Source organism: Pseudomonas sp. NFIX49, assembly GCF_900115915.1.
Taxonomy (GTDB): domain Bacteria; phylum Pseudomonadota; class Gammaproteobacteria; order Pseudomonadales; family Pseudomonadaceae; genus Aquipseudomonas; species Aquipseudomonas pharyngis.
This window is the reverse complement of the sequence record NZ_FOYE01000005.1, coordinates 277897-391900: the sequence shown is the minus strand read 5'-3', so window position 1 is coordinate 391900 and position 114004 is coordinate 277897. Positions and strand designations below refer to the sequence as shown.

The 114004-nt window shown below is 60.1% G+C and carries 102 protein-coding genes (2 of these 102 running past the window's edge); 62 read left to right on the top strand and 40 right to left on the bottom strand.

The genetic code is table 11. The annotated features are described in order from the left end of the window. A protein-coding gene (locus BMZ46_RS16725) for an NADH:ubiquinone oxidoreductase (RefSeq protein WP_074689883.1) crosses the window boundary here: on the bottom strand, positions 1 to 278 show its 5' portion. The gene continues 79 nt to the left of window position 1, outside the view; the window shows 278 of its 357 coding nt (coding positions 1–278); the start codon lies at positions 276 to 278; its stop codon lies off the left edge, out of view. 25 nt (positions 279 to 303) lie between these two features. Between BMZ46_RS16725 and BMZ46_RS16720 the strand changes: the two genes are divergently transcribed. Further along, complete coding sequence (locus BMZ46_RS16720; RefSeq protein ID WP_074689885.1) at positions 304 to 1275, top strand: CobW family GTP-binding protein; 972 nt, start codon at positions 304 to 306, stop codon at positions 1273 to 1275. A gap of 1 nt (position 1276) precedes the next feature. Here the strand turns inward: BMZ46_RS16720 and BMZ46_RS16715 are convergent, their stop codons facing one another. Next, complete coding sequence (locus BMZ46_RS16715; RefSeq protein ID WP_039765057.1) at positions 1277 to 1690, bottom strand: DUF3301 domain-containing protein; 414 nt, start codon at positions 1688 to 1690, stop codon at positions 1277 to 1279. 117 nt (positions 1691 to 1807) lie between these two features. Between BMZ46_RS16715 and pdxY the strand changes: the two genes are divergently transcribed. Continuing rightward, positions 1808 to 2680: a pyridoxal kinase PdxY gene (gene pdxY, locus BMZ46_RS16710; RefSeq protein WP_039765058.1), complete on the top strand. Its 873-nt coding sequence runs from the start codon at positions 1808 to 1810 to the stop codon at positions 2678 to 2680. 117 nt (positions 2681 to 2797) lie between these two features. Here pdxY and BMZ46_RS16705 read toward each other — a convergent pair whose 3' ends face one another. Next, complete coding sequence (locus tag BMZ46_RS16705; protein WP_003229693.1) at positions 2798 to 3280, bottom strand: acyl-CoA thioesterase; 483 nt, start codon at positions 3278 to 3280, stop codon at positions 2798 to 2800. A 282-nt stretch (positions 3281 to 3562) separates the two neighbouring features. Between BMZ46_RS16705 and BMZ46_RS16700 the strand changes: the two genes are divergently transcribed. Further along, entirely contained in the window at positions 3563 to 5326 is a 1764-nt protein-coding gene (locus tag BMZ46_RS16700) for a cation:proton antiporter (protein ID WP_074689887.1), read from the top strand. Positions 5327 to 5347: 21 nt separating this feature from the next. Here the strand turns inward: BMZ46_RS16700 and BMZ46_RS16695 are convergent, their stop codons facing one another. From BMZ46_RS16695 to uvrD, 4 genes are all read right to left on the bottom strand, one after another. Beyond that, positions 5348 to 5755: an SMI1/KNR4 family protein gene (locus tag BMZ46_RS16695; protein ID WP_007954245.1), complete on the bottom strand. Its 408-nt coding sequence runs from the start codon at positions 5753 to 5755 to the stop codon at positions 5348 to 5350. 138 nt (positions 5756 to 5893) lie between these two features. Then, positions 5894 to 6772 carry a Tim44 domain-containing protein gene (locus BMZ46_RS16690; protein WP_039765060.1) on the bottom strand — a complete coding sequence of 293 codons (879 nt, stop codon included), beginning with the start codon at positions 6770 to 6772 and terminating at the stop codon, positions 5894 to 5896. A 175-nt stretch (positions 6773 to 6947) separates the two neighbouring features. After that, positions 6948 to 7388, bottom strand: a complete 441-nt coding sequence (locus BMZ46_RS16685) for an EamA family transporter (protein WP_064379739.1) — start codon at positions 7386 to 7388, stop codon at positions 6948 to 6950. Positions 7389 to 7536: 148 nt separating this feature from the next. After that, a complete protein-coding gene (gene uvrD / locus BMZ46_RS16680) occupies positions 7537 to 9720 on the bottom strand; it encodes a DNA helicase II (protein ID WP_007954248.1) in 2184 nt (727 codons plus the stop codon). Between the two features lie 259 nt (positions 9721 to 9979). Between uvrD and BMZ46_RS16675 the strand changes: the two genes are divergently transcribed. From BMZ46_RS16675 to BMZ46_RS16665, 3 genes are all read left to right on the top strand, one after another. After that, on the top strand, positions 9980 to 12853 hold the full coding sequence (locus BMZ46_RS16675) for a GGDEF domain-containing phosphodiesterase (protein ID WP_074689889.1): 2874 nt from the start codon (positions 9980 to 9982) through the stop codon (positions 12851 to 12853). Positions 12854 to 13003: 150 nt separating this feature from the next. Further along, positions 13004 to 13870, top strand: coding sequence for a transcriptional regulator HexR (gene hexR, locus BMZ46_RS16670; RefSeq protein ID WP_007954250.1), 867 nt, complete (start codon positions 13004 to 13006; stop codon positions 13868 to 13870). Between the two features lie 108 nt (positions 13871 to 13978). Further along, on the top strand, positions 13979 to 14185 hold the full coding sequence (locus BMZ46_RS16665; protein WP_074689891.1) for a PA3496 family putative envelope integrity protein: 207 nt from the start codon (positions 13979 to 13981) through the stop codon (positions 14183 to 14185). Here the strand turns inward: BMZ46_RS16665 and BMZ46_RS16660 are convergent. Next, on the bottom strand, positions 14127 to 15089 hold the full coding sequence (locus BMZ46_RS16660) for a LysR family transcriptional regulator (protein ID WP_039765068.1): 963 nt from the start codon (positions 15087 to 15089) through the stop codon (positions 14127 to 14129). The genes BMZ46_RS16665 and BMZ46_RS16660 overlap by 59 nt on opposite strands. 190 nt (positions 15090 to 15279) lie before the next feature. Here BMZ46_RS16660 and BMZ46_RS16655 point away from each other — a divergent pair, with 190 nt between their 5' ends. Both BMZ46_RS16655 and oadA read left to right on the top strand, forming a co-directional pair. Continuing rightward, on the top strand, positions 15280 to 16695 hold the full coding sequence (locus tag BMZ46_RS16655; protein WP_007954255.1) for an acetyl-CoA carboxylase biotin carboxylase subunit: 1416 nt from the start codon (positions 15280 to 15282) through the stop codon (positions 16693 to 16695). Positions 16696 to 16706: 11 nt separating this feature from the next. Next, complete coding sequence (gene oadA / locus BMZ46_RS16650; protein WP_039765069.1) at positions 16707 to 18515, top strand: sodium-extruding oxaloacetate decarboxylase subunit alpha; 1809 nt, start codon at positions 16707 to 16709, stop codon at positions 18513 to 18515. Positions 18516 to 18618: 103 nt separating this feature from the next. Here the strand turns inward: oadA and BMZ46_RS16645 are convergent, their stop codons facing one another. Next, positions 18619 to 20007: an autotransporter domain-containing protein gene (locus BMZ46_RS16645; RefSeq protein WP_305955811.1), complete on the bottom strand. Its 1389-nt coding sequence runs from the start codon at positions 20005 to 20007 to the stop codon at positions 18619 to 18621. A 278-nt stretch (positions 20008 to 20285) separates the two neighbouring features. Next, positions 20286 to 23243, bottom strand: a complete 2958-nt coding sequence (locus tag BMZ46_RS16640; protein ID WP_074689895.1) for an autotransporter outer membrane beta-barrel domain-containing protein — start codon at positions 23241 to 23243, stop codon at positions 20286 to 20288. Between the two features lie 240 nt (positions 23244 to 23483). Between BMZ46_RS16640 and BMZ46_RS16635 the strand changes: the two genes are divergently transcribed. After that, a complete protein-coding gene (locus BMZ46_RS16635; RefSeq protein WP_074689897.1) occupies positions 23484 to 24836 on the top strand; it encodes a HipA domain-containing protein in 1353 nt (450 codons plus the stop codon). Beyond that, entirely contained in the window at positions 24833 to 25111 is a 279-nt protein-coding gene (locus BMZ46_RS16630; protein WP_039765075.1) for a helix-turn-helix domain-containing protein, read from the top strand. Before BMZ46_RS16635 ends, BMZ46_RS16630 begins: the two co-directional genes overlap by 4 nt. 30 nt (positions 25112 to 25141) lie before the next feature. Here BMZ46_RS16630 and BMZ46_RS16625 read toward each other — a convergent pair whose 3' ends face one another. From BMZ46_RS16625 to BMZ46_RS16615, 3 genes are read right to left on the bottom strand one after another with little or no spacing between them, the layout of a single operon-like run. Further along, positions 25142 to 25813, bottom strand: a complete 672-nt coding sequence (locus BMZ46_RS16625) for a GNAT family N-acetyltransferase (protein WP_074689899.1) — start codon at positions 25811 to 25813, stop codon at positions 25142 to 25144. A 12-nt stretch (positions 25814 to 25825) separates the two neighbouring features. Continuing rightward, on the bottom strand, positions 25826 to 26272 hold the full coding sequence (locus BMZ46_RS16620) for a GNAT family N-acetyltransferase (protein WP_074689901.1): 447 nt from the start codon (positions 26270 to 26272) through the stop codon (positions 25826 to 25828). Positions 26273 to 26282: 10 nt separating this feature from the next. After that, on the bottom strand, positions 26283 to 26906 hold the full coding sequence (locus BMZ46_RS16615) for an FMN-binding negative transcriptional regulator (RefSeq protein WP_074689903.1): 624 nt from the start codon (positions 26904 to 26906) through the stop codon (positions 26283 to 26285). Between the two features lie 92 nt (positions 26907 to 26998). On the opposite strand from BMZ46_RS16615, the gene BMZ46_RS16610 reads away from it, so the two are divergent. Further along, a complete protein-coding gene (locus tag BMZ46_RS16610) occupies positions 26999 to 28567 on the top strand; it encodes a MocR-like pyridoxine biosynthesis transcription factor PdxR (protein ID WP_074689905.1) in 1569 nt (522 codons plus the stop codon). On the opposite strand, the gene BMZ46_RS16605 is transcribed toward BMZ46_RS16610, so the two are convergent. The 4 genes from BMZ46_RS16605 to BMZ46_RS16590 form a co-directional block, all read right to left on the bottom strand. Then, complete coding sequence (locus BMZ46_RS16605; protein WP_074690209.1) at positions 28549 to 33165, bottom strand: dermonecrotic toxin domain-containing protein; 4617 nt, start codon at positions 33163 to 33165, stop codon at positions 28549 to 28551. The two genes, BMZ46_RS16610 and BMZ46_RS16605, sit on opposite strands and share 19 nt — an antisense overlap. 117 nt (positions 33166 to 33282) lie before the next feature. Then, on the bottom strand, positions 33283 to 34383 hold the full coding sequence (locus BMZ46_RS16600; protein WP_074689907.1) for a polyamine ABC transporter substrate-binding protein: 1101 nt from the start codon (positions 34381 to 34383) through the stop codon (positions 33283 to 33285). After that, entirely contained in the window at positions 34380 to 35405 is a 1026-nt protein-coding gene (locus BMZ46_RS16595; RefSeq protein WP_007954279.1) for a histone deacetylase family protein, read from the bottom strand. The genes BMZ46_RS16600 and BMZ46_RS16595 overlap by 4 nt, the downstream gene beginning before the upstream one ends. A gap of 132 nt (positions 35406 to 35537) precedes the next feature. Continuing rightward, positions 35538 to 36536, bottom strand: coding sequence for an AraC family transcriptional regulator (locus BMZ46_RS16590; protein WP_074689909.1), 999 nt, complete (start codon positions 36534 to 36536; stop codon positions 35538 to 35540). 392 nt (positions 36537 to 36928) lie between these two features. On the opposite strand from BMZ46_RS16590, the gene BMZ46_RS16585 reads away from it, so the two are divergent. After that, a complete protein-coding gene (locus tag BMZ46_RS16585) occupies positions 36929 to 37339 on the top strand; it encodes a hypothetical protein (RefSeq protein WP_074689911.1) in 411 nt (136 codons plus the stop codon). A gap of 163 nt (positions 37340 to 37502) precedes the next feature. Here the strand turns inward: BMZ46_RS16585 and BMZ46_RS16580 are convergent, their stop codons facing one another. From BMZ46_RS16580 to aspA, 3 genes are all read right to left on the bottom strand, one after another. Beyond that, the gene (locus tag BMZ46_RS16580; protein ID WP_074689913.1) at positions 37503 to 38507 is read right to left on the bottom strand and encodes an asparaginase; all 1005 of its coding nucleotides are present in this window, start codon (positions 38505 to 38507) and stop codon (positions 37503 to 37505) included. Between the two features lie 99 nt (positions 38508 to 38606). Then, complete coding sequence (locus BMZ46_RS16575) at positions 38607 to 40052, bottom strand: alanine/glycine:cation symporter family protein (protein ID WP_074689915.1); 1446 nt, start codon at positions 40050 to 40052, stop codon at positions 38607 to 38609. A 441-nt stretch (positions 40053 to 40493) separates the two neighbouring features. Next, positions 40494 to 41918, bottom strand: a complete 1425-nt coding sequence (aspA, locus tag BMZ46_RS16570; RefSeq protein ID WP_039765095.1) for an aspartate ammonia-lyase — start codon at positions 41916 to 41918, stop codon at positions 40494 to 40496. Between the two features lie 180 nt (positions 41919 to 42098). Between aspA and BMZ46_RS16565 the strand changes: the two genes are divergently transcribed. From BMZ46_RS16565 to BMZ46_RS16545, 5 genes are all read left to right on the top strand, one after another. After that, positions 42099 to 43034, top strand: coding sequence for a LysR substrate-binding domain-containing protein (locus BMZ46_RS16565; RefSeq protein ID WP_074689917.1), 936 nt, complete (start codon positions 42099 to 42101; stop codon positions 43032 to 43034). Positions 43035 to 43231: 197 nt separating this feature from the next. Next, positions 43232 to 43723 (top strand): 5-(carboxyamino)imidazole ribonucleotide mutase, encoded by a 492-nt coding sequence (gene purE / locus BMZ46_RS16560; protein ID WP_007954291.1) that lies wholly within the window; start codon positions 43232 to 43234, stop codon positions 43721 to 43723. 10 nt (positions 43724 to 43733) lie between these two features. Beyond that, the gene (locus BMZ46_RS16555; RefSeq protein ID WP_011336621.1) at positions 43734 to 44816 is read left to right on the top strand and encodes a 5-(carboxyamino)imidazole ribonucleotide synthase; all 1083 of its coding nucleotides are present in this window, start codon (positions 43734 to 43736) and stop codon (positions 44814 to 44816) included. Between the two features lie 112 nt (positions 44817 to 44928). After that, entirely contained in the window at positions 44929 to 45174 is a 246-nt protein-coding gene (locus BMZ46_RS16550; RefSeq protein WP_003229635.1) for a GlsB/YeaQ/YmgE family stress response membrane protein, read from the top strand. A 103-nt stretch (positions 45175 to 45277) separates the two neighbouring features. Next, the gene (locus tag BMZ46_RS16545) at positions 45278 to 45814 is read left to right on the top strand and encodes a DUF3299 domain-containing protein (RefSeq protein WP_039765102.1); all 537 of its coding nucleotides are present in this window, start codon (positions 45278 to 45280) and stop codon (positions 45812 to 45814) included. A 47-nt stretch (positions 45815 to 45861) separates the two neighbouring features. Here the strand turns inward: BMZ46_RS16545 and BMZ46_RS16540 are convergent, their stop codons facing one another. After that, the gene (locus tag BMZ46_RS16540) at positions 45862 to 46761 is read right to left on the bottom strand and encodes a D-hexose-6-phosphate mutarotase (protein WP_074689919.1); all 900 of its coding nucleotides are present in this window, start codon (positions 46759 to 46761) and stop codon (positions 45862 to 45864) included. Between the two features lie 57 nt (positions 46762 to 46818). Next, on the bottom strand, positions 46819 to 47223 hold the full coding sequence (locus BMZ46_RS16535; protein WP_003229628.1) for an acyl-CoA thioesterase: 405 nt from the start codon (positions 47221 to 47223) through the stop codon (positions 46819 to 46821). A gap of 377 nt (positions 47224 to 47600) precedes the next feature. Between BMZ46_RS16535 and BMZ46_RS16530 the strand changes: the two genes are divergently transcribed. After that, positions 47601 to 48899 (top strand): MFS transporter, encoded by a 1299-nt coding sequence (locus BMZ46_RS16530; RefSeq protein ID WP_074689921.1) that lies wholly within the window; start codon positions 47601 to 47603, stop codon positions 48897 to 48899. Positions 48900 to 48913: 14 nt separating this feature from the next. Here the strand turns inward: BMZ46_RS16530 and BMZ46_RS16525 are convergent, their stop codons facing one another. Further along, a complete protein-coding gene (locus BMZ46_RS16525; protein WP_039765106.1) occupies positions 48914 to 49405 on the bottom strand; it encodes a PIN domain-containing protein in 492 nt (163 codons plus the stop codon). Beyond that, complete coding sequence (locus BMZ46_RS16520; RefSeq protein ID WP_039765108.1) at positions 49402 to 50460, bottom strand: helix-turn-helix domain-containing protein; 1059 nt, start codon at positions 50458 to 50460, stop codon at positions 49402 to 49404. Before BMZ46_RS16520 ends, BMZ46_RS16525 begins: the two co-directional genes overlap by 4 nt. Positions 50461 to 50647: 187 nt before the next feature. On the opposite strand from BMZ46_RS16520, the gene BMZ46_RS16515 reads away from it, so the two are divergent. The 7 genes from BMZ46_RS16515 (at position 50648) to BMZ46_RS16485 (ending at position 59824) form a co-directional block, all read left to right on the top strand. Beyond that, a complete protein-coding gene (locus BMZ46_RS16515) occupies positions 50648 to 51649 on the top strand; it encodes a phosphate ABC transporter substrate-binding protein PstS (protein ID WP_039765110.1) in 1002 nt (333 codons plus the stop codon). Between the two features lie 424 nt (positions 51650 to 52073). Next, a complete protein-coding gene (locus tag BMZ46_RS16510; protein ID WP_170844920.1) occupies positions 52074 to 54107 on the top strand; it encodes an ABC transporter permease subunit in 2034 nt (677 codons plus the stop codon). Between the two features lie 16 nt (positions 54108 to 54123). After that, the gene (gene pstA, locus BMZ46_RS16505; protein WP_074689923.1) at positions 54124 to 55794 is read left to right on the top strand and encodes a phosphate ABC transporter permease PstA; all 1671 of its coding nucleotides are present in this window, start codon (positions 54124 to 54126) and stop codon (positions 55792 to 55794) included. A gap of 93 nt (positions 55795 to 55887) precedes the next feature. Then, entirely contained in the window at positions 55888 to 56721 is an 834-nt protein-coding gene (gene pstB, locus BMZ46_RS16500; protein WP_007954333.1) for a phosphate ABC transporter ATP-binding protein PstB, read from the top strand. Between the two features lie 124 nt (positions 56722 to 56845). Next, positions 56846 to 57607, top strand: a complete 762-nt coding sequence (gene phoU, locus BMZ46_RS16495; RefSeq protein WP_007954334.1) for a phosphate signaling complex protein PhoU — start codon at positions 56846 to 56848, stop codon at positions 57605 to 57607. A 177-nt stretch (positions 57608 to 57784) separates the two neighbouring features. Continuing rightward, positions 57785 to 58741, top strand: coding sequence for a response regulator (locus tag BMZ46_RS16490; protein WP_039765117.1), 957 nt, complete (start codon positions 57785 to 57787; stop codon positions 58739 to 58741). 186 nt (positions 58742 to 58927) lie between these two features. After that, positions 58928 to 59824 carry a peptidoglycan DD-metalloendopeptidase family protein gene (locus tag BMZ46_RS16485; RefSeq protein WP_039765119.1) on the top strand — a complete coding sequence of 299 codons (897 nt, stop codon included), beginning with the start codon at positions 58928 to 58930 and terminating at the stop codon, positions 59822 to 59824. A 6-nt stretch (positions 59825 to 59830) separates the two neighbouring features. On the opposite strand, the gene BMZ46_RS16480 is transcribed toward BMZ46_RS16485, so the two are convergent. The 3 genes from BMZ46_RS16480 to phoB all read right to left on the bottom strand — a co-directional run bounded on the left by BMZ46_RS16480 (position 59831) and on the right by phoB (position 63398). After that, positions 59831 to 61171 (bottom strand): hemolysin family protein, encoded by a 1341-nt coding sequence (locus tag BMZ46_RS16480; protein WP_007954342.1) that lies wholly within the window; start codon positions 61169 to 61171, stop codon positions 59831 to 59833. A gap of 111 nt (positions 61172 to 61282) precedes the next feature. Then, entirely contained in the window at positions 61283 to 62569 is a 1287-nt protein-coding gene (gene phoR, locus BMZ46_RS16475) for a phosphate regulon sensor histidine kinase PhoR (RefSeq protein ID WP_254778420.1), read from the bottom strand. 139 nt (positions 62570 to 62708) lie between these two features. Next, positions 62709 to 63398: a phosphate regulon transcriptional regulator PhoB gene (gene phoB / locus BMZ46_RS16470; RefSeq protein WP_003229608.1), complete on the bottom strand. Its 690-nt coding sequence runs from the start codon at positions 63396 to 63398 to the stop codon at positions 62709 to 62711. 151 nt (positions 63399 to 63549) lie between these two features. Between phoB and BMZ46_RS16465 the strand changes: the two genes are divergently transcribed. Next, positions 63550 to 63933 carry a COG4315 family predicted lipoprotein gene (locus tag BMZ46_RS16465; RefSeq protein ID WP_064600493.1) on the top strand — a complete coding sequence of 128 codons (384 nt, stop codon included), beginning with the start codon at positions 63550 to 63552 and terminating at the stop codon, positions 63931 to 63933. Between the two features lie 63 nt (positions 63934 to 63996). Here BMZ46_RS16465 and ubiA read toward each other — a convergent pair whose 3' ends face one another. Together ubiA and BMZ46_RS16455 are read right to left on the bottom strand one after the other, a co-directional pair. Beyond that, on the bottom strand, positions 63997 to 64887 hold the full coding sequence (ubiA, locus tag BMZ46_RS16460) for a 4-hydroxybenzoate octaprenyltransferase (protein ID WP_074689927.1): 891 nt from the start codon (positions 64885 to 64887) through the stop codon (positions 63997 to 63999). Continuing rightward, complete coding sequence (locus BMZ46_RS16455; RefSeq protein WP_074689928.1) at positions 64887 to 65438, bottom strand: chorismate--pyruvate lyase family protein; 552 nt, start codon at positions 65436 to 65438, stop codon at positions 64887 to 64889. Before BMZ46_RS16455 ends, ubiA begins: the two co-directional genes overlap by 1 nt. Before the next feature lie 199 nt (positions 65439 to 65637). On the opposite strand from BMZ46_RS16455, the gene BMZ46_RS16450 reads away from it, so the two are divergent. From BMZ46_RS16450 to BMZ46_RS16440, 3 genes are all read left to right on the top strand, one after another. Next, positions 65638 to 65805, top strand: a complete 168-nt coding sequence (locus BMZ46_RS16450; protein ID WP_007954349.1) for a rubredoxin — start codon at positions 65638 to 65640, stop codon at positions 65803 to 65805. 21 nt (positions 65806 to 65826) lie between these two features. Further along, positions 65827 to 66975, top strand: a complete 1149-nt coding sequence (locus BMZ46_RS16445; protein ID WP_074689930.1) for an NAD(P)/FAD-dependent oxidoreductase — start codon at positions 65827 to 65829, stop codon at positions 66973 to 66975. Positions 66976 to 67165: 190 nt separating this feature from the next. Further along, positions 67166 to 67441 (top strand): HU family DNA-binding protein, encoded by a 276-nt coding sequence (locus tag BMZ46_RS16440; RefSeq protein ID WP_003213368.1) that lies wholly within the window; start codon positions 67166 to 67168, stop codon positions 67439 to 67441. A gap of 99 nt (positions 67442 to 67540) precedes the next feature. Here BMZ46_RS16440 and BMZ46_RS16435 read toward each other — a convergent pair whose 3' ends face one another. The 3 genes from BMZ46_RS16435 to BMZ46_RS16425 are packed head-to-tail and all read right to left on the bottom strand — an operon-like array spanning position 67541 to position 69700. Next, the gene (locus tag BMZ46_RS16435; RefSeq protein ID WP_039765128.1) at positions 67541 to 68485 is read right to left on the bottom strand and encodes a phosphatidate cytidylyltransferase; all 945 of its coding nucleotides are present in this window, start codon (positions 68483 to 68485) and stop codon (positions 67541 to 67543) included. After that, positions 68482 to 69081 (bottom strand): lysophospholipid acyltransferase family protein, encoded by a 600-nt coding sequence (locus BMZ46_RS16430; RefSeq protein WP_074689932.1) that lies wholly within the window; start codon positions 69079 to 69081, stop codon positions 68482 to 68484. Before BMZ46_RS16430 ends, BMZ46_RS16435 begins: the two co-directional genes overlap by 4 nt. Beyond that, entirely contained in the window at positions 69068 to 69700 is a 633-nt protein-coding gene (locus BMZ46_RS16425; protein ID WP_039765131.1) for a CDP-alcohol phosphatidyltransferase family protein, read from the bottom strand. Before BMZ46_RS16425 ends, BMZ46_RS16430 begins: the two co-directional genes overlap by 14 nt. 691 nt (positions 69701 to 70391) lie before the next feature. Between BMZ46_RS16425 and tssA the strand changes: the two genes are divergently transcribed. From tssA to BMZ46_RS16265, 32 genes are all read left to right on the top strand, one after another. After that, positions 70392 to 71954, top strand: a complete 1563-nt coding sequence (gene tssA, locus BMZ46_RS16420) for a type VI secretion system protein TssA (protein ID WP_039765132.1) — start codon at positions 70392 to 70394, stop codon at positions 71952 to 71954. A 32-nt stretch (positions 71955 to 71986) separates the two neighbouring features. Then, positions 71987 to 72490 carry a type VI secretion system contractile sheath small subunit gene (gene tssB / locus BMZ46_RS16415; protein WP_003229587.1) on the top strand — a complete coding sequence of 168 codons (504 nt, stop codon included), beginning with the start codon at positions 71987 to 71989 and terminating at the stop codon, positions 72488 to 72490. A 28-nt stretch (positions 72491 to 72518) separates the two neighbouring features. Next, positions 72519 to 73994 (top strand): type VI secretion system contractile sheath large subunit, encoded by a 1476-nt coding sequence (gene tssC, locus BMZ46_RS16410; RefSeq protein WP_011336600.1) that lies wholly within the window; start codon positions 72519 to 72521, stop codon positions 73992 to 73994. 9 nt (positions 73995 to 74003) lie between these two features. Continuing rightward, complete coding sequence (tssE, locus tag BMZ46_RS16405) at positions 74004 to 74411, top strand: type VI secretion system baseplate subunit TssE (protein WP_039765135.1); 408 nt, start codon at positions 74004 to 74006, stop codon at positions 74409 to 74411. Between the two features lie 11 nt (positions 74412 to 74422). Then, on the top strand, positions 74423 to 74947 hold the full coding sequence (locus BMZ46_RS16400; RefSeq protein WP_074689934.1) for a PAAR domain-containing protein: 525 nt from the start codon (positions 74423 to 74425) through the stop codon (positions 74945 to 74947). Positions 74948 to 75004: 57 nt separating this feature from the next. Beyond that, a complete protein-coding gene (locus BMZ46_RS16395; protein ID WP_074689936.1) occupies positions 75005 to 75973 on the top strand; it encodes a DUF6402 family protein in 969 nt (322 codons plus the stop codon). After that, on the top strand, positions 75970 to 76383 hold the full coding sequence (locus BMZ46_RS29105) for a hypothetical protein (RefSeq protein WP_074689938.1): 414 nt from the start codon (positions 75970 to 75972) through the stop codon (positions 76381 to 76383). The genes BMZ46_RS16395 and BMZ46_RS29105 overlap by 4 nt, the downstream gene beginning before the upstream one ends. Positions 76384 to 76432: 49 nt before the next feature. Continuing rightward, positions 76433 to 76876, top strand: a complete 444-nt coding sequence (locus BMZ46_RS16390; protein WP_074689940.1) for a hypothetical protein — start codon at positions 76433 to 76435, stop codon at positions 76874 to 76876. Positions 76877 to 76893: 17 nt separating this feature from the next. Then, positions 76894 to 77325 carry a hypothetical protein gene (locus BMZ46_RS16385; protein ID WP_074690212.1) on the top strand — a complete coding sequence of 144 codons (432 nt, stop codon included), beginning with the start codon at positions 76894 to 76896 and terminating at the stop codon, positions 77323 to 77325. A gap of 27 nt (positions 77326 to 77352) precedes the next feature. Then, complete coding sequence (tssF, locus tag BMZ46_RS16380; RefSeq protein WP_039765144.1) at positions 77353 to 79140, top strand: type VI secretion system baseplate subunit TssF; 1788 nt, start codon at positions 77353 to 77355, stop codon at positions 79138 to 79140. Continuing rightward, positions 79104 to 80111, top strand: a complete 1008-nt coding sequence (gene tssG / locus BMZ46_RS16375) for a type VI secretion system baseplate subunit TssG (RefSeq protein ID WP_039765146.1) — start codon at positions 79104 to 79106, stop codon at positions 80109 to 80111. Before tssF ends, tssG begins: the two co-directional genes overlap by 37 nt. Before the next feature lie 11 nt (positions 80112 to 80122). Next, a complete protein-coding gene (gene tssH / locus BMZ46_RS16370; protein ID WP_074689942.1) occupies positions 80123 to 82780 on the top strand; it encodes a type VI secretion system ATPase TssH in 2658 nt (885 codons plus the stop codon). Between the two features lie 10 nt (positions 82781 to 82790). Further along, positions 82791 to 84317 (top strand): sigma-54 interaction domain-containing protein, encoded by a 1527-nt coding sequence (locus tag BMZ46_RS16365; RefSeq protein ID WP_074689944.1) that lies wholly within the window; start codon positions 82791 to 82793, stop codon positions 84315 to 84317. 93 nt (positions 84318 to 84410) lie between these two features. Beyond that, on the top strand, positions 84411 to 84551 hold the full coding sequence (locus BMZ46_RS16360) for a hypothetical protein (protein ID WP_003229566.1): 141 nt from the start codon (positions 84411 to 84413) through the stop codon (positions 84549 to 84551). Between the two features lie 18 nt (positions 84552 to 84569). Then, on the top strand, positions 84570 to 85763 hold the full coding sequence (gene tagH, locus BMZ46_RS16355; protein ID WP_039765152.1) for a type VI secretion system-associated FHA domain protein TagH: 1194 nt from the start codon (positions 84570 to 84572) through the stop codon (positions 85761 to 85763). 5 nt (positions 85764 to 85768) lie between these two features. After that, positions 85769 to 86269 carry a type VI secretion system lipoprotein TssJ gene (gene tssJ / locus BMZ46_RS16350; protein ID WP_011336587.1) on the top strand — a complete coding sequence of 167 codons (501 nt, stop codon included), beginning with the start codon at positions 85769 to 85771 and terminating at the stop codon, positions 86267 to 86269. Positions 86270 to 86271: 2 nt separating this feature from the next. Further along, positions 86272 to 87603: a type VI secretion system baseplate subunit TssK gene (gene tssK / locus BMZ46_RS16345; protein WP_039765155.1), complete on the top strand. Its 1332-nt coding sequence runs from the start codon at positions 86272 to 86274 to the stop codon at positions 87601 to 87603. Between the two features lie 5 nt (positions 87604 to 87608). After that, a complete protein-coding gene (gene icmH / locus BMZ46_RS16340) occupies positions 87609 to 88484 on the top strand; it encodes a type IVB secretion system protein IcmH/DotU (RefSeq protein WP_011336585.1) in 876 nt (291 codons plus the stop codon). Positions 88485 to 88497: 13 nt separating this feature from the next. Continuing rightward, positions 88498 to 92037, top strand: coding sequence for a type VI secretion system membrane subunit TssM (gene tssM / locus BMZ46_RS16335; protein ID WP_039765157.1), 3540 nt, complete (start codon positions 88498 to 88500; stop codon positions 92035 to 92037). Beyond that, complete coding sequence (locus BMZ46_RS16330) at positions 92037 to 92765, top strand: PP2C family protein-serine/threonine phosphatase (RefSeq protein WP_039765158.1); 729 nt, start codon at positions 92037 to 92039, stop codon at positions 92763 to 92765. Before tssM ends, BMZ46_RS16330 begins: the two co-directional genes overlap by 1 nt. Beyond that, complete coding sequence (locus BMZ46_RS16325; protein ID WP_039765160.1) at positions 92762 to 93763, top strand: serine/threonine-protein kinase; 1002 nt, start codon at positions 92762 to 92764, stop codon at positions 93761 to 93763. The genes BMZ46_RS16330 and BMZ46_RS16325 overlap by 4 nt, the downstream gene beginning before the upstream one ends. A 28-nt stretch (positions 93764 to 93791) precedes the next feature. Next, on the top strand, positions 93792 to 95828 hold the full coding sequence (locus tag BMZ46_RS16320) for a type VI secretion system Vgr family protein (RefSeq protein WP_074689946.1): 2037 nt from the start codon (positions 93792 to 93794) through the stop codon (positions 95826 to 95828). A gap of 5 nt (positions 95829 to 95833) precedes the next feature. Beyond that, on the top strand, positions 95834 to 96847 hold the full coding sequence (locus BMZ46_RS16315; RefSeq protein ID WP_074689948.1) for a tetratricopeptide repeat protein: 1014 nt from the start codon (positions 95834 to 95836) through the stop codon (positions 96845 to 96847). Positions 96848 to 96863: 16 nt separating this feature from the next. After that, a complete protein-coding gene (locus BMZ46_RS29100; protein ID WP_134334180.1) occupies positions 96864 to 99887 on the top strand; it encodes a hypothetical protein in 3024 nt (1007 codons plus the stop codon). 8 nt (positions 99888 to 99895) lie between these two features. Beyond that, the gene (locus BMZ46_RS16300) at positions 99896 to 100300 is read left to right on the top strand and encodes a hypothetical protein (protein ID WP_074689954.1); all 405 of its coding nucleotides are present in this window, start codon (positions 99896 to 99898) and stop codon (positions 100298 to 100300) included. Between the two features lie 78 nt (positions 100301 to 100378). Then, positions 100379 to 100768, top strand: coding sequence for a hypothetical protein (locus BMZ46_RS16295; protein ID WP_074689956.1), 390 nt, complete (start codon positions 100379 to 100381; stop codon positions 100766 to 100768). A gap of 174 nt (positions 100769 to 100942) precedes the next feature. Next, positions 100943 to 101341, top strand: a complete 399-nt coding sequence (locus tag BMZ46_RS16290; RefSeq protein WP_074689957.1) for a hypothetical protein — start codon at positions 100943 to 100945, stop codon at positions 101339 to 101341. A 117-nt stretch (positions 101342 to 101458) separates the two neighbouring features. Next, positions 101459 to 102823 (top strand): lysozyme inhibitor LprI family protein, encoded by a 1365-nt coding sequence (locus BMZ46_RS16285; RefSeq protein WP_074689959.1) that lies wholly within the window; start codon positions 101459 to 101461, stop codon positions 102821 to 102823. 16 nt (positions 102824 to 102839) lie between these two features. Beyond that, entirely contained in the window at positions 102840 to 103634 is a 795-nt protein-coding gene (locus BMZ46_RS16280) for a hypothetical protein (protein WP_254778417.1), read from the top strand. A 28-nt stretch (positions 103635 to 103662) separates the two neighbouring features. After that, positions 103663 to 104754, top strand: coding sequence for a tetratricopeptide repeat protein (locus tag BMZ46_RS16275; RefSeq protein ID WP_254778418.1), 1092 nt, complete (start codon positions 103663 to 103665; stop codon positions 104752 to 104754). Beyond that, on the top strand, positions 104751 to 105350 hold the full coding sequence (locus tag BMZ46_RS16270) for a lysozyme inhibitor LprI family protein (protein WP_074689961.1): 600 nt from the start codon (positions 104751 to 104753) through the stop codon (positions 105348 to 105350). Before BMZ46_RS16275 ends, BMZ46_RS16270 begins: the two co-directional genes overlap by 4 nt. A 13-nt stretch (positions 105351 to 105363) precedes the next feature. Continuing rightward, positions 105364 to 105795 carry a hypothetical protein gene (locus BMZ46_RS16265; protein WP_074689963.1) on the top strand — a complete coding sequence of 144 codons (432 nt, stop codon included), beginning with the start codon at positions 105364 to 105366 and terminating at the stop codon, positions 105793 to 105795. 56 nt (positions 105796 to 105851) lie between these two features. On the opposite strand, the gene BMZ46_RS16260 is transcribed toward BMZ46_RS16265, so the two are convergent. Continuing rightward, entirely contained in the window at positions 105852 to 106220 is a 369-nt protein-coding gene (locus BMZ46_RS16260; RefSeq protein WP_074689965.1) for a DUF6124 family protein, read from the bottom strand. A gap of 587 nt (positions 106221 to 106807) precedes the next feature. On the opposite strand from BMZ46_RS16260, the gene BMZ46_RS16255 reads away from it, so the two are divergent. Next, positions 106808 to 107191 carry an SCP2 sterol-binding domain-containing protein gene (locus tag BMZ46_RS16255; RefSeq protein ID WP_039765176.1) on the top strand — a complete coding sequence of 128 codons (384 nt, stop codon included), beginning with the start codon at positions 106808 to 106810 and terminating at the stop codon, positions 107189 to 107191. 36 nt (positions 107192 to 107227) lie between these two features. Here BMZ46_RS16255 and BMZ46_RS16250 read toward each other — a convergent pair whose 3' ends face one another. The 7 genes from BMZ46_RS16250 to exbD all read right to left on the bottom strand — a co-directional run. Next, positions 107228 to 107989, bottom strand: coding sequence for a Fic/DOC family protein (locus BMZ46_RS16250; RefSeq protein ID WP_074689967.1), 762 nt, complete (start codon positions 107987 to 107989; stop codon positions 107228 to 107230). Next, positions 107986 to 108243: a hypothetical protein gene (locus BMZ46_RS16245; RefSeq protein ID WP_039765180.1), complete on the bottom strand. Its 258-nt coding sequence runs from the start codon at positions 108241 to 108243 to the stop codon at positions 107986 to 107988. The genes BMZ46_RS16250 and BMZ46_RS16245 overlap by 4 nt, the downstream gene beginning before the upstream one ends. A gap of 137 nt (positions 108244 to 108380) precedes the next feature. Further along, positions 108381 to 109781 carry an aminoacyl-tRNA deacylase and HDOD domain-containing protein gene (locus BMZ46_RS16240; RefSeq protein WP_074689969.1) on the bottom strand — a complete coding sequence of 467 codons (1401 nt, stop codon included), beginning with the start codon at positions 109779 to 109781 and terminating at the stop codon, positions 108381 to 108383. Positions 109782 to 109860: 79 nt separating this feature from the next. After that, on the bottom strand, positions 109861 to 111936 hold the full coding sequence (gene recG, locus BMZ46_RS16235) for an ATP-dependent DNA helicase RecG (RefSeq protein ID WP_074689971.1): 2076 nt from the start codon (positions 111934 to 111936) through the stop codon (positions 109861 to 109863). 9 nt (positions 111937 to 111945) lie between these two features. Continuing rightward, positions 111946 to 112875, bottom strand: a complete 930-nt coding sequence (locus BMZ46_RS16230; protein WP_007954418.1) for a hydrogen peroxide-inducible genes activator — start codon at positions 112873 to 112875, stop codon at positions 111946 to 111948. Between the two features lie 175 nt (positions 112876 to 113050). Then, on the bottom strand, positions 113051 to 113797 hold the full coding sequence (locus BMZ46_RS16225; RefSeq protein WP_074689973.1) for a TonB family protein: 747 nt from the start codon (positions 113795 to 113797) through the stop codon (positions 113051 to 113053). Further along, positions 113794 to 114004 carry the 3' portion of a TonB system transport protein ExbD gene (gene exbD, locus BMZ46_RS16220; protein WP_039765185.1) on the bottom strand. Its footprint extends 218 nt past the window's final position, so 211 of the gene's 429 nt are visible here — the last part of the coding sequence; its start codon lies beyond the right edge, outside the window; the stop codon is at positions 113794 to 113796. Before exbD ends, BMZ46_RS16225 begins: the two co-directional genes overlap by 4 nt.

Genomic DNA, 114004 nt, shown 5'->3' with positions numbered 1-114004 from the left:
TAGTGGATATCCTGGCGATAAGGCATATTGGCGACTTGCGCGTTGCTGCACACGCCGAACGCGCCGGCGGGGCACTGGTCGACGTATTGAACCTCGACTTTCTGCCCGGCCAGGGTCGGCTGGCAGAAGCCGTCGCTGAACAGTTTTTCCGGGATGTTGCGGTTCTGCTGGCAGACCTTCACGTCGAGCCGCTCCGCCTGGCTGTGCACCACGCAGGCCTGTGCCAATACCTCGGCCGACACCAGCGTCAGCAGCAACGACCATCCCATCCACCGCATCTTCGACCTCCAGAAAGCCTTGATCATGTTGCAGAACATTCCCACCCACGTCATCGCCGGCCCCTTGGGCGCGGGCAAGACCAGCCTGATCCGCCAGCTCATGGCCCAGCGACCGGCGGGTGAGCGCTGGGCGGTGCTGATCAACGAGTTCGGCCAGATCGGGCTCGACGCGGCGCTGTTGACCCGCGACGCCGATGGTATCGCACTGGGCGAAGTGGCCGGGGGCTGTTTGTGTTGCGTGAACGGTGCGCCTTTCCAGATTGGTCTGGGGCGTTTATTGCGCAAGGCGCGGCCGGATCGCTTGTTCATCGAGCCATCCGGGCTCGGACATCCGGCACAGTTGCTGAAGCAGCTGAACGAGGCGCCGTGGCAAGGCGTACTCGCCATACAACCTTGCGTGCTGGTGCTGGACGCCCAGGCCCTTGCCGCGGGCAAACCGCTGCCGGACGCGCAGCAGGAAACCTTGTCCAGTGCAGGCCTGCTGCTGTTGAACAAGGCGGAAAACCTCGACGAGCCCACGCGTGAGCGAATCACCCGACAGTTGCCGTCTGTCAGACTGATCTGGACGCAACAGGCGATGTTGTCGCTCAGCGAGCTGCCGGGGCTGGCCGTACAGGCGCAGGCAGGTGTTGATAAGTTGGTCGTGCCTCAGGGGCTGGCACAAATTCCGGCCATCTGGAGCGATCCGGCGTTGCCGATCTGCCTGAGTCAGGCGCAGGAGGGTGGCTGGAGCATCGGTTGGCGCTGGCATCCGAGCCAGGTGTTCGATGTGTCGGGAATAACCCAATGGCTGAAAAGCCTGAACTGGCGCCGGGCCAAACTGGTGATTCACAGCCCGGTCGGCTGGCAGTCAGCCAATGCGCTGGATAATGCCGAGCTCAGCTGGCTGCCCAGTGAATGGCGCAAGGATTCCCGGATCGAGCTGATTTTCGACGAGCCGCAAGCGGTCGGTGAATTACAGGCCGGGCTAGCCCGTTGTCGGCTTCAGGCGAGCTGATTCAAGGCTTCCACTTGGTGTGTTCCTGACGCCACTGGCTCAGCTCAATCACTTCACCACGCGGTTTTGTCACCTCCACCACCGGCGGTGTGTCATCAAATGGCGCCGGGTAGGGCGCCAGTTCGATCTGCGCGCTGTGCGCACCGAACTGGGTGATCGTGCCGTTATGTCGGGTTTCGCCGGTCACGGTAAATTCGAAATTGTAGACCCGGGCCAGACGTCGCCGACCGCTGGCGTCCTTGATCAGGCCGATCTTCTTCAGCGCCACGTTACCGTCGAGCAACTCGACGCCGACATTCACGCAATGCTGTTTGACCCGCTCCAGCGCCCGCTCGCGCAAGCCGTGGTTGTGCCAGAGCCACGCACCGGCGGCAGCGAAAAGCATCAGCACGAAAATGTTTTCCAGGGTGAGCATCAACACGAAACTCCAAATGATGGCGTCAGCTTAACTGCGTCGCCGGTCTGTCGTACAGGCTGCGTTTCGTCGCATACTGCGCGGCTTGAATTTCAATCGTTTTACGGAAAAACCCGAATGAAACGTACGCCTCATCTGCTCGCCATCCAGTCCCATGTGGTGTTCGGCCACGCCGGCAACAGCGCTGCGGTTTTTCCGATGCAGCGGGTCGGGGTGAATGTCTGGCCGCTCAATACGGTGCAGTTCTCCAACCACACCCAGTACGGCCAGTGGGCCGGTGAAGTGCTGGCACCGCACCGGATCCCCGAGCTGGTCGAGGGCATCGCCGCGATCGGTGAGCTGGGCAATTGTGATGCGGTGCTGTCAGGTTATCTCGGCAGTGCGGCGCAGGGGCGGGCGATTCTCAGTGGCATCGAGCGGATCAAGGCGGCCAACCCGAAAGCCCTTTATCTGTGCGACCCGGTGATGGGGCATCCGGAAAAGGGCTGCAGCGTTCCTGCTGAAGTCAGTGACTTCCTGCTGGAGGAGGCCGCTGCCGTTGCGGATTTCATGTGCCCGAACCAGTTGGAGCTGGACAGCTTCTCCGGGCGCAAGCCGCAGTCGCTGTTCGATTGTCTGGCGATGGCGCGTGCGCTTCTGGCGCGTGGACCGAAAGCGGTGCTGGTCAAGCATCTGGATTATCCGGGCAAACCGGCGGATGGCTTTGAAATGTTGCTGGTGACGGCCGAGGGCAGCTGGCATTTGCGGCGTCCGCTGCTGGCGTTTCCGCGTCAGCCGGTGGGGGTGGGCGATCTGACGTCCGGTCTGTTCCTGGCGCGTGTGCTGCTCGGTGACAGCCTGGTGGCGGCGTTTGAATTCACCGCAGCAGCGGTACATGAAGTGCTGCTGGAAACCCAGGCCTGCGCCAGTTACGAGCTGCAACTTGTGCGAGCGCAGGACCGGATTGCGCATCCGCGGGTGAAATTCGAGGCTACGCCGATCAGCCTGTAAGACCGAGTTGCCCCCGTTCGCGAGCAAGCCCGCTCCCACAGGAGGAACGCATTCCAAATGTGGGAACGGGCTTGCTCGCGAAAGCTATCTACGGAGCGCCGTAGATCGAAGGGCTGATCAGGCGTCGCCCTTGATTTCCTGATAGCGCTTTTCCAGCTCCTGACGGATCTGCCGGCGTTGTTGCGCCTGCATGTAGCGGCGTTTGTCTTCGCTGTTCTGCGGTTGCAGCGGCGGTACGGCGGCGGGTTTGCGCTGATCGTCAACCGCGACCATGGTGAAGAAGCAGCTGTTGGTGTGGCGCACCGAGCGCTCGCGGATGTTCTCGGTCACCACTTTGATACCGACTTCCATCGAGGTGTTGCCGGTGTAGTTCACCGACGCCAGGAAGGTCACCAGTTCGCCGACGTGGATCGGCTCGCGGAAAATCACCTGATCCACCGACAGGGTCACCACGTAGCGGCCGGCATAACGGCTGGCGCAGGCGTAGGCCACTTCGTCGAGGTATTTGAGCAGGGTGCCGCCGTGGACATTGCCAGAGAAGTTGGCCATGTCGGGGGTCATCAGTACCGTCATCGACAGCTGGGCGTTTCCGGGTTCCATAACGTTCTCACGGGTCAAGGCAGGGTTGCTGGAAGAAACACCTCTGCGGGTGCCTGGTCGCTTTTCAAAAGCACCGATATCGGGACGCCAGGCAGCTGGTCGCCGTCACGCCCGAAGCGATCTGTTTCCATATATTGCACCGCCTTTCAGCCGGAAGTCGCGGTGTTACCCTGCAAAAGCGCCTCCCCAAGGGCGATTCCTACACCCAAAGCGGATTTTTACTCAGCTCGCCCAGACATTTCCCATGCCTGCGTGAGCCTCGTCATTCAAGGAGCCCACACCATGCATGCCATCAGCTTTATTCAGGATCTGGCGGTGATCATGCTGGTCGCAGGTGTGGTGACCGTGCTGTTCCACCGCTTCAAGCAGCCGGTAGTGCTCGGCTACATCGTCGCCGGTTTCATCATCGGCCCGCACACGCCGCCGTTTGGCCTGATCCACGACGAAGAAACCATCAAGACACTCGCCGAGCTGGGGGTGATTTTCCTGATGTTCTGCCTGGGTCTGGAGTTCAGCCTGCGCAAGCTGTTCAAGGTTGGCGCCACGGCCTTCATCGCAGCGTTTCTTGAAATTGTCCTGATGATCTGGATCGGCTACGAAATCGGCCGCTGGTTCGACTGGAACACCATGGATTCGCTGTTCCTCGGTGCGATCCTGGCGATTTCCTCGACCACCATCATCGTCAAGGCGCTCAACGACCTGAAGATGAAAAACGAGCGCTTTGCGCAGCTGATCTTCGGCGTGCTGATCGTCGAGGACATTCTCGGCATCGGTATCATCGCCTTGCTGTCGAGCATCGCCGTCAGCGGCACGGTGAGTTCCGGCGAAGTGTTTTCCACGGTCGGCAAGCTCTCGCTTTTCATGATTGTCGCCCTGGTGGTCGGCATTCTGCTGGTGCCGCGTCTGCTGGCTTACGTCGCCAAGTTCGAAAGCAACGAGATGCTGCTGATCACGGTGCTGGGCCTGTGTTTCGGTTTCTGCCTGTTGGTGGTCAAGCTTGAGTACAGCATGGTGCTGGGGGCGTTCCTGATCGGCGCGATCATGGCCGAGTCGCGGCAGCTGCTGAAAATCGAGCGCCTGATCGAGCCGGTTCGCGACCTGTTCAGCGCGATCTTCTTCGTCGCCATCGGCCTGATGCTCGACCCGATGATCCTTCTGCAATACGCGTGGCCGATCGCGGTAATCACTGTTGCCGTGGTGCTGGGCAAGATGCTGTCCTGCGGCCTCGGTGCGTTTATCGCCGGCAATGACGGACGCACCTCACTGCGGGTCGGGATGGGGCTTTCGCAGATTGGCGAATTCTCCTTCATCATCGCGGCGCTGGGGATGACCCTGCAGGTCACCAGCAACTTCCTGTATCCGGTGGCCGTGGCGGTTTCGGTGATTACCACGTTGCTGACGCCGTACCTGATCCGGGCTGCCGATCCGCTGTCGATCAAGCTGTCTGCCGCCATGCCGCAGCGAGTCGGTCGAGTGTTCGGGATGTACGGCGAGTGGCTGCGCAGCATTCAGCCGCAGGGTGAGGGCGCGATGCTGGCCTCGATGATCCGGCGGATTCTGCTGCAGGTCGGGGTCAATCTGGCGCTGGTGATCGCGATCTTCTTTGCCGGCGCTTTCTTTGCCGGGCGCCTCTCGATCTGGATGCAGGACTGGATCAGCGATCCGAGCTGGCAGAAGGCGTTGATCTGGGGTGGGGCGTTGCTGGTGTCGCTGCCGTTCCTGATCGCGGCCTATCGCAAGCTCAAGTCGCTGTCGATGCTACTGGCGGAGATGGGTGTGAAGCCGGAAATGGCCGGGCGTCACACGCAGCGAGTGCGCCGGGTGATAGCCGAAGTGATCCCGATCATCTCGCTGCTGGTGATTTTCCTGCTGCTGGCAGCCTTGTCGGCCAGTATCTTGCCGACCAACAAGTTGCTGGTGCTGATCGCCGTGGTCGCAGCCGCCGTGGCGGCGCTGCTCTGGCGCTGGTTCATCCGGGTGCACACGCGGATGCAGGTGGCCCTGCTGGAAACCCTCGACAACCACAAGGAGCCGTCGGGGCACTGACCACCCATGGGATGGGGCGTTTCAGCTTTCCAGCCAGACGTCCCGCGCCCAGTGCCAGACCGATTCCCAGGACTCTTCGGTGATCAGTTCTTCCTCACCCGACCACAGCACCACGGTGCCGTCTTCTTCGACGCAGTAGTAGTCGTCACCATCCTGGCAGATCGGGATCAGGTCGCGCGGCACGCCGGCATCCCAGGCGTTGGCGGCGACGTCCGGCAGGTAGGTGTGGGATTGCGGGTCGGTGACGGTCACCGGCTCCAGGCTGCCGTAAACCACGTCACTGACGGTCAGCAGAAACTCTTTGAAGACGAACGGGATGTTGATGAAGAGTTCTTCTTCGATTTCCACCAACTGGTCTTCGTCAGGCAATTCCAAAGGAACCGGTACGGGTTCGTTGGCTTCGCGCAGTTGTTCGATGATTTCTTCCACGTCCGGGATCCTCTTGCTTGAATGGCGCGGTTTATATGGGGCGGTTTATACAGTAGCTCGCTATAGATGCAACCGCGAAATAGAAAACCCCGGCCGAGGCCGGGGTTTTCATTACTGCGCGTAAAACGTCGGAGGTGATCAGCCGTTCTGGCGGATACCGGCGACCAGCCAAGGCTGGTTGTCGCCCTGTGGACGCTCCATGTTCCAGCTTTCGCTGAACACTTCGCCCTGCTGGTCGAAACGCGAAGTCTTCGACACGCCGTTGAAGGTCAGGGTAGCGATGGTCTTGTCCGCACGGTCATCCACGCCATCCAGTTGTACCTGGAGGTTGTCGATGAAGGTGGACTGGAAGGCATCGCCCAGTTCCGCGCGCTCGCGCTTGAGGAACTCGAACATTTGCGGGGTCACGAACTCGGCGATCTTGTCCATTTCGTTGGCGTCCCAGTGCTGCTGCAGCGCCTGGAAGTGGCTGCGGGCAGCTTCAAGGAAGCGCTGTTCGTTGAACCAGGCCGGAGCGTTGATCACCGGACGGGCGGCAGCAGGCGCGGCCGAACCACCGAAGATCGAACCCATGGCTGCTGGTTTCTGTTCGAACACTTCACGCTGCATCGGCGCGCCGGCCGGAGCGAACTGCTCCTGCTGCTTGCGACGACGGGCGGCGATGAAGCGGAAGATCACGAACGCGATCACGGCCATGATCAGGATGTCGAAGAACTGCATGCCTTCGAAGCCGCCGCCCATGAACATGGAAGCGAGCAGGCCACCGGCCGCGATGCCGGCCAGAGGGCCGAGCCATTTCGAAGCACCGCCGGCCTTGGCCGCAGCGCCCGCGGCACCGGCAGCACCAGCGGTCGCCGCAGCGCCGCCCATGCCTGGGGAAGAAGGAGCCATCTGGCTGGTCTGGTGCGTCGGCGCAGCGCCGGCGCTTTTGCCACCACCAAAGCGCTTGGCGTTGGCGTCGAGGCTCATCGTCAGGCCGATGCACAACGCCATGGCGATGCTAAGAAAACGTTTCATAAAGGGAATTCCCGTTTGTGGAGACACGCGCGCCATGTTGCACAGCTGAAGTGTTACTGGCTAGCGAGAGAGTGTTTCGGGCTTTTGCCTGACAGGTTACGTTCAGCTCGGTCGGGGCAATAAGGCTATGTACTTTTGTCTGTAGGAAAAGGAGATAGGTTCAGCAGGAAATAGATCAGCGCCGCAAGGCCAGCATCACCACACCAGCGGTGATCAGGCCAATGCCGCCCCACTGGCGCAGGTCGAGTTTCTCACCCAGCAGGATCACACCGAGCACCGCCACGAAGACCACGCTGAGTTTGTCCACCGGGGCAACCAGAGATGCCGGTCCGACTTTCAACGCCCGGAAGTAGCACAACCATGAAGCGCCGGTACCCAGGCCCGACAACAGCAGGAACAGGTAGCTCTTGGCGGAGATCGATCCCAAGGACTGATATTGGCCCGTGGCGTACAAAATCAAGGCCAGACTGACCAATACGACGATTGTGCGCAGCAGGGTGGCAAAGTCGGAGTTGACGTTTTCGATGCCGATCTTGGCGAAGATGGCCGTCAGCGCGGCGAAAGTGGCCGAGAGCAGGGCCCAGAATGTCCAGGAGGAAAAGAAGCCCGAGCCCATGGATGTTGCCTCCAGTGTTCGTGTCCGATCGTTCCCACGCTCTGCGTGGTAACGCCGCCATGGACGCTCCGCGTCCACAGTGACGCAGAGCGTCACGTGATGCATTCCCACGCAGAGCGTGGGAACGATGAGCAACGACGGGCTGCCCTTAAATGGCTTCCAGCTTCGCGTACCCGAGCATCAGCCACTTGCTGCCTTCGGCGAAGTTCACCTGCACCCGGGCCTGGGCGCCGGCGCCTTCGAAGTTGAGGATCACGCCGTCGCCGAAGATCGAGTGACGGACAGCCTGGCCAAGGCTCAGGCCGGTTTCCGGAATCTCGCTGCCGCTGAACAGGTTGCTGCCGCCCATCGACTGGTTGCCGCCGAACGGTCGGCTGACGCTGTTTGACAGGCGTACTTCCTGAATCAGGCCTTTCGGTACTTCCCGTACGAAACGCGACACCTTGTTGTAGGTTTCGCTGCCGTACAGGCGTCGGGTTTCAGCATAGGTCATCACCAGATTCTGCATCGCCCGGGTAATGCCGACATAGGCCAGACGCCGTTCTTCCTCAAGGCGTCCAGGCTCTTCCAGGCTCATTTTGTGCGGGAACAGGCCTTCTTCCATGCCCACCAGGAACACGTAAGGGAATTCCAGGCCCTTGGCGCTGTGCAGGGTCATCAACTGAATGCTGTCTTCGTGCTCGTCGGCCTGGGTGTCGCCGGCCTCCAGCGAAGCGTGACCGAGGAATGCCGCCAGCGGCGTCAGTTCTTCGTCTTCTTCGGTGTTCTCGAAGTTGCGCGCGGCGCTGACCAGTTCCTCAAGGTTTTCCACCCGGGCCTGGCCTTTCTCGCCTTTTTCCGCTTCGTGATAGGCGATCAGTCCGGATTGCTCGATGACGGTTTGAGTCATCAGGTGCAACGGCATCTCGGCGCACTTGGCGGCAAGGTTTTCGATCAGCTCGATAAACGCGCCCAGCGCACCGGCGGCACGACCGGTCAGGCCCTTGTTGGCCACCAGCTGGCGCATGGCTTCCCACATCGACACATCGCTGTGACGGGCATGGTCGCGAATCGCTTCGACGGTTTTCTCGCCGATGCCACGCGCCGGGACGTTGATCACCCGTTCCAGCGCCGCATCGTTGCCGCGACCTTCCAGCAAACGCAGGTAGGCCATGGCGTTCTTGATTTCCGCCCGCTCGAAGAAGCGCTGGCCGCCATAGATGCGGTACGGAATGCGTTCACGCAGCAAGGCCTCTTCCAGAACGCGCGATTGGGCGTTGGAGCGGTAAAGAATCGCGATATCGCTGCGAGCCAGGCCGGTTTTCAGCGCGCTTTCGATGGTTTCGACAACGTAGCGCGCTTCATCGTGTTCGTTGAAGGCGGCATAGAGGTTGATCGCCTCTCCGTCACCGCCATCGGTCCACAGCTCTTTGCCGAGACGCCCGGTGTTGTTGGCGATCAGGGCGTTGGCGGCTTTCAGGATGCCGGCCGTGGAGCGGTAGTTCTGCTCCAGACGGATGGTCACCGAATCCGGGAAGTCGGAAGAGTACTGGTGGATGTTCTCGATTTTCGCGCCGCGCCAGCCGTAGATCGACTGATCGTCGTCGCCGACCACCATCAGGCTGTCGCCGCCCTTGCCCAGCAGACGCAACCAGGCGTACTGCACGGCGTTGGTGTCCTGGAATTCGTCCACCAGAATGTGTCGGAAACGCTTCTGGTAGTGCGCCAGCAGGCCCGGGTGGTCGCGCCACAGGTCGAGGGCGCGCAGCAGCAGTTCTGAGAAATCGATGACGCCGGCCCGCTGGCATGCCGCCTCGTAGGCTTCGTAAATGCCGCGCATGGTGGCCAGGAACAGATCGCCGCTGGCTTGAATGTGTTGCGGACGCAGACCTTCGTCTTTCTGCCCGTTGATGAACCACTGGGCCTGACGGGCCGGCCAGCGTTGCTCGTCCAGCCCCAGCTCGCGGATCACCCGCTTGACCAGGCGTTGCTGGTCGTCGCTATCGAGAATCTGGAAAGTCTGGCTCAGCCCGGCTTCCTGCCAGTGCGCCCTTAGCAGGCGGTGCGCCAGGCCGTGGAAGGTGCCGACCCACATGCCGGCCGGGTTGATGCCCAGCAATTGCTCGATGCGGTGACGCATCTCGGCAGCGGCCTTGTTGGTGAAGGTCACCGACAGAATCGAGTGGGGCGAGGCGTTCTCGACCTGGATCAACCAGGCGATACGGTGCACCAGCACTCGGGTTTTGCCGGAGCCGGCACCGGCCAGGACCAATTGACGACCAACGGGAGCCGCTACGGCCTGGCGTTGGGCATCGTTGAGGGAGTTCAGCAGAAGGGAGAGATCATCGCGCATCGGGGCATTCTAGGGTGCGCCGCAGGCCCGGGCAAACCGAGCTTTGCATTAGCCGATGAAAGTGCTGCCGATGACGACCGGTCGGTCACCGGCTACAGGCGTTGGCCCGCCTGAGCTCAGGGCTTTGGTGGGGGCTGGGCGGGGGAAAAGTTTCGGTGAAATTATGATCTGGGGCAGTTTGGCAAGTGGTTCGGCTTGTGTATGCTCCGTCCACGTTTCCGGGCGCATGCTCACACTTATAAGAACAAGAACGTTGCCTATGACCCTCAGCTTCGACCTGTCGGGCCCCTCCGTGGAGCCTCGGGTGATCCGCAAGCTTTACGCCACCCAGATGGCGGTCGAGCGCACGCGCCTTCTTTATCAGGGTTCGCTGTTGCCCACCCTGTTCATGTTGATCAACGGTCTGGTCTGCGCCGCTCTGCTCTGGAGCCCGCAGCGTTACTTCGTGGTCAGCGTCTGGCTGGTGTGGCTGTTGTCGCTGGTGGCGTTGCGGGTGATTCAGGTCGCCGCGTTCGACTCGGCGATTCCCGATCGCCAGGCCCAGCCGATCTGGGGGCGCATGTTCCTGCTCGGCTCGACCATGACCGGCCTGACCCTGGCCGGCGCCGGCATCGCCCTGGTCCCGGCCGACAACTTCATGCAGCAGGCCTGGGTGTTCGGCCTGATCGGCGCCGCCACCCTGTCGGCCAGCGTGGCCTACGCCGTGAGCATTCCGGCGTTTCTTTCCTTTACCTTGCCGTGCCTGCTGCCGGCCATCGGCTACCTGTTCTGGGGTGGCGACGAGCTGGCGCGCGGCTGGGGCTGGCTCGGGCTGATCCTGCTCGGCTCCCTGAGCGTGGTGGCGTGGCAGGTCAATCGGCTGATCGATCGCGGTTTGCTGCGGCGCTTCCAGAACCAGCACCTGATCGAGCACCTGCAACAAACGCAAACCCGCAGCGAACAGCTCAATCAGGAGCTGGCGAAGGAAATCGAGCAGCGGCGGTGCGCCGAGGGCAAGCTGCGCGAGGCGCAGGTCGAGTTGGAGGATCGGGTCGCCCAGCGCAGCCGAGAGCTGGATGTCGCCAACCAGGCGCTGAGCAAAAGCGAGGCGCGCCTGGCCCTGGCGTTGAAGGCCAGTGAGCTGGGGCTGTGGGACTGGAACCTGCAGACCGACGAGGTTCACCACACACAGATTCAGGAACTGTTCGGCCTTGACCCGCAATACGTCACCGGGCTGCTCAGGCATCTGCGGCCAAGGCTGCACCCGGATGATGTGCCGCCGCTCAAACGCGCGCTGACCGAGCACTTGAAGGGGCGCACCGAGGATTATCAGATCGAATACCGCGTACGCCACGGCGACGGCCACTGGGTCTGGATCGAAGACCGTGGACGGGCGGTGGAGCGCGACGAGAGCGGGCGCGTCATCCGGATGGTTGGCACCCGCCGTGACATCAGCGTCAGCAAAAGTCTGGAAGCCCAACAGCAATTGGCGGCGACGGTGTTCGAGGCCGCCAGCGAAGGCATCGTGATCCTCGACCCGAATTATTCGCTGATCGCCATCAACCAGGCCTTCAGCCGGGTCACCGGGTATGACATCGACGACATGCTCGGACGCAACGTTGTCGAACTGCCGTGCAGTCGCGACGCACGCCGCCATTACGTCGCCATCCGCCACGCGCTGGAGCAGCACGGCAGCTGGCAGGGCGAACTGGTGGAAACCCGCAAGAACGGCGAGCTGTATCCGCAATGGCTGCAACTGAATGCCGTGCGCGACAGTCGGGGAAATGTGAGCCATATCGTCGGCTTCTTCGCCGATCTGTCGGCGCGCCGTGAATCCGAAGAGCGCATGCGCTACCTGACCCATTACGACGAGCTCACCGGTCTGGCCAATCGCTCGCTGTTCCGCGAACGCCTGCACGAAGCCCATCAGCGCGTGCGGCAGGGCGGGCGCCGGAGTCTGGCGCTGCTGCACATCAATCTGGATCGCTTCAAGCTGCTCAACGACAGCCTTGGCCACGAGATTGCCGACCAGTTGCTGCAAAAGATGTCCCGGCGTCTGGTCAATGCTCTGCCGGAGGCCGACACCATTGCCCGGCTGTCCGGCGACGAGTTCGCGGTGCTGTTCGACGCCTACGGCAACCTGTCGAGCCTGGCGCGGGTCGCCACGCGACTGTCGAGCAAGCTGCGCCTGCCGTTGACCGTGGAAGGGCACGAATTGGTAGTAAGTGCTTCGATGGGCATCAGCATGCTGCCCGATAACGCCCGGGAGATTTCCGCACTGGTCAGTCAGTCGAACATGGCCATGCAACATGCCAAGCACCTGGGCGGCAACAACTTCCAGTTCTACACCGACATTCTGCAGGCCAGCACGCTGGAGCGCCTGCAACTGGAAAACCAGCTGCGCAAAGCCATCGAGGAAAAGCAGCTCAAGGTCTTCTATCAACCGAAGCTGTGTCTGGGGACCGGCCGTCTCAACGCGGCGGAAGCGCTGGTGCGCTGGGATCATCCGACCATGGGGCGGGTGCCGCCGGGGGACTTCATCGGTCTGGCCGAAGAGACGGGGCTGATCGGGCCGATCGGCGAGTTCGTCCTGCGTCAGGCCTGCTGGCAGGCGTGCGAATGGCAGCGTCAGGGGCTGGCGCCGATCCGGGTTTCGGTGAACCTGTCGGTTCATCAACTGCGCCAGGGCAAACTGGTCAGTCTGGTGCGCCAAGTGCTGGAGGAAACCGGCCTGGCGCCGCATTACCTCGAACTGGAACTGACCGAAAGCCAGCTGCTCGACAGCGTCGAACACATCATCGCCACGTTCCAGCAGTTGCGGGATCTGGGGGTGAAACTGGCCATCGACGATTTTGGCACCGGCTATTCATCGCTGAGCTATCTGAAGCGGATTCCGGTGGATTACGTGAAGATCGATCAGGCCTTTATTCGCGGGTTGGGCGAGGGCAGCGAAGACGCGGCGATCACCCGGGCGATCATTGCGATGGCTCATGGGCTGTCACTGAAAGTGGTCGCCGAAGGTGTCGAGCGATCCGAGCAACTGGCGTTTCTGAAAGCTGAAGGTTGCGATGAGGTGCAGGGCTATCTGATCAGTCGTCCGGTGGAGGCGGTCGGCCTTGCTGCGTTGCTGCGCGAACAGGAAAAACCGCTGTAAAGGGCTACATGCAACGCATGTCGCCTGATCCGGGGGGATCCGGTTACGCATTGAGCAGGCAAAAAGCCAATTCATGTAGTATAACTACAAGCTTGCTACATCCCTGGCATCTGGCCAAAGCACATCTTTCCATAACAAGAGTCCAGCCCCTTGAATCTGCTGCAACACATCGCCCAGTCACGTCACCTGTTACGCAAGTCGGAGCTCAAGGTCGCCGACCACGTGCTGCTTGACCCTGCGGCAGTGATGCACAGTTCCATGGCCGACCTGGCTCACAGCGTCGGCATCAGCGAGCCGACCATCGTGCGCTTCTGCCGGGCCATCGGTTGTTCCGGTTTCCAGGATCTGAAACTCAAGCTCGCGCAAAGCCTCGCGGCCGGCGCCAGCTTCGGTCAGTTCGCGATCCATGAAGACGATTCCGTCGCCGACTACAGCCTGAAAATCTTCGACACCACGTTGCATACGCTGATGGAGGTTCGCGAGAAGCTCGATCCTCTTGAGCTGCAGCGGGCGGTGACGTTGATGTCCCAGGCCCAGCGCGTCGAATTCTATGGTTTTGGTGCGTCGGGCGCGGTGGCGGCGGATGCGCAGCACAAGTTCTTCCGTCTGCTGCTGACGGCGGCGGCGTATTCCGACCCGCACATGCAGGCGATGTCGGCGGTGACGCTGAAGCCCACCGACGTAGCGATCTGCATTTCCCAGTCCGGCCGTTCCAAAGACCTGCTGATCACCGCCAACCTCGTTCGCGAGAGCGGTGCGTCGCTGATCACATTGTGCCCGAGCCAGACACCGCTGGCCGAGCTGTCGACTGTCAACCTGGCGATCGACGTGCACGAAGACACTGAAATCTACACCCCGCTGACTTCGCGTATCGCTCACCTGGTGGTGATCGACGTGCTGGCGATGGGCGTGGCCATGGCGCGCGGGCCGAGCCTGGTCAACCACCTCAAGAGCGTCAAGCGCAGCCTGCGCAGCTTGCGGCTGTCGCCAAAATCGGTGAAAGCGCTGGATGACTGATAGTGATGGGGTGAAGGCAATCTTCATCTGTCTGTAACCCCGTCGAAGCCAAACCGTCATCCCTTGCGCCTATCGTGAAACTCCCGTAATCGCCTTGGGAGACTCGAAATGGCTCAGCCTTACGAAGAACGCAACAGCGCCGCGAAAACCCGTCGTCAGCAGGAAGACCAGCGCCGCATGGAGTTTCGCCGCGCCATCGAAGATCGCTTCGAACTTCGCCAGCTTCAGGCCGAAATCGGCGATTTTCCCGAGGACATCAATCACTGGCAGGCAGCGCCGGCAGCTTCCCGTCGAAGCGCTCAACCAGTGCGCTGATCTGCACCCTTTCGCTGCGGATAAACGCCAGGAAGGCGTGCGCCACCGGTGACAGCCGTTTGGCTTTGGCTTGCACCAGGCACCAGCTGCGAAACAGCGGCAACTCTTCGACCGGCAGCTCGACCAGGCCGCCGGTCGCCAGCTCCAGGTTCAGGGCGTGGCGCGTCAACAGCGCCAGGCCCAGACCCGCCACCACGCATTCACGCTGGGCTTCGGCCGACGCCACTTCCTGGGTCTGGGTGAAGTGCACGCGCTTCTCCTTGAAATACTCCTCGCAGGCCAGCCGCGTACCCGAACCGGGTTCGCGGATCAGCAAGGTGTAAGGCTCCAGATCCTGCAAGCGCAGCGGGCCCATGTGCGCCAGCGGATGATCCGGCCGCGCCACGGCGACGATCGGGTTGTTGAGGAACGGCAGGAACTCCAGACCCATGTCCTGCGGGACCATCGACATGATCACCAGATCGTCGCGGTTATCGGAGAGCCGGCGGATTACCTGGCCGCGGTTGACCACCGTCAGCTGCAGGTTCACTTCCGGATGCTGGCGCTTGAACGCCGCGAACAGGTGCGGCACGAAGTATTTGGCGCTGGATTCCACCGCTAGCTTTAACTGGCCCTGCAGCGAGCCCTGCATGTCCGACAGCTGCATGTCGAGGTTTTCCAGTCGGCCAAAGATGTCCCGGCTGGCGCGCTGAAGTGCTTCGGCCGCTTCGGTCATGTAGAGTTTTTTGCCGACGTAATCGAATAATGGCTGCCCGATCAGTTCTTCGAGCTGACGAATCTGTAGGCTGACGGCCGGTTGTGTGAGCGACATTTCCTCGGCCGCTCGGCTGTAGGAACGTAAATCACACACTTCGTTGAAGATCTGCAATTGACGCAATGTCATACGCATCAAGGACTTACGCATTTTCTAACGACTCTGGCCATTGGCTGATGCGATGACTATAAGTCTTTACTTATGCCTGACCCAATTTTTATTCATTTTTGTTAATCCCTTGTCAGCGCTAGTGTGGAGCCGAGACCAGATTGAAACATTTGGTCACGTGCCGACCTGGGTCTAGCAGGTCGTGGTGCCACCGGCTCAAGGGAACCTCCAAGTGATAACAAAGATCCTGATCGCCAACCGTGGTGAGATTGCCGTACGAATCGTGCGTGCCTGCGCCGAGATGGGCATCCGCTCGGTCGCGATCTATTCCGACGCCGACCGGCATGCCTTGCATGTGAAGCGTGCGGACGAGGCCCACAGCATTGGTGCCGAGCCGCTGGCCGGTTACCTGAACCCGCGCAAGCTGGTGAACCTGGCCGTGGAAACCGGCTGCGATGCGCTGCACCCCGGCTACGGTTTCCTTTCGGAAAACGCCGAGCTGGCAGACATCTGCGCCGAACGCGGGATCAAATTCATCGGCCCGTCGGCGGAAGTCATCCGCCGCATGGGCGACAAGACCGAAGCGCGCCGTAGCATGATCAAGGCCGGTGTGCCGGTCACGCCGGGCACCGAAGGCAACGTCTCCGGCATCGAGGAAGCATTGAGCGAGGGCGACCGCATCGGTTACCCGGTGATGCTCAAGGCCACTTCCGGTGGTGGCGGTCGCGGTATCCGTCGCTGCAACAGCCGCGAAGAACTCGAACAGAATTTCCCTCGGGTCATTTCCGAAGCCACCAAGGCTTTCGGTTCGGCGGAAGTGTTCCTGGAAAAATGCATCGTCAATCCGAAACACATCGAAGCGCAGATCCTCGGCGACAGTTTCGGCAACGTCGTTCATCTGTTCGAACGTGACTGCTCGATCCAGCGTCGCAACCAGAAGCTGATCGAAATCGCCCCGAGCCCGCAACTGACCCCGGAACAACGCGCCTACATCGGCGACCTGTCGGTGCGTGCAGCCAAGGCCGTGGGTTACGAGAACGCCGGCACCGTGGAGTTCCTGCTCGCCGAGGGCGAGGTGTACTTCATGGAGATGAACACCCGGGTGCAGGTGGAGCACACCATCACCGAAGAAATCACCGGGATCGACATCGTCCGCGAACAGATCCGCATCGCCTCCGGCCTGCCGCTGTCGGTGAAGCAGGAAGATATCCAGCATCGCGGTTTTGCCCTGCAATTCCGGATCAACGCGGAAGACCCGAAGAACAACTTCCTGCCGAGCTTCGGCAAGATCACGCGCTACTACGCCCCCGGCGGCCCTGGCGTGCGCACCGACACGGCGATCTACACCGGCTACACCATCCCGCCGTTCTACGACTCGATGTGCCTGAAACTGGTGGTCTGGGCGCTGACCTGGGAAGAGGCTATGGACCGTGGTCTGCGCGCCCTCGACGACATGCGTCTGCAAGGCGTGAAGACCACCGCCGCGTACTACCAGGAAATCCTGCGCAACCCGGAATTCCGTAGCGGCCAGTTCAATACCAGCTTCGTTGAAAGCCACCCTGAACTGACCAACTACTCGATCAAGCGCAAACCCGAAGAGCTGGCCCTGGCCATCGCCGCCGCCATCGCCGCCCACGCAGGCCTGTGAGGAATACAAGAATGAGCAAGAAGATCTTCGTTACTGACACCATCCTGCGCGACGCCCACCAATCGCTGCTCGCCACCCGTATGCGCACCGAAGACATGCTGCCGATCTGCGACAAGCTCGACAAAGTCGGCTACTGGTCGCTGGAGTGCTGGGGCGGCGCGACGTTCGACGCCTGCGTGCGTTTCCTGAAAGAAGACCCGTGGGAGCGTCTGCGCCAACTGCGCGCCGCGCTGCCCAACACCCGTCTGCAAATGCTCCTGCGCGGGCAGAACCTGCTGGGCTACCGCCACTACAGCGATGACGTGGTCAAAGCGTTCGTCGCCAAGGCCGCGGTCAACGGCATCGACGTGTTCCGCATCTTCGACGCAATGAACGACGTGCGTAACCTGCGCGTGGCCATTGAAGCGGTGAAAGCTGCCGGCAAACATGCCCAGGGCACTATCGCCTACACCACCAGCCCGGTGCACACCATCGATGCGTTCGTTGCCCAGGCCAAGCAAATGGAAGCCATGGGTTGCGACTCGGTGGCGATCAAGGACATGGCCGGTCTGCTGACTCCGTACGCGACCGGTGAACTGGTACGTGCACTGAAAGCCGAACAGTCGCTGCCGGTGTTCATCCACTCCCACGATACCGCTGGCCTGGCAGCGATGTGCCAGCTCAAGGCCATTGAAAACGGTGCCGACCACATCGACACCGCGATCTCCAGCTTTGCTTCGGGCACCAGCCACCCTGGCACCGAATCGATGGTTGCTGCGCTCAAGGGCACCGAGTTCGATACCGGTCTGAACCTGGAGCTGCTGCAAGAGATCGGTCTGTACTTCTACGCCGTGCGCAAGAAGTACCACCAGTTCGAAAGCGAATTCACCGCCGTCGATACCCGTGTTCAAGTCAACCAGGTGCCGGGCGGGATGATTTCCAACCTGGCCAACCAGCTGAAAGAGCAGGGGGCTCTGAACCGCATGGGCGAAGTGCTGGCGGAGATTCCGCGCGTGCGTGAAGACCTCGGCTTCCCGCCGCTGGTGACCCCGACTTCGCAGATCGTCGGCACCCAGGCGTTCTTCAACGTGCTGGCCGGCGAGCGCTACAAGACCATCACCAACGAGGTGAAGCTCTATCTGCAAGGCGGTTACGGCAAAGCGCCTGGCACCGTGAACGAGAAGCTGCGTCGTCAGGCCATCGGCAGCGAAGAGGTGATCGACGTACGCCCGGCCGACCTCCTCAAGCCGGAAATGGCCAAGCTGCGTGCCGATATCGGCGCACTGGCCAAGTCCGAAGAAGACGTGCTGACGTTCGCCATGTTCCCGGACATCGGCCGCAAGTTCCTCGAAGAGCGTGCCGCCGGCACCCTTACCCCGGAAGTGCTGCTGCCGATCCCGGAAGCGGGCAAGGTGGCTTCGGCCGGCGGCGAAGGCGTACCGACCGAGTTCGTCATTGACGTTCACGGCGAAACCTACCGCGTGGACATCACCGGTGTCGGCGTCAAGGCTGAAGGCAAGCGTCACTTCTACCTGTCCATCGACGGCATGCCGGAAGAAGTGGTGTTCGAACCACTCAACGAATTCGTCGGCGGCGGCAGCAGCAAGCGCAAGCAGGCTTCGGCACCGGGTCACGTCAGCACCACCATGCCGGGCAACATCGTCGATGTGCTGGTCAAGGAAGGCGACACCGTCAAGGCGGGCCAGGCCGTGCTGATCACTGAGGCGATGAAGATGGAGACCGAAGTCCAGGCTGCGATTGCCGGCAAGGTCACCGCCATTCACGTTGCCAAGGGCGACCGGGTGAACCCGGGCGAAATCCTGATCGAGATCGAAGGCTGAGATAACAGCCTCGATACAACGCTTTAAACCTCGGGGGGGCATGTGCTCCCCTTTTTTTGCTTTCGAAGTGCTGCCGCAACCTGCGGCAGCAGCCAGTCCGGACTCAGAACGCCATTCGCCACTGGCCCGATACACCATGGTTTCGGCTGTCGGTACCGATCTCACCCGACAAGCCAACACCGAGTGTGTGATTGGCCGAGACGGTCAGATCAAGCCCGGTGTCCAGCGTCAGGCTGTTGCGGTCCAGCTCTGCGCCATAAACGGTGTAGTCACGGCCGCCGGTGACCAGACGTTGCCGGGTGCTAGTGTCGGTCTCGCCGTAAACATGTTTCCATCCCGCGCTGAGTCGTGGCGTGAGGCGCATGCCGTTATCCAGCGTGCTGACTTTCGCCATGCGCAGGCCGACGGTGGTGTTGAAGTTGCCCTGGGATTGATCACCCACCCGGAGCGCCGCCGCCCCGCCTTTCTCGGTGTAGCCGTCGCGATGGTAGCGTTGATAACCGAGGCCGGCAAACGGCTCGATGCTGACGTTGGCCCGACCCAGGTTGTATCCCGACTCGATGAACGCTTGCTGGGTGCTGGCCTGGTAGTTGCCCTTGAGCCGGTCGTGGAAGCGACCGAACGCAACTTCACGGCGCGTGCTGCCTTCATGGCGGCTCCAGGTTGCACCGAACCGGAGTGACAACGGGCCAGTTTGGCGCAAGGCGTAGGCGCCGAGGTGCCAACTGTCGAGGTTGCCGTCCAGTTCCTTGCTGTCCATGCGCGTGTCGGAGGTGCCGCCCATCAAACCCAGGCGCCATTCTTCGTCGAGGCGCCAGTCCGCACCGAGCAGCAGCCCTTTGGTGGAATGCTGCATGGGCTCTACATCGCGATCCAGTTTCCCGCTATGGCCGAGGGCCTGCAGCCAGACCCGGCCGCTCTCGGCGTTTCCGGCCGCGTGGCGCGGTGCGTTTGGCTGGTTGTCATGCAGGTTATCGAGTTGGTGCATGGCCGACAGCAGGCTGGCGCTGACCGGTGTGACGCTGCTCAAGGTGGCCTTGGCGAGGTTGGCGTTGCTGCCGCCGGCCAGTTGATCGAGGGCAAGGGCGGCCGTGGTTTCGTCGGCAGCGAGCAGGGCTTCGATGGCTGCGTTCCCCGGAGGTAGAGGGGAATCCGTTGACGGCGGCTGGTCTACCACTTCGGTTTGTTGAGCTGCGGACGTTTCGGCCAGAACCGATTCCGGTAAGGGCGCTGGTTTTTCCAGGCTTTCTTTGAGTGCGCTGCCGCTTTGCGTCGTGGCGACTTTCTCGGAGGGAATGTCATCGGGTGCAGGAAGGGGTGCCGCTGGAATCTCAGTGCTGACCGGAAATGTTTCTGGCGTCGGAGCGATACTTTCTGCAAGCAGTGGCTCTGGAGCGAGACTGGGCGGAGCAGGTTTTTCTTTCTTCTTGCGCGCAGGCTTGGGTTTCACTTCGTCCACGACGGGCGCGTCGGGCTCCGACTGCTCTGCCATAGAAAACTCCACGCAACCGACTACCAGCGCGACCGCCAGGACAAGATGTTGGAGCTTGTATTTGCATTGGATGGGCATTCCGTTCGCCTCAGGTGAAATGAGGCCAAACTGTAAAAGTCGATGCCGGTGCGCCGATGCCGGGCAATTCCGAACCGTGTGCAGGCGATGACGTCTGCTTTTGTAGCCCGAGCGCTGGCAGGTAATGAACCCGCCATGATTACCCGATCGACCAGACGCCTTTACCTACAGCTCCCGCTGAAATCCGGATTGGCGAAATCTCAAAAACTCATCTGCCACTGCCCGATCAACCCGTGATTACGGCTGTTGCTGCCAATCTCGCCGCTGTATCCCAGCCCCAGCGTATGCCGCGCGGAAATGCCCAGATCCAGCCCTGCTTCCAGCACCAGACTGTCACGATCCAGTGAACTGCCATCGACGTTGAACGCCGTGCCACCCACGACGAAGGCCTGACGGGTCGAGCTGCTGACATCGCCATAGGTGTGCTTCCAGCCGGCGGCCATGCGCGGGGTGAGGCTCATGCCATTGTCCAGCGAGCTGAGGTGCGCCAGGCGTACACCGAAGGTGCTGCTGAAGTTGTCCTGGGTCTGGCTGTCGACCTGCAAGGCCGCCGCGCCACCCTTTTCCTGATAGCGCTCGCGGTGATAGCGCTGGTAGCCGAGGCTGGCGAACGGTTCGGCGCTCAGTCGGCCGCTGCCCATGGCATAGCCGAGTTCGGCGAAGGCTTGTTGGCTGTCGGCGTCGTAATCACCTTTGGGGCGATCGCTGAAACCATTGAACGCGATGGTGCGTTTGCTTTCGCCCTGATGGCCGCTGTAAGCCGCGCCGAGGCGCAGGGCCAGCGGGCCGTTTTGATGCAGCGCATAAACACCGGCGTGCCAGCTCTCGACATTGCCGTCGACACCGGTGGCGTCCAGGTCGGTCTTCGAATAGCCGCCGAGCACGCCCAGACGCCATTGTGGATTGAGTGCCCAGTCGGCACCGAGCACGCTGCCCTTGGTGCGCTGTTCCAGACCGCTGCTGCCGTGTTCGCCATCCAGCTTGCCGTAGCCGCCGATGGCCTGCAGCCAGAGCCGGCCCCGAGCGTTCGGGTCATTAAGGTTTCGCGCTTCTGACGGAACGCCGTTAGCCGCGAGGATCGGCGTATCACGCTGATCAAGACCGACCATCATGCCGGGACTGCCACCCATTTGCTGCATGGCCGAGAGCATGCTGCTGCCGACCTGGCTGCTGGCGCCGAGAGTGGCGCTGGTGAGGTTGGCGTTGCTGGCGCCGGCCAGTTGCTCGATGGCCGCGCCGGCGCTGGATTGCGTGGTGTTGAGCAGGGCGTTGTACAGCGCATTGTTCTTGCCGATCGAGGCCAGGCTGTTGGCGGCATTGCTGCCGTTGCCGGTGGCGGCGAATTCATTGAACGCCACGTCATTGCGGGTGTAAGTCAGGTCGACCTGCGTTGGCGTGTAAGCGAGGGTCGGTGTGAGGAACGCGTAGTCGCTGGTGACCGCGCCGAACGTGCCGTTGACCCGCGCTGCCTGCAGCACCGTGTAATGGCTCTGCCACGGATAAGTGCCGCTGCCGGGATTGACCGCCAGCGTTGCGCCGTTGAGGTTGGCCGTGCCGCCAACCTGGACCGGCGCGCTGCTGCCATCGGCGTTGACGCCGTAGGCGAGGGTGGATGCGCTGCCCATGTTCAAGTCGTGCACGATGGTCGCGGTGCCGAGGCGGGTGTCGGTGCGCAACGTGCCATTCACGTTGAGGTTGCCCACCGAACCACCACCCGCATACACACCACCGGCGTCCACGGTCAGGTTGCCGGCGATACCGCCCTGGTTGATCAGCGTGGCGCCGTTGCGCACGGCACCGCCGTCGCTGAAGTCGCCGCTGCCGGTGAGCGTCCAGGCGCCTTGCTTGACTTCCAGCCATTCAAAGTTGCGGCTGGCACCGAAGCTGCCGCCGGCTGCGTCATCCATCACTACGCGGTCGTAACCGCTGCCGCCATCGACCACGCCGACAAAGCGGCTGCCGCTGCGCAGGGTCAGGCTGTCATTGCCACCACCCAGGTCCAGCGCCAGGCCGTTGCTGCCGCTGATCGTGCCGCCGTTGATCACGCTGTCGGCGAACTCTCCGACGAATTTCACGCCGAAGCCGTCGAGGCCCTGGATAGTGCCGTAGTTCTCCAGCGTGGTGGCCGCCAGCCCCGAACCGCCGCTGCCGTCATCCACCAGAATCGCGCTGTTGGCGCCGCTGATCAGTGCATCCTTGGCGTTGAGAATGTAACCGCCGCCCAGGGCGATGCCTTCACTGCCATTGGCGAAACCACCCTTGTCCACACCGCCGGCACCGACGCCCTGAATGGTGCCGTAGTTTTCGATGTGAGCGATGTTGTCGATGTCCACGCCGTCGCCGTCACCATTGGGTTGCAGCCCGGAATACGCGCCAGTGATGGTGCCGTGGTTGATCACCGTGCCGTCGCCATCGGAACCGAAACCGGAGCCGTTGCGCCCGGTGATCTGCCCGTAGTTGACCAGCGTCGCTCCCAGGTCGGTGGTGATGCCATGGCGGCCACCGGAGATCACGCCGTAATTGGTCACGCTGACGCCGGTCGCGGTGTCGATATCGATGCCGTCGAACTTCTGGTCGGCGTTGTGCGAGTCACCGGTGGAGATCTCGCCGTAGTTGCTGATGGTCGCATTGGCGCCGGTTTTCATGCCGTCGCTGGCGTCGCCACGAATCAGCCCGCCCGCGCGGTTGATGATCGTGGTTTTTACCCCGTCGCTGCGCAGCGCGTCCAGATCCAGGCCTTGGCCGGTGGTCGAGCGAATGGTGCCGCTGTTGTCGATCAACAGGCTGCCGCTGACAAAGTTGCTGTCGATGCGAATCGAGTCGTTGGAACCGAGAATCTGCCCGCCGCTGCGGTTGTAGATCGCGTAGTTGCGCGCCTGGGTCAGGTCGCCGCTGCTGTCGATGGCCCGTCCGCCGGTAGAAATGATCTTGCCTGCGTTATCGATGATCACACCGACGCCGCTGGTGCCGTCCTTGAGGCTCACAGCCTTGCCGCTGTTGGTGATGCTGCCCGGCGCCGAAATCGTCAGTGTGTCTTTACCGCCCAATGTTTGCGACGCGGTGGTGGCGGTGTCGATCTGCACGGTCTTGCCGTGGGCGGCGCTGGTGGCGATCAGCAGGGCAATGGCAAACGACAGTCGCTGGGGCGGGAAGGGCATGGGCAGAACGTCCTTTTTGTTATAAGCGGGGCGTCCTGTATAGCGGAGGGTTTTTACAGAATGATGTCCGTGGCGAACTCAGCGGCATCCGCATTATTTTGCGTTTATTTCGAGGTTTTATTTCTTAATCTGCACTTTATTGCAGATTAATGAATCTCTCTATCTTCTTAAATGCACTATATTGCACTTGTAGTTCACCAAACGACCGCATTAATGCATTTAATTGCAGATGAGAGCCGCATGCACAACCTGACATTGCAGATATTCGACGCCGGCAAATGGCATGACGCGATGGTGTTGAGTTTCGACTCGCCCGAAAAAGGCTTCGAAAGCCGCTGCAGTTTTGGCTACGAGTCGGCGTATCTGGTCGAAAACATTGAGGCTATCGGCTCGCCTTTTTCCAAGGCCGTGAGTGCGCTGTTGCCCCTTGATTGGGAAGGCCGGCGATCCATCACCCCTGCATTCGTGCATGACATCGCGCCGGCAGGCGCCGCTAAAAGGTTTCTTCTCGCACGTCTTGGGCAGGAGAAACCTGCAGGCATCAGTGCCGATCTTTACCTGCTCGGTCGCTGCACTCCGGCTCCGATCGGCAACATGCGGATAAAAGAGTCGGCCGAGGCTGTCGACGAGCGCAAGCCCATCGGGTTTCAGCGTCAGGAGGTCGTCAGCCGTGACCACCGCTTCCTTGAATATGCCTATGAAATGGGAGCTGCGATTGGTGGGGCGACTGGGGCCGGAGGTGAGGCTCCCAAGATTCTCCTGGCCGAGGATCATGCCGGTCTTTTGTACCCCGATGCCGTGCTGGATGATGAAAACGTCCATCAGCACTGGTTTGTGAAGTTCGCCCGGAATAAGGGAAGTCAAACCGATCAAGACATCCTGCGCAGCGAATTCCACTACTACCAGGCGCTTCAGGCACTGGGCATCGAAACCGTCGCGGCAGAAGGTCTGGCGTTAGAGGAAGCGAACAAACCCAGCTTGTGGATGCAGCGTTTTGATCGCCAGGTGACGAGCCGTGGGGTAGAGCGTTTTGCCGTGGAGTCGATTTACTCGTTGGCCGAAGTGACGACGCCGGGAAGCGCGATGAACCATATGGAAGTCATTCGCATGCTCGCCGAGCTCTGGCGCAATGCGGGGCAAGCGGATCAGATTCCGGCACTGGTGGCGGACTATTTACGTCGGGACCTGATCAACAAGATTCTTGGCAACTCGGATAACCACGGTCGCAATACCGCAATCATTCGTGACGAGGGCTCGTATCGTCTGGCCCCCATTTATGACCTGGCCCCCATGGTCATGGATGCCGAAGGTGTGACCCGCACGACCAAATGGCCAAAAGAGCTGGAGAGGGCGGGAGATGTCGATTGGCGAGGGGTTTGTCGCGCATTGGCGGATATTTCCGATCCGGATGACCCCTTGGCAGGGTTGTCCGACGCGCCGGAATCTTTCGAGCGCCTGCGTGAAGATGCGCAGTGCCTGGCCGAGTTGCCCGACATTTTGAGCGCCAGCGGTTTGCCTGACCGGACGATGAATCATCCGGGCGTCCACCTGAAAAACCTGGAGCAACGATTGAAAGAGTGGGATCTGAAATGAGCATGACCGTCGTCGAGCGAACCGTGCTCATCGAAAGCATTCAAGAAGCGCTGGCTGAAGGAACCGTAGAAATCGGTGAAGCCGTTCGCCGTTTACGCGTGGAGGTGACCGGGCTGCATCAGACCCAGTTCGCAAAGATGTGCAAGATTTCGGTACGCACGCTGGTGCACATCGAACACGGCGAGGGTAATCAGACACTGAAATCCCTGAATGCCGTGTTCCGCCCGTTCGGGCTGAAAATGGGCGTGGTACGGGTTCGGCGAAACAACAGCTGAACCCGCAACCCGCTTAGTGTCGAGCAAGTTTCAAGCGCGGCACTCAACCAACCCTCTCACCTGCCCATCCGCCGTCTGATTCTCATCGCTCAACCAGCGTTCGAACCCCGCCGCAATCGCCGGCCATTCCGAGTCCAGAATCGAGTACCACGCGGTGTCGCGGTTCTGGCCCTTGACCACCATGTGCTGGCGAAACACGCCTTCGAAGCTGAAGCCCAGGCGCTCGGCCGCATATTTGGAGCGGGCGTTGCCGTTGTTGCATTTCCATTCGAGGCGGCGGTAGCCGAGGGCGAAGGATTCTTTGGCCAGCAGGTAGACCGCCTCGGTGCTTTTCGGCGAGCGCTGCATCGGGGCGCCGAAGGTGACGTGGCCGATTTCGATGCGGCCCTGGGCCGGGACGATCGACATCAGGCTGAGGATGCCTTGCACCTGGCCGCTGGCGCGGTCGATGACGCTGAAGAAATACGGGTCGCTGTGGGCGGCGTGGTTGTTCAGCCAGTCATTGAAGGCGCTGCGTTCCGGGAACGGGCCGTAGGGCAAGTAATCCCAGAGTTTCGGGTCGGCGCCGGGGCCTTGCAGGGCGTTGAACAGGTCGTCGCCGTGGCGCGCCGGGTCGAGCTTTTCGAGGCGGATGAAGCGGCCTTCGATCAGGGTGGTGGAGGGCGGCGGCACATCTTTCCAGTCGGCGAGGGAAGTCGTCATGCATGTGGCTCCTTAAATGGCTTTGCGAAACTGGATGAAACCCGGGCGCTCGGCGATGCGCTCGTAGAGCTGGATCGCCGTGGCGTTGGTTTCGTGGGTCAGCCAGTGCACCTTGCAGCAACCATCGGCCTTGGCCGTGGCGTAGACATGTTCGATCAGCAGGCGACCGACGCCGGTGCCACGGGTTTGCGGCTCCACCAGCAGGTCTTGCAGGTAGCAGGAGTTTTCGATGCTCCAGTTCGAACGATGGTAGATGAAATGCACCATGCCCACCGCTTTGCCGTCGGCCCAGGCGAGGGCGGCGTGGGTCGGTTCGTTCGGGTCGAGAAAGCGCTGCCAGGTGCTTTGGCTGACGGCGTCCGGCAATTCCGTGTTGTAGAAGCGCAGGTAGGCCTGCCACAGCGGCAGCCAGGCGGCGTGATCGGCGGCGCTGACTGAACGGATGTCGATCTGACTCATGCTGATTTCCTTAACGCATCAAGTGAGCGAGGGTTTGATCGTTGATGTCGGAGCTGGCAGACAGGCCTTCGCGCACGCCGGCGATGTCTTCGGCGCTGCGGTTCTGGCTGAGCTTGCGCTTGCCTTCGAGGCGGTCGATCGGAATGGCGAACCCGACGATGGCCTTGAGCATGCCGTCGATGTAATCGGCCGGGGCATCGTCAACCGACCAGGGCTGGGCGCGGCCGGCCTCATGGCGATTGGTGAGGGTGCTGACGATGTCCAGCAGGCGACCACCGTCGCTGAAGGTTTCGGCGTGACCGTAGGCGTGCACGGCGACGTAGTTCCAGGTCGGCACGACTTTGCCGTGCTCGGCCTTGCTCGGGTAAAAGCCCGGGCTGACGTAGGCATCGGCACCGGGGAAAATCAGCAGGGCCTCGGCGCCGTCGCGCAGGTCTTTCCACTGCGGATTGGCCTTGGCCAGATGCCCGTACAGCGTGCCGTTCGGACCTTGTTCGCGATGCAGCAACACCGGCACATGACTGGCCTGCAAGCCTTGTTCGCCGTGGGTCACCAGAATGGCGAGGCGGGTGGCGAGGATCAGTTCGTGCAGTTGGGACAAGTCGTCGATGGCAAAGGCGCGGGGTGTGTACATGGAGAAAATTTCCTTGGCGAATGCCTGCATCGTAGGCAGGCTATTGGTCTGTTGTAAGAGCCATTGATGACCAATTTCATAGGTCCATTGTCATGCCCGATTCGACCACGCTGTCGCTGCCGTTCAACCCTGCCGGTATCGAACTCGACCGCCGCAAAGGCTTGAGCCGCCAGCTCTACCAGGCCTTGCGCCTGCGGGTACTCGACGGGCGCCTGGCCAGCGGCACGCGGTTGCCGGCGAGCCGCGATCTGGCGGCAGCGTTGGGGATTTCCCGCAACAGCGTGGTACGTGCCTACGATCAGCTGTATGCCGAAGGTTTCATCGAAGGCCGGGTCGGGGACGGCACTTATGTGGCGCAGTTGCCGCAATCGCTGGCGCCCGCGAAAAAACTATCCACAAAAGTATCCACAGGGTTTTCAACAAGCTTACCCACAGTCTTATCCACAATTTCGGCCAATTCCACTGGGAATTTATCCAGCAAAGTTATCCACAGCGGTGCATTGCAGCGGCTTGAGCAGAATCATTTACCGACGCCACCAAGCGGTCCGCCGCGAGCATTTCGGGTCGGTGTTCCGGCCTTCGATCTGTTCCCGTTCGACGTCTGGGCCAAGCTGAACGCGGCGTTCTGGCGCAAACCCGATTTGCAGCAACTGTGTTACGGCGATCCGGCAGGCGATGCGCGCCTGCGCGGTCTGATTGCCGCTTATTTGCGCAGTTCGCGCGGCATGCAGTGCTCGGCTGAGCAAATTGTGATCACCAGTGGCGCGCAACAGGGAATCAGCCTTTGTGCACAGTTGCTGGTGGAGCCGGGCGCCGGGGTCGGTATCGAGAATCCCGGCTACCGCGCAGCCGGTCATGCCTTTGCGCTGGCCGGTGGTCGATTGCAAGGTATTGCCGTGGACGAAGAGGGTATCGACTGCGCGGCACTGGCGGCCGCCGAAGATTGCCGAGTGGCTTATGTCACGCCGTCTCATCAGTACCCGACGGGGGTGGTGATGAGTCTGGCGCGACGCCTGGAACTGCTGGCCTGGGCCGAGCGCACCGGCGGCTGGATCGTCGAGGACGACTACGACGGCGAGTATCGCTACACCGGCGCGCCCTTGGCCCCGCTGGCTGCGCTCGACCGCCAGGGTCGCGTGTTGTACGTCGGCACTTTCGGCAAAGTTGCGTTCCCGGCGCTGCGCCTGGGGTATCTGGTGTTGCCGCCGGGACTGGTGGAAGCCTTTGCGCAGCGGCGGGCGGTGGATGTCCGGCATTCCGAAGTGAGCACTCAAGCGGTGATGGCCGAGTTCATGGCAGCCGGGCATTTCCAGCGGCACATCCGACGGATGCGCCGGGCAGCGCTGAGCCGGCGCAACACTTTGATCAACGGTTGGCCGCTAGGCCTGGCGGGTGTCGGCGAACTGCCGGCGGTGTCGGCCGGACTGCATCTCACCGTGGCGGTCGACAGCGTGGCCCGCGAACAACAACTGATCGAACAGGCCGCCAGCGTGGAGGTGGAGATCCATGGCCTGAGCAAATACTGGCTGCCGGATTCGACGACGCCGCTCGATCAGCGTGCCGGCCTGGTGCTGGGTTTTGCGGCGGTGCCGGAGCCGGCGATCGAGTCGGCTCTGGTCCGTTTGCATGAAGTGTGGCGCCGTTATTCGTCTTTCGGTTGAGGCTCCGGCTCCGGCTCCGGCTGTGGTTTGAGGAACAGATCGCGTACCTGCGGATCGACAATACGCCGTAGTGCATTATCGACGGCATCGAAGGTGCTCAGTGTCTGACGGGATTTTTCATCGAGCGTCTGCAGATAGGCATCGGCCGGTTTCAGATGGGCGATGGTGTACTGCTCATCGGCATCCTTGAGCTGGTCGTAGTGGAAATGCGCCACCCACAACGGCTTGTCCGCCCGGGACTTGTCGAGAATTCGATACTCCTGGAAGTAGTCTCCGCGATGGCGGGTGCGAATACGACCGCGTGGATCCTTGCTGACCTTGAGCTGCCCATGGTCGTGCAGCCAAAGGAAGTAGGCTTCCCGAGGTTTGCGTTGTTTAAGCATGGCCGCATAGGCCGCAATACCTTCAGCGTGGGTGCGGGTGGCAGCTTCGCGCAGATCGCCGCTCAACGAAGTGACGGGCCACGGATCCTTTTTCGCGTTTTTTCTGCGGATGATCGCTTCGTCGACATCGCTGGCCGCTTTTTTGAGGCGTTCGACCTGCTGCTCGAACATGTCGCGGATGTCTGCGGGAATACGCCCTGGCCGCCTGGCGTCCTCGCGGGTCTTGCGGTTGAAACGGTCGATGTCTGCTGCAAGCTGCATGGCTGATGAAATAAGGTCTTCGTCATCGGCAGGCGCTTTCGGTTCGGGCCGTTGGGTGGAAAATTTGACGAATGCGGTCTCGCTGTCGGCGTCGCCTTCCGGGGCGGTCGAAGCCTGTTCGTCCACCTCAGGGCGTGGACGACTCTTGGTGATTTTCACTTTGGACTGCGATGTGGACGGCTGCGGCCGGGACTTGACGGGCGTCGGTCGCTCTTGCGGTTCGGGCAACTCCGTGGTCAGGCGCTCGCGGGCGACCGCACGGAATTCGCCGATCAGTTCGCGGATCCTGTCGAGCCTTGCCTGGACGAACTGACCGGGGTGCTCGGCGGGCAGCTGTTCGACGCGTTCTCCGAGACTGGCGAACAGGTCGTTCCATCGCGACAAACGTTCGATACGTGCCGGCTGCCCATCCGCCGCCACCTCTGTTTTGCTCAGCAGGCTCAACTCATGAGCAGCGTCGGCAGCGGTGGCCGTAATGATCCCGATCGCGACGCGGGCTTCATTCATGGCGGCCCCCGGTTGCTCCACGACACAGCGTTCGTAGGACATGCCGATTTCATTGGCTTTCAGGTCCAGCGGGGTGAAGTCCGGCAGTAGAAGCTCCAGCTTCTCTGCCACCTTCCGGGCCTTGCTCGAATGGCCGCTCAAGACTTGCAGTGAGTGATCCAGCGTCTCCAGGTTGACAATCATTTGATCGCTCAACGCGGTGGCGACGGTGGCGATCTCGATCTGTTGCTTGCGCGGTAGCGGTGTCCGGTGGTTCACACTGTCGACGAATATCTGTGTGGTTTTGGCGTAGATCCGCATCTTCACCCGCAGCCAGGAGCCAAAGCAGCGATGCTGACCCAGGGTCAGCGTCATCAGTTTGGCCTGATGCAGTGAACCGCCGCCTCCTGACTGGCGCCAGAGTTCGAGTTGGGCCAGGGCCTGGGTGTAGTCGTTGCCCAGTTTCGTGGCCCTGTCCAGATAAGTGGAAGCGGCGCGTTCAAATCCGGCCTCGCTGGTATCTTTTGGAAGGGATACCAGCGCTTGCAGAAGTCGTGTTTTTTCCTGGGTTTCACGCGCTTCGAATTGCTCCAGCTTGGTCCAGGCGGCGTCCATCGTCTGCTTTTTGGAGCGACGGAAGGCCTCGATCCGGCTTTTCGGCATGCCCCCGCGCAAGCGCAACTTCGGATCCCAGTGCCATTGTCCGGTTGTCTCGTCATATTTCACGGCCATGCCGATATGCAGCGGATCGACCGGATCGACAAGGTGCACCGGCTCGTCTTTTTCGGCGCTGACCTGGAACCAGCGCGTGCCGACCTGGACGCAGGTCTTGCCCTTCAGGGTGTACAGATGAGTGTGCGGCGAGGGTTGTTTGCCGATCAAGTCAGGTTTGGGGATCTGGAACCGGTCGAGCATCTTGATGAAGCGTGTGCTGTTGTCCGGTCGCAGCAGTGCCCCCTGTTCGATTTGAGTGAGATGTGCGGCAGGCACTTCTCCGATAAGGGGTGTTGGATCGAGTGTGACGGATGGCGTGGCCTCTTCCGGGGCGGGTTCTGTTTTCTGCGCAGGCAATCGGACGGCTTCGTCCTGCTGTTTCAGGCGCGGCAGCCACGAATGATTGCGTCGCGCCACGACGTGCTGGGTCAGGATGATGCCGAGCGTCAGCAGCACATCGCCGGTGGATTTCCAGGCCACCACGGTGTCGTCACGTTCATGGGCATCGATCGCCTGCTGGATCTGCGTGATGGTCTGCCAGACCCAGACGGCGGTGCCCGCCGCGCCGCTCATGAAGTTTGCGGCGACATTGAAGGCTGCCCAGCCACTGTCCGTCAGAAGCGCCCAGCGGCGCTCGCTGTTGGACTGTGACTGGCGGTTCGCAAGTTCAACCAGCGCCTGACTGTTCGCCGCGTACAGCGACGCGAGAATGTCCCCGTGGAGTGGTGCGTTCTCCAGTTCGATCGGACCGGTCAGGTCGAGGTGCATGAAGGGTTCGGTGCCCAGTTGGGTGATGATCCATGGCGAGGGCAGACCGACCGGGAAGGCGTACTGCGAGTACTCGAAGCTCCGCGCCGCGTTGTCCAGCCAGGCCAGTACCGAGCTGCGCAATTCGCCATCCTGATAAAGCGCATACATAAGGTTCTGCAAAGACGCGAACTGCATCAATGGCGTGTCCAGCAGCGGACGGTATAGCAGGCAAGGTCCCTGGGTGTGTACGCGCGGGCAAATGATGAACATGTTGGTGACTACGTCCGAACGCCGGCTCAAACGGCGGCGAGGGACAAACGCCAGAGGACGGATGGTGACCGGATGTTCGGGTGTCGGCAGTTTGCGGGTGATGGCATCCATCAATTGGCAGACATACGCATAACCGTGTTCATCGACGCCGCCCTGCTGCTTGAGTTTGCACTCCAGCGCCAGCAGCGGCAGAAGCGTCGGCAATTGGCGCAGGTAGCGGGTCTTTTGCGCAGCCGAACGGATCGGGTCATCAATCAACGCGCGTTTGATCACTTGCGGGTAGTGACCGCCGATGTCGACCTTTTGCGCGATGCCGCTCAGAAAATCCACAGTCAGCCAGGCAGGCACGGCCCGGCCATTGTCGAAGGCGATTGTGGCTTGATAGGGCGGAGCGTTTTGCAGGGCGAATTCGCCCAGGGTTTCGTGAGTCCGGTCAAACGGGTTGGGCAGCGTGAAGCCGCCGGTTTCGAAGCTGTGGGTGACGATGATGCGCAAGTGTTCAAAAGGCAGGTCGGCAGCTCCGGTGGCGCTTTTGTCGGCGATGATCGCTTCGCGCATCCGGCGTTCGGCATAGGGTTCGATCAGCGGGATGTCGTCTTCCTTGAACACGCCATTCTCGGATTCGTTGCGCAAGGTTCCGAGCTCGGCAATGTAGCGACTGTAGTCTTGCAGATCATCAGCAGAGCCGGCTTGCAACCAGTCGGGAATGACCTCTTCCAGTTTGTCGAGACGGGCTCGCTCGAGCGAACTGAAACGTGCACGGCTTTGTCGCGCGGAACCGGCGCGGGCACTGATCGACGGGCTGGCGGGATCCAGCGCCTCGATGGCTTCGAGCTGATTGCTGATCAGCGCTTGTGCCACGGCATCGAAAATATTCCCTTCAGGCTCGATCAGGCGCCATTTCAGTGAGCGACCGGCCAGCTCCGGGGCGATCCGCTGCGGGAGCGTTTCACCCAGCTCGGTCAGTGAATCGAATGACTCATAGCCATCGGCAACGGTGTACATCAAGACGCGTTGCCGCTGTTTGACGGTCGCGGTCAGCACCAGCGCGCCGGCGATGATCAGGTGTGTGCTGTCGTCGCCTTCGACCAGGTCGATATCCATCAGGCAGGCCTTGAGCCCGACGTAATCGCTGTTCACGCCCGATCGTCCGGCCCGGTCCGGGTGCTGCGCGACAAATCGTGCCAGTGCGCAATCGTCGGCGCCCCAGCCGCTGGCCGTCTGCACATTCGCAGCCGAACACAAAAGATCGGACAGCTCTTGCCAGCGTGGCCGGCTGCCGGGCGATTCGTTCCAGTAATCAAGCTGGCGCTGCTGGTATTCGAGGAACAGAAACGGGGCGTGATCGTTCATCAGCGAAGTGATGTCGTCCATGCTCACCGGCAGGAGAATCGGCGGGACGGCTTCGGGTGATCGGGTCAGGAAGTGCTCCCCGTCAAGATAATCAGCCTTGGTCTTGTGCAGGCAGTGCTGGATAAAGGCGTGAGTCAGGGACTCGTAGGCGAAGGCTCTGGAGGGGCTCTGCAAGGGATCGGATTCGCGCAGGGGCGTCGCAAGCAGGGTTCGATCCGGATCGATGTGTTGCTCGGGATGGTTTTTGCTCAGCGCTTCGCGCAATAACGCCGAGGCGACCTGATGCAGCGAGTAACCCTGGCCGATCAGTTCAGCCAGCAGGCTCTGTTTCAACAGGGGGGGGGAAACACTGGGTACAACGATGGCGGGAGATTCTGTCATGGTCATGTCCATGGGAAAAATCCGGACACTAGAACCTCGGTCGCGATGCAGTGGGGTACATAAATCTTGCAGGCAAAAAAAGACCCGCGAAGGCGGGTCTTGTCGGGTCATTGCGCTTCAAGTACCGGACTTGATCCTGGTCCATGCGCGGGTGCGAGCCCGTTCCGCATCGCGGGGCAACGGTTGCAGGGTGTAGAGCGTGTTCATCGCCGCATCGGTCGGGTACAGATTCGGATTGTTGCGAATTGCCGGATCGACCTGCGCGGTAGCGTCCTTGTTCGGGTTCGGATAGCCGACAAAATCGCTGACCGGCGCAATCACCTGCGGTTGCAGCAGGTAGTTGATGAAGGTGTAGGCGTCCTGGGGATTCTTCGCGCCTTTCGGGATCGCGAGCATGTCGAACCAGATCGGCGCCCCTTCCTTCGGCAGGCGCATGTCGACCACCACGCCGTTCTTCGCTTCCCTGGCGCGGTTGGCGGCTTGCGAGAAGCTGCCTGAATAACCGACCGCGACGCAGATGTCACCGTTGGCGATATCGGCCATGTACTTGGACGAATGGAAGTAGGTCACATATGGACGGATCTTCATCAGCAGCGCTTCAGCCTTGGCGTAGTCCGCCGGGTTCTTGCTGTTGGGATCCAGGCCAAGGTGTTGCAGGGCCAGCGGCAGGATCTCCGACGGCGAATCGAGCAGGGCCACGCCGCACTGCTTGAGCTTGCTGATGTTCTCTTCCTTGAAAATCAGGTCCCAGCTGTCCACCGGCGCGTTGTCGCCCAGCGCCGCCTTGACCTTGGCCGGGTTGAAGCCGATCAGGATGGTGCCGTACATGTACGGCACGGCGAACTGGTTGCCCGGATCGTTGGCCTCGATCAGCTTCATCAGTTTCGGGTCGAGGTGGTTCCAGTTCGGCAACTGGCTGCGATCCAGCGGTTGGAACACCCCGGCCTCGATTTGCTTGGCGAGGAACACGTTGGACGGGACCACCACGTCATAGCCGGAGTTGCCGGTCAGCAGCTTGGCCTCCAGCGCTTCGTTGGTGTCGAAGATGTCGTAGACCAGTCTGGTCTGGCTGTTCTGCGCCTTGAAATCTTCCAGTGCCTTGGGGGTGATGTAGTCGAACCAGTTGTAGACGCGCAGGGTGCGTTCATCCGCGTGTGCGGCGCCGCTCAGCAGCGCCGCGCACAACGCTGGCGCGATGAGGTGCTTGATTCTGCTCATTGTTCGAAACCTTCGAGCACGTTCACCGCGTTGATGCCGATTTCTTCCACCGCGTAGCCACCTTCCATGACGAACAGGGTCGGTTTGCCGAGGGCCGCGATGCGCTTGCCCATCGCCAGGTAATCCGGGCTGTCGAGTTTGAACTGGGAGATCGGGTCGTCCTTGAAGGTGTCGACGCCCAGCGACACGACGATGATATCCGCGCCGTAGTTGTCGATCTCCTGGCAGGCTTGATCCAGCGCCGCACTCCAGACATCCCAGCCGGAACCGGCCGGCAGCGGATAGTTGAAGTTGAAGCCTTCACCGGCGCCTTCGCCGCGTTCATCCTCGTAGCCGAGGAAGAACGGGAATTCCGCTTCCGGGTGGCCGTGGATCGAGGTGAACAGCACGTCGCTGCGCTCGTAGAAAATTGACTGGGTGCCGTTGCCGTGGTGGTAGTCGACGTCGAGGATCGCGACCTTCTTGTGGCCCTGATCGAGGAATGCCTGCGCGGCGATGGCGGCGTTGTTGAGGTAGCAATAACCGCCCATCAAGTCGCCGGCAGCGTGGTGTCCCGGTGGACGGCACAGGGCGAAGGCACCCCGGGCGCCACGCTGGATTTCCGCTTGTGCGGTCAGCGCCACCTGCGCCGCGCTGTACGCCGCTTGCCAGGTGCCGGCGGTGATCGGCGCGCCGCCGTCGAAGCTGTAATAACCGAGCTGGCCGTGCAGGCTGGTCGGCTTGACCTGACGCAAGGTGCGCGCCGGCCAGGTGTAGGGCAGCAAGTCGCCGTCGGTGTTGAATTCGGTCCAGCGCGCCCAGGCACCTTTGAAGAAGTCGAGGTAGTCGCGGCTGTGGATGCGCTCGATCGGCCCGAGGCCGAAATCCTTCGGCGCCTCGACCGGGCCGAGGTTTTGGTTTTTCACCCGCTGCAGCACGTGGTCGGCGCGCGACGGCATCTCGAAGCAAGGCTTGAGTTGCCCGTCGATCAATTCGCAACGGCCATGGTGCAGGTGGTGATCGTCAGAGTAGATCGTCAGCATTTGTTGTTCTCCGCAGGGGCTGATTCGGTTGGCTCCAGTGTTGCGGCGTGGAGCGAATCGGAGAACGGCCAGAGAGGCCAAAAGGGGATCGATGTGGCCAAAAATACTGACCTGATATCGCCCCTCGACGGTTTAACCGTGTGGTCGGAACTGACTCGGCGCCACGCCGCTCCAGCGCACGAAGGCATGGCGGAAGCTCGCGGTCTCGCTGAAGCCCAGGGTTTCGGCGATGCGGTAGATCGGCAACTGATCCTCGCAAAGCATCTGCTTGGCCCGCTCGAAACGCAGTTCGTCGAGCAGCTCCTGGTAGCTGCAACCCATGTCCTTCAGATGCCGGCGCAAGGTACGCGGCGAGCAGTTCATCTGCTGCGCCAAACCTTCCAGCCCCGGTGCGGCGTTGAGCTGAGCGCTGAGCAACTGGCGGATTCGCCCCAGCCACGCCTGACGGCCGGTGAACTCGGTGTTCTGCTTGCGGCAGCGTTCGGCCATGGCCTGGTGGGTGATGATGTCAGCCAGCGGCAGCGGCTGATCGAGCCAGCGCCGGTCGAAGGCGAAGGCATTGTCCTTGGCGCCAAAGTGCAGCGGCGCCTTGAAGAGTTCGGCGTAGCTGTCGCGGTAATCCGGCGCGGTGTGTTCAAAGCGGGTGGCCAGCAATGGCAGCGGATGGCCGAGCAGGTCGTCGCAGATGACTTTCAGCGACACCAGACAGAATTCGGCATTGAACACCGCCATCGCCGGGCTTTCGCGGTAATCGGCAGCGACGAACCAGACGCGCTCGCCGTCGTCCTCCAGGCTCAGTTCGAAAAGTGTTCCCAGCAGCGCCGGATACCGGATCGCCAGGCGCAAAGCGTCACCGAAGGTGGCACAGGTCAGCAGCGCGTAACCGAGGATGCCGTAGCAGGAAACGTGCATGCGCCGGCCCAGTTCCAGACCGATGTCATGCTTGAGCGCGACTGCATTGGCGCAGACCTGCATCTCCTGGTTGGTGGTGATGCGAGTGTCGGCCCGGCTCAGATCCGCCGCGCTGATGCCGCTGCCGGCCAGCAGCGCTTCGCTGGACAGGCCCTGATCCCTGAAGGTGTTGAGCACCAGGGAGACAGCGTTGAGGGTGGTGAGGTGGGAGTGGAGCATGGGGCAATCCGGGCTGAAAAGAACTGTATTAGTGCAAGTTGCGTGCCGGGCAATTTGGGTTTGGCGAGAGCGCCGGATGATAGTTGGTTTAAGTTTTTTACGTGGAGTTTTAATATTTCGTAAATGTTCACAGCGGAAATATTCTGAGTTGTTGGATTAAAAATATAAAGTCAGAGCTGGGGGCTTCAATTTACATGCTTGATTGTGAGCTAACCACTGTCAGAAATTACAGGTCGGATCTATAAATACGACCGCTTGTCGGTTAATTTAAATTCTCGAATTCTATTTGACATGAATTTTTTTGACTTCTATTGTGAAAGTTGTCGCCCCGCCCGAAGTCAGCAGTTGGAATGCGACCATTTTTGATTCGCTGGAAAGCAAAGGAGATTGAAATGAGCAAGAAAGCAGACTTTGACGACATCATTGCCGATAAATTTAAAGGTTTGAAAATGGGTCCGGCCGAGGGGAGTATGAAGGTAAGGATTAATGGTCTGGAAAAAGTATTTAGTACGACTAAGGGTTCCAACCATGAGAGCAGCATGTTTATCATTTACAAGTATGAAGACATAAAGATCAATATTTTCTGCATTAAGGAATATGGTGTAGAAATACCCTTTGATATCTGGAGTGACACCGTTCTGCAATTTGTAACGCCTGAAGGTATTCAGTATCCAAGTGAAGGCGGTGTGACCCTATATGAGGGTACAGAACCTAATTCATATCATGGGGTTTTTCATGCGAAAATTGCGGAGGGATCGACAAGCCTGGATGAAGGGGTTTTTGATGTAGTATTCCCTCAATGAGTAGTATGGAAAGGTGGGTACTTTTGGAGTGTGATCAGAAGGGTAACTCCAAACTCACGCTAGGAGGATTTGCATTTACGTAAGATTGATTGTTTTAAAACCTTCCTGCAGAAGTTCTGCAGGAAGGTCAATTGATGTTAAAAAATTGTATTTACAGCCCTGATCAGATGAGTTCGCCGCACAGATCGAGTTCGACCAGTCGCCGCACTTCAGCTGTCTCAAGACTCGCACCAAGCAATCCGTTCAACTTGCCGAACGCTGCCTCGCGAGTCATCCCGCCACCAGACAACACGCCAACACCACGCAAGCGGCTGCCCGCTTCGTAGACATCCAGCTCCACGCCGCCTTCATGGCACTGCGTGACCGCAACCACGACCACGCCGTTGTCCCGCGCCCGGCCGAGGCTGGCGAGGAATTGCGGGTTATCGCTCGGCCCGGTGCCGCTGCCGTAGCATTCCAGCACCAGACCCTGAATGCCGTTGTCGAGCAGGCCGTCGATGATCTCGGCGCCAATGCCTGGGAACAGCGGCAACACCGCAACCTTGGGCAGTTGCTTCGGTTGGTTGTAGTTCAGCGCGGCCGGCAAGGAAGTGGCTTTCACGCCGCCGCCCTGACGCTCCAGGCGTTTGAACGGATGACGGCCGAAGCTGCGCACTTTCGCGCAGCGGGTCGGGGCCAGCAGTTCGCCGTGGAAATACAGATGCACGCCCGGCGCCAGGCCGTGGCCGAGGGCGACCAGTGCGCCGCTGAGGTTTTCCCAGGCGTCGCTGTCGGTGACGCCGGCCGGCAGCATCGAACCGGTGAAGCACACGCGGGCATGCAGGCCGAGCAATTGGAAGCTCATGGCGGCGGCGCTGTAGGCCAGGGTGTCGGTGCCGTGCAGGATCAGTACGCTGTCGCAGCCTTGCACATCGACGGCGTCGACCACCGCTTCTCGCAGTTGCTGCCAGTAGGCCGGGGTCATGTTGGCGCTGTCGATCAGCGGCGACATCTCGCGAAAGCGCCACTGCGGCACCACCAGCTCAGGCTGGCTGTGCAGGTAATCGCGCATCCGCGCTTCGAAACCGGACGCTGGGGCCAGGCCATTGGCGCTGGCCTGCATGCCGATGGTGCCACCGGTGTACAGCACCATGACGTGCTGGGCGGCAGGGTAGGTCGAGGAATTCATGGGGAGTTCTCCTGAACGAGGACAGCATGCGGTCGAGCATGACGCCGACCGCTGCTTGTGTCACGCCGGGCGCAAGAACTGCGCCCGGTTTTTACCCGATCAGCGTTGCGCTGCGGGGATGCCTTGCGGCTGAGCGTTGGCCTGGGTGTCGGCCGACGGGTTGGCGGGCCAGGCCTTCAGGTCCAGATCCAGGTCGCTGAACTTGCTGGAGTCGAACACCGGCTGGTCGACGCCTGCGCTGCGCTGCGCATCGTAGTCGCGCATCACGCGCATGCCGACCTTGAACAGCAGGGCCAGGGCCATCAGGTTGACGAAGGCCAGGCAGGTCATGGTGATGTCGGCGAAGGCGAACACGGTCGACAGGTCCTGCATCGAGCCCCAGACCACCAGCGCCAGCACCAGGCCGCGGAACGTCATCAGTGCAGCGCGGTTGCGGGTGAGGAACTGCAGGCTGTTTTCGCCCAGGTAGTAGTTGTAGAGGATGCAAGTGAAGACGAACAGCGACAGTGCGACGCTGACGAACATGCGGCCCCAGTCACCGACCACGGCGGCCAGCGAGTTCTGGGTCAGGACGATGCCGTCACCTTCGAAGCCCGGGGTGTAGAAGCCCGACAGCAGGATCAGCAGCGCGGTGCAGGTGCAGATCACGAAGGTGTCGAGGAACACGCTGAACGCCTGAACCACGCCCTGAGCACCCGGGTGCTTCACGGCGGCCACGGCGGCGACGTTCGGCGCACTGCCCAGGCCCGCTTCGTTGGCGAACACGCCACGCTTCACGCCCATCACGATCGCGCTGCCGAGCAGGCCGCCGAAAGCCGGGTCGAGACCGAAGGCGCTTTTGAAGATGGTCACCAGCATGGCTGGCACGTGTTCGATCTGGGTGCCGATCACGTACAGGGTCACGCCGATGTAGGCCAGGGTCTTGATCGGCACCAGCAGGTCGGACACCGAAGCGATGCGCTTGATGCCACCGATGAAGGTAATGGCCAGCAGCACCGCCAGGACGATGCCGGTGTGTTGCGGGTCGAAGGCAAAAGCGTTCTGCAGCGAGTGGGTCACGGTGTAGGACTGCAGGCCGATGAAGGCGAAGCCGTAAGTGACCAGCAGCAGGATCGAGAACACCACCGCCATGCCTTTGAGCTTCAGGCCGTGCTGGATGTAGTAAGCCGGGCCGCCACGGTACAAACCGTCGCCATCGGCGCGCTTGTAGACCTGGGCCAGCGTACATTCGAAGAAGCTGCTGGACATGCCGACCAGTGCGGTCACCCACATCCAGAACACCGCACCCGGACCACCCAGGGTTACGGCGATGCCGACACCGGCGATGTTGCCTGCACCGACGCGGCCGGCGAGGCTGAGCATCAGGGCCTGAAACGAGCTGAGTTGCCCGGCGCTGCCCTTGAGGCTGTCGCGGAACACCGCGAACATGTGGAAGAAGTGGCGCAATTGAACGAAACGCGAGCGAATCGTGAAGTAGCTACCGAGCCCGACAATGAGCACGATCAGTACTTTCCCTGAGAGGAAGTCGTTGATGACTTCGAGCATGGATTTTTCCTCGCTGTTTATTGTTTAAGCAAATGCTGGATGGTCAGAAACATCGCGTTACACCGGTGTGCGCGCGGCACAACGGGCGAGGCGAGGGTTCGTCCCGGATCCATATCGCGGGTTTGTTATTAGTTCGGGTTTCGCATGGGTTATGGCCTCGTTACCGACGACCGCTCACGCGAAGAGGGGCGGCACTATACCGATCAGTGCGGCGCCCGTCTGCACGGTTGTGGTGCAAGCGACGAAACGAAGCTTTGAAACACCCGACGTTACCGGCGTCGGGCTTGTCTGGGAGCCGGTTTGCAGCCAGCTTCCATACATACGGTTCTCAGGTTCAAACAGTTAAAAAAAAGGGCTCGGGGAATCATCCCCAAGCCCTCAAAAGGTGAGAGGTGTCTAGTCCCTCGACCTGGTGAGCGGTGCTACAAGTCACGCGTCGGCTCAGGCTTTGAGCGGAACCAGACGCGGAGCAATCATGTTTTCCGGGCGCAGGATGTCGGCGAGCATGGCTTCGTCGAGCAGACCTTCTTCGCGCACCAGTTCCAGCACGCCGCGGCCGCTTTCAAGGGCGATACGGGCGATGCGGGTGGCGTTTTTGTAGCCGATGTACGGGTTCAGTGCGGTGACCAGACCGATCGAGTGTTCGACCAGTTCGCGGCAGCGCGCTTCGTTGGCGGTGATGCCGACGATGCAGTGCTCGCGCAGCATGTCCATGGCGCGTTGCAGCAGGCGGATCGAGTCGAGGATCTTGAAGGCGATCAGTGGCTCCATCACGTTCAGTTGCAGCTGGCCGCCTTCGGCTGCCATGGTCAGCGCCAGATCGTTACCGATGACCTGGAATGCCACCTGGTTCACGGCTTCCGGGATCACCGGGTTGACCTTGCCTGGCATGATCGAGCTGCCTGGCTGACGCGCCGGCAGGTTGATTTCGTTGATGCCGGTGCGCGGGCCGCTGGACAGCAGGCGCAGGTCGTTGCAGATCTTCGACAGCTTGACCGCGGTGCGCTTGAGCATGCCGGAGAACAGCACAAAGGCGCCCATGTCGGAGGTGGCTTCGATCAGGTCGGCGGCTGGAACCAGCGGTTGACCGCTGATCAGCGCCAGACGCTGTACGGCCAGGGCCTGGTAGCGCGGGTCGGCGTTGATGCCGGTGCCGATCGCGGTGCCGCCCAGGTTCACTTCGGTCAGCAGCTCCGGGGCCAGCGTCTTCAGACGGGCCAGGTCTTCGCCCATGGTGGTGGCGAAAGCACGGAATTCCTGACCCAGGGTCATCGGCACGGCGTCTTGCAGCTGGGTACGACCCATCTTCAGGACGTGGTTGAATTCTTCACCCTTGGCCGCAAACGCCTGAATCAGGCTGTCGAGGCTGGCCAGCAGTGCGTCGTGACCCAGCAGCAGACCCAGGCGGATCGCGGTCGGGTAGGCGTCGTTGGTCGACTGCGCCATGTTCACGTCGTCGTTCGGGTGCAGGTACTGGTATTCGCCTTTCTGGTGACCCATCGCTTCAAGAGCAATGTTGGCGATCACTTCGTTGGCGTTCATGTTGGTGGAGGTACCGGCGCCACCTTGAATCATGTCGACCACGAACTCTTCGTGGAAATCGCCGCGGATCAGACGGGCACAGGCTTCGCTGATGGCAGCGTGCTTGGCTTCGCTCAGGTGACCCAGCTCGCGGTTGGCGTCAGCAGCGGCCTGTTTGACCATTGCCAGACCGACAACCAGCTTCGGGTAGTGCGAAATCGGAACGCCCGAGAGACGGAAGTTGTTCACCGCTCGCAGGGTCTGGATGCCGTAATACGCTTGAGCAGGGACTTCGAGGGTGCCAAGCAGGTCGTTTTCTGTGCGGAATGATGCAGCGGAGGACATGATAGAAATCATCTCGATAGGGACCCGGTCTGTGCCGGAACGCTGCGAATGCTAGGCTTGTGGGAATTTTTGGGCCAATGCTGTTAAACACTGCCCTATGCACATTCGGCATAATGCCCGTGTGACGCCGCGTGCGCGGCAGACGTGTGACCTGTTTTGGTGCGTGTCCGGGAGGACGTGATGAATCTGGAAAGCAAATGGCTCGAGGACTTCAGTGCTCTGGCCGCCACCCGCAGCTTCTCGCAGGCGGCCGAACGGCGCTTCGTGACCCAGCCGGCCTTCAGCCGGCGGATCCGCAGCCTGGAAGCGGCGCTCGGGCTGACGCTGGTCAACCGCTCGCGCACGCCGATCGAGCTGACGGCGGCGGGGCAATTGTTCCTGGTAACCGCGCGCACCGTGGTCGAACAGCTCGGTGAAGTGCTGCGCCACCTTCATCACTTGGAAGGCGGGCAGGGCGAAGTGATCCAGGTCGCAGCGGCGCACTCGCTGGCACTCGGTTTCTTCCCGCGCTGGATTGCGCAACTGCGCAATGAAGGCCTGAACATCGCCACCCGGCTGGTCGCGACCAACGTCGGCGACGCGGTGCACGCGCTGCGTGAAGGTGGCTGCGATCTGATGCTGGCGTTCTACGACCCGGACGCGGCGATGCAGATGGACCCGGAAATCTTCCCGTCGCTGCACCTGGGCCAGACCGAGATGCTGCCGGTGTGTGCGGCGGATGCCAATGGCAAACCGCTGTTCGATCTGGAAGGCGAGGGCAGTGTGCCGTTGCTGGCGTACAGCGCCGGGGCGTTTCTCGGGCGCTCGGTGAATGGCTTGCTGCGCCAGCGTCAGCTGCGCTTCACCACGATTTATGAAACCGCCATGGCCGACAGCCTGAAAAGCATGGCGCTGGAAGGCCTTGGTATCGCCTGGGTTCCGCAACTGAGCGTGCGGGCCGAACTGGCCCGGGGCGAACTGGTGGTCTGCGGCGGTGCGCAATGGCATGTGCCGCTGGAGATTCGCCTGTACCGCTGCGCGCTGGTGCGCAAGGCCAATGTGCGGTTGTTGTGGCGCAAGCTGGAAGGCGGGGCGGCGCAAGTCCGGCCGGTGCGTGAAACATGTCCCGGTCACTGACCTTCGAGTCAATAAAACCGGGCTTTTGCGGCAGATGACAGATGGTCGCAACGGGGGCTGTTTATTGCTTTCTTTGCGGTATACTGCGCGGCCTTCGGCCGGTTCGTCCGGCCATTTTTCCTACAACAAGCCACGCATCCTGCGTGGCTTGTTGTTTTTGACGCGCCTGCGGGCGCCCAGAGAGAAGAGGCGCGACGATGAGTGCACTGGTTGGCGTGATCATGGGCTCCAAGTCCGATTGGTCCACCCTTAGCCACACCGCCGATATGCTGGAAAAGCTCGGCATCCCGTACGAGGTCAAGGTGGTTTCCGCCCACCGCACCCCGGATCTGCTGTTCCAGTACGCCGAAGAGGCTGAAGGCCGAGGAATCGAGGTGATTATCGCCGGTGCCGGTGGCGCAGCCCACCTGCCAGGCATGTGTGCGGCCAAGACCCACCTGCCGGTGCTGGGCGTGCCGGTGCAGTCGGCGATGCTTTCGGGCGTCGACTCGCTGCTGTCGATCGTGCAGATGCCGGCCGGTATTCCGGTCGCCACCCTGGCCATCGGCAAGGCCGGTGCGATCAACGCAGCCCTGTTGTCGGCGAGCATCCTGGGCGCCAAGCATCCACAATTCCACGCGGTACTGAAAACCTTCCGTGCCGAGCAGACAGACAGCGTCCTGGACAATCCAGACCCACGTATTGCCTGAGGTTGTTGAGATGAAGATCGGTGTAATCGGTGGCGGCCAGTTGGGTCGCATGTTGGCCCTGGCGGGTACTCCGCTGGGCATGAACTTCGCTTTCCTCGACCCTGCGCCGGACGCTTGCGCCGCTGCGCTGGGCGAACACCTGCGGGCCGATTACGGCGATCAGGATCACCTGCGTCAACTGGCCGATGAAGTCGATCTGGTGACCTTCGAGTTCGAAAGCGTCCCGGCGGAAACCGTAGCTTTCCTTTCGCAATTCGTGCCGGTCTACCCGAGCGCTGAAGCCCTGCGCATCGCCCGCGACCGCTGGTTCGAAAAGAGCATGTTCAAGGACCTGGGGATTCCGACCCCGGCGTTCGCCGACATCCAGTCGCAAGCCGACCTGGACGCCGCCGTTGCGTCGATCGGCCTGCCGGCCGTGTTGAAAACCCGCACCCTGGGTTACGACGGCAAGGGCCAGAAAGTCCTGCGCAAGCCGGAAGACGTGGTCGGTACGTTCGCCGAACTGGGCAGCGTGCCTTGCCTGCTGGAAGGCTTCGTGCCATTCACCGGTGAAGTGTCGCTGATCGCCGTGCGCGCCCGCGATGGCGAGACGAAATTCTATCCACTGGTGCACAACACCCACGACAGCGGCATTCTCAAGCTGTCGGTCGCCAGCTCCGATCACCCGCTGCAGGCCCTGGCCGAAGACTATTCCAGCCGCGTACTCAAGCAGCTGGATTATGTCGGTGTGATGGCGTTCGAGTTCTTTGAAGTCGACGGTGGCCTCAAGGCCAACGAAATCGCCCCGCGCGTGCACAACTCCGGGCACTGGACCACCGAAGGCGCCGAGTGCAGCCAGTTCGAAAACCACCTGCGGGCCGTTGCCGGTCTGCCGCTGGGCTCGACCGCCAAGGTCGGCGAGAGCGCGATGCTCAACTTCATCGGTGTGGTGCCACCGGTCGAGAAGGTCATCGCCATCGACGATTGCCACCTGCATCACTACGGCAAGGCCTTCAAGGCCGGGCGCAAGGTCGGTCACGCCAACCTGCGCTGCAAGGACAAGGCGACCCTCGAGCAGCAGATCCTCAAGGTCGAAGCGCTGATCGCCGAGTAACGACAGTTTCATCCGGCAACGGCGGAACCATTGCGGGGCCGCCGTTCTCTGATGGCAGGATGCGAAAGTCTGGCTAGGCTTCATCGCATATCTACCATTCAGAGGAAATGCCATGGGAATTATCGGAACCATCTTTATCGGCCTCATCGTCGGCCTGCTGGCGCGGTTCCTGAAACCGGGCGATGACAGCATGGGCTGGATCATGACCATCCTGCTCGGTATCGGCGGTTCGCTGGCAGCCACCTACGGCGGCCAGGCCCTGGGCATCTATCAGGCCGGTCAGGGCGCAGGTTTCATCGGTGCGCTGGTTGGCGCCATCGTATTGCTGGTGATCTACGGCCTGATCAAAAAGAACTGATTCAAAGCGACAAAGTCCTCTCCGCCAATCCGGCGGGGAGGGCTAAAATGCTCGGCGATTCAGCGTCCCCTCCCTTTTCGAGCATCCTTTACCGAGCACCTTCATGCGCCGTCTTCTGTTGACTCTCCTTTTGCTGGGCAGCGGTATGGCCCACGCCGGCGAACTGCCGGAAACCGACTGGCTGGAACTGATGCCCAAGTCGGACCAGAAAGCCCTCGAGGCCATGCCTGAAATCGACCACAACTCCCCGGAAGCCACCGGCACCTTCACCCAGAAAGGCGGGATGAAGCAGGCCAAAGGTTTGCCGGCGGTGATGTATTCGACCAAGACCGTGGCGTCGATGAATGACAAACACATCCGCATCGGCGGTTATCCGGTGCCGCTGGAATCCGACGCCAAGGGTCGCAGCACGCTGTTCTTCCTGGTGCCGTACCCGGGCGCGTGCATCCATGTTCCGCCACCGCCACCGAATCAACTGGTGCTGGTGCGCTATCCGAAGGGTTTGAAGCTGGACGATATCTACACGCCGTTATGGGTGACCGGCACGCTGAAGATCGAAAAGGTCAGCAATGACCTGGCCGATGCGGCGTATGCGCTGGAAGCGGACAAGGTGCGGGTGGTGCAGGAATCGGATCTGTAATTCAGACCCGCAAAAAAAACGCAGCCTCAGGGCTGCGATTTTTGTTTTCAGAGTGGCTCGCTGCCAATACTGACACCCATTGTGTGACCGGCATCCGGCGCCAGAGTCATCACATCACTCATCACGTTCGCCGTCTCGATGCACAGCATGCGCTGCCAGCCGTCGTTATCCATGTCGCTGAGCGCGGCGGCGCGGTCTATCCACGGGTTCCAGATCACCGCCGTGCGTGAACCGGTAGCGGTCAGCACGATGCGCCGTTCCCAGGCCGGGTCGACGATGCTCAGTTGCGACGGAGCGTCGAGATAGATGCGGTCGATTTCCCCGGCAAAACGCAGGTCGCCTTGCTGGGTGTGAGTCTTCCAGTCGTCCAGGGTCTCGATGTAATCCAGGCCATCCACGCCTTCGACGCGCACGTTGCGCACATCGCTGACCGCGAAATAGCTGTGCAGCGCCTGGCTGATGCTGACGGTGTCGGCGCCACGGTTGTGGCTGGTCAGGCTGATGTGCAACTGATCGTCGAGGCGCAGGGTCAGGGTCAGGTCGACCTGATGCGACCAGCCCGGAAAACCGCCTTCGGGGTAGGGCAGGGTGAACTCCACCTTCAGGCTTTCACCTTCGGTTTCGATGCCGCCTAGTTCCCAATCCATCGCCCGGACAAACCCGTGGGCGGCGGCCGGTTCCTCGCTGACGCGCATCGCCTGCACGCTCTGCGGGTTGCGTTCGAACTTGCCGAACCACGGCCAGCACACCGGCACACCGGCGCGGATGCTCTGGCCGGTCTTGAACACGGCCTTGTCGTTCAGCCAGATGATCGGCGGCTGGCCGTCCACCTGATAACTGAGGATGTGCGCGCCTTGCTGGGCCACCAGCACTTCGGCCTGACCGTGGCGGATGCGCCAGCAGTTCAGTTCATCCAGTTTCACGGCTTCAACGTTGGGCGTGTTCATGGGACAACTCTCGATCAGCAACTTGGACGACTATCGACCGTGAAACGGTCGCGAGGTTTAACGTGCGCGTGGCGGAACCGAGCGGGTGCGACCGCTGCCATCGATGGCAACGAACACGAACACCGCTTCGGTCACTTTACGCCACTCGCTGGACAGCGGGTCGTCGCTCCACACCTCGACCATCATCTGGATCGAGCTGCGGCCGATTTCCAGGGTCTGGGTATAAAAGGACAATTGCGCGCCGACAGCCACCGGCACCAGAAACGCCATGCGGTCGATGGCGACGGTCGCGACACGGCCACCGGCAACACGGCTGGCCATGGCCGTGCCGGCCAGGTCCATCTGTGCGACCAGCCAACCGCCGAAAATATCGCCGAAGCCGTTGGTTTCGCGGGGAAGTGCGGTGATTTGCAGGGCCAGGTCGCCTTGCGGGATCGGATCTTCTTGTTCGAGCTCTATCATGCCGGGGGTGCCTCTGACCCGTGACTCTTCGTTGGTGCTGCTGGTGGTAGCCGTCTTCGGGAAAAACGATTCAGCACCGAACATACTACGTTCGTCACGTTTTCCATCAGGCGCCTAAGGAGAAACTCTGCGAAACCGGCTAATCCCGAGCAAAGGCCGGGCCAACGACGTTTTCGCACAGCAACCCCCTACAAACCGGAGCAAGGTTGCGAGTATATCGGTCGGTAGACTCCGCGACGACCGTCCGGTTCTGATTTCGACCGGCAAATACGCACCTCTATGTGCTTTTTCGAACAATTTGCTATGGTGCCGAACCTGCCCGAGCCACAGCCAGCGTTGTTGTGGCGGCAGATCCGACTATAAGAGAAGACCTTGCCATGACCACAGCGCCCTCGAGCCTCGCGCAGCCCGACCAACCCGCACGACCGTTGACCCGCAATGACTACAAGACTCTGTCGCTATCGGCCCTGGGGGGCGCGCTGGAGTTTTACGATTTCATCATCTTCGTGTTCTTCGCCACCGTGGTCGGCAAATTGTTCTTCCCGGCCGACATGCCCGAGTGGCTGCGCCTGATGCAGACCTTCGGCATCTTCGCCGCCGGCTACCTCGCGCGGCCGCTGGGCGGGATCGTCATGGCGCACTTCGGCGACCTGCTGGGGCGCAAGAAGATGTTCACCCTGAGCATTTTCATGATGGCGGTGCCGACCCTGATCATGGGCCTGTTGCCGACCTACGCGCAGATCGGCCTGTGGGCGCCGATCCTGCTGCTGTTGATGCGCGTGATTCAGGGCGCGGCGATTGGCGGTGAGGTGCCGGGGGCGTGGGTCTTCGTTTCCGAACACGTACCCGGCAAGCACATCGGCTACGCCTGCGGCACCCTGACCAGCGGCCTGACGGCAGGCATCCTGCTGGGATCGCTGGTCGCCACCGCGATCAACAGCCTCTATACGCCAACGGAAGTTTCGGATTACGCCTGGCGGATCCCGTTCCTGCTGGGTGGCGTGTTCGGCCTGTTCTCGGTTTACCTGCGCCGCTGGCTGCACGAAACCCCGGTGTTCGCCGAACTGCAACAGCGCAAGGCGCTGGCCGAAGAAGTGCCGCTGCGCGCCGTGCTGCGTGACCATCGCGGGGCGATCGCAGTGTCGATGCTGCTGACCTGGCTGCTGTCCGCCGGTATCGTCGTGGTGATCCTGATGACCCCGACCGTGCTGCAAACGGTCTATCACTTCTCGCCGACCACCGCGCTGCAATCCAATAGCCTCGCGATCGTATTCCTGAGCTTCGGCTGCATCATTTCCGGCGCGCTGGCGGATCGTTTTGGTGCCGGTCGCGTGTTTGTGTTCGGCTGCGCGGCTCTGCTTGCCAGCTCCTGGACGTTCTATCACAGCCTCGCCGATCACCCGAACTGGCTGTTCCCGCTGTACGCGTTGACCGGTTTCCTGGTCGGCACCATTGGCGCGGTGCCTTATGTGATGGTGAAGGCTTTCCCGCCGGTGGTGCGCTTCAGCGGTCTGTCCTTCTCTTATAACGTCGCTTACGCGATCTTCGGCGGCCTGACCCCGATGGTCGTCAGCCTGCTGCTGAAAGAAAGCGCGATGGGGCCGGCCTACTATGTGGCGGTGCTGTGCGGGATGGGGATCCTGGTCGGCGCGTGGTTGTGGAAGAAGGGACGCTGATTTAGTTCCAGAACTCAGGGCTTTCGCCAGCGCGAAAGCCTTGTTTCACACTCGCCAATCGGCAGGCGAGCACCGTGTTCGAGCATGTGAGCCAAAGCATTTGCAGCTTCTGTTTCGTCGATGACTTGGTGCTCTACCATTAAATCGAGCAGCCATAGCGCGCCGTGTACCTGTAACCCATCTCTTTGGGCCTGACGGCGCAACCTGCCATCTCCGGTGAGTAAAGGACGGCCCGTTTCCTGCGCAAGCAAGTAGCAGGAGACGTCGGCTAAAGAGCTGTTGTTGTGCTCGATCCTCAGCCCCGACAATCTTATTACACCTGCCTCATCGAACGATTCGACAATCAACCCTCGGTCGAGCAGCTCGTCGTGTGAAAAGTCGTCGAGTTCGTACATTACGAAGTCAGTGCAACACAGCGTAAACGGCAAGCTGAACATCTGCTCCAGCAATCCGGCATTTCTGAAGTCGATCCAGATATTTGTATCACTGATATAGATCAGACTCATGCACTCTCCAGTGAGCCCAAGAAATTGGGGTCAAGTGCGCTCACTGGTTTGCGCAGGAGTTCAGCAGCCCGCGACTTGGTGATCAATCCTTCTGCCAATCCCCAGAACACCAGGGAATCAAAGCGCTGGGGCGGTTTGCACGGCATAGGTTCGGGCTCTGCTTTGCGCCAGCCGTTGGCACTGAATTGAATAGTGAGGGATTTGTAGCCACTTTCGCTAAGTAGCTTCAGATCCTTCAGTCGTCTCAACGCAGCGTGCATCGATATTCCGTATTGGCGTTTGGCGATCAGTAGCTCTCGTGGATGGACTCTGGACCGGGGATGGCTGCCGAAATCGCCGGTTACGCTTTTGGCGGGATAGAGAAATGCGCCGGCAAAGCGGTGACAACAGTTTTCTTTGTCTCTCTCCGGCATGTCTCCAGGCAACGCCATAACCCAATGGCCGAGCTCATGAGCAGCCGTAAATCTGATTCGCTCACCTGGACGGTCAGCATTCAAAGCAATTAGTACATGTTCGCCGTCACCGGTAGCAGCACAAGCGCCATCGAAATCATCTGGGCCGTTCAGCATTGCAACCTTGATGCTGTGCTCTTCCAGTTGCTCAGTCAGATTGGCGATGGGATCGCTACCGATTCCCCAAAACTGGCGAAGCTTCTCGGCTGCCAGCTCAGCCTCCTCAAGGGTTGAAACAGGGAGCATCTGTGCGGGGGTAGCAGGGGTCTGGATATCTGCAGGATCGAAACATTGCTCAAGTGAAATGTAGCGCTCGAGATGTTCCCGAATTTTTTCTTCAACTTGAGCTTGGCGATACTTGGGCATTCTGGCCAGCTTTCGAAACTCAAGAGGTGCCAGAGGAATAACCTCCGCGCGGAAAAAATATTCGGGGCTGACCTGAAGTGCCTTGGCCAGTTGCAGCAGGCGAGAAGAGTTTGGAGTGCTCAACCCTTTCTCATATTTGCTTAACGCTTGTTTGGTGATGTCGCCAAGCTGGGCCGCCAGACCCTCTAGGGTGAGGCCTCGTTGCAGGCGGGCGCGGCGAATTCGGTCGTTTATCATGAGTTCCTCTCGTGGTTGACAAGGCTATCTTTTGGATTCGATTTGTCAACCTGCTGCGGAATTCATTTTTTGCGACACCTCGGATGCTGGCCTTTCATCCAATTGTCATATTTCAGCCATAGAGTGTTCACACGGCCTGCTGATACTTGGCCCCGACTTAACACACCCTATCTGCTAGGAGTAAGGCATGAAACTGAAGCGTTTGATGGCGGCAATGACTTTTGTCGCTGCTGGCGTTGCGACTGCCAACGCGGTTGCCGCTGTTGACCCTGCGATCCCGAGCTACACCAAGACCACTGGTGTGTCGGGCAACCTGTCCAGCGTCGGCTCCGATACCCTGGCCAACCTCATGACCCTCTGGGCTGAGAACTACAAAAAAGAATACCCGAACGTAAACATCCAGATTCAGGCCGCTGGCTCCGCCACCGCACCACCTGCGCTGACTGAAGGCACCTCCAACCTGGGCCCGATGAGCCGCAAGATGAAGGACACCGAACTGGCGGCCTTCGAACAGAAATACGGCTACAAGCCAACCGCTATCCCGGTTGCCGTGGACGCCCTGGCTGTCTTCGTACACAAGGACAACCCGATCCAGCACCTGACCATGGAACAGGTTGACGCAATCTTCTCGTCCACCCGTCTGTGCGGCGCCAAAGCCGACGTGAAAACCTGGGGCGACCTGGGCGTGACCGGCGACCTGGCGAACAAGCCGGTTCAGCTGTTTGGCCGTAACTCGGTATCCGGCACCTACGGCTACTTCAAGGAAGAAGCCCTGTGCAAAGGCGACTACAAGCCTAACGTCAACGAACAACCAGGCTCGGCTTCGGTCGTGCAGTCGATCAGCTCCTCGCTGAACGGCATCGGTTACTCGGGCATCGGCTACAAGACCGCCAGCGTGAAAACCGTGGCCCTGGCCAAGAAAGGCAGCTCGGACTTCATCGAAGACACCGAAGAAAACGCCCTGAACGGCAAGTACCCGCTGTCGCGTTTCCTGTACGTATACGTCAACAAGGCCCCGAACAAGCCTCTGGCCCCGCTGGAAGCCGAGTTCGTGAAACTGATTCTGTCGAAACAGGGTCAGGAAGTGGTCGTGAAAGACGGTTACATCCCACTGCCGGCCAAGGTTGCTGCGAAAGCACTGGCTGACCTGGGTCTGCAGGAAGGCGGCGCTGAAGTCGCAAAAAAGTAACAAACTGAGTCAGGGGTGAACCCCGCCTGACTCACGTGTGGGGCCCGGCCCGCAAGCGGCCTGGCCCCCACACTCCCCGAATTCTTCTATCCACTGCCAGTGCCCTGCTGGCGGCGGATTTGGTGCGTCACTGCATTGTCATCTTTCTGTCATACAGGATCGCTAGGGTGTGCGCATGAATGATCTGGCCAATTCCAAAATGACTACGAACCCTCCCAAGCGCATTGACTTCAATACGCCTGAGTTGCAACGCAAGCGCCGCATTCGCGCGCTCAAGGATCGCTTCACTCGCTGGTACGTCCTCGTCGGCGGTCTGGCGGTACTGGCAGCCATCACCCTGATCTTCTTCTTCCTCGCCTACGTCGTCGCGCCGCTGTTCAAGGGTGCCGACCTGACCGCGAAAGATGCACTCACCCCGGCCTGGATGCAGGACGCCGGCAAGCCACTGATGATTTCGCTCGAAGAGCAGAATCAGGTGGCCATGCGCGTTTCCGACAAGGGCCAGGCGCTGTTCTTCGACATCGACAGTGGCGCTGAACTGAAGCGCGTCGATCTGCCCTTGCCGGCAGGCGCCAGTGTGACCTCCATCGGCGAAGACCAGCCGGGCCATCCGCTGGTGGCCGTGGGACTGTCCAACGGTCAGGCGCTGGTGTTCCGTCACACTTATAAAGTCAGCTACCCGGATGGCAAGAAAACCATCACTCCGGCCATCGAGTATCCGTACGGCGAGACACCGATCGCGCTCAACGAAAGCGGCGGGGCGCTGGAGCACGTCAGCCTCAACGCCACCGACTCGACCCTGATGCTGGTTGGCTCCACCGGTTCGCAACTCAACGTGTTGTCGCTGACCAGCGAAGAAAACATGATGACCGGCGAAGTCACCAACGAGCAGAAGCGTATCGATCTGCCGCAGATGACCGAGCCGGTGAAAAACATCTTCGTCGACCCGCGCCAGCAGTGGCTGTACGTGGTAAACGGGCGTGCCCAGGCCGACGTGTTCAGCCTGCGCGACAAGAGCCTCAACGGTCGCTACAAGCTGCTGGAAAACGCTGACGCTGAAGTCACTGCGACTACGCAACTGGTCGGTGGTATCTCGCTGATCGTCGGTGACTCCAAAGGTGGCCTGGCCCAGTGGTTCATGGCCCGCGACACCGATGGCGAACTGCGCCTGAAGCAGATCCGCACCTTCCAGATGGGCACCACGCCGATCGTTGAAATTTCCGCCGAAGAACGTCGCAAGGGCTTCCTGGCCCTGGATGCCAGCGGCAAGCTCGGCGTGTTCCACAGTACCGCGCACCGCACCTTGCTGGTCGATCAAGTCGTCGAAGGCCAGGGCCTGTTCGGCCTGTCGCCGCGCGCCAACCGCGTGATTGTCGAAGCCGGCGGCAAGCTGCAACCGCTGCTGCTCGACAACCCGCACCCGGAAGTCTCGTGGAGCGCACTGTGGAGCAAGGTCTGGTACGAGAACTACGACGAGCCTAAATACGTCTGGCAATCGACCGCCGCCAACACCGATTTCGAACCGAAACTGAGCCTGTCGCCACTGACCTTCGGCACCCTGAAAGCCGCGTTCTACGCGATGCTGCTGGCTGCTCCGCTGGCCGTCGCCGCGGCGATCTACACCGCGTACTTCATGGCCCCGGGCATGCGCCGCAAGGTCAAACCGGTGATCGAGCTGATGGAAGCGATGCCGACGGTGATCCTCGGCTTCTTCGCCGGTCTGTTCCTCGCGCCTTATGTAGAAGGGCATCTGCCGGGCATCTTCAGCCTGCTGATGCTGCTGCCGATCGGCATTCTGATCGCCGGTTTCACCTTCAGCCGCCTGCCTGAATCGATCCGCCTGAAAGTCCCGGACGGCTGGGAAAGTGCACTGCTGATTCCGGTGATCCTGTTCGTGGGCTGGCTGTCGTTGTACATGAGCCCGTTCATGGAGAACTGGTTCTTCGGCGGTGACATGCGCATGTGGATCTCTCACGACCTGGGCATCACCTACGACCAGCGCAACGCTCTGGTGGTCGGTCTGGCCATGGGTTTTGCGGTGATCCCGAACATCTACTCGATCGCCGAAGACGCCGTGTTCAGCGTGCCGCGCGGCCTGACCCTGGGCTCGCTGGCCCTCGGTGCCACGCCATGGCAGACCATGACTCGCGTGGTGATCCTGACCGCCAGCCCGGGCATCTTCTCGGCGCTGATGATCGGCATGGGCCGTGCGGTCGGCGAAACCATGATCGTGCTGATGGCCACCGGCAACACCCCGGTCATGGAAATGAACCTGTTCGAAGGCCTGCGCACCCTGGCCGCCAACGTCGCGGTGGAAATGCCGGAGTCGGAAGTCGGCGGCAGCCACTACCGCGTGCTGTTCCTCTCGGCGCTGGTGCTGCTGTTGTTCACCTTCGTCATGAACACCCTCGCGGAACTGATTCGTCAGCGTCTGCGCAAGAAATACTCGTCGCTTTAAGCAAAGGTAGAAGTCTGTGAAACAGAACTCCCTGAAAGGATGGTTCAAGAGCGGCGCCCCCGGCGTCTGGATCAGCGGCGGCGCGGTGTCCATCGCGGTCATCATGACCATTGGCCTGCTGGCGGTGATCGCCGTGCGCGGTCTGGGTCACTTCTGGCCGGCGGATTTGATCCACGCCAGCTATGACGTACCGGGCCAGGGCCAGCATCTGGTCGTGGGCGAAGTGGTGCAGAAAGAAGAAGTGCCGCGCGCCCGTCTGAAGAGCGCCGGCCTGCCGGTGCCGGACGAAGGTCCGGAATTCATGACCCGCGAGCTGATCAAGGTCGGCAATCGTGACCTGAACGGCAACGACTTCACCTGGATCGTCGGCGAGTGGCTGACCAACCAGACCACGCCGGTGGAACTGATGGCGCTGGAGCGTCGTGAGTGGGGCAACTTCTACGGCTACCTGGTCAACGTCAAACAGGACGGCAAGGTGATCGCCGAAGGCGAAGCCGCCTGGCCTGAGCTGCAAGCGCGGATCAACCGTGTGAACGGCCTCGCCTCGCAGCTCAAGTCGCTGGAAAAAACCGACATCGGCGCGATCAACGCCGGCCTCGAGCGCATCCGTCTGCACGGTCGCAAGCTGGAGCTGGAAGGCAAGCTCGACGCCACCGCGCAAGCGGACATGGAATCCGAGCGCGCCGAGCTGAACGCCCGCTATCAGGACATCGAAGCCCGTCTGGCCGACCTGCACGCCCAGTTCAACCGTGACGCTTTGACCGCTCGTGATGCGAACGGCAAGGAAATCGAAATCGGCCTGGGTAAAGTGGTTCACGCCTACCAGCCGAACGCGATGGGGACGTTCACCAAGATCGGTTTCTACTTCAGCAAGGTCTGGGAATTCCTGTCCGACGACCCGCGTGAAGCGAACACCGAAGGCGGGATTTTCCCGGCGATCTTCGGCACCGTGATGATGACCCTGATCATGGCGATGATCGTGACCCCGTTCGGCGTGTTGGCGGCGGTGTACCTGCGTGAATACGCCAAGCAGAACACCCTGACCCGGGTGATCCGGATCGCGGTGAACAACCTGGCGGGTGTTCCGGCGATTGTTTACGGCGTGTTCGGTCTGGGCTTCTTCGTCTACGTGCTCGGTGGCTCGCTCGACCGTCTGTTCTTCCCGGAAGCGCTGCCGGCACCGACCTTCGGTACGCCGGGTCTGCTCTGGGCTTCGTTGACCCTGGCGCTGCTGGCGGTGCCGGTGGTGATCGTGGCCACCGAAGAAGGTCTGGCGCGTATCCCGCGCACCGTGCGTGAGGGCTCGCTGGCCCTCGGTGCGACCAAGGCTGAAACCCTGTGGAAGATCGTTCTGCCGATGGCCAGTCCGGCCATGATGACCGGCATGATCCTCGCCGTGGCTCGCGCCGCCGGTGAAGTGGCGCCGCTGATGCTGGTGGGTGTGGTGAAACTGGCGCCGTCGCTGCCGGTGGACGGCAACTACCCGTACCTGCACCTGGATCAGAAGATCATGCACCTGGGCTTCCACATCTACGACGTCGGCTTCCAGAGCCCGAACGTCGAGGCCGCGCGGCCGCTGGTGTACGCCACGGCGCTGTTGCTGGTGCTGGTGATCGCCACCCTGAACCTGTCGGCGGTGTACATCCGTAACCACCTGCGCGAGAAGTACAAAGCTCTAGACAGCTAAAGCCATTAGCCACAAGCGGCAAGCTACAAGCCGCTTTTGCTCAAACTTGCAGCTTGCAGCTAGAAGCTTGCAGCTACGAACGGAGTGAGACCCATGCAGCACGAAACACATACCCACGGCATCAACATGTCTGCCCTGGGCCGCGACAAGCAGAGCCTGAACCTCGAGCAGGAAACCGTGGCCATCGAAGTACCGGGCCTGAGCCTGTACTACGGCGAGAAACAGGCGCTGTTCGACGTCAGCATGAACATCCCGAAACAGCGCGTGACCGCCTTCATCGGCCCGTCCGGCTGCGGCAAGTCCACGCTGCTGCGTACCTTCAACCGCATGAACGACCTGGTGGACGGCTGCCGTGTCGAAGGCGCGATCAACCTGTACGGCAACAATATCTACCGCAAGGGCGAAGACGTGGCCGAGCTGCGTCGCCGGGTCGGCATGGTGTTCCAGAAGCCTAACCCGTTCCCCAAGACCATCTACGAAAACGTGGTCTACGGCCTGCGCATCCAGGGCATCAACAAGAAGCGCATCCTCGACGAAGCCGTCGAGTGGGCACTGAAAGGTGCGGCCCTGTGGGACGAAGTGAAAGACCGTCTGCATGACTCGGCCCTCGGCCTGTCCGGTGGTCAGCAGCAGCGTCTGGTGATCGCCCGCACCATCGCCGTGGAACCGGAAGTGCTGCTGCTCGACGAACCGTGCTCGGCACTTGACCCGATCTCGACCCTGAAAGTCGAAGAGCTGATCTACGAGCTCAAATCCAAGTTCACCATCGTCATCGTTACCCACAACATGCAACAGGCGGCGCGGGTGTCCGACTACACGGCGTTCATGTACATGGGCAAACTGGTGGAATTCGGCGACACCGATACCCTGTTCACCAATCCGGCCAAGAAGCAGACCGAAGACTACATCACAGGGCGATACGGCTAGCCGTACAGCTGCAAGCGGCAAGCTTCAAGCGGCAAGTTAGAAGCGATGCGGCAGGGAACACCACATAACAGCTTGCAGCTCGTAGCTTGCAGCTCTTGGTTAAACGCTTTTTCGGAGCGAACGCATGATTTCCAAAGAAGGCCTCACTCATCACATTTCCGCGCAGTTCAACGCCGAACTGGAAGAAGTGCGCAGCCACCTGCTGGCCATGGGCGGGCTGGTCGAGAAGCAGGTCAACGACGCGGTCACCGCGCTGATCGAGGCCGACTCGGGCCTGGCCCAGCAAGTGCGCGAGATCGACGACCAGATCAACCAGATGGAACGCAACATCGACGAAGAATGCCTGCGCATTCTGGCCCGTCGTCAGCCGGCGGCCTCCGACCTGCGTCTGATCATCAGCATCTCCAAGTCGGTGATCGACCTGGAGCGTATCGGCGACGAAGCGACCAAGATCGCCCGCCGTGCGATCCAGTTGTGCGAAGAAGGCGAAGCGCCGCGCGGTTACGTCGAGGTTCGCCACATCGGCGACCAGGTGCGCAACATGGTCCGCGATGCGCTGGACGCCTTTGCACGCTTCGACGCCGACCTGGCGTTGTCGGTGGCGCAGTACGACAAGATCATCGACCGCGAATACAAGACCGCCCTGCGCGAGCTGGCGACCTACATGATGGAAGACCCACGCTCTATCTCGCGGGTCTTGAGCATTATCTGGGTGCTGCGTTCGCTGGAGCGGATCGGCGACCACGCGCGCAACATCTCGGAGCTTGTGATTTATCTGGTGCGCGGCACCGATGTGCGGCACATGGGCCTCAAGCGCATGAAGGAAGAAGTTGAAGGGACAAGTGGCGAAACCGCTAATGTTCCGGGCGATGCTGACGATAAGTAAGATTGCCTGAGAAAAGCGCCCGGCCCTTTGGCCGGGCGTTTTTGTTTCTGCTTCTCATAGGCAGAACCGAAATAAAAAGCAGCACCCGCGAACGAAAAGTCCCGGCGTGACTGAAGAGTTTTGGCAATGTGCCATCAGCCAGCGTTATGCTTGCCGGGATTTTAATAGGGGTGTTGGATGAGCAAGATCAGTGTGTTGGTCGTGGACGATGCATCGTTCATTCGTGACCTGGTGAAAAAGTGCCTGCGTAATTACTTCCCGGGGATCCGCACCGAGGACGCCATCAATGGCAAGAAGGCTCAGGCCATGCTGGCCAAGGAAGCCTTCGACCTGGTGCTGTGCGACTGGGAAATGCCGGAAATGTCCGGTCTCGAACTGCTGACCTGGTGCCGTGAGCAGGACAACCTCAAGACCATGCCATTCATCATGGTCACCAGCCGGGGCGACAAGGAAAACGTCGTGCAGGCGATCCAGGCCGGCGTTACCGGTTACGTCAGCAAGCCGTTCACCAACGAGCAACTGCTGACCAAGGTCAAGCAGGCCCTGAACAAGGTCGGCAAACTCGACACCCTGATGAACAGCGCCCCGACCAAGATGAACTCGGCGTTCGGCAACGACTCCCTGAGCGCGTTGACCGGTGGCAAGGCTGCCGTGGTTGGTTCTCCACCGACGGCTGCGGCAGTGAATCCGTTTGCCAAGCCTGCCGCTGCGGCCCCGGCACCTGCCGCCGCGCCACAGCGTGGCCTGCTCAACAGCCCGCCTGTGAAAGCCCCGGCAGCCTCCAGCGCTCCGGCCGGCGGTCGCGGTCAGGGTCAACTGCGCCTGCCAAGCGGCACCCAGCAATGCGTGATCAAGGCCCTGAGCATCAAGGAAGCGCTGCTGGTGGTGAAACGCACCGACACCCTGCCGCAGATCCTCGACAGCGCCGTGCTCGATCTGGAGCAGGGCGACAACGCCGAAATCGCCCGTCTCAACGGCTACCTGCACGCCGTCGTTGCCCACGAACCGAAACCCGACAGCGACTGGCTGCAACTGACCTTCCGCTTCGTCGACCAGGACGCGCAGAAGCTCGACTACATCTCCCGCCTGATCGCCCGCGGCACGGCGCAGAAGCACTTCGTTCCGGGCGCGTAAGCGTCGTTTTACGCTGATCGTTCCCACGCTCCGCGTGGGAATGCCTCAAGGGACGCTCTGCGTCCCCACGCAGAGCGTGGGGACGATCATCTCCTGCACCTGCCATTTTGAAACATCTGTCGACTAGCCTGGTCTGCTTCAGCTGCTAGGCTCATTCCCAGGCCTTACTCGACAGAACTTTTGCCCATGCCCCTGCGCCTGCTGTTTTTCTGTGGTCTGTTCATGGCCTCCACCTCGACGGTGGCCATGACGATCTACAAATCCACCGATGCCAACGGAGTGGTTTCGTACAGCGACCGTCCGAGCAAAGGCTCCCAGGTGTTCGTGTTTCAGGACCGGATGGTCGAGCGCCTGGAGCGCCAGGTCTATCTCGACATCAAGAAGCAGAAGGGCGCGGACGTGGTGTTCGTGCGCAACGACCTGTATGCGCCGGTCGAGGTTGCCCTGGCGTTTACCGGGATGAGCAACGTGCGCGGCGCACCGGCGCAAACGATTCGCCGGGTGCTGCCGGCGCGCAGCAATACGCGGCTGGCGTTGCTGACGCCGGTATCCGGTGGCAAACCGCTGGTGTACACGCCGATGTTCCAGTATTCCCTCGGCGATCCGGCTGGCGCGGCTCAGGGCTATCGTTATCCGTTTCCATGGCGTGGCGGGCCGTTTCGCCTGAGTCAGGGCGCCAATGGTGATTACAGCCACTTCGGGCCGAAGAACAAATACGCGATGGACATTGCCATGCCGGTCGGCACGCCGATCATCGCGGCGCGCGCCGGGGTGGTGGTGAAGACCGAGAATTCCCAGAACGGACGCGGCACGGATCCGTCCGGCAACTTCGTGCGGATCCTGCACGACGACGGCACGATGGGCGTGTACCTGCATCTCAAACAAGGGTCGGTGAGTGTGCGCGAGGGGCAGCGAGTGGCGGTGGGCAGTCCGCTGGCGCTGTCCGGCAACACCGGCAACAGCAGCGGCCCGCACCTGCACTTCGTGGTGCAGCGCAATACCGGGATGGGGCTGGTGTCGATTCCGTATCAGTTCAACCGGCCGCTGGGGGCGTTGCCCAACTTTGCGCTGGGCAAGCAGTAAACCCCGTCAGTCGAGCATCAGCACCTTGGCCAGAATGATCTTCGGACCTTTCATCTTTTTGATGATGATCCGCAGGCCTTCGACTTCCAGCACTTCTTCCTCTTCCGGCACCCGTTTCAGGGTTTCGTAGATCAGCCCGGCGAGGGTTTCGGCTTCGATGTGATCCAGGTCGATCCCCAGCAGGCGCTCGACCTTGAACAGCGGCGTATCGCCCCGCACCAGCAACTTGCCCGGCTGGTAGGCGAGGATGCCGCGCTCGGCCTTGCGGTGTTCGTCCTGGATGTCGCCGACCAGAACTTCCAGCACGTCTTCCATGGTCAGGTAGCCGATGATGTTGCCGTCGGCTTCTTCAACCACAGCGAAGTGCGAGCCGCCCTTGCGGAACTGTTCCAGCAGCTGCGACAGCGGCATGTGCCGCGACACGCGTTCCAGCGGGCGGGTCAGTTCGGCGAGGTTGAACGACTCGGGAATGTGATCCAGCGCCGCCAGCTCCAGCAGCAGATCCTTGATGTGCAGCAGGCCGACGAACTCCTTGCGCTCGCTGTCGTACACCGGATAACGGCTGAACTTGTGGCGACGGAACATCGCCAGGATTTCTTTCAGCGGGGCGTTGAATTCGAGGGTAATCAGGTCTTCCCGGGAGTTGGCCCAGTCGACCACTTCCAGTTCGCCCATTTCCACCGCCGAGGCCAGCACGCGCATGCCCTGGTCGCTCGGGTCCTGACCACGGCTGGAGTGCAGGATCAGTTTCAGTTCTTCACGGCTGTAATGGTGCTCGTGATGCGGGCCGGGTTCACCTTGTCCTGCAATGCGCAGGATGGTGTTGGCGCTGGCGTTGAGCAGGTAGATCGCCGGGTACATGGCCCAGTAGAACAGGTACAGCGGCACCGCCGTCCACAGCGACAGCAGCTCGGGTTTGCGGATCGCCCAGGATTTGGGTGCGAGCTCGCCGACCACGATGTGCAGGTACGAAATGATGAAGAACGCGGTGAAGAACGAGATGCCTTTGACGACTTCCGCCGACTGCACGCCGACCGCGCTCAGCAGCGGTTCGAGAATGTGCGCGAACGCCGGCTCGCCGACCCAGCCCAGGCCGAGGGAGGCGAGGGTGATACCGAGCTGGCACGCCGAGAGGTAAGCATCGAGCTGACTGTGCACCGTGCGCAGGATGTGCCCGCGCCAGCCGTGCTGTTCAGCGATGGCTTCGACCCGGGTCGAGCGCAGTTTGACCATGGCGAATTCCGCCGCAACGAAGAAGCCGTTGAGCAGAACCAGGATCAGAGCGAAAAGAATCATGCCGAAATCGGCGAATATTGTTGCGAGGGACAAGCCAGGGGAAGGGTCCATGATGGAGTTTTGCGGGTTCCGTGTGATTCGAAAGAAAGAAAAATCCGCACCTGAAAGGCAGGCGCAAGTCAGCCAATGTAGCGGCTGACCTGGCGATTGCCTAGTCCGGCATTACTCAGTGGCGCTGATGACCCGTGCCTGAGCGACCTGCGCCGGGGCGAAATGGCAGGTGAAGGTGCTGCCATGACCGGGCACGCTGCTGATCTCCATCCGTGCGCGATGGCGCAGCAGCACGTGTTTGACGATGGCCAGGCCCAGGCCGGTGCCGCCGGTGTTGGAGTTGCGGCTGGAGTCGACGCGGTAGAAGCGTTCGGTCAGGCGCGGCAGGTGTTTGCTGTCGATGCCGATCCCGGAATCCTGCACGCTGAGGTGTGCGCCTTGATCGTCGCCCCACCAGCGAATGCTGATATTGCCTTCGGCCGGGGTGTATTTGACCGCGTTGAACACCAGGTTGGAAAACGCACTGCGCAGTTCCGCCTCGCTGCCCTTGAGCAGAATGCTGGTGTCGGCTTCCAGGGTGATTTTCTGATTCTTCGATCCTGACAGCTGCTGCGCGTCGCTCTTGATCGACTGCAACAGGGTGTCGATGTGCACCGGCTGGTTGTCCGACGGGTAGTCGGTGGCTTCCAGCTTGGCCAGCAGCAGCAGGTCGTTGAGCAGGGTCTGCATGCGTCCGCCCTGTTGCTGCATCTGCTGCAGGGCACGGCTCCAGCGCGGGTTCACTTCCTCGACGTTGTCGAGCAGGGTTTCCAGGTAGCCGCAGATCACCGTCAGTGGGGTGCGCAGCTCATGGGAGACGTTGGCGATGAAGTCCTTGCGCATCTGTTCCAACTGATGGATGCGCGTGACGTCGCGGACCAGCATCAGGTGCTCGTTGTTGCCGTACCGCGTGAGGTACAGCTGGATGCGTACGCGATCGTTGGTCGGCGAAGGGATTTCCAGCGGCTCGGCGTAGCTTTCCTGCTCGAAGTATTCCTTGAAACGCGGATGGCGGACCAGGTTGGTTACCGGTTGGCCGCTGTCCTGCGGGGTCTTGAGGCCGAGCAGGGTTTCGGCGGCGCGGTTCCACCACTCCAGGTTGCCGTCGCTGTCGAGCATGATCACCGCGTCTTTCAGCGCGGCGGTGGACTCCTGAACGCGGTCGATCACCGCTTGCAGGCGTCCGCGTACCCGTTGGTCGCGGCGTTGCAGGTGGTAGATGCTGTCGAACACCTCGCCCCACAGGCCGTAGCCGTCGGGCGGTGCTTCATCGGGTTGGTGCAGGCGCAGCCATTCGTGCAGGCGCAGCAGTTGCTTGAGCGTCCAGGCCAGATAAAGGCCCAAGCCCGCCGCCAGGCTCCAGCCGTAGTAGCCGGTGATCAGGCCGATCACCAGGCAGCCGGTGACCAGCAACAGCATGTGGCGAATCAGGGTGCCATGCCAGTTTTGGTTCACGGAACGTCCTTAAACGCAGCGTCGAGTGTCGAGCTGCAAGCTTCAAGCTAAAGCGGATCGGCTTTTACTTGCCGCTTGTAGCTAGAAGCTTGCAGCTGCCTATTTATGCTTTGGTGGAGAACCGGTAGCCGGTGCCGCGCACGGTTTGTACCAGATTTTCGTAGGCGTCGCCGAGAGCCTTGCGCAGGCGCCGGATGTGCACGTCGACGGTGCGCTCTTCAACATAGACGTTGCCGCCCCAGACCTGGTCCAGCAACTGGCCACGGGTGTAGGCGCGTTCCTGGTGGGTCATGAAGAATTGCAGCAGGCGGTATTCGGTCGGGCCCATCTCGGCCGGACGGCCATCGATGGTCACGCGGTGGCTGATCGGGTCGAGCAGCAGGCCGCCGACTTCGATCGGCGCTTCGCCATCGGTCGGGCCGGCGCGACGCAGCACGGCCTTGAGGCGTGCCACCAGTTCGCGGGGGGAAAACGGTTTGGTGATGTAGTCGTCGGCGCCGACTTCCAGGCCCTGGATCTTGTTGTCCTCTTCGCCCTTGGCAGTGAGCATGATGATCGGGATGTCCCCGGTCAGCTCGTCACGCTTGAGGCGGCGGGCCAGCTCGATGCCGGAAGTGCCGGGCAGCATCCAGTCGAGCAGGATCAGGTCCGGTTTGCGGTCGACGATGATGGCGTGGGCCTGCTGCGAGTTCTCTGCCTCGAGGCAGTCATAGCCGGCCATTTCCAACGCAACGGCGATCATTTCGCGAATGGGCGCTTCGTCGTCGACGATCAGAATGCTCCTGCCAACCATGCCTTAATCCTCTTGTCATTTAACTGTCTTGCGCCGCATTAGATAACGGAATTATTGCAGTCGTGTGACAGTATTTTAGTCCGGCGGCGATTGTGCGAATCCTGAACTAAGCTCTAAGTCCGAATCCTGACAACCACAAGAGAAGGTTTCCATGACTCAAATGACTGCTTCCTTTAAGGCTTTGCTGATGGCTGCTGCCCTGACTCTGCCCGGACTGGCGATGGCGGCCGAGCCGGCCATGATGAAAGACGGAATGATGGTCGACCACAAGGGCATGACGCTTTACACGTTCGACAAGGACAGTGGCGGCAAGTCGATGTGCAACGACGATTGCGCCAAGAACTGGCCGCCGTTGATGGCGCCGGCGGATGCCAAGGCTGAAGGTAAATGGACAGTCATCAAACGCGATGACGGCATGATGCAGTACGCCTACGACGGCAAGCCGCTGTACACCTTCGTGAAGGACGAGAAGCCCGGAGAAATGAAGGGCGATGGCATGAAGGACGTGTGGCACGTGGTTCACGAGCACAAGTAATTCATTGGCAGTGAATCAGGATCGCGGCCCGCAGGCATTGCCTCGGGCCGCGATTTCTTGAGATCAGCGCAACGCGTAATCCAGCACGATCCCTACGAAAATCGCCAAACCGGCCCAATGGTTGTGCAGGAACGCCTTGAAGCAACGCATCCGGTCCCGGTCCCGGGTGTACCAGAATTCCCAGGCGTAGCACCCGGCGGCTACCAGCAGGCCGAGGTGGAACCAGATTCCCAGCTCGAATTTCGACCCCGCCAGCACCAGACAGCCCAGCGACAGCGCCTGCAAGGTCAGGATGATCACCCGGTCTGCATCGCCGAACAGGATCGCCGTGGATTTCACGCCGATCTTCAGGTCATCGTCGCGGTCGGTCATTGCGTAATAAGTGTCGTAGCCCACCGTCCACAGCAGATTGGCGATCCACAGCAGCCAGGCGGTTGCCGGCAGCTCACCGGTTTCGGCGGTGAACGCCATCGGCATGCCCCAGGAGAACGCCGCGCCCAGCACCACTTGCGGGTAATAGGTGTAACGCTTCATGAACGGGTAGGTGAACGCCAGCGCCAGACCGCCCAGCGACAGCCAGATGGTCGCGGCGTTGGTGCACAGCACCAGCAGGAAACTCACGCCCATCAGCAGCGCGAAGAACACCAGTGCCTCTTTCGAGCTGATCCTGCCGGCAGCGATAGGTCGCTGCGCAGTGCGTTTGACGTGGCCGTCGACCTTGCGGTCGGCCCAGTCGTTGATCACGCAGCCGCCGGCACGGGTCAGCACCACGCCGAGGACGAAAATCACGATATTGGCCAGCGACGGCGAGCCTTTGCCGGCAATCCACAGCGCCCAGAGCGTCGGCCACAGCAGCAGGTAAATGCCGATCGGCTTGTCCATCCGGGTCAGCTGGATGAAGTCCCAGGCACGCGGGTTCAAGCGATTCAGGGATTTGAGCAGACTTTGGTACATCAGCAGTTCTCCGGACGGGCGCGGACGGCATCCCACAGCGTAGGCAGGAAAATCTCCGCCACCAGTACGCTTAATGCATCACGGTCGAAACGCGAACGCCGTCCCCACAGGCCGGCAGCCCGGGAGCCTTCCGGCAACCAGTGTTCCGGGTAATGGCAGACTTCGATGGCGCGGCGCTGGAAGGCGTGATCGCAAAACAGCAGTTCGCCCAGCGAGCGGCTGCCCAGTTCATCCATGTGCAAGCCGTCGCCCTGCAAGGCACTGCGCGACGCCACGCTGCGGGCGAACACCCAGGCCTGGCCATGCCCGCGCAGATACACCTCGCGCACCCAGCCCTCGCTGCCTTCGGCCAGGTCCAGCGCGGCGCATTCGTCGTCTCGCAGGGTCTGCCAGCCTTCGAACAGCGGCGTCACGCTGAAGCCGTCATCGGACAGGCGCGTCAGCCGGCGGGTCAGGGAGCCTTCGTCGAACAGCCAGTCGCGCGTGGATGTGTCGGGGAGGGGTGTCAGTTCGCTTTGCGGGCGCCACAGCGGAGCGTTTGTGTGTTGCACAATGAGTCATTATTGGCAGCAAATGAGGCGGCGAGCTTACCATGGCGAGCCGCGAGTTTGATTGATCCGGGTCGCCGCTGCGCCGAACAGGCTTGCATCTGCCCGGCACGATCAGTACAAAACGCCCTGAGCCGGACGGCAGCGCTGCACCATCGACCGTCCGCGCCGGTTAAAGCCTGAACCCTGAGGAAGTACCTGAATGAAAAAGTGGCAATGTGTGGTCTGCGGCCTGATTTACAACGAAGCCGACGGCTGGCCGGATGACGGCATTGCGCCGGGCACCCTGTGGCAGGACGTGCCGGAAGACTGGCTGTGCCCGGACTGCGGCGTCGGCAAGATGGACTTCGAAATGATCGAAATCAACTGAGAAAACACTGAGGAGTAGGGCATGAGCGCACCTGTCGTAATCGTTGGCACCGGGCTTGCGGGTTACAACCTGGCTCGCGAGTTTCGCAAATTCGATGGCGAAACCCCGTTGCTGCTGATTACCGCCGATGACGGTCGCTCCTACTCCAAGCCGATGCTGTCCACCGGCTTCGGCAAGAACAAGGACGCCGACGGCTTGAGCATGGCCGAGCCGGGCGCGATGGCCGAGCAGTTGAAGGCCGAGATCCGCACCCATACCCGCATCAGCGGCATAGATCCGGGCCACAAGCGGCTGTGGATCGGCGAGGAAGCAGTGAGCTATCGCGACCTGATCCTCGCCTGGGGCGCGGAAACCGTACGTGTGCCGATCGAAGGCGACGGCGGGGATCTGGTGTTCCCGATCAACGATCTCGAAGACTACGCGCGCTTTCGCGCCGCAGCCGCTGGCAAGCGCCGAGTGTTGCTGCTCGGCGCCGGACTGATCGGCTGCGAGTTCGCCAATGACCTGATTCTGGGTGGCTACGAGGTGCAACTGGTTGCACCGTGCGAGCAGGTGATGCCGACCCTGCTGCATCCCGCTGCGGCGGCTGCGGTGCAGGCCGGGTTGGAAAGCCTCGGTGCGCGTTTCCATCTCGGCCCGGTGCTGACCCGTCTGCAAAAAGTCGCGGATGGGCTGGAAGCACACCTGTCCGACGGCCAGGTCATCCCTTGCGATGTGGTGGTCTCGGCCATCGGCCTGCGCCCGCGGATCGATCTGGCCGCAGCAGCCGGCATCCAGACCAATCGCGGCATGGTGGTCGACCGTCATCTGCAAACCTCTCACGCCAACATTTACGCCCTGGGCGACTGCGCCGAGGTCAACGGGCTGAATCTTCTGTACGTCATGCCCCTCATGAGTTGTGCGCGAGCGCTGGCACAGACCCTGGCCGGCAACCCGACCGTGGTGAACTACGGACCGATGCCGATCACCGTGAAAACCCCGGTCTGCCCGCTGGTGGTTTCCCCGCCGCCACGGGGCCGCGAAGGCGTCTGGACGGTCGAAGGGCAGGGCGCCGACATCAAGGTGCTGTGCCACGACGCAGACGGGCAATTGCTCGGTTACGCCCTGACCGGCGCGGCGGTGATGGAAAAACTCGCACTGAACAAACAGCTTCCGGCCTTGCTGGCGTAAATACCGGTCGTTCTGTCGGAATCACCCCGCTTTTGCCCCCACAAACGTCGCGGGGAGACTGGCGCCGCCTTTAACCGCGTGCCATCCTCACTCCCGTCTGCCGCAGAGTAGAGCCTGCGGCGCCTTGGGCGCTGTTCCAACGAGAACAGCACGGACATAACAACAAAAAACCGTCAAAGGGGCTTCACTAATGCGTAAACCAGAACTCGCCGCTGCAATCGCTGAAAAAGCGGATCTGACCAAAGAGCAGGCCAACCGCGTTCTCAACGCCGTTCTCGAAGAAATCACCGGCGCCCTGCACCGCAAGGACAGCGTCACGCTGGTGGGCTTCGGCACCTTCCTGCAACGCCACCGCGGTGCCCGCACCGGCAAAAACCCGCAGACCGGTGAGCCGGTGAAGATCAAGGCCAGCAACACCGTTGCGTTCAAGCCAGGCAAATCGTTGAAAGACAGCGTCAATCCATAATGGCGGTAAACGCCCGGTCAGCCGGGCGCGCTGCATGAAAAATGGGCATACCGATTGCGGTCGGATGCCCATTTTTTGTGCTCGATGATTGGGGCCGGATCAGGCCGAGAAGAAGTACCGGGTCAGGTGAAAGAAGATCGGCGCGGCGAAACAGATCGAGTCCATGCGGTCGAGCATCCCGCCGTGGCCCTTGATCATCGTGCCCCAGTCCTTGGCGCTCAGGCTGCGTTTGATCGCCGACATGACCAGGCCGCCGAGGAAGCCCATCACCACGATGACCAGCGACATCAGCAGCGACTGCCAGAAGCTGAACGGCGTCATCCAGAACATGCAACCACCGATCAGCGTGGCGGACAGCCCACCGCCGACCAGCCCTTCCACGGTTTTTGACGGGCTCACCAGCGGCGCAACTTTGCGTTTGCCGAACAGCTTGCCGAACACGTACTGCAGCACATCGCTCATCTGCACCACGAATACCAGGTAGAACAGCAGCAGGGCGTTCTGACCCTGGAAACCCTGCAGGTCCAGCAACAGCAGCGCCGGCGCATGGCTGATGCAGTAGATGCAGATCATCACGCCCCACTGAATCTTCGCCGTGCGCTCCAGAAAGCCCTCGGTGTCCTGGCTCAACACGGCAATCGCCGGCAGCAGCAGGAATGCATACACCGGCACCAGCAGGGTGAACATCGAATACCAATGGGTGCCGATCAGCAGGTATTGCAGCGGGATCAGGATGAAAAACGCCGAAAACAGCGCGTTATGGTCACCGCGTGCGGTCGGCGTGAGTGTTATGAACTCGCGCAGCGCAAACAGCGAAATGAAGCCGAACAGCACCACCGTCGCATTGGGGCCGAGCAGCCAGGACACAAAGAAAATAATGACCATCCCCCACCAGGCATTCACGCGCTGGTTGAGGTTTTCGATGGTCGCGATGGAGCTTTCGCTTTTCGCCCGCCGTGCCAGTACGCCGCCAATCAGCGAAGCCACCGCCAGCAACCCGGCGATTGCCGCGAAGAACCACAGGAACTTGGTTTCCAGACTCATTTCGACAACCTCACGATGGCGTCACGCGCCCGTTCCAGAAACGCCTGTTTCTCCTCACCGGCAATCCTCTGCAGCGGGTCGCCGATGCGGATCGTGCAGATGATCGGCAGCGGCACGTGTTTGCCTTTTGGCATCGAGCGATGCAGGTTTTCCAGGTAGATCGGCACCAGATCGACGTCCGGAAAGGTTTCGGCAAGGCGGAAGATCCCGGACTTGAATTCCCCCGGCAGCGCCTGGGTGGAGCGGGTACCTTCGGGGAAAATGATGATCGAGTGGCCGGCCCGCACTACATCGAAAATCGGCTCCAGCACATTGGTGCCCGGTGCCGGATTACGCTCGATCAGCACCGCGTTCAGGCCTTTCTGCGAGATGTACGATAGAAAGTGGTTCTTGCCCCAGTAGTCGGCGGCGGCCACCGGTTTCACGTTCAACCGGGCTTCCGGCGGCAGTGCGGCGATGATCGCCAGGGTGTCCATGTGGCTGGTGTGGTTGGCGTAGTAGATGCGCTGGCGCGTGAGGTCCGGCGGGCTTTCCCAGCGGGCGGTCACGCCGATCAAGAAGCGCAGCACCGAAATCAGCGCATTACTGATCCACATGGGCCTTCCCCTTCAGTTGTCTGGCGATGGCCAGGGTGCGCGTCACGCAGGTCGCGACGGAGCCAAGGGCGATGATCACCAGCGCGATCAGCAAAGCGTAGTGGGTCGCGTAGTAAATGGTTTCGAACACGTTCAACAGCAACGCCACGGTCATCACCGCCATCCGGTGCTGCTTGGCCATCGGTCCCATGAAGCTCTGGGTGAGCCCTAGAGCGCCGCCGAACACACGGACATACGCTGTCAGCGCAGCGGCCAATGCTGCGAACCAGCCAAGATCGGACTGGCCGATGGCAAAACCCAAGCCGACGATCAGCAGACTGTCGGCTACTCGATCCGGAAACTCGTTGTACAGGCTGCCAACGGCCGACTGCTTGCCGCCTTCGATCGCCACCATCCCGTCGAACAGATTGCACAGCAGCCGCAGTTGAATGCCGACGATACACAGGATCGAACCGGCCACGCCGTTATCGATGTACAGCGTCACCGCGCCGAACAGCGCGAAGAGCATGCTGATGACGGAGATCTGGTTGGGGGAGATGTCCCGCTTGACCAGTTCATCCGTGAAGCGTTTCGCCCAGCCCGCGGAGCGGGTCTTGATGGGCCGTCTGTTTTCATCCATTTGCCAATGTCCGTATCAGTGGTAAGCCGTCAATTGATGACTGAGGCTGGCAATATAAAGGCACGTGCGCAGCATGAAATATATTGATGTAAGAACAGTCCGCGACATTTGTCAGAACAATCCACATCGAAAGTGTGTGCTTAAGCAGGGCGAAGGCTTGATGGATTGACGGCGCCTTGCGGGAAGTCCTGCAATTGTGCGGCTAAAGAAGTCTTGTGAAGTATGCAAAGTGTGCGATGACATCAAATTGATGGCACTTTTATTGATACCAGTTGTCCTCCTCGATTTGTTTAAAGATGCCTATCTGTTTTCGGAAGATTCCTACTTTATTTTCTTTCCAGTGTTGTCATGCTTTCGTCCGTATTTTGGAACGTGCGTTCAAGGAGGTGTCGGCGGGTTTCAGGCAGCCGCTCTGGGACGCAGGTTACGCCGGGGTTTGAAAGGCACGGTTGATATAAGCCGATATCAGGGAAACCCCTGAGACATATAGGGCGATCTCCTACAGCGCCCAATGAACAGTTCGTCTTGTTGTTTAATCAGATGCTTGCTAGTGGCCATCATAGTGATTACGATGCGCGCACTTGAAAGAGCAAACACTCAATTGGATGAGTCTTCCGACTGCTCTTCGATACTGTCCCGCGCCGCTGCAACTCCAATAGGCGCACGACCGTAATCCTGATAAAGGCCATGGATGTCCTACTCAAGCAAACTTTCCGCCCATTACCTCGAACTCGCTAAAGTCTCTGTTTCCAAAGAGAATTTTGCGGGCGAAGACGTTCGTTTCTCGAGCGAATTCGAGGCCCTGGAAAGCGAGCTGGCCAAAGCCTCGTCGATGCACGAAAGCGGGCAGATCGACTGGCTGAAAATTCGCGAAAACAGCGAAAACCTCCTGCGTACCCAATCCAAGGATTTGCGTGTCGGCGCCTGGCTGACCTGGTCGCTGTACCAGCGTGAATCCTTCCCCGGCCTGCTGGCCGGCCTCGGTTTTCTGCACCACTTGTCGGAAAACCACTGGGCCGAGATTCACCCGCTCAAACCCCGCACCCGGGCCGCCGCCATCGGCTGGCTGGTGCCGCGTCTTGAGCAGGTGATCACCGAAAATATCGCGATCAAGGAACAGCTGCCGATGTTCCGGCAGTTGTCCGAGCATCTGTCCGGTCTCGACGCCGCCTGCACCGAGCATCTGGGCGATGATGCGCCGCTGCTGCTGCCGCTCTCCCGCCGCCTGAAAACCATGATCCAGCGCGCCGCCGACAACCAGCCGGCACCCGGTGTGGTGGGCGCGGCGGTGGCGCAGGTCAAGCAGGCCGCCAGCCAGTTGCTGGCACCCGGCGCGCCGATCGACAACGAGAAAGAAGCCCACAAGGCCCTGCGCGCCCAGCAGGAAAGCGCCCGCCCGCTGTGCGCCTGGTGGCTCAAGCAGAAAGCCACCGACCTGCGCGCCCTGCGCCTCAACCGCACCTTGCTGTGGATGACGATCGACGCGGTGCCCGAGCGCAACGCCGAGCAGATCACCGTGCTGCGCGGGTTGCCGGTGGACAAGCTCAAGCAGTATCAGGACCGTTTCGATCAGGGCAAATACGCCGACCTGCTGGTGGAACTGGAGGCGAGCCTGGCGAAGGCGCCGTTCTGGTTCGATGGCCAGAGGATGGTCTGGGAATGTCTCCAGAACCTCAACGCCGAGCTGGCCATGCGCGAAGTGGAAATCCACTTCGCGCTTTTGATTCAACGCCTGCCCGGCATCATCGAGCTGCGTTTCCATGACGGCGCGCCGTTCGCCGATCCGTCCACCCGGGCGTGGATCGCCGGCAACGTCATGCCGCACCTGCAAAGCGCCAGTGCGCCGCGCAAGGTCGAGACCGAGAATGCTGAAACCCAGCCGGCCTGGGAAAAGGCCCTCGAAGAAGTCCAGCCGATCCTGCGCAAGGAGGGCCTCAAACCCGCGGTGCAGATCCTCAAACAGGGGCTGCAATCGGCGCACGGCGGCCGCGAACGCTTCTTCTGGCAGTTCGCCCTCGCGCGGCTGTGTTTCCTGGCCAAGAAATACGAACTGGCCAAGAACCAGCTCGAAACCCTCGATCAGACATTACAGGACTCAGGCCTGCACGCCTGGGAGCCCGATCTTGCATTGGAAGTGCTGCACCTGCTGCACAGTTGCTGCGAGTTGTTACCGCAGAACCATGCCGTACGTGAACGCAAGGAAGAGATTTATCGCAGGCTGTGCCACCTCGACCTCGAAGTGGTACTCGAATAGGCCCCAGGGCCACAACCGCAAGGAGAAAAGCCATGGCCAAAGAAGGCTCGGTAGCCCCCAAGGAACGCATCAACGTCACCTTCAAACCCGCCACCGGCGGTGCTCAGGAAGAGATTGAACTGCCGCTGAAGCTGCTGGCAATCGGTGACTACACCCACCGCAAGGACGATCGCAAGATCGAGGATCGCAAGCCGATCAGCATCGACAAGATGACCTTCGACGAAGTGCTGGCCAAGCAAGAGCTGGGTCTGACGCTGAGCGTGCCGAACCGTCTGCAGGAAGATGGCGAGGCCGACGAGCTGGCTGTGCAACTGCGCGTCAACTCCATGAAGGACTTCAACCCGGCCAGCCTGGTCGAGCAAGTGCCTGAGCTGAAAAAACTGATGGAACTGCGCGACGCGCTGGTGGCCCTCAAAGGCCCGCTGGGTAACGCACCTGCGTTCCGTAAAGCCATCGAAGGCGTGCTCGCCGACGATGAATCCCGCGGTCGCGTACTCGGTGAGCTGGGCCTGAACGCCGCAGCTCCGGACGCTTGAGACTCCAGCAGCCAAGGAAGCCAACACAATGAGCACTAGCGCAGCACAACAGAACGCCGCGGAAAACGGCGAATACAGCATCCTCGACAGCATCATCGCCGAAACCCGCCTGACGCCGGACGACGAAGCCTACGACATCGCCAAACGCGGTGTGTCGGCGTTCATCGAAGAGCTGCTCAAGCCGCAGAACAACGGTGAGCCGGTCAAGAAAGCCATGGTTGACCGCATGATCGCCGAGATCGATGCCAAGCTCAGCCGTCAGATGGACGAAATCCTGCACCACCCGGACTTCCAGGCCCTGGAATCGTCGTGGCGTGGTCTGCAACTGCTGGTCGACCGCACCAACTTCCGCGAAAACATCAAGATCGAAATCCTCAACGTCTCCAAAGAAGACCTGCTGGACGATTTCGAAGACTCGCCGGAAGTCATGCAGTCGGGCCTGTACAAGCACATCTACACCGCTGAATACGGCCAGTTCGGTGGTCAGCCGGTTGGCGCGATCATTGCCAACTACTACATGTCCCCAAGCTCGCCGGACGTGAAGCTGATGCAGTACGTGTCCAGCGTAGCCTGCATGTCCCACGCGCCGTTCATCGCTGCCGCCGGCCCGAAATTCTTCGGCCTGGAAAGCTTCACCGGCCTGCCGGACCTGAAGGATCTGAAAGATCACTTCGAAGGCCCGCAATTCGCCAAATGGCAGAGCTTCCGTACTTCGGAAGACTCCCGCTACGTTGGCCTGACCGTACCGCGTTTCCTGCTGCGTAACCCGTACGACCCGGAAGAAAACCCGGTCAAATCGTTCGTGTACAAGGAAAACGTTGCCAACAGCCACGAGCACTACCTGTGGGGCAACACCGCTTACGCGTTCGGCACCAAGCTGACCGACAGCTTCGCCAAGTTCCGCTGGTGCCCGAACATCATCGGCCCACAGAGCGGCGGCGCGGTTGAAGACCTGCCTCTGCACCACTTCGAAAGCATGGGCGAAATCGAAACCAAGATTCCTACCGAGGTTCTGGTTTCCGACCGTCGTGAATACGAACTGGCCGAGGAAGGCTTCATCTCCCTGACCATGCGTAAAGGCTCCGACAACGCGGCGTTCTTCTCCGCAAGCTCGGTGCAGAAGCCGAAGTTCTTCGGCATCAGCGCAGAAGGCAAGGCTGCAGAGCTGAACTACAAGCTCGGCACCCAACTGCCGTACATGATGATCGTCAACCGCCTGGCTCACTACCTCAAAGTGCTGCAGCGCGAGCAACTCGGTTCGTGGAAAGAACGTACCGACCTCGAGCTGGAACTGAACAAGTGGATCCGCCAGTACGTGGCCGACCAGGAAAACCCGAGCGCCGAAGTGCGTGGCCGTCGTCCGCTGCGCGCTGCGCAAGTGATCGTCAGCGACGTTGAAGGCGAGCCGGGCTGGTACCGCGTCAGCCTGAACGTGCGTCCGCACTTCAAGTACATGGGTGCCGATTTCACCCTGTCGCTGGTTGGCAAGCTGGACAAAGAGTAAGAGCGACTCATGGACGGATACGGCAGCCTTTTCGAACGCCTCAACGGCGACGCGGAACTACGCAAGGGCAGGAGCCTCGAGGCTTCGGCCATGGCGTCGGTGGCTGCCCATCTGGCCAAAATGCTCAGCACCCGGGCCGGCAGCGTGCAAACGCTGTCCGACTACGGGTTGCCCGATCTCAATGACATGCGCCTGAGCCTGCACGACTCCCTGAGTCAGGCCCGCCTGGCCATCGAAAGCTTCATCGAAGCCTACGAGCCGCGCCTGAGCAACGTGCGTGTCATTTCCCTGCCGCGTGACCACGATCAGCTCCGCCTGGCCTTCAGCATCGAAGGCCTGCTGGAAGTCGAGGGTTTCAAGCGTCAGGTCAGTTTCTCCGCGCGCCTGGATGGCAGCGGTCAAGTGAAGGTCAACTAAGGAGAACCCCGATGTCTGGCAAACCTGCAGCACGCGTATCCGACCCCACCGCTTGCCCGCTCCCCGGCCACGGCACCAACCCGATTGCCGCCGGTTCCGGCGACGTGTTCTTCGACGGCCTCCCGGCCGCCCGCGAAGGCGATGCCTCCGCGTGTGGTGGTGCGATGGTCGGCGGTTTGGCCACGACGGTGAAAATCAATGGCAAGTCTGCTGTCACTGTGGATTCCGTGGGCTCTCACGGTAACAAAGTCACTGCCGGTTCCGGGACGGTGATTATCGGCAATTCACATTCGCCGGCGCCGTTTGTGCCGCCGTTGCCGGTTGAACTCAAATGGCCATTTAACGAGCACTTCGTGATCAATTGCGAAGAGACAGGCAAGCCGCTAGCTGGGGTGGAATACACACTTAAAACAGCTTCGGGGAAAATCATAAACGGTGTGACAGGTGCCGACGGGAAAACTCAAAAAGTGTTTTCCACTACTGCAGAAGCGGTTGAGCTGATCATAGAGCCACAGAGTAGGGTTGTTCTCGCTTAGTTGTTGAACTTTAAAACTGGCGAAATTTGCGTGAAGTGATATCAGAGGGATGTGAAGATGGCTGCAACGACAGTAGCAACGACAATGACTCCGGCGAGTAACAAGTCCGGCCAGACTGCTACTGCACGTCAGTTCAAGATTACTGATATTCCGAACACGATGAGAAAAATCAACTGGCCTGTTGCAGCGGATCTGATGGCCCATTGGTTCAATGGCAAACCGTGGCCAAACGAAAGTGGTGGGATGGATGATGCTGTTAAAAGGCATGAAGCTTTTGCACCGGCAGAGTACATCGAAGAGTCCATAGTAAAAATGAGTTGGGTCCTTGGGTTTGAGCGTGCAAATACCGCATTCAAACAACTCAAGGCAAATTGGAATAGTCCCCTTGGGACCGATCTGATAAAGCAGAGATTGCGCAAGGCTTTTTCCAATAGTGCTCCTGGTTGTTATCCACTGGCTTTCAATGGAGTGGCCAGTGCTGCTGAAAAATTTGGTTACTCCAATAATAAAGTTGTCGAGTTCGAGCAGACCGGTGCTGATGACGTAAACGAGCTTCGAGCAGCACTCGCTAACTTTAATTTGCGTGTCATCGCCGAAGGCTCAGTGGTCGTTACAGGCAAGAGCATTGTTTTTACTCCATCAAAAATTGGTTTTTATATTGAAGATGCATACGACTTTAATGATGGAATTGCTCTTTTTAGTCAGGTTCTAGGCTACTGGAACTTTGATAAATTGATTACTGATCCCGCCGTCGGTTTTAAAACAAACGCAAAGCTGGCCGCCGAAATGAATTCTGTGGTGGCCGAGTCAACGTACAAGCAGGTAACGGGGCAGCAATCCCCTCAGCAAAAAGAAGAAGCCATACGTCGTTATAGAGAACTGGAAGGCAAACATTACATGCTTGTTCAAAATAGCGATTTTCGTGATTATCGGGATAAAAATAAAAAAGGCGGAGACTTTCGCGTTTATTCGGACATCTTGTACGAAACTGTATCAGTCGCGCCTATTGAGGTCCTTTTCAAATGAATTCATGGCGTAAGACTTTTATAAGCTTTGTAGCGCTTTTTGCTAGTTTGGTAATTGCTGTTGCTTTCATTGTAAATGGTGTTTTGAGTCGTGCGTCTGATGTCTCTAAAAAAAGTCCGTCCGGACAGTACCTTATAGAGTCTGTTCCTGCGAGTTCAATTTTAACTCCGAGAGATTCAGTTTATTTGCGTTTCACAGACTTAAATGACCCTGGTCGTGTTTATCGTACTCCTCTGTTTTCAGATGTTTCGTTGGATATGAGTGCGGATGAGGATGAAGAAACGGTGGGCGTTATCTTCATTGCGCTCAGCAAGAAAAGTAAGCAGTTCACGCTGGCATTGTCCAATCCACGAAAGCACTGGATGGATTTCTTTATTAGCAATACCCCTTACAAGGTTTTGGAAAATTGAAGGTCGCAATTCATGGTGCAGGTACTTGGTACGGGAATGTGAAGCCGGCATGAACATCTACGCCCGCGTTGCCATGAACCTGGCTTTCCATGCCGCTGGATGTGTTGCGTACGTTTTCCTGAACGACGCAGTGGTCGTTGCCTACAAAGCATTCAACGGCGGCTTCACCACCCGTGGCGTAGGCATCGGCATCGCACATTACATGTTCATTTATATTTTTTTCGCGGTGAACGCACTGGTTGCTGTGTTCCCGAACCTATGGGCAAAACTCGGCCTGCTCGCGCTGATGGTCTCTTGGATTCTATTCATGATGGTGCCCGACAACCCGTTGCGGGCGCTGTTCTACACCGTGGCTCAGGGCGGGGTGACGTTGCTGGCGATTCTGGCCACGCAGGTCATTGAGCTGCGCCTGGAAAAGCGCGCGTTGATGCGGCAGGCATTGCCTGCGATTGCTTCGCAGGTCGTGGTTTCGAAGATGAGGGCCTGCCCGTGATCGGTGTATCGAACGAGATGCCCATCCTCAGCCGCGCGCAGCTGAGTTTTTTCATGGGTGCCTTGTGGACGCCATTCTTGGCCATGCTGGCATTTTCATCCTATGGCCTGTGGATTGGCGATTATTCGACATTCGATTCGTCCGAGACCCACTGGGTGTATCTGTTGTGGTTCGGCATGCCCGGACTGTTGTTGTTTGCGCTGTGGGTATCGCGGGCCGCGAAGAGCCGCAATGAGCAGCAGGCGCTGCGGATGATCTGGTTGGCGCCGTTGAAGTTCATCCCTTTCTACGCGGTGCCATGGATGCTTTATGGCTTGTGCAGCCTGGTCGTCGGGCCGTTCGACAATGCTTTCATGGCCTACGGATGGATCCTGCTCGTGCCGTACCTCCTGATCGGCGGTTACGTGTGTGCCGGTGTGACAGTCGCGCTCTACAGGATATTTTTTTGATGAGTTCCACTACCAGGCAGGTAACCCGTGTCCTTTAACCACTACTACCAAAGCGAACTCACCGCACTGCGCCAACTGGGCCGCCGTTTCGCCGAGCGTAGTCCGGCGTTGGCGCCGTTCCTGGGGCAGGCCGGGCGGGATCCGGATGTGGAGCGGTTGCTGGAAGGCTTTGCGTTTCTGACCGGGCGGCTGCGCCAGAAACTCGATGACGAGTTGCCGGAGCTCAGCCACTCCCTGATGCAATTGCTGTGGCCGAACTACATGCGTCCGCTGCCGGCGTTCAGCATTCTGCAGTTCGATCCGCTCAAGCGTTCCGGGCCGGCGCTGAAGGTCGAGCGTGACACGCCGATCGAGAGCGTGCCGATCGAAGACGTGCGCTGCCGCTTCCGCACCTGCTACCCGACCGAAGTCATGGCCCTGGATCTGGCCGCGCTGAACTACTCGGTGAAGGGCGACGGTTCGTTGCTCAGCCTGCGCCTGGAGATGAGTGCCGACGGCCACCTCGGCGAGCTGGAGCTGAGCAAACTGCGCCTGCACTTTGCCGGCGAGCGCTACATCAGCCAGATGCTCTACCTGAGCCTGCTGCGCAACCTCGAAGGCATCGAACTGATCCCGCTCGACGGCGCCGGCAAGCCGATCGATGGCGTGAGCGGCAAGCCGATGGCGTTCAAGATTCCGGGCGACCGGGTCAAACCGGTGGGCTTTGCCGAAGAAGAAGCGTTAATCCCGTATCCGCTGAACACCTTCCGCGGCTATCGCTATCTGCAGGAATACTTCGCCTTCCAGGACAAGTTCCTGTTCGTTGATGTCCACGGTCTGGACATTCTCAAGGCGCTGCCGGAAGACACGCTCAAGCAGATGCGTGGCCTGGAATTGCGCTTCGACATCCGCAAGAGCGGCATCATGCGCATGCGTCCGACCTTGGATAACGTGAAGCTGTTCTGCACGCCGATCGTCAACCTGTTCAAGCACGACGCACTGCCGATCCGCCTCGACGGCAAACAGGACGAATACCTGCTGCTGCCGGCCGAATACGATCTGGAAAACTGCGGCGTGTTCTCGGTGGAAACCGTGACCGGCTGGAAACCCGGCGGCCTCGGTTATCAGGAGTACGTGCCGTTCGAATCCTTCGAGCACGACCCAAGTTTCGACGTGCCCAACAGCCGTCCGCATTACAGCATCCGCCAGCGCTCGTCGCTGCTGCACGACGGCCTCGACACCTACCTGAGCTTCGGCATCCGCCACACCGAAGCCCATGAAACCCTGTCGATCGAGCTGGTCTGCACCAATCAGAACCTGCCGCGCAAACTCAAGCTCGGGCAGATCTGCATGGCCTGCGAAGAGACCCCGGAGTTCCTCAGTTTCCGCAACATCACCCCGGCCACTTCCAGTTTCGCGCCGCCGCTGAACCGTGACTTCCTGTGGAAGCTGATCAGCAACATGTCGCTTAACTATCTGTCGCTGGCCGACGTCAATGCACTGAAGGTGATTCTCGAAACCTACGACCTGCCGCGCTACTACGACCAGCACGCGGAGAAGGTCAGCAAACGCCTGCTCGGCGGCCTCAAGCACATCAAGCATCACCACGTGGATCGCTTGCACCGTGGTTTGCCGGTACGCGGTCTGCGCACCGAACTGACCATCGACCCGGAAGGGTATATCGGTGAGGGCGATCTGTTCGTCTTCGCCTCGGTTCTCAACGAGTTTTTCGCGCTTTACGCCAGTCTCAATTCATTCCATGAGCTGCGGGTAAAAAGCACACAGGGAGAGGTGTACCAATGGACACCACGTATGGGCCTGCAGCCCCTGCTTTAAGCGGGCTGACGAAGGTAATACGCGAGTACTCGCTGTTTCAGGCCGTGCTGCTGGTGATCGACCGGCTGCGCGATGCGCACCCGTACCTGAGCGAAGACGACCTGTACGACCAGCTGGAATTCCAGGCCAATCCGAGCCTCGGATTTCCGCGCAGCGACGTCGATCGCGTGGAGTTTTTCGAAGAGCACGGGCAGATGCGCGCGCGCCTTCGGTTCAACCTGATCGGTCTGGTCGGTTCCGGTTCGCCGCTGCCGGCGTTCTACGGCGAGCAAGCCCTGGGCGACAGCGAAGACGGCAATCCGACGCGCAACTTCCTCGACCTGTTCCACCATCGCCTGCAACGGCTGATGCTGCCGATCTGGCGCAAGTACCGCTATCGCGCGAGCTTCCAGAGCGGCGCGGTCGATCCGTTCTCGTCACAGCTGTTCGCCCTGATCGGCCTCGGCGGCGACGAGATCCGCAAGGCCAAGGAGCTGAACTGGAAACGCCTGCTGCCGTACCTCGGCCTGCTCAGTTTGCGGGCGCACTCGGCGGCGCTGATCGAAGCGGTGCTGCGTTATTACTTCAAGCACGAAGACCTGGTCATCGAGCAGTGCATCGAGCGCCGCGTGGAAATCCTCGAAGAACAGCGCAACCGCCTCGGCTTCGCCAACAGCGTGCTGGGTGAAGACCTGGTGCTGGGCGAACGCGTGCGCGATCGCAGCGGCAAATTCCGCATTCACATCACCGAACTCGACTGGGAACGCTTCCACGAATTCCTGCCCATCGGTTTCGGTTACCAGCCGCTCTGCGCGCTGGTGCGGTTCACCCTGCGTGACCCGCTCGATTACGACATTCGCCTGGTGCTGCGCCCGGAAGAAATCCGCGAACTGCGCATTGGCGAGAAGAACGACTGTCGCCTGGGGTGGACCAGTTGGCTGGGCTGCGAAAAAGCAGACGGCGTGGTGACCCTGGGCAGCAAAATTCATTAAGGACGTGAGCCATGATCAACGTAGACCTGCAACAACTCATCCAGGCGCTGGACGCCGAAACCCGTCGCGATCTGGAGCGTTCGGCCGAGCGCTGCGTGGCCCGTGGCGGCAGCAAGATTCTGGTCGAAGACTTGCTGCTCGGCCTGCTGGAGCGCCCGAACGGTCTGCTCTCCCGTGCGCTGCAGGATGCCGACGTTGATGCCGGCGAACTGAGCGCCGCGCTGCAATCGCGGGTCGAGCACAGCGCTTCGCGCAACCCGGTGTTCGCTCCGGAACTAGTGCAGTGGCTGCAGGACGCGCTGCTGGTGGCCAACCTTGAACTGGGCCAGACCTCGGTCGAAGACGCGGCGCTGATCCTCGCGCTGCTGCGCAACCCGATGCGTTACGCCGGCAGCCGCTACCAGCCGTTGCTCGCCAAACTGAACATCGATCGCCTGAAGGAATTTGCCCTGTCGCAACAACCTCAGGCAGCGGCCAACGGCAAACCGGCCGCCCAGGGCGAATCGCTGCTCGAGCGCTTCACCCACAACCTGACCCAACAGGCCCGCGACGGCAAACTCGACCCGGTGCTGTGCCGCGATGGCGCGATCCGCCAGATGGTCGACATCCTCGCCCGTCGCCGCAAGAACAACCCGATCGTGGTCGGTGAAGCCGGTGTCGGTAAAACCGCCATCGTCGAAGGCCTGGCCTCGCGCATCGCTGCCGGTGAAGTGCCGCAAGTGCTCAAAGGTGTCGAGCTGCTGTCGCTGGACATGGGCCTGTTGCAGGCCGGCGCCAGCGTCAAAGGTGAGTTCGAGCGTCGTCTGAAAGGCGTGATCGACGAGGTCAAAGCCTCGCCGAAGCCGATCATCCTGTTCATCGACGAAGCCCACACCCTGATCGGCGCGGGCGGCAATGCCGGCGGTTCCGACGCGGCCAACCTGCTGAAGCCGGCGCTGGCCCGTGGCGAGCTGCGCACCATCGCCGCGACCACCTGGGCCGAGTACAAGAAATACTTCGAGAAAGACCCGGCGCTGGCCCGTCGCTTCCAACCGGTTCAACTGCACGAACCGACCGTGAGCGAAGCGGTGACCATCCTGCGTGGCCTGGCTCAGGTCTACGAAAAGAGCCACGGCATTTACCTGCGCGATGACGCGGTGGTTTCGGCAGCGGAACTATCCGCCCGTTATCTGGCCGGTCGGCAACTGCCGGACAAGGCTGTCGATGTGCTCGACACCGCGTGCGCCCGTGTTCGCATCAGCCTCGCTGCGGCTCCGGAAAGCCTGGAACGCCTGCGTGGTGAGCTGGCTGAAGGTGGCCGTCAGCGTCAGGCCCTGCGCCGCGATGCCGAAGCCGGTCTGCTGATCGACCACGAAGCGCTGGAGGCACTGGAAGCGCGTCTGGACGAAGCCGAAGCGGAAAGGGTCGCACTGGAAACCCAGTGGACCGAGCAGAAACAACTGGCCGAGCGCCTGCTGGAACTGCGTCAGCAACTGGCCAAGGCCCGTGAAGCCGCTGCGGTCGAGCCGGTGGTCACCGTTGAGGAAGACGCCGAAGGCACCGTGATCGAAACCCACGCCGCCGACATCGACGAAGCCCTCAGCGTCGAGGCGCTGGAAGCGCAACTCAACGAAACTCATAGCGCCCTGACCGCCGCTCAGGTCAAGGAGCGTCTGGTCAGCTTCGAAGTCTGCCCGCGTCTGGTGGCCGAAGTGATCAGCGCCTGGACCGGCGTGCCACTGGCGCAACTGGCCCGAGAGCACAACGCCAAGGTCGCCAGCTTCGCCACCGACCTGCGCACTCGCATCCGTGGTCAGGAACAAGCCGTGCACGCACTGGATCGCTCGATGCGCGCCACCGCTGCCGGCCTGAACAAGCCTGACGCACCGGTCGGCGTGTTCCTGCTGGTCGGCCCGAGCGGCGTCGGCAAGACCGAAACCGCACTGGCACTCGCCGACCTGCTGTACGGCGGCGACCGCTTTATCACCACCATCAACATGTCCGAGTTCCAGGAGAAGCACACCGTTTCCCGCCTGATCGGTGCACCGCCAGGCTACGTCGGTTACGGCGAGGGCGGCATGCTCACCGAAGCCGTACGCCAGAAGCCGTACTCGGTGGTGCTGCTCGATGAAGTCGAGAAGGCTGACCCGGACGTGCTCAACCTGTTCTACCAAATCTTCGACAAAGGCGTGGCCAACGACGGCGAAGGGCGCGAGATCGACTTCCGCAATACGTTGATCCTGATGACCTCGAACCTGGGCAGCGACAAGATCAGCGACCTCTGCGAAGACGGTGCGCGCCCGACCGCCGAAGTGCTGGAAGAAACCATTCGCCCGGTGCTCAGCAAACACTTCAAACCGGCGCTGCTGGCGCGGATGAAAGTGGTGCCGTACTACCCGGTCGGCGGCCCGGTGCTGCGCGAACTGATCGAGATCAAGCTCGGTCGTCTGGGCGAGCGCCTGAACCGTCGCCAGCTGGACTTCACCTGGTGCCAGAACCTCGTCGATCACTTGTCCGAGCGCTGCACCCAAAGCGAAAGCGGTGCACGCCTGATCGACCATTTGCTCGACCAGCACGTGCTGCCGCTGGTGGCCGACCGCTTGCTCGACGCCATGGCCACCGGTGAAAGCCTCAAGCGTGTGCATGCGACGCTCGACGGTGAAGCCAGCGTGACCTGCGAGTTCGCCTGAGGTGAGTGTGATGTTCACTCAAGTGCCGCAGCCACTGCTCTATGCCGAAGCCTTGCTGGCGCAGTTCGCCAGCCTGTCGCGGGCGGCGGACGGTGCTGCGCTGCTGGGTGACTTCGTGCGCGGTCTGGCCGGGCTGAGCGGTTGCGAACTGACGCAGCTGTACTTGCTGGACGCTACGCACACGTCGCTGGGGATGAATGCCGAATGCCTCGACGGCGTGCTGCAACCGCGCAGCGCGGCGAGTCTGCCGGCGGACTACAACGGCGAGCAACTGTTGCAATTCGCCCTGTGCCAGAACCGCGTGGTGTGCTTCGACGACCTGGGCGGCAGCCTGCACGAAACCAGTTTTCTGCCGGCGTCGTCCACGCCGTGGCAGTCGCTGTTGTGCGTGCCGCTGGTCAATCAGCAGAAGGCCGTCGAAGGCCTGTTGCTGTGCGCCAGCCGTCGCCACATCAACCTGCAAGGGTTTGCCGATTCTCTCGGCCAGCTCGGCTCTTTCGTGCTTGGTCAGTTGCACTTGCTGCAACGCCTGCGCCAGCCAGTGGATGCGGCGGCGCCGGTCGTGCGCAGCCTGCCGAGTGCCAGCGGCTACGGCCTGATCGGCAAGAGCGCGGCAATGCGTCAGACCTACTCGCTGATCAGCAAAGTCCTGCACAGCCCGTACACCGTGCTGTTGCGTGGCGAGACCGGCACCGGCAAGGAAGTGGTGGCGCGGGCGATCCACGATTGCGGCCCGCGCCGGTCCCAGGCGTTCATCGTGCAGAACTGCGCGGCGTTCCCGGAAAACCTGCTGGAAAGCGAGCTGTTCGGCTATCGCAAAGGCGCGTTCACCGGGGCCGATCGAGACCGCGCCGGGCTGTTCGACGCGGCCAACGGCGGCACCCTGTTGCTCGACGAAATCGGTGACATGCCGCTGTCGCTGCAAGCCAAGTTGCTGCGCGTGTTGCAGGAAGGCGAGATCCGTCCGCTGGGTTCCAACGACACCCACAAGATCGACGTGCGCATCATCGCTGCAACGCACCGCGATCTGTCGGTGCTGGTCAGCGAAGGCAAATTCCGCGAGGACCTGTACTACCGCCTAGCGCAATTCCCGATCGAATTGCCGGCCCTGCGTCAGCGCGAAGGCGACATCCTCGACCTGGCCAAGCACTTTGCCGATAAGGCCTGCACTTTCCTGCAACGTGATCCGGTGCGCTGGTCGGACGCGGCGCTTGAACACCTGTCCGGTTACACCTTCCCCGGCAACGTGCGTGAACTCAAAGGCCTGGTCGAGCGGGCGGTGCTGTTGTGCGAGGGCGGCGAGTTGCTGGCCGAACATTTCTCGCTGCGTCTGGAATCGGCGTCGGTGCCGGAAGACCACTGCGGCCTCAATCTGCGCGAACGACTGGAAGCGGTCGAACGCAATCTGCTGCTCGATTGCCTGCGCAAGAACGACGGCAACCAGACGCTCGCCGCCCGCGAACTGGGCCTGCCGCGCCGCACGCTGCTGTACCGGCTCGGCCGCTTGAACATCAATCTGGGTGATTTCGATGGGTAGGCGAAAGTCCGTCGGATTCACCTCGAACACCTATGTCAGCGCCGCCCGCAAGGGTCGGCGCTTTGTGCTTTGTCTACACCTGGAGACCCTCTGATGTCTGTTCGTCACTGGCACGCTGTCCTGCTGACCCTCGTCGTTCTATGCGGCCTCGGCGGTTGCAGCGGCAATTACAAATTCAACGATAACGATTACCGCCCGTTGGGTGATCCGCAGGCGGTCAATCGCGGCAAGTGACCGCAAGGAGCATCAAACATGGAATTGGTTTTCGAAATGCTGAACACCAAGCAGTTCGTGCCCACCGAGCTGTGCCAGCGGACCTTCAAACAGGCCGGTGGCGTGATCGGGCGGGGCGAGGACTGCGACTGGATCATCCCTGACCGCAAGCGGCACTTGTCCAACCACCACGCGATCGTCAGCTATCGCGAGGGTTCGTTCTTCCTGACCGACACCAGCAGCAACGGTGTGCAGGACGGCGACAGCGGCGCACGCCTGCACAAGGGCGAACCGGTGCGCATCGAGCACGGCAGCACCTACGTGCTGGGCGACTTCGAGATTCGTGCGCGCCTGGTGCGCGACCCGGCGACCTTCGACGGTGAAGTCGGCCTGCCACGTGCCGCCGGCAGCATCATCCCGGACGACGCGTTCCTCGACCTCGACCCGCTTAAGTCGCTGGAGCAGCAAGAGCGCGTGTACTCGGAATTCGAGGAAATGCTCGCACCGGTGACCGACCCTGAAGACTCCCGTCAGCGCGCCGACTACGCGCGCATCGACATGGAAAGCCTGATGGTGCCGGAGCTGATCGTCGAGCCCACGCCTGAGCCTGCGCCGGCGCCGAAAGCGGTCGAGCGTCAGAGCGAAACCTTCTGGGATAAATTCGGCGCGGCCCTTGGCGTGAACGTGAAGAACCTCAGCCACGACGAGCGTGAAGCGCTTGCGCTGAACGCTGCACGTCTGCTGCGCCAGAGCATCGGCGGTCTGCAACAGAGCCTGCGCACCCGTTCGGAGCTGAAAAACGAACTGCGTCTGGCCCAGACCACCGTACAAGGCACCAACAAGAATCCGCTGAAATTCGCCGTCGATCCGAGCGAGGCGCTGGACATCCTGTTGCAACCGCACAAGCCGGGCCATTTGCCGGCCGAGCAGGCGATCTCCCGGGCGTTCCGCGATTTGCAGGCGCATCAGGTGGCGCTGCTGACCGCCAGCCGCGCGGCGGTGCGCGGCACTCTGGAGCACTTCTCGCCGGAGCAGTTGACCCTGCGTTTCGAGCGCGACAACAAGCCGTTGCTCGCCACCGCCGGCGGGCGCTGGAGAGCGTTCAACCGTTACCACCATGCGCTGCGTCAGGACGACGACTGGAGCGAGCGCTTGCTGGCCCGCGACTTCGCCCAGGCCTACGAAGAACAGATCCGCCTGATCTCCACCCTCCACACCGACCACCAAGGATGATGCGCATGTCTCGCCGCTCGACCGCTTTTTTCAAGACGCTGACCGCGCTCACCCTGTTGGTGCTGCTCGCCGGTTGTTCGTCGCTGTCGCCGTATTCGAAAGTGACCAAGATCAACCTGAAGCTGACCGGCAGCGATCAGCTGAACCCGGACCTCAACGGTCGTCCGTCGCCGATCGTGGTGCGCCTGTTCGAACTCAAGCACCCGGTGACCTTCGAGAACGCCGATTTCTTCAGCCTCTACGAGCGCGCCAAGGAATCCCTCAACCCGGATCTGGTGGCCAGCGAAGAACTCGAACTGCGCCCGGGTGAAACCGTGGAACTGAAACTCAGCGTGGAGGAGGGCAGCCGCTTCATCGGCATCCTCGCCGCGTACCGCGACCTGCCGGAAACCAAATGGCGCCACACGTTCCCGATCACGCCGCTGGAAGTCACCGAAGCCGATCTGACCCTGGATCAGGCCGGTATCCGCAAGACCAACGAAGTGCTCGCCAAGGCGGATGACTGATCATGAATACCCATAAAGTCATCTGGCAGGAAGGCATGCTGCTGCGTCCGCAGCACTTCCAGCACAACGACCGCTACTACGATCACCAGATGAAGACCCGCACCCGGTTGCTGGGCGGCTACACCTGGGGTTTCCTGAACCTTGAGATCGACTTGCAGTTCCTCAACATGGGCAAACTGGTAATCAGTGAAGCCTCGGGAATTCTGCCGGACGGCAGCCTGTTCGAACTCGGCGGCAACACCGAACCGCTGGCGCTGGACGTGCCGCCGAACACCGGCAACACGCCGATCTACCTGGCGCTGCCACTGGTCACCGGTAACCACATCGAGGCCCGTCGCCCGGAGCAGTCCGACGTGCTGGCGCGTTACACCGCATATGACGCCGAAGTGGCCGACTCCAACGCCGGTGATGATTCCGCCAGCCAGGTCAGTTGCGGTCGCCCGGACTTCAAGCTGTTGCTCGGCGAGCAGCAGAGCGACCAGGCCTACGTGAAGCTGAAAATCTGCGACGTGCTCGACACCACACCGGACGGCGTGATCAGCCTCGACCCGGATTTCGTGCCGACCTACATTCAGGCGCACGCCTCCAGCTACCTGCTGTCGTGCCTGAAAGAAGTGATCAGCATGCTCGGTCACCGGGGCGACACCATTGCCGAGCGCATTCGCTCGAACGGCAAGGTCGGCGGCGCGGAGATCGGCGACTTCATGATGCTGCAACTGATCAACCGCACCGAACTGTTGCTGCGCCACTACCTGGGTCTGGAGCAGGTTCACCCGGAAGAGTTGTACCGCACGCTGCTGACCATGCTCGGCGATCTGGCGACCTTCTCCAGCGACAGCAAACGCCCGCGTCTGGACAGCCGCTACTCCCACGCTGACCAGGGTGCGAGTTTCCGCAAACTGATGGAGTCGATCCGTCAGGTGTTGTCGATGGTGCTGGAACAGCACGCCATCGAACTGATCCTGCAAGCGCGTCAGTACGGGATCATCGTGTCGCCGCTGCACGACCACAAACTGCTGGGCTCGGCGTCGTTCGTGCTGGCAGCCAGTGCCAACTGTGATTCCGAAGAACTGCGCAACCGCTTGCCTGCGCACCTCAAGGTCGGCCCGGTGGAGCGCATCCGCCAACTGGTCAACCTGCACCTGCCGGGGATCAAGGTCAAACCGTTGCCGGTGGCCCCGCGGCAGATCGCGTTCCACTCCAACAAAACCTATTTCATCCTCGAACTCAGTTCCGAAGACCTGGCACAACTCGAGCGCTCCGGCGGCTTCGCGTTCCATGTGTCCGGAGAATTCGCCGAGCTTGAACTGAAATTCTGGGCCATCAGGAACTGACCGACATGATCAAGGACATGGAACACAACCAGGACGACAAAACCGTCCTGCTCGACCGTCAGGGCCATGGCCCGGCGGCGAGTCCGCTGACCGACTTCGCCGCGCCACCGCGCTTCGAGCAACTGGAAGAACGGATGATCTACGCCGCGCGCCTGCGCCCGGCGGAAGCCTTCAACATCAGCCTCAATTCGCTGGTGGCGGCCTCGTCCGAACTGTTGTCGGAAGTGGTGCGCCTCAAGCACAGCGAAACCCGCGAAGACCTCTACGCGCTCAACGAGCGCCTGACCGCCGGGCTCAAGCTGTTTGAAGTACGCGCCCTGCACAACGGCGCCGAAAGCAGCCAGGTGATGGCCGCTCGTTACGTGCTCTGCACCGTGGTCGACGAAGCCGTCGTGACCACGCCGTGGGGCAACGAAAGCGAGTGGTCGCAGATGAGCCTGCTCAGCAGCTTCCACAACGAAACCTTCGGTGGCGAGAAGTTCTTCCAGCTGCTCGATCGGCTGTCGAAAAACCCGGTCAAGCACCTGCCGATGCTGGAGCTGATGTACCTGTGCCTGTCCCTCGGTTTCGAAGGCAAGTACCGCGTACAGGCGCGCGGCATGCTGGAACTCGAAGGCATCCGCGACGCCCTGTACCGGCAGATCCGTCAGTTGCGTGGCGACGTGCCGCGCGAATTGTCGCCGCAGTGGGAAGGCCTCAACGATCAGCGCCGCAATCTGGTGCGCATCGTGCCGGCGTGGATGGTGGTGCTGTTCACCTTCGTCTGTCTGGTGATGATGTATTCGGGCTTCGCCTGGGTCTTGGGCGAGCAGCGCGACACCGTTCTGCAACCATATCAGCCGCTTGATCCGGCCGCGGCGCAGCCGCAGTCGCAGCCGTAAACAGGGACGTGTGATGAAAAAGTTTTTCAAGAAAGTCGGCGCCTTCCTGCGCCAGACCTGGGTCTGGACCTTGCTGCTGGTGCTGTTCGTGGCGCTGCTGGTGTGGTTCGTCGGTCCGTTGTTGGCAGTGGATGACTACAAGTTCTGGGAAAGCGCGACGTCGCGTCTGCTGACCATCAGCGTGCTGTTCCTGATCTGGGGCCTGACCATGGTCTTCGTCAGCTGGCGCGCCGGTATCCGCAAGAAAGCCGTCGAAGAAACCGAAGACGGCCAGGACCGTATCCGCCGCGAAGAGTTGATCGACGAAGAGCAGAAAGAGTTGAAGGAGCGTTTCAAGGACGCCCTGAAAACCCTCAAGACTTCGAGCCTGTACCGCGGCCGCAGCGAGCGCTGGCGCAATGACTTGCCGTGGTACTTGCTGATCGGCCCGCAGGCCAGCGGCAAGACCAGCCTGCTGGACTTCTCCGGGCTGGAATTCCCGATCAACAAGATCGACCGCAAGCTGACCCGTGATACCCACGGCACCCGTCATTGCGACTGGTACTTCGCCGATCACGGTGTACTGATCGACACCGCCGGCCGCTACCTGACCCAGCCGGATGCGGAAGTCGACGGCAGCGCCTGGACCACCTTGCTGGAACTGCTGCGCAAGCGTCGTCGCGGTCGTCCGCTGAACGGCGTGCTGGTGACCATTCCGGTGGAAACCCTGACCGGTGGCAGCGAACAGGACATCGAAACCCTGGCCCGCCAGGTGCGTGCGCGTCTGCAAGACGTCTATCAGAAGCTGCACGTCGATGTGCCGGTGTATCTGGTGCTGAGCAAGGCCGACAAGCTGCTGGGCTTCGACGAGTTCTTCGATCAACTGACCCGCGAAGAAAGCGATCAGGTGCTGGGTACCAGTTTCCGCAAGGATCAGGTCGGCACCGACGTGACGGTACTGCGCAACGAGTTCGAAGAGCTGCTGCGTCGCCTCAACAGCCAGGTGATCATGCGCATGCACTCCGAGCGCGACACCCAGCGCCGTGGCCGCATCCTCGACTTCCCGCACCAGATGGGCCAGATCGGCGAGCGTCTGTGCCTGCTCGTCGATATGGCGTTCACCGGCAACCGCTACCAGCGTGCGACGCAACTGCGTGGTTTCTACCTGACCAGCGCACCGCACCTGACTCAGGAAATGGATTCGACCACCGCCGGCATCGGCGCGAGTCTGGGCATGAGCGCCGGCGTGCTGCCGACATTGCGCAGCGGTCGTTCGCGTTTCATCCATCACTTGCTCAGCCGGGTGATTTTCCCCGAGGCCGATCTGGCCGGTCTGGACAAGCGCGAGCGCAGCCGCATCCACTGGGGCCAGCGTGCGTTGTACGTCGGCGCACTGGGTGCGCTGGTCCTGTTCGGCATGCTCTGGGCCGGTGGTTTCTCGGCCAACTACGAACGTCTGGAAAACCTGCGCAATCTGGCGCAGAACTGGACGCAGCAACGCACGGCACTGTCGCCGCGCGATGACGCCATGGGCGCACTGAAAACCCTCGACACCAGCTACGCTGCCACCCAGGTGTTCCCGAAAAAAGGCGACGCTGCCTACCACGAACGGATGGGTCTGTATCAGGGCCAGGACGTCAATCCGGTGGTCAAGGAGGCTTACGAGCGCGAGCTTGAAAAGCAACTGCTGCCACGCGTCGCGACGATGCTTGAAGGCCAGATCCGCGCCAACATGAAGGACCGCGAAAAGCTGATCAACAGCCTGCGCGCGTACCTGATGCTGAACATGAAGGATCGTCGCGACGCGGCATGGCTCAAGGACTGGATCGCGGCGGACTGGTCGCAGCGTTACACCGGCAACACCGCAGTGCAGAACGGTCTGAACACGCACCTCGAGCGTCTGTTGCAGCAGCCGTTTATCTATCCGCTCAACGAGCAACTGGTGGCCCAGGCGCGTCAGATCCTGCGCAGCGAGTCGCTGGCGACCGTGGTTTACCGCATGCTCCGCGAGCAGGCGCGCAACCTGCCGGATTACCGTTTCAGCCAGCACCTCGGGCCGCAGGGCTCGCTGTTCATCGGCACTGAATACGTGATTCCGGGCTTCTACACCCAGACCGGCTATCAGCAGTATTTCTCGGTCCAAGGCGCGTCGCTGGTGACCGACATCCTGCGTGACAACTGGGTGCTGGGCGAAGGCGCCGGCATCAGCGACATGGACTTGCGTCGCCTGATGGTCGAGCTGGAGCAACTGTACTTCCGTGACTACGCCAACTACTGGAGCGAAGCCGTTGGCCAGGTGGCGCTGCCGCCGATCAGCGATGCCGGTGAAGGCGCCGAGCAACTGGCGGGCCTGACCTCGGCCAACTCGCCGGTGCTGGCGCTGCTGACTGAAGTGCGCGAGAACACTCGTTTCCCGGCCGCTGCCGATCCGGTGGACGAGGCGGGTGACGCGGCTGATGCGCTGGCCGGACAGAAAGGCAAACTGGGCAAGGTGGGCAAACTCGCCGCGGCGGCAGCGGACAAGGCCTCGGCCCTGAACGTGGCGAAGAACCTGCCGGACACCGCCAAGAAGTCCCTGCAACGTCGCTTCGAGCCGCTGCACAAATTGCTCGACGACAACAATGGCCCGGCCGCTGACCTGACCCCGGCCTTCACCGCGCTCAACGACCTGCAACTGCAGCTGGCGGGCCTCGCCCGTTCCAGCACGCCGGAGCAGGCCGCGTTCGAGCTGGCCAAGACCCGCATGAGCGGCCAGCGTGATGCGCTGACCAACCTGCGCAATGCGTCCGGTCGTCTGCCGCGTCCGCTGAGCGTGTGGTTCAACGTGCTGGCCGAAGACTCGTGGCGCCTGGTGCTCAACGATGCCTACCAGTACCTGAACGGCCGTTATCAGAACGAGCTGTACAGCGTGTATGGCAAGACCATCAACAAGCGTTACCCGTTCAGTGCCTCGAGCACCAGCGATGTGGCGATCAGCGATTTCCGCGAGTTCTTCCGCGCTCAAGGCACCATCGACCGCTTCTTCGACAGCTACATGCGTCCGTTCGTCAGCGGTGATCCGGGCAACTACCGGATGCGCAGCGTCGACGGCCGCAGCCTGCCGGTGTCGAAGGTCTTCCTCGATCAGATGGCGGCGGCCCTGAACATTCGCCAGAGCTTCTTCTCGATCAACCCGGCCGAGCCGACCGTGCAGTTCAAGCTGGAGCCGTACACCCTCGATCCGGCGGTCAGCCGTTCCGAGTTCAAGTTCGGCGACAAGACCATGGAGTACCGCCACGGTCCGATCCTGCCCATGAGCTTCAAGTGGCCGACCGATGCTGAAGACGGTCGCACCAGCCTGGTCATGGACAAGATGGCCGGGCGCCCGATCGGCATCGAGAAGAACTCCGGCCCGTGGTCGCTGTTCCGTCTGTTCGACCTGATGCAGACCGAGTACCTGACCGGTCGCGACGTGCTGGTGCTCAAAGCCGACGTGGGTGGCCTGCGCGCCAACTACCTGCTGACCAGCCAGCGCACGCCGAACCCGTTCGACATGGGCGTGCTGCGCACCTTCCGTATGCCGGTGCAGCTCTGATGCTGGTGGCCAGTCCCTGGCGCAGCGCGGCGCGAACCGACCCGGGCAAGGTGCGGTCGCGCAACGAAGATGCCTTCCTCGACACCCCGCAGCATGGGCTGTGGGTGGTCGCGGACGGCATGGGCGGTCATCAGGGTGGCGACATCGCCAGCCAGTTGATCGTCGCCAGCCTGGCTGAACTGCCGCAGCACGAAGACTTCGACGAACGCCTCAAAGCCATCCGCCAGTGCCTGCACTGGCTGAACCGGCGCCTGGGGCAGGAGTTGACCGTCACCGCCGGGCGTCACGACAGCATCATGGGCAGCACCGTCGTGGCGCTGCTGGTGGAAGGCAATCGCGCGGCCTGCATCTGGGCCGGCGACAGTCGTTGTTATATGTGGCGCGGGCAGCGGTTGTATCAGCTGTCGAAGGACCATTCGCTGCAACAGCAACTGATCGACGAGCAGCAGATGAGTGTCGAACAGGCAGCGGCGCACCCGGCGGCTCAGGCCTTGACCCGGGCGGTCGGCGCGGCGGAACAGTTGACCCTGGATGTGCTGGAACTCGAGGTCTATCCCGGTGATGTGTTCCTGCTGTGCAGCGATGGTTTGTATCAAGGCCTGAGCAGCGATGCCCTCGGCAACGCCCTCAGCCTGGCGGCGCCACATGTGGCGCTGGAACGTCTGTTCGACGGTGCCCTGCGGGGCGCCGCCCGGGACAACCTGACGGCCGTGGTGATTCGCCAATGACTGAAATCGAATCCTCAGTCGATGACTTGCTGATGAGCGAAGAGCAGGCCAACAACCTGACCTATTTCGCTTTTGCAAAGCAGCACAACGCCGAACCCGCGCTGGCGCCAACCAAGGCCAGCGTCGGCGCACTGCCGGATGTTCTGGCAGGCCGCTACCACCTCGAGCGTCTGCTCGGGGCCGGTGGCATGGGTGCGGTTTACCGGGCCCGGGATCTCCTGCACGAGCAGTTCGGCGATCCCGATCCTTACATTGCGCTGAAAATCCTCAGCGAAGAATTTGCCGAGTCGCCGGATGCCAGTGCCTTGCTCTACAGCGAGTTCGCCCTGACCCGACGCCTGCGCCACGACAACGTGCTGCGACCGCACACGTTCGAAGTGGACACCGATTGCCAGCGGGCCTTCATCACCATGGAACTCATGCGTGGCCTGACCCTGGACAAACTGCTCTGCGAGCGGCCGCTGGGCCTGCCGTGGAAAGAACTGCGCGACATCGCGCTGCCGCTGCTCGACGCGCTGGCCTACGCCCACCGTCGCGGCGTGCTGCACGGTGACATGAAACCGAGCAACGTCATGCTCAGCGAAGACGGCGTGCGCCTCTTTGACTTCGGTCTCGGGCAGGCCGAGGAGGGCATCCTGCCCGGCCTGCCGCACCTGAGCCGCGAGCGCTTCAACGCCTGGACCCCGGGCTACGCCGCCCCCGAACTGCTTGAGGGTCAACCGCTGTCGGCCAGCGCGGACGTGTACGGCGTGGCCTGCGTGATCTATGAACTGGCGGGCGGCAAACACCCGTTCCGCCGCTTGCCCTCGACCCAGGCCCGTGACGAACACCTGGATCGCGAACTGCAAGCCCCGGCAAATCTGCCGACACACTGCTGGCCCGCGCTGCGCACCGCGCTGGCCTTTGACGCGGCGGAGCGCAACATTTCTGCCGAACAATTGCGTGACGCCTTGGGCGCCACTTCGTCCTGGCTGCAGCGTTTGCGGCTGAGGGCGTAACGGATGACATTCGAACAGGGAGCACTTTATGTTCAACCCAGCTAACGAAACGCACTTCAGCCTGACCGTTGAAGATTACGTAGGCGACCTGCAAGTCCTGTCGTTCACCGGCACCGAAGGCATCAGCCAGCCGTTTCGTTTCGACATCGAACTGGTCAGCGAAAACCCGGATCTGGACCTGGAAAAACTCCTGCACAAACAGGCCTTCCTCGCCCTCGATCCGCAGGGCTCCGGCATCCACGGCCAGATCTACCGCGTGGCCCAGGGCGATGCCGGCAAGCGCCTGACCCGCTACAAGGTTTCGCTGGTGCCGCAGCTGCAATACCTGCATCACCGCACCAACCAGCGCATCTACCAGCAGATGTCGGCGCCGAAAATCATCGCGCTGATCCTCGACGAGCACGGCATCAAGGGCAACGCCTACAGCTTCCAGCTCAGCCAGCCGTGCCCGGATCGCGACTACTGCGTGCAGTACGACGAAACCGATCTGCACTTCGTCCAGCGCCTGTGCGAAGAAGAAGGCATTCACTACCACTTCCAGCACAGCAAGAAAGGCCACCTGCTGGTGTTCGGCGATGACCAGACCGTGTTCCCGAATCTCGGCCAGCCCACCGCGTATGTACAGGGCAGCGGCATGGTCGCCGAAGAACCGGTGATCAAAGGCTTCAAGCTGCGTCTGGAAACCCGCACCAGCCGCACCACCCGCCGCGACTACGATTTCGAGAAACCGCGCCTGCAAATGGAAGCCGCGTACAAACCGGACGGCGAGAGCACTGAACCGGATCTCGAAGACTACGACTACCCCGGCCGCTTCATCGACCGCGCCCGCGGCAAGTTCCTCAGCCAGCGCGCTCTCGAACGCCACCGTGCCGACTACCGCCAGGCCGAAGGTCGCGGCGACCAGACCAGACTCGTCAGCGGCCACTTCATGGAAATGTCCGACCACCCGCGCAGCGAGTGGAACGACCTGTGGCTGCTCACCGAAATCTTCCACGAAGGCAAACAGCCGCAAGTCCTCGAAGAATCGGTGACCAGCGACACCACCGACAACAAGGACGACTTCCACCAGGGCTACCGCAACCGCTTCCTCGCCACCCCGTGGGACGTGTTCTACCGTCCAGCGCTGGAGCACCCGAAACCGCGCGTGCTCGGCAGCCAGACCGCCATGGTCACCGGCCCCAAAGGCGAAGAAATTCACTGCGACCAATACGGCCGCATCAAGGTGCAATTCCACTGGGACCGCGAAGGCCTGGCCGACGACAAAACCAGCTGCTGGCTGCGCGTCTCCAGCTCCTGGGCCGGCGACCGCTATGGCGCCATCTCCATCCCGCGCATCGGCATGGAAGTCCTCGTCACCTTCCTCGAAGGCGACCCCGACCAACCCCTGGTGACCGGCTGCCTGTACCACAAGGAAAACCCGGTGCCCTACGCCCTGCCGGCGAACAAAACCCGCAGCGTCTTCAAAACCCTCAGCTCCCCGGGTGGCGGTGGCTACAACGAACTGCGCATCGAAGACAAAAAAGGCGCCGAACAAATCTTCATCCACGCCCAGCGGGACTGGGATGAAAACGTCGAACACGACCAGAAAATCCGTGTCGGGAATGAACGTCACGACACCGTAGTGAAGAACACCTACACCGAGCTCAAGGCTGAAGAACACCGCACCACGATTTCCGATCGCAAGATCGAAGCGCGGATGGACGACCACCTGACTATTGGCGAGAGCCAGCATGTGAAGCTCGGGACGGCGCAACTGACCAGTGTCGGGAAAGAGATTCACATCAAGGCGGGGGACAAGATTGTCATTGAGGCTGGGACTGAGCTGACGATTCTCGGCGGTGGCAGTTTCATCAAGCTCGATGGCGGTGGTGTGACGGTGGTTGGGCCGGTGGTGAAGATTAATGCCGGGGGCTCGCCGGGAGCGGGCACTGGCATCGGGATCAAACCGCCGGTGCTGCCGGGGGCGGCGGATAAGGATAAGGCGGGGAGTTTAATGGATCAGGCGTTGGGGAATGCGCCGCCTGAGAAGGTTAAGCCGAAGGCTTTTTTTGTGTTTTCTGAGTGATCGACATGAATGGTTTTTTGAAGAAGAGGAATGGCTTCGCCGTAGCGGCTTTCACCGCCTCGCTGCTGAGCCTGTTCCATGGCAGCGTTTATGCGGATGAGTGTCCGTCTGAGGACTTTTCCCAATTCCTGCCGGCGTTCTCTGCGAATGCTGAAACTCAGCAGCGGTTGACTGCGATGACGGTGAAGTCGCTGGTTTTGAAACCTACTGGGGAGAATGGAAATTTTGAGCCGCAAACGAAGGGAGTCAATAGCTCGACATTGGCCTTTCCACTGATGGCACCCATAGCCACAGGCAAGGCAGAAGGAGTCGAAGTCGAAGCGGTTGATGACAGTCATTTCAACGTTGTTGATAAGCGTGCAGGTAACAGCAACATCAAGATCTTTAACTTTTCTCGCCAGGCGTGTTGGGTTCTGGAGGGCGTTGAGGATTGGTCGATTAGCGAGAAAGACCTTGTTATATCGGGTTCTCCGACCATGAGTACGGCAGAGAGCATCTGCTATCAACGCGCGCGGAATTTCGAGGGTCTAGGTGGACTGGAAAAGTATTATCTGACAGGAGAGTTTTTCGAGGCAGCGTTGGAAAACTATGTTTGCGCCGCTGCTTCGGGGGATCCTCAGGCGAGTTTGGATGCTGCGAGTTTGAGTCTCTCTGGCATGGCACCGCAGTTGGAAACAGGCAAGGTTGAGTCGCTTTTCAAAGCTGCGGCAACAACCCTCGCGGATGGCGCCGCTTCTCTATCGACATTTTATTGTTACGGAAACAACCCATCTGCAGAAGGTGCGTGCCAACACCCCGATGAGGCCGAAAAAGAACTTATTCGCTCTGCCTCAATGGGATCGAGGGATGCAATGAACTATTTAGGTTACTCCTTCGAAACGGGAGGGCTAGTAACTCGAGATTTATCAAGAGCATTAGCGTGCTATCGCTTGGCAGCGGATAAAGGTAATGAAACTGCCCTGAAAAATTTTAATCGATTGAAAGCGCAATCAGCTGAAGCCAGCAGCTATTGCTACTAATTTGCAGGAAGCAGAAATGACTGAACCACTTGATTTAAAAAGTAACTACACCGGTGGCGACTACGTTTACAAAATGGGCGGTGATGGTTTTCAAACGAACGCCGCTGGTAAGAAAAAAATTGACTGCTCTCATATGGTAAATCTGCTGCTGACAGGCGCTGGATATAATATTCCATATGAAGACACCCGTAACATGGATACCTCCAGTTACTACACAACGATTGAGCCACAGAACGTAAAGCGAGGTGATATCGCCTTATGGATCAATGCCACTCCTAACAAACCAGGTGATCCGATTTTTCATACAGGGATAATCGAGGACTACAACCCCGCTACAGAAGTTGGGCACATATTCGGTGCTCAAAATAGTACAGGGCCAGCGATAACAATATTTGGCCCCAAACCACCCAGCCACTATTGGCCGAAAGCTACAAAATTCTTAAGAGCAAAGGAAAGTTTTCGAACAGGTACAAACCCTGCACCTGCACCTGCTCCATCTACAACAGTGCCGCTAATAAACTTTCAATATCCATTTCGAAAAGCAGACGGTAAACAGTTTTCTGATGTAGAAGAAATATACAAGTTGCTCGAGAATGAAACATCCGGGCATTATTTGTTGGGAAGTAACAAGTTCTGGCATGGTGGGATTCACATCAGCAATGCCAGCGCGCCTCAATGTATTTTGAACGAACCGATTCGCTGTATGGCTGATGGTGAAGTCGTGGCCTATCGCCTTAACGAGGACTATCAAAAATCGACATTCGGCACAGGAGAAACGGCTAAAAAACTGGATTATTCCAGCTCCTTCTGTCTCGTGCGACATGAGTACAAATCTGCGCCAAATCCTGAAGATGGACCAAGCAAAGGAAAGCAAAACGAACTGGTTTTCTATAGCTTATATATGCATCTTTTGCCTTATAAGCACTATCCTCTAGCGGACAATGAAAAGCCAAATCCGATAGTGACGATGACTGTAAATGATTTTAAGGCGTATGATGACTTTCCCGATACGAATAATTTTCCATCTCCAGGAAAGTTAGCGAAGCACACAAAACTTGAGATTTTGGAAAAACGCTCAGTTGAAAATATTACCTACGCTAAGGGGAAAATACTCTCGGGTAGTGTAAAGCATGGATCAACAAAAGTTCGCGAAGCAGGGCAAGAGGTATGGTTTGCGTACTTAAAAAATAATGAACCATATCAAAACTCTAGTCACAATGCTATTTGGGTAGCAGATGTTCTACCCGAGCGCGCCAAACCGAAATATTGGCAAGGCAAGGTAAAAGCTAAAACCACTCAGCGTTTAGCTATGTTCGATGCGCCGACGAACCCTGCGAACGGGCAACCTGCAGGTGCACGCATTGAAAGCAATCGAGAAATCACAGTAGGCAGTATCATTGAGTTCGATAGCAAAGATGTAGTGAATTTGGTGGTCGGTAATAAACTAAGGCGTATGGCGCCCTGCACCCCAGTGGATGCCAGTATTTGGAATGATAATGGGGCTGTACCAAGTAGTTTTTGGGCGATTATCGAAAGCGAGAAGGATAGTCAGTACACGCAATGGGAGTCGCTCACTCCTACAGATTTTGAAGTTGTCACGACTAGCATCGGAATCAAGGCCGGTGATCCAATTGGTTATTTAGGTAAAGCTGAAAATTTAGTAAATGAAAGCGGTCTTACTGATAGTAAATTTCAAGTTCATATTGAGATATTTACAGCTCAGGCTGAAGTGAAAGACTTTCTAGATAATGTCGCTGCATTAAAAGTCGGACGTCAGTATTTACATTTGCCGAAGGGTGAGCGGCTTAAGAAAAAATCTCCAGCTACTGGAACGAGTGATCCTTTAAAAGAAGAACACGCAATTGATCTAGGCAAGGTGCCGGTTATAAAGGAAGGCAATGAGGATTGGTATGAGATTTCCGTGATTGATGAAGACCAACCGATTTCTGGGTTGGTGAAAAAATCTGACGCGAAATTTATCACTCCACACGATTGGACTAAAATGGGGTTTCAGCTGGTTGAGGAGAACAATTCCGCAGCTGACGGCTTTCTCGATCCCGATGATATGCCTGATTTTTTTAAAGATCTTTTGAAAAAAATAGACAAAAATCATGATGGAGAGATAGAGTCATCTGAACTTGCTGATGCATTGAAAAGTACGGAGACGCGGCAGCATTGGACAAAGTTAGTAGCACACCATCCTACGGAGTGGAAGGATGATACAAAATCAGAAAAATGGAAGAGATTGGATACTCTTTTAGAAGATTCTGAAAAGTTACTGAAGCATGAAAAGGAAAGAATAGATTCATTCATCTTCTGGGATAAATTGACTGATAAAACCCCAGCGGGTACGGGATTGATTTACCATTTTCACCCTATAGGCTTCGTTTCAAATTTTCTCGCGATGGAGGATGATAATGATCTGAAGTGGCTAAAGGTTGAGAAGGGACAGCTGACTTTTGATGTGGAAGGTAATGATATAGAGGATTCGTCGAATTCTTTGCATATGTATTTCAGTCGTAAAGCGCATTGGCCTGGCGGAGCATCCGGTATTACGATCGGGAGAGGATATGATCTTGGTCAAAAATCAGATCCAATGGGTGATCTAACTGCGGTAGGTATTACGGAACCATTGTTGAGTTGGTTAGTTGGAGCAAAAGGTCTAAGTGGTACTGCTGCACGGGATTATCTTAATAGCGCGAGTCCTGAAATTCGGAAAACATTCATTACGCGCAAACAGCAATATAAGTTGTTTGTTTCTGTCTATGAAATTATGAAGAATAGAGTCATAACGATTTCTGAGCAATCTTTCAACGTCGGTCATTATGGTGCGCTTAACTGGGATTCTGTTGATACAAAGATCCAAGATATGATTGTGGACTTGATTTATCGTGGCGATTATAAGCCTTCATCAAGGGAAATTGTTCAGCGACCGTTTGTTGAAAATAATAAAGCTGAGTTGAAGGCTGTCATGTCCCTTGAAGGCAATTGGCCTGGTGTTCCTGCTGCCAGATTTTCTGCACGAAAAAACTATCTCTGAGGTTGAAAATGAAAAATATTGCGCTATTGATTGGCTTAGCCTTCTCAAGCTGTGCATTGGCTACAGAGGAGAAAAAGGTAGCCACGGACGTATATAAAGCAGATACGGCCATGGTCGCTGGCAAGTTGGTTCGCTATTATCAGACTTTTGCTAGCCCCTGCGTTATGGTTCAGATTTTGAAACCGGGTGGAGGGGGGGAGGCCAGTAATTCAAGAAAATTCTGCAATATCTCAGGAAAAAATTTTAGTGATGACTTTTCTGAAGTTGTTTTGGAACGTGGGGAATTTTCGAAGGAAGATCTTTCGCTCACCATGAAGCTTATGCCTCTGACTGAAGGTGCAGATGTTATTGAAGTGTGCAGTTTTAAGGTTGAAGGTGAAGTGCTTGGCGAGCCGGAATGTAATATTAAATAGTAGATAACTAAAGGAGGCGAATTTATATGTTGTATTAATGGGCAGATTTTTTTTTGACCGGGTGGTCTTGGACTTTGCTTGGGAAAAAATAGATCTGTCCCGATCGTTCTTTTTGCAGGCAACGCACGAGAGCCGGTCGTCGATATATACAAAGCCGATGTCGCTCAAGTTTCCGGAAAGCTGGTCCGTTATTACCAAACGTTCGATAGCCCCCGCGTCAATATTCAGATTCTCAAGCCTGGGGGACAGGGGATTGCGAGCGACTCGATGGAGTTCTGCGACATTGAAGGGAAGAACTTTAACAACGGCTTCACCGATGTCTCATTGGATAGGGCCACGTTTTCCGACACCGAATTGCAGTTGACCTTCAAGCTGATGTCGTTGGTTGGAGTGAATGAAACCACCGAATTATGCAAATTCCGCGTTGATGGTGAACATCTCGCTGAACCTGAATGTACGGCGCAGTAAGGGTCGTGCATGTACATCGCTCAGCCACGCCATCGGAGAGTCAAAGTGAAAGTCGTTCCCCTGTTGTTCCTGGCGTTGACGTGGGCGTTGTCCGCAAGCGCAGCTCCAACCGGTGTCAGTACAAGCCATACAATGCCCACCGCTATGGTCGCTGCACTCACGAAGGAAAACCAAATGCCTGCCGAGAGTTTTCGCGCCATTGCAGATGGCGTGGTGAGCTGGAGCGGGGGAACGATGGCTGCCGTGGTGATTGAGGATCCGAATGGCATTTGCGCGATTTACAAGTATCAAGACGGCCGGTTGGATCTGCCTTTTGACGGCGTGCCCTGTAAGTTTCTGGGGCCACCCATGCTGATGTCGGATAGAAAAATTGCTTTGCCCGATGTCGTGTTCGCCGTCGAGTTGTTCGTCCCCAACCGGGGTGGGATGACCAAGCACAAGGTCGCGTTTTATTACGATGCCGAGAAGAACACTTATTGCGAGAGTCAGTCGCTTGCGAGTTGGTATCTGTCGGGAAATCGGGCGCTAGCTCCTGATCTTCAGGATGGGCAGTGTGTAGCGGGATCGGAATAGACCCGGCCCCAAAAAACGTAAAGCGTTGCTCAGCACCTATTGGGAAATGAACATACCCAAGCAATGCGTCACCCGGTTCGCCAAACGCAAAGCCTGAATGACTCAAGGAAGAACACAGTGAAACGTTTTGTTTTTACCCTGCTGGCCGTGCTGCTGCCTGTTTCAGCAGTGTACGCGCAGGATGACTGCAGTCATGTCACCTCAAGCCTAGAGATGGTGCCCTGCTCGGAGGCGGCGAAGAAGGCTGCCGATACGCAGTTGAACCTCAGCTACAAGCAATTGATGGCGCGGCTTGAGTCTGATTATCGGGCAGATCCGGCATTGGGCGCGGAGTACGCGGCGAAGGTCAAAGAGTCGCAACGTGCGTGGTTGAAGTTGCGCGATGCGAATTGTCCGTTGGAGGCATTCGAGATCGAGACGGGGATGCCGGCGCATGTGTTCGCGGTCAACTCGTGCATCACAAGAATGAGTCGCGAGCGCTCGGCGTACCTGGACAAGATCGTCCCTGTTCTTGCATCCGACAAGAGCACTTCGACAGCGCCGGCCAACGGCGCTTGTCCTTCGGAGGAATTCCCTGCTTTCCTGACAGCGTTTTCCGCCAGCAGTGAATCACAGCGTCGTCTCACTGCGATGACGGTCAAGTTGCTTTTGTTGAAGCCGGTTGCAGGCAAGGACCGTAGTACCTTTGAGCCTTCGACCTCGGGCGTCAGCGGAGCTTCCTTCACCTATCCGCTGATGGCCGCCATCACACCCGGCAAGACACCTGGAGTCGAGATTGAAGAGGTCGATGAGAGTCACGTCGATGTGGTCGATAAACGGGCGGGCAACAGCAATGTAAAAATCTTCAATTTCTCTCGTCAGGCGTGCTGGGTGCTTGAAGGCGTTGAAGACTGGTCGATCAGCGAGAAGGATCTTGTCGCAACACGTAACCCTGCAATGAGCCGTGCCGAGAACTTCTGTGATCAACGTGCCGAGGCTTTGGGAGGGCTGGGTTCGCTCGAGCAATACCGTCTGACTGCGGAATTGTTAGAAGCGTCCCTGGAAAATTATGTCTGTGCGGCTGAGTCGGGTGATCCAGAGGCGAGCCTGTCAGCGGCGAGCTTGAGTCTTTCGCAGATGGCGTCTCAGTTGGAAACCAGCAAGGTTGAAGCGTTGTTCAAAGCGGCTTCGAAAATACCGAGTGGTGCGTTGGGCTACGCCACGTTTCTTTGTTCAGGAAACTCCACCGACTATAACGGTCCTTGCCTTCATCCCAAGCAGGCAGAAGAGCAGGTCATTCGGGCGATTACCATGGGCTCAAAGGAAGCGATGTTTTATCTGGCATCTACCCTTGAGGGGGGCGAGTTGGGAACGAAAGATATGTCCCGGGCGTTAGCCTGTTATCAAATGGCGGCTGACAAAGGTTATCGGTCGGGCGTCGACAGTGTGGCGCGATTGAAGTCGCAAGTTCCAGAGCCGATCAAGGCGAGCCATTGCATTTGAAACTCGGAGCGCGGATGTGTCGCGATTCTTTGCCGTTAAATTCCAAGTGAGTGGAACTGTGCCTGACTTGTCGATACCGGGTTTCGTGAGGCCTCGATTTCTGCGGGTATTGCTGATCAGCGTTGCTGCGTTCGCGCAGGCCAGTCATGCCACCGCAAGTGTTGTCTCGGTGGGCAATGCGTCGGGTCAGTCGCAGATCGCGCAAGGCCCAGCCGAAGCTGCGGTCGACATGACACCTTGCCGGTTCTCAATGACGCTCTCGAAAGATCAATGGTTGCAGTTCAATACGCCTGATCTGGTATTCATTGCGGCCAAACAACTGCCTGAAACCACTAACGCCCCGCGTTTATCGCAGGCTCAGACCTCGACTGGTTATGAGTGGAATTTCGAAAAGCCCGCAAAGCTGAGCCAGCCCTGGTTCGGTGTCATGTGTGAAAGTGCCAACAACCTTTCCGCGCTCACCACTCAGAAGCCGCCGCTTGATGACGCGATTGAGTTGCAACTAGTGCGAGAAAGTAACGACCTTAAATGCCCGGCGACCCTGACCGATCATGGTTGGGAGCCGACGTTGTTGGCCGGTGATCCGCAATCCTTCACTTTCGAATCCCTGCAGAGCGCAAGTTCATCAGGATTCGTCATTGGTTACCACGGCAAGAATCCACGTCAGTTCAGCCGTATCACCTTCTGCTTGATGCATAACGAACAGGTGCTGATCGGTTCGGCGGAATCGGGTTCATCAACCTCATTGGCGATCAGCGCCGAAGGCTTTGAACAAATCAAAACAGCGGTGCGCAGCATGGCTTTTGAGTAAGCCTGCGAAGACCGAACGGAGTTACAGCGTGAAAGGATGTTCAATTCTACTCGGTGGCCTTCTGGCCATTGCCGCGTCCGTGGCTTTCGCACCACACGCGCTTGCGGCACCCCAAGTCCTCAAGGAAATCCCGGCAAGCCTGTTGGGGGATGGATCACGGCAAAACGTGTTCGTTCTGGCGGGAGACGCGGACGAGGCATCAAACCGGTTGTTGATCGCGCCGGTGCAAGCGCGCAATGAGGACATATTGCTCGATACATCCAAGGCTTTGCCGCTGACGAAGAGTCAGTACTCGTCTGATCTTCTGGATAGTTTTAGCGTTCGGGTTTTCAACGGTCGGCCTGGAGCCATGACGGTTGTGGATCCACAAGAGGAAGAGGTTCTGGTCAAACAGCGGTTCATTGAGGCGGGGGACTACATTGCGCTGGTGACCAACGAAGAAGACAACGCTGTTTATAACTTCAATCTTTTGTTCACCTTCAATAACGGCTCAAAGCAGTTTGAGCTGAAGAAAGTGCTGCAAGTGGTCAATAACCACTACTGCGATCGCTCGCTTGTGAGCGTAGCGGAGCTGCCGATTGAGACGCTTGGCCCAACCACTCTGGCTTCATTCAACGGCCTTGAAGCGCTTGAAAAGTTGCGGGCTGCAAACGTTGGCAGCCCTCAGGGCGGTTATAAAAAACTGATGACAGTCGGTTCGGCTGACCTGCTGGATAAAGCGCTGGCGGCCTATCGAAAGGGCGACAGCAGCTCGTTCAAGGAAGTGATGAGTAATATGTTGATGGGAAATGACTCGCATGGCGAGTGCTCTCCGGAAAGTTATATCGTCGGAAAATACTACTTCTCGCAGAACCCTGGTTGGTCCAACGACGTCGGTTTTCTGCTGGGCGAGGCGGGTCACTACACGGAGTCTATCCAGTTACTGAATGCAGTGATTGCCCACACCCCGGAACGGACGGTGGCTTACCTGAATCTCGCAGATAGCTATTGGGCCATGAACGATAAAGAGCGGGCGGTGCCGGCGTACAAGCAATATGCATCGCGTATGTCGGAAGCAGGAAAGGCTTCGAAGATTCCCGCTCGGGTTGCTGAGCGCAGTGCCGGAGTATCCGGATCATGATCAAACTCAAGGCGTTCTTTGGGCTGATCGCAGGTGTTTCTTTGACTGCTTTGCTGGTTCCTGCGCATGCCCAAGAAACCTGCGATCCCGACAGCTTTTCCAATCCCGATTTGATCATTTGCGGTCAGCAGACTTTCGAGAAAGTCGACGCAGTGTTGAATGAGCAATACAAGAAAGCGCTGGTCAGTTTGGCGCCCGCCGACAAGAAGCAACTGACTGACGTGCAAAAGAAGTGGGTGCGCTTCAAAGAGGCGTATTGCGAGAATATCTATCAGTCGGCCTTGCCCGGTGCAGAGGCGCCCATTGAAAAGCTTGGGTGCCTGGTGCAAACAACCAATGCCCGGTTGGGGGAATTGGTTGCTCTGCAGACTGGGTTACCCTTGGACGGTTTTTATAAAGCTGCATCGGCCATGGCGGGGCAGGATCGAGAGAAAGGTCTGGCGGCTTCGATGGAGCGATTGGGGGGTGACAACTTTGACGAACCGTTATGGAGGCAATACGTCGATTGGCACTGCGAAATGAGTGAGCGTGTGTTCCGGGAGGACATCGCTAACTGCGCAGTGCGAATGCGTTTTCAATTACCTCTTAATCGTTGAAGGAATGAACGGTTTGAAAACTGCCTCAATGTTCTTTGTTGCGTTGCTGTTTCTTTCTCCGCTTGCCGCCCATAGCGAAGTCTCAACGCGGATTTCTTGCTTTCGCTCACTTGATGGAAAAAACATCAATTTCGAATTCAGAACCTATTTCGACACTGTCACTAAATGGGGCGGCGCAGGTGTCAGGTATAGCAAGTCGAAGAAAGCTATCCCCCTTGTCTATCGGAACACCGAGGACGAGGTCATGACTGAGGAAGGCCCTCATCAGTTCACGACGACGTGGGTAGAAGTTTCTGACGGTGTGGTGACTGGAGAATATGAGATGGCAACTCAGGGTGCGAGGGTGAATTCGATGCATTACAGGAATTACAAATCGGGTAAGCAGTACTCGTTCGATCAGGACATCACCATGGAGGCGACACCTGAGACCGGTTGCCGATGGTAAGAACGAATAGTTTCGAAAGGGGACTCAACGTCCCCTTTTTTCCGCCCGCGATTCAGCTACGGCTTGGCCTGATACTCCCGAAACTCAATGTGATCAAGCGTGCCTTCGACCATCAACCGTACGCCGTCCGCCATTCTGCTCAGGCCCAGTGCCATTGAGCGGCGGGGGCCGTCGAGGTCGTCGGCCAGGTTGGCGGCGAAGGCGCTGATGGACAGGAGGTCTTCGGAGGCGTTGGCCATGAGCGCTTCGGCGTCGGCGTTGGGGCAGAGGGCGAACAGGCCACCCAGGCGTTTTGGGCGTGGGGCGGTGGGTTTGAAATGGTGGTCGAGGGCGCGTTCGGCGGCTTCGTGGAGTTTCTTTGAATCGGGGGATTCGTAGGGGGAGGTTTCTGGTGTTTCTGGTGGATTGGGTGTTGGTTTGATCATGGATGTCATCCCTGGAGTTAAGACGCTGACACCGTTTCGCTTTGCACTTCGAAATAGGTGGCAGCTGTGCGTTGGTGTGCAAGACCGGTCCAGGTGCCCGGCAGACCCAAAGGTCTCCGACGCACAGCCGCCATAACGATCCGCGAGCATAGGAAAAGGCTCGGCGAAATGCCATTGCGATTGTGCACCTGAACCGGACTTGCACGTCCGAGTCACCGATTTTGCGGTGACACATAGAGGCTATCGACGATGGTCCAGCCTGCCTAGTTCACGGACAGCACCGCAGTTTGAAGGAGATTTCCCAAGGATTTGCGGGGTCGAGGAACAAGAAACCATTGCTATCGGCAGCTCCTACAGGAATGTGTTTCTTCAGGTGTAGGACGGGGGATGGTGTGACGCGGAGCGTCACGGGATGCATTCCCACGCGGAGCGTGGGAACGATCAGGTTCGGGGGTTGGGATTCGTGACTTGGTAGTCATCTGGCAGGAAAATCGCTACATCGTCTTCTATCAATCCAGGATAGTGGCGAATCCGTCCGAATCCCTTACACTCCCCCGGCCGTTCATTTTCCTTTTGAGGCTGTGCGCATGAAATTTCGTTTTCTTCTGTGGATGCTGGGTCTGTTGATGGGTAAGGCCAGTCGGACAAATCCTGCATTCCAGCAGCAGTTGGGTGACAAGGATCTGGTGTTTCAGCTACAGACTCTGGACGGGAAAGTGGCGCGGCATTTCGTGGTGAAGGACCAGCGCATTACCAGCAAGTCCGGGGTGGTGGCGGAGCCGGCGTTTGCGATTGCGTTCAAGGACGCGGCGTTCGGGTTTGCCACGATGCAGGCGAAGAACAAGCAACTGGCGTTCATGCAGGGGATTCAGGACAAGTCGATTCAGCTCAAGGGCAACCCGGCGCTGGTCATGTGGTTTCAGGGGTTGATGAAGTATTTGAAGCCTAGGAAGGCCAAGCCGAAGTCATAGGGCTTTCAGGTAGCTTGCCGGGACAGTTCAGCGTTTTCAGCTGTCCGGTTCAGGGGGCTCGGCGTCCAGTGGCTGGCCCCGGTACGTCTTGTAGATCTGCTGGACTTTCGGGTTGTCCAGCTTCTCGTAAGCGATGTCTTCCTTGTCCAGGCCATCCAGGCCTCTGATGCCACTGATGGTCTCTGGCCATTCGTCACGACTGGATATATCGACTACGAACGGGTTGAGGTAGTTATCGAGATGCCTTTCGCGAGGTTCTCGGATCTCGTCGCTGAGTGCCCGCAAGTAGTCGTCTTTGTTTGTTCTTGACCAGTCGATGGCGAACCCGGCTCGATAACAGAGTTCCATGAAGACCAATAGAATCGCGCGTCCATTGCCGTCCAGGAAGGGGTGTGCGAAAGCCAGTTGGCCCATCACTCCACCGGGATGGTCTCTGAAGCGTTTTTTGTCTGATGCGAGCTTGAGCGCATAGTCGACAGACATTTTGATGGAGTCCGGGCGCTCGAAGACGGTGCTGCGAGGGTCGTCGAGAGAGCCCTTGAAGACTGCCAGGTGAGGGACAAGCTCGTTCCGGTCTTTTCCTGCCCAGTGATAGAAGCCGGAGAACAGGATTTCGTGAACCTTGAGTACAGTCTGGTAATCGATTGGCTTTTTCTTGGCCAGATAGGCAAGCGCCTCTTCGATACTCAATTCGAACGAAAGATGCTCTGACTCTTTTACTTCAACGGGATCTTTCAGTTGCAGCGAGTTTTGAAGATATCCAGCCTTGTCGAAGTCGCCGAATGGATCAAAAGTCATGCGCTACGTTTCTGTGCACGCCTTTCCTGAAGATAGCGCCCTTGGAGCGCCAGGATTTCAGATTTGCTCAGAACGCCTTTTCTCTTGAGATTGACGAGCAGCTGTTCGATGCCATCCAGCTCGACGACATCGCCAGACAAGCGGGTAATACCCACGGCCATACGACTCATGCCGTCACGACTGGCTGTAACCTTGTTGTCTTTGGCAAGCTTGCGCACTTCGCTTGCAACGCTGACAGCATCTGTTTGGGTCATCGGAAATTCCTCTGAATGCCGTCAAATCATAGCAGGGCGCTTGTTTGCTGTCGTTGCTGGCAAAGTGGCCGAAATCTGTGGAGCCAGGGCCCAATCTGCAATCAAAACAGGCCCTGGTTGACGTTCCGAAGAATGCTTTAAGCCTGGCTGAACTGCGAAGCCAGTTCACGCAGCAGCACTTCCGCCTCAAGCACTTTGCTGACAACGTCATTGGCCTTGTCGCGGCTCAGGCCAACACGTTCCAGCAGCGCATCCGGAATGTCTTCATCCGGGCCGGAGCCGATCCCGCGACTGCGCAACAGGCGCACGGCCAGGCAGACGAGGTTCGGGTATTCGGCGTAGGCGCCGTCGTAGTTCGGGTCGTGCTGGAAGCGCAGGGCGGTGGCCAGTTCGTCCGGCATGTCCCAGTAGCGCATCAGCCAGGAGCCGATCTGTTCGCGGCTGATGCCCAGCAGGTGTTGCTCGACATAGCTGTGGCACAGGTGCGGGTTGACCTCCAGGTGGCGGCAGATCAGCGAGAAGTGCGGCGGGAACACGTGGGCCAGCAGCAGGTAGCCGAAGTTGTGCAGCAGGCCGGCGAGGTAGGTCAGGCCGGATTCCGGGCGCTGGGCACGCGGCATGGCGCGGGTCAGGCCTTCGATGACGGCGGCGGTGTAGATCGATTGCTGCCAGTACGGCGTGGTGTGCTGCGGGTGGTCTTTCGGCAGGCTCAGGGTCTTGCCGAGGGCCAGGCCCAGCGCCAGGTTGATCACCAGATCGAAGCCCAGCACGCGGACGATCGCGTCTTCCACCGAACGGATCTTGCCCGGCGAGGCGTAGTACGGCGACGCCGCCCAGCTCACCACTTGCGCGGCCAGTGCCGGGTCGGTTTCGACCACGCCGGTGATGTCGTCGATGGTGGCGTTCGGGTCGACGCGCAGCTTGATGATTTTTTGTGCGGTTTCCGCCAGCGGCGGAATTTCGATGGTCGCTTCCAGACGCTGCTGGATGCGTCGCGCGGTGAACGCCTGCACGGCCTGGGTGATTTCCTCGCGGTCATCGTCCGGGCGGTCGAGGTTCGGGCGGATGCTGCTCAGGGCTTCGCCGAAGTTGGCGGCGCTGGCCTTGGTCAGCATGGTCTTGAAGTCTTCGCTGGCGATTTCCAGCAGCAGGCCCGGCTCACCGGAGTTGATCAGCAACTTCGGCTCGCGCAGCAGGCCTTCTTCGTAGAGGCACGGCGAGCTGGTCAGCGCCGGCAGGCCCGGCAGCAGGCTCAGGCTGTGTTTGCCGAGCATCTTTTCCAGGCGCTCGGTGGACACGGCGGTCAGGCGACGGCCCGTCAGCTCGGCGAGGCGGTTGAGATCCAGCAACTGGCTCTGTGGAAACAGCACCATCAGCGCACCGACCGCGTCGTCCAGCAACACGGCCTGCACTTTGCGCGAGGCATTGAGGCCGTGGTGGTCGAGCACTTCTTCGTAGGCGACGCCCAGCTTGTTGAGCAGCAGCCGAATAACAGACGGAGCGTGCGGGGATTCGGGGGCGAGAGCAGCTTCGGTCATGGTCTGTATCCGTTTTTGAAACAATTGCAGGAGTATAACCAGCTTGGTTGGAACGAGCTGTCAGAAACTGCGACGGTGCTCACACTTGGCCGTATTGCTGCCCGTGTCGCAGCCAGCGGTCGAGCAACGGGCTGACGTGGGTGGGCCAGCGTTCTAGCAAAGCCTGGGCGGCATCGCGCACGGCGGGCAGCAGATCGGCGTCGCGCATCAGGTCGGCGACCTTGAATTGCAGCAGGCCGGTCTGGCGGGTGCCGAGCATTTCGCCGGGGCCGCGCAGTTCGAGGTCTTTTTCGGCGATGACGAAACCGTCGTTGGTCTCGCGCATGATGCCCAGGCGCTGGCGGCCGATCTGCGACAGCGGCGGATGGTAGAGCAGCACGCAATGGCTGACCGCGCTGCCCCGGCCGACCCGACCGCGTAGCTGGTGCAGTTGCGCAAGGCCCAGGCGCTCGGGGTTTTCGATGATCATCAGGCTGGCGTTGGGCACGTCGACACCGACTTCGATCACGGTGGTGGCGACCAGCAGTTGCAGGTTGCCGGCCTTGAATTCGGCCATGACGGCGGCTTTCTCGGCGGGTTTCATGCGGCCGTGGATCAGCCCGACCTTTAGCTCGCCGAGGGCGGCGGTCAGGTCTTCGAAAGTGGTTTCGGCTGCCTGGCAGGTCAGCTCTTCGGATTCTTCGATCAGCGTGCACACCCAATAGGCCTGACGGCCCTCGGCGCAGGCGCTGCGCACCCGTTCGATGACTTCGACGCGGCGGGTGTCGGTGACCAGCACGGTGTTGACCGGGGTTCGGCCGGGCGGCAGTTCGTCGAGGATCGAGGTGTCGAGGTCGGCGTAGGCGCTCATCGCCAGTGTTCGCGGAATCGGCGTGGCGGTCATGATCAGTTGATGCGGGCACATGCGCCCGCCGACACCTTTCTGCCGCAACGCCAGACGCTGCTGCACGCCGAAGCGGTGCTGTTCGTCGATGATCACCAGCGCGAGGTTCTTGAACTGCACTTCGTCCTGGAACAGCGCGTGAGTGCCGACCACCATCGGCGTGCCGCTGGCGATCTGTTCCAGCGCGGCGACGCGGTTCTTGCCCTTGAGCTTGCCGGCCAGCCACGCCACGTCGATGCCCAGCGGTTCGAGCCAGCGCTTGAAGGTGATGAAGTGCTGCTCGGCGAGGATCTCGGTCGGCGCCATCAGCGCGACCTGATAGCCCGCCTCCAGCGCTTGCAGCGCGGCGAGGGCGGCGACCACGGTTTTGCCCGCACCGACGTCGCCCTGAATCAATCGCAGCATCGGTTCGTGCTGGCTGAGGTCGTAGGCGATTTCATTGCCGACCCGCTGTTGCGCGCCGGTCGGGTTGAAGCCGAGGTTGGCCAGGTATTTCGCCGGCAGCTTGGTGGCTTTCGGCATCGCCGGCGCGCGCAGGGAGCGCATGCTTTCGCGCAGGCGCTGCTGCGATAGTTGGTGGGTCAGCAGTTCTTCGAAAGCCAGGCGATGCTGGGCCCAGTGATGGCCGAGGGCGAGTTCGTCGACGTCGGCATCGGCGGGCGGGTTGTGCAGGTAGCGGATCGCGTCGGCCAGCGGCGCCAGTTGATAGTCGCGGGCCAGTTCGGTCGGCAGCCAGTCGGGCAGGGTGGATGGCTTGAGCAGGGTCAGGGTCTGCATGCACAACTGGCGCAGACGCGCCTGTGTCAGGCCTTCGGTCAGCGGGTAGACCGGGGTCAGGGTTTCATCCACCGGTGGCGGTTCGTCGCCGTTGATGGCGCGGTATTCCGGGTGGTAGATCTCCAGCCCCGAGGCGCCGGGCCGGGCTTCACCGTAGCAGCGAATCCGCGTGCCGCGCTTGAGGCCTTCTTTCTGCGCGTTGCTGAAGTGGTAGAAGCGCAGGCTCAGTCCGCCGGTGCCGTCCTGCAAACGCACGACGAGGCTGCGACGCCGGCCCATGACCACGTCGGCGCCGCTGACGGTGCCTTCGACCACGGCGTCCTGTCCCGGCCGCAACGCGCCGATCGGCACCACGCGGGTGCGATCCTGATAACGCAGCGGCAGGTGGAACAGCACGTCCTGGAGGTTTTCCAGACCGACCTTGGCCAGTTTCTCGGCCATGGCTTCACCGACACCCTTGAGTGCGGTGACCGAGACCTGCGACAGCTCAGTCATGACGCTGGCTTAACCGGCCGTAACCGGTGCGGCTGGTTTGGCGACCGAGCACAGACGAATGGAGTCGGCGAGGATCTCGATGGCTTTCGGCCGTGGGAAGCTCGCACGCCAGGCGATGGCCACGGTGCGGAACGGCACCGGTGCCGACAGCGGGCGCACTTCGATCACGCCGGGGGCGTAGTGGTGGCTGTCCACCGCTGACAGCGGCAGGATCGAGATGCCCAGACCGGACGCGACCATGTGGCGAATGGTTTCCAGTGAGCTGGATTCGACCGTGGTGTGCTTGGCGCCGTCGTTGCCCTTGGTCAGGGTCGGGCAGGCTTCCAGCACTTGATCGCGGAAGCAGTGGCCTTCGCCGAGCAGCAGCAGGCTCTTGTCGTTGAGCAGCGCGGCGTCGATGGATTCTTTCTGGGTCCACGGGTGCTGGGCCGGCATCAGGACGTAGAACGGCTCGTCGTAGAGTTGCAGGGTCAGCACGTCGGCTTCGTTGAACGGCAGGGCGATGATGATCGCGTCCAGCTCGCCGTTGCGCAGTTTGTCGCGCAGCACGTGGGTGAAGTTTTCTTCGATGTACAACGGCATCTGCGGGGCGACCCGGTGCAGTTGCGGAATCAGGTGCGGGAACAGGTACGGGCCGACGGTGTAGATCGCGCCGACTTTCAGCGGGGCGGTCAGCTGGTTCTTGCCGGCCTGGGCCAGTTCGCGGATGCCCTGGGCCTGCTCCAGCACTTTCTGCGCCTGGGCGACGATGCCTTCACCGACCGGGGTCAGGCGCACGGCGCTTTTGCTGCGCTCGAAAATCAGCACACCGAGTTCGTCTTCAAGCTTTTTCACGCCCACCGACAGGGTCGGCTGGCTGACGTGGCAACGCTCGGCCGCGTGGCCGAAATGCTGCTCTTGGGCGAGGGTAACGATGTAGCGTAATTCTGTGAGAGTCATAGCAAGCGTCCATGAAGATGCGGGCCAAGCATACCGGCTGCAATCGATAGACGCACGTTATCAGACTGAGTGATGAATGCGACACCGGGCAATGCCGGTTTGCCGTGGATGGATAAGCGAAAGGCACCTTTCGGTGCCTTTTGGGCTGGATCAGGCCGGGCTTCGCGAGTGCGAATCAGCGGCGGCGCTCCAGCGAGTACACAAACGGCGCAACGATTTCGATCGCGCCATTGGTCAGCATGTCCGCCGGTGGCTTGGGCAGCGGCTGGGCGCGGCGGATCATTTCCAGGGTGGCCCGGTCCAGATCGGCGTTGCCGGAGCGGCTCACCAGTTCGAACGACAGCACGTTGCCTTCGCCATCAACCACGAAACGCAACCGGTTCAAGCCTTCCTTGCCCCGTGCCTGAGCGCTGGCCGGGTACTTCTTGTACTTGGCCAGATGCGCGAGCAGGGTGCCTTGCCAGCTGGCCTTGGCGGCCAATTGTGCAGGCGACGGGCCCGGTGCAGGCTGGGCGGATTTCTCCGTCGGGGCCTGAGTCGGCTGGGTATCGGCCGGCTTCTCTTCGGACGGTTTCTCCTTCGGCGGATCGGGCAGTTTCTTCTCGATCGGCTTCGGCGGTTTGGGTTTCGGCTTGGGCTTGGGGTTGGGCACCGCGATCTCGGCTTTCGGCGCTTCGGCCAGTTTCGGGATCGGCAGTTCCTCAACCGGAGCCGGTGGCTGCGGTGGCGTGACGACTTTCGGCGGTGCGGGCGGTGGCGGGGCCGGAACCGGTGCCAGCTCGACCATCATTGCCTGCGGCGGCAATTCGATGGGCGGGCGGACGTTCCAGTTCAGCGCCAGCGCGATGGCCAGCGCGTGAACACCCAGCACCACGGCCAGGCTACCGCTGTAACGCGTCAGCTTATGGCGCGTGGTGATCATTTCTTGACTGCGCTCTCGAGTCCGACCAGACCGACCTTCAGGTAACCGGCGGCGCGCAGGTTATCCATCACGCTCATCAGGTCGCCGTAATCCACGCCTTTATCGGCCTGGAAGAAGATCGTCGTGTCTTTCTTGCCTTGGGTCTTGGCGTCGAGGACTGCGCCGAGGGTTTCGGCTTTCACTTCGTCATCGCCAATGAACAGGCGC

What these genes read in the sequence shown, in the direction of transcription:
- BMZ46_RS16605 (WP_074690209.1), bottom strand. Translation starts at nt 33,165, where the DNA reads ATGACAGAATCTCCCGCCATCGTTGTACCCAGTGTTTCCCCCCCCCTG.
- tssA (WP_039765132.1), top strand. Translation starts at nt 70,392, where the DNA reads ATGTCCTACTCAAGCAAACTTTCCGCCCATTACCTCGAACTCGCTAAA.
- BMZ46_RS16705 (WP_003229693.1), bottom strand. Translation starts at nt 3,280, where the DNA reads ATGGAACCCGGAAACGCCCAGCTGTCGATGACGGTACTGATGACCCCC.
- pstB (WP_007954333.1), top strand. Translation starts at nt 55,888, where the DNA reads ATGCAGCACGAAACACATACCCACGGCATCAACATGTCTGCCCTGGGC.
- BMZ46_RS16630 (WP_039765075.1), top strand. Translation starts at nt 24,833, where the DNA reads ATGAGCATGACCGTCGTCGAGCGAACCGTGCTCATCGAAAGCATTCAA.
- BMZ46_RS16530 (WP_074689921.1), top strand. Translation starts at nt 47,601, where the DNA reads ATGACCACAGCGCCCTCGAGCCTCGCGCAGCCCGACCAACCCGCACGA.
- tssG (WP_039765146.1), top strand. Translation starts at nt 79,104, where the DNA reads ATGGACACCACGTATGGGCCTGCAGCCCCTGCTTTAAGCGGGCTGACG.
- BMZ46_RS16660 (WP_039765068.1), bottom strand. Translation starts at nt 15,089, where the DNA reads ATGCGTAAGTCCTTGATGCGTATGACATTGCGTCAATTGCAGATCTTC.
- BMZ46_RS16330 (WP_039765158.1), top strand. Translation starts at nt 92,037, where the DNA reads ATGCTGGTGGCCAGTCCCTGGCGCAGCGCGGCGCGAACCGACCCGGGC.
- tssJ (WP_011336587.1), top strand. Translation starts at nt 85,769, where the DNA reads ATGTCTCGCCGCTCGACCGCTTTTTTCAAGACGCTGACCGCGCTCACC.
- BMZ46_RS16425 (WP_039765131.1), bottom strand. Translation starts at nt 69,700, where the DNA reads ATGGATGAAAACAGACGGCCCATCAAGACCCGCTCCGCGGGCTGGGCG.
- BMZ46_RS29100 (WP_134334180.1), top strand. Translation starts at nt 96,864, where the DNA reads ATGACTGAACCACTTGATTTAAAAAGTAACTACACCGGTGGCGACTAC.
- BMZ46_RS16515 (WP_039765110.1), top strand. Translation starts at nt 50,648, where the DNA reads ATGAAACTGAAGCGTTTGATGGCGGCAATGACTTTTGTCGCTGCTGGC.
- BMZ46_RS16300 (WP_074689954.1), top strand. Translation starts at nt 99,896, where the DNA reads ATGAAAAATATTGCGCTATTGATTGGCTTAGCCTTCTCAAGCTGTGCA.
- phoB (WP_003229608.1), bottom strand. Translation starts at nt 63,398, where the DNA reads ATGGTTGGCAGGAGCATTCTGATCGTCGACGACGAAGCGCCCATTCGC.
- BMZ46_RS16600 (WP_074689907.1), bottom strand. Translation starts at nt 34,383, where the DNA reads ATGAGCAGAATCAAGCACCTCATCGCGCCAGCGTTGTGCGCGGCGCTG.
- BMZ46_RS16535 (WP_003229628.1), bottom strand. Translation starts at nt 47,223, where the DNA reads ATGATAGAGCTCGAACAAGAAGATCCGATCCCGCAAGGCGACCTGGCC.
- BMZ46_RS16585 (WP_074689911.1), top strand. Translation starts at nt 36,929, where the DNA reads ATGAGCAAGAAAGCAGACTTTGACGACATCATTGCCGATAAATTTAAA.
- BMZ46_RS16260 (WP_074689965.1), bottom strand. Translation starts at nt 106,220, where the DNA reads ATGATCAAACCAACACCCAATCCACCAGAAACACCAGAAACCTCCCCC.
- BMZ46_RS16465 (WP_064600493.1), top strand. Translation starts at nt 63,550, where the DNA reads ATGACTCAAATGACTGCTTCCTTTAAGGCTTTGCTGATGGCTGCTGCC.
- ubiA (WP_074689927.1), bottom strand. Translation starts at nt 64,887, where the DNA reads ATGTACCAAAGTCTGCTCAAATCCCTGAATCGCTTGAACCCGCGTGCC.
- BMZ46_RS16590 (WP_074689909.1), bottom strand. Translation starts at nt 36,536, where the DNA reads ATGCTCCACTCCCACCTCACCACCCTCAACGCTGTCTCCCTGGTGCTC.
- BMZ46_RS16395 (WP_074689936.1), top strand. Translation starts at nt 75,005, where the DNA reads ATGGCTGCAACGACAGTAGCAACGACAATGACTCCGGCGAGTAACAAG.
- BMZ46_RS16320 (WP_074689946.1), top strand. Translation starts at nt 93,792, where the DNA reads ATGTTCAACCCAGCTAACGAAACGCACTTCAGCCTGACCGTTGAAGAT.
- BMZ46_RS16685 (WP_064379739.1), bottom strand. Translation starts at nt 7,388, where the DNA reads ATGGGCTCGGGCTTCTTTTCCTCCTGGACATTCTGGGCCCTGCTCTCG.
- BMZ46_RS16550 (WP_003229635.1), top strand. Translation starts at nt 44,929, where the DNA reads ATGGGAATTATCGGAACCATCTTTATCGGCCTCATCGTCGGCCTGCTG.
- BMZ46_RS16490 (WP_039765117.1), top strand. Translation starts at nt 57,785, where the DNA reads ATGAGCAAGATCAGTGTGTTGGTCGTGGACGATGCATCGTTCATTCGT.
- aspA (WP_039765095.1), bottom strand. Translation starts at nt 41,918, where the DNA reads ATGTCCTCCGCTGCATCATTCCGCACAGAAAACGACCTGCTTGGCACC.
- purE (WP_007954291.1), top strand. Translation starts at nt 43,232, where the DNA reads ATGAGTGCACTGGTTGGCGTGATCATGGGCTCCAAGTCCGATTGGTCC.
- BMZ46_RS16595 (WP_007954279.1), bottom strand. Translation starts at nt 35,405, where the DNA reads ATGCTGACGATCTACTCTGACGATCACCACCTGCACCATGGCCGTTGC.
- BMZ46_RS16555 (WP_011336621.1), top strand. Translation starts at nt 43,734, where the DNA reads ATGAAGATCGGTGTAATCGGTGGCGGCCAGTTGGGTCGCATGTTGGCC.
- phoU (WP_007954334.1), top strand. Translation starts at nt 56,846, where the DNA reads ATGATTTCCAAAGAAGGCCTCACTCATCACATTTCCGCGCAGTTCAAC.
- BMZ46_RS16385 (WP_074690212.1), top strand. Translation starts at nt 76,894, where the DNA reads ATGCCCATCCTCAGCCGCGCGCAGCTGAGTTTTTTCATGGGTGCCTTG.
- BMZ46_RS16675 (WP_074689889.1), top strand. Translation starts at nt 9,980, where the DNA reads ATGACCCTCAGCTTCGACCTGTCGGGCCCCTCCGTGGAGCCTCGGGTG.
- BMZ46_RS16270 (WP_074689961.1), top strand. Translation starts at nt 104,751, where the DNA reads ATGATCAAACTCAAGGCGTTCTTTGGGCTGATCGCAGGTGTTTCTTTG.
- BMZ46_RS16365 (WP_074689944.1), top strand. Translation starts at nt 82,791, where the DNA reads ATGTTCACTCAAGTGCCGCAGCCACTGCTCTATGCCGAAGCCTTGCTG.
- BMZ46_RS16545 (WP_039765102.1), top strand. Translation starts at nt 45,278, where the DNA reads ATGCGCCGTCTTCTGTTGACTCTCCTTTTGCTGGGCAGCGGTATGGCC.
- BMZ46_RS16690 (WP_039765060.1), bottom strand. Translation starts at nt 6,772, where the DNA reads ATGAAACGTTTTCTTAGCATCGCCATGGCGTTGTGCATCGGCCTGACG.
- tssB (WP_003229587.1), top strand. Translation starts at nt 71,987, where the DNA reads ATGGCCAAAGAAGGCTCGGTAGCCCCCAAGGAACGCATCAACGTCACC.
- BMZ46_RS16450 (WP_007954349.1), top strand. Translation starts at nt 65,638, where the DNA reads ATGAAAAAGTGGCAATGTGTGGTCTGCGGCCTGATTTACAACGAAGCC.
- BMZ46_RS16315 (WP_074689948.1), top strand. Translation starts at nt 95,834, where the DNA reads ATGAATGGTTTTTTGAAGAAGAGGAATGGCTTCGCCGTAGCGGCTTTC.
- BMZ46_RS16290 (WP_074689957.1), top strand. Translation starts at nt 100,943, where the DNA reads ATGCCTGCCGAGAGTTTTCGCGCCATTGCAGATGGCGTGGTGAGCTGG.
- BMZ46_RS16510 (WP_170844920.1), top strand. Translation starts at nt 52,074, where the DNA reads ATGCAGGACGCCGGCAAGCCACTGATGATTTCGCTCGAAGAGCAGAAT.
- recG (WP_074689971.1), bottom strand. Translation starts at nt 111,936, where the DNA reads ATGACTGAGCTGTCGCAGGTCTCGGTCACCGCACTCAAGGGTGTCGGT.
- BMZ46_RS16250 (WP_074689967.1), bottom strand. Translation starts at nt 107,989, where the DNA reads ATGACTTTTGATCCATTCGGCGACTTCGACAAGGCTGGATATCTTCAA.
- BMZ46_RS16245 (WP_039765180.1), bottom strand. Translation starts at nt 108,243, where the DNA reads ATGACCCAAACAGATGCTGTCAGCGTTGCAAGCGAAGTGCGCAAGCTT.
- BMZ46_RS16360 (WP_003229566.1), top strand. Translation starts at nt 84,411, where the DNA reads ATGTCTGTTCGTCACTGGCACGCTGTCCTGCTGACCCTCGTCGTTCTA.
- BMZ46_RS16665 (WP_074689891.1), top strand. Translation starts at nt 13,979, where the DNA reads ATGGCTCAGCCTTACGAAGAACGCAACAGCGCCGCGAAAACCCGTCGT.
- BMZ46_RS16400 (WP_074689934.1), top strand. Translation starts at nt 74,423, where the DNA reads ATGTCTGGCAAACCTGCAGCACGCGTATCCGACCCCACCGCTTGCCCG.
- BMZ46_RS16225 (WP_074689973.1), bottom strand. Translation starts at nt 113,797, where the DNA reads ATGATCACCACGCGCCATAAGCTGACGCGTTACAGCGGTAGCCTGGCC.
- BMZ46_RS16240 (WP_074689969.1), bottom strand. Translation starts at nt 109,781, where the DNA reads ATGACCGAAGCTGCTCTCGCCCCCGAATCCCCGCACGCTCCGTCTGTT.
- tssM (WP_039765157.1), top strand. Translation starts at nt 88,498, where the DNA reads ATGAAAAAGTTTTTCAAGAAAGTCGGCGCCTTCCTGCGCCAGACCTGG.
- BMZ46_RS29105 (WP_074689938.1), top strand. Translation starts at nt 75,970, where the DNA reads ATGAATTCATGGCGTAAGACTTTTATAAGCTTTGTAGCGCTTTTTGCT.
- tssH (WP_074689942.1), top strand. Translation starts at nt 80,123, where the DNA reads ATGATCAACGTAGACCTGCAACAACTCATCCAGGCGCTGGACGCCGAA.
- BMZ46_RS16620 (WP_074689901.1), bottom strand. Translation starts at nt 26,272, where the DNA reads ATGAGTCAGATCGACATCCGTTCAGTCAGCGCCGCCGATCACGCCGCC.
- BMZ46_RS16575 (WP_074689915.1), bottom strand. Translation starts at nt 40,052, where the DNA reads ATGCTCGAAGTCATCAACGACTTCCTCTCAGGGAAAGTACTGATCGTG.
- BMZ46_RS16565 (WP_074689917.1), top strand. Translation starts at nt 42,099, where the DNA reads ATGAATCTGGAAAGCAAATGGCTCGAGGACTTCAGTGCTCTGGCCGCC.
- BMZ46_RS16635 (WP_074689897.1), top strand. Translation starts at nt 23,484, where the DNA reads ATGCACAACCTGACATTGCAGATATTCGACGCCGGCAAATGGCATGAC.
- BMZ46_RS16715 (WP_039765057.1), bottom strand. Translation starts at nt 1,690, where the DNA reads ATGCTCACCCTGGAAAACATTTTCGTGCTGATGCTTTTCGCTGCCGCC.
- BMZ46_RS16430 (WP_074689932.1), bottom strand. Translation starts at nt 69,081, where the DNA reads ATGTGGATCAGTAATGCGCTGATTTCGGTGCTGCGCTTCTTGATCGGC.
- BMZ46_RS16440 (WP_003213368.1), top strand. Translation starts at nt 67,166, where the DNA reads ATGCGTAAACCAGAACTCGCCGCTGCAATCGCTGAAAAAGCGGATCTG.
- BMZ46_RS16615 (WP_074689903.1), bottom strand. Translation starts at nt 26,906, where the DNA reads ATGTACACACCCCGCGCCTTTGCCATCGACGACTTGTCCCAACTGCAC.
- tssE (WP_039765135.1), top strand. Translation starts at nt 74,004, where the DNA reads ATGGACGGATACGGCAGCCTTTTCGAACGCCTCAACGGCGACGCGGAA.
- phoR (WP_254778420.1), bottom strand. Translation starts at nt 62,569, where the DNA reads ATGCTGTTGCTGGTCACCGGCTGCCTGGTGATCGGCCTGATCACCGGC.
- BMZ46_RS16540 (WP_074689919.1), bottom strand. Translation starts at nt 46,761, where the DNA reads ATGAACACGCCCAACGTTGAAGCCGTGAAACTGGATGAACTGAACTGC.
- tssC (WP_011336600.1), top strand. Translation starts at nt 72,519, where the DNA reads ATGAGCACTAGCGCAGCACAACAGAACGCCGCGGAAAACGGCGAATAC.
- BMZ46_RS16580 (WP_074689913.1), bottom strand. Translation starts at nt 38,507, where the DNA reads ATGAATTCCTCGACCTACCCTGCCGCCCAGCACGTCATGGTGCTGTAC.
- uvrD (WP_007954248.1), bottom strand. Translation starts at nt 9,720, where the DNA reads ATGCGCGATGATCTCTCCCTTCTGCTGAACTCCCTCAACGATGCCCAA.
- BMZ46_RS16445 (WP_074689930.1), top strand. Translation starts at nt 65,827, where the DNA reads ATGAGCGCACCTGTCGTAATCGTTGGCACCGGGCTTGCGGGTTACAAC.
- BMZ46_RS16230 (WP_007954418.1), bottom strand. Translation starts at nt 112,875, where the DNA reads ATGACTCTCACAGAATTACGCTACATCGTTACCCTCGCCCAAGAGCAG.
- BMZ46_RS16520 (WP_039765108.1), bottom strand. Translation starts at nt 50,460, where the DNA reads ATGATAAACGACCGAATTCGCCGCGCCCGCCTGCAACGAGGCCTCACC.
- BMZ46_RS16610 (WP_074689905.1), top strand. Translation starts at nt 26,999, where the DNA reads ATGCCCGATTCGACCACGCTGTCGCTGCCGTTCAACCCTGCCGGTATC.
- BMZ46_RS16720 (WP_074689885.1), top strand. Translation starts at nt 304, where the DNA reads ATGTTGCAGAACATTCCCACCCACGTCATCGCCGGCCCCTTGGGCGCG.
- BMZ46_RS16700 (WP_074689887.1), top strand. Translation starts at nt 3,563, where the DNA reads ATGCATGCCATCAGCTTTATTCAGGATCTGGCGGTGATCATGCTGGTC.
- BMZ46_RS16640 (WP_074689895.1), bottom strand. Translation starts at nt 23,243, where the DNA reads ATGCCCTTCCCGCCCCAGCGACTGTCGTTTGCCATTGCCCTGCTGATC.
- BMZ46_RS16480 (WP_007954342.1), bottom strand. Translation starts at nt 61,171, where the DNA reads ATGGACCCTTCCCCTGGCTTGTCCCTCGCAACAATATTCGCCGATTTC.
- tagH (WP_039765152.1), top strand. Translation starts at nt 84,570, where the DNA reads ATGGAATTGGTTTTCGAAATGCTGAACACCAAGCAGTTCGTGCCCACC.
- BMZ46_RS16390 (WP_074689940.1), top strand. Translation starts at nt 76,433, where the DNA reads ATGAACATCTACGCCCGCGTTGCCATGAACCTGGCTTTCCATGCCGCT.
- BMZ46_RS16435 (WP_039765128.1), bottom strand. Translation starts at nt 68,485, where the DNA reads ATGAGTCTGGAAACCAAGTTCCTGTGGTTCTTCGCGGCAATCGCCGGG.
- icmH (WP_011336585.1), top strand. Translation starts at nt 87,609, where the DNA reads ATGATCAAGGACATGGAACACAACCAGGACGACAAAACCGTCCTGCTC.
- pdxY (WP_039765058.1), top strand. Translation starts at nt 1,808, where the DNA reads ATGAAACGTACGCCTCATCTGCTCGCCATCCAGTCCCATGTGGTGTTC.
- BMZ46_RS16325 (WP_039765160.1), top strand. Translation starts at nt 92,762, where the DNA reads ATGACTGAAATCGAATCCTCAGTCGATGACTTGCTGATGAGCGAAGAG.
- oadA (WP_039765069.1), top strand. Translation starts at nt 16,707, where the DNA reads ATGAGCAAGAAGATCTTCGTTACTGACACCATCCTGCGCGACGCCCAC.
- BMZ46_RS16485 (WP_039765119.1), top strand. Translation starts at nt 58,928, where the DNA reads ATGCCCCTGCGCCTGCTGTTTTTCTGTGGTCTGTTCATGGCCTCCACC.
- BMZ46_RS16645 (WP_305955811.1), bottom strand. Translation starts at nt 20,007, where the DNA reads ATGGCAGAGCAGTCGGAGCCCGACGCGCCCGTCGTGGACGAAGTGAAA.
- BMZ46_RS16525 (WP_039765106.1), bottom strand. Translation starts at nt 49,405, where the DNA reads ATGAGTCTGATCTATATCAGTGATACAAATATCTGGATCGACTTCAGA.
- tssK (WP_039765155.1), top strand. Translation starts at nt 86,272, where the DNA reads ATGAATACCCATAAAGTCATCTGGCAGGAAGGCATGCTGCTGCGTCCG.
- BMZ46_RS16255 (WP_039765176.1), top strand. Translation starts at nt 106,808, where the DNA reads ATGAAATTTCGTTTTCTTCTGTGGATGCTGGGTCTGTTGATGGGTAAG.
- BMZ46_RS16625 (WP_074689899.1), bottom strand. Translation starts at nt 25,813, where the DNA reads ATGACGACTTCCCTCGCCGACTGGAAAGATGTGCCGCCGCCCTCCACC.